Here is a 114343-nt window from a genome sequence, read left to right as displayed (position 1 = left end):
GTGATGACGAGGATCGCGCGTGATGCCGGAGGCGCTCGGGTGGTACGGCGAGATTCTGCTCGCCGAGTACTACCAGGGACTCGAATACGTGGCCGCGACGGTCGCGGCGATCATTCTGCTTTCGAGCCTGGACGATCTGTTCATCGACGTCTGGTACTGGACGCGCAAGTTCTGGCGGCGCGTGACGGTCGAGCGCCGCTACGCGCCGCTCACCGTCGAGCAGCTTTATGCGCGCGACGAGCAGCCCATCGCGATCATGGTGCCCGCGTGGCAGGAACACGACGTCATCGCCGCGATGATCGAGGATCTCGTGCGCGTGCTCGACTATCGCGCATACACGGTGTTCGTCGGCACGTATCAGAACGACGCGGCGACGATCGCCGAAGTGGAGCGCATGCGGCATCGCTACAAGCATCTGCATCGCGTGGAAGTGCCGCACGACGGTCCGACATGCAAGGCCGACTGCCTCAACTGGCTCGTGCAGGCGATCCTGCATTACGAGTTCGAAGCCGGGATGGAGTTCGCGGGCATCGTGATGCACGACAGCGAAGACGTGCTGCATCCCGTCGAACTGAAGTTCTTCAACTATCTCCTGCCGCGCAAGGACATGATCCAGTTGCCGGTGGCGTCGCTCGAACGGCACTGGTTCGAGCTCGTCGCCGGCACGTACATGGACGAGTTCGCGGAATGGCACGCGAAGGATCTCGTCGTGCGTGAGAGTCTTGCGGGCGCGGTGCCGTCGGCGGGCGTGGGCACGTGCTTTTCGCGCCGCGCGATCCGCGCGCTCGTCGAAGAGACGCAGCACCAGCCGTTCAACACCGAAAGCCTCACCGAGGATTACGACATCGGCACGCGCATCACGCGGCTCGGCATGCAGTCGATCTTTCCGCTCTTTCCCGTCGAATTCACGACGCGCCGCAAGGGCTGGTTCGGTTTGGGCCGCGAGCGCGAAATCAGGCTGTCGATGCCGCTGTGCGTGCGCGAGTTTTTCCCCGACACGTTTCGCACCGCCTATCGGCAGCGCGCGCGCTGGACGCTCGGCATCGGCTTGCAGGGATGGGCGCTGACGGGCTGGAGCGGGTCGCTCGCGAATCGCTATCTGCTGATGCGCGACCGCAAGGGCGTGGTGACGGCGTTCGTCGGCATGCTCGCATACCTGCTCGCCGTGCAGTTCATGCTGTTCGCCACGGCTTCGTATCTCGGCCTCGCGGGCGACTTCTTTCCGTCGCCGTTCATCGATTCGCGGTGGCTGCAGGCGCTGCTCGCCGCGAACTCCGTCGCGCTCGTGCTGCGCGTCACGCAGCGCATCATCTTCACGACGCGGCTCTACGGCTGGGAGCACGGCGTGCTGTCGGTGCCGCGCATGGTCGTCAGCAACGTCATCAACTTCATGGCGGTGGCGCGCGCGTGGCGGCTTTTCATCGTGCATATGGTGACGGGGCGGCGGCTCGCATGGGACAAGACGATGCACGATTTCCCCAGCAACGAGGCCCTGCGCGACACGCGTCAGGATCTCGGGGAACTGCTCGTCTCGTGGCAGGCGATCGCACCCGAGCGGCTCGAAGAAGCGCGGCGGACGGATCATGCACGCGAAGCGCCGATCGGCCGCGTGCTCGTGACACGCGGCTGGCTCGACGAGGAAACGCTCGCGGAAGCGATCGCGTTCCAGGCCGACCTGCCGCGCGGACGCTTGGACGCGGCGCGGATGGACCCGACGCGCATCGCGACGCCCGAGACGCTCGTGCGGCTGCGCGTGCTGCCGCAGGGCATCGATGCGAACGGGCACGCCGTGTTCGTCTGCGCGAGCCTGCTCGACGATGCGTCGCTCGCCGAATTGCGCGCGACGTCCGGCGGCCCGGTCGCGCTGCAGATCGTGCGCGAAAGCGAGATCGCGGCGGGCCTGCGCATGCTGCGCGCGGTCGGCATGCCGGTCTTGACAGGCGATGGCGAAGACGATGCCTCGCCGGCGCTTGCCGACGCCACGGCCGCGCGCGGCGTGCCCTTGCTCGGCGACATCATGATCGAGATGGGGCTCGTCACGCGCAGCGCGTTCGAGGCCGCGTTGCGGGACTATCGGCCGGAGCGGCACGGACGCATCGGCGATTACATGGTGGCGGAGGCGATCATCACGTCCGATGCGCTCACCGCCGCAGTCGCGGAGCAGCGCCGCCGCTATCTCGCGCGGGCCGGCATTCGATGACGCCGCACGTTCGCGTTGCGTTGTGCGCCGCGCTCGCCTTGTGCGGCGCCGCGGCATCCCGTGCGGACGAGACCCTGCAGCTGCCTCTGAGCGGCGCGGCGTATCGCGTGGCGCGCGAAGCGTTCGCGGCCTACGGCGAGCATCGTTATGCCGATGCCATCGCAGGCGCGCGCGAGGCGATTCGCCAGCGGCCCGACGTCGCGGATCTGCGTCTGCTGCTTGCGAATGCGCTCGCGGCGCGCGGGCGTCTGAAGGACGCGAGCCGTGTGCTTGCCGAAGCCATCGCGCAGCTCGGTCCGGCGCCTTCGCTGACCGCGCGGCGCAGGCAGATCGACATCCTGATCGCGTCGGGCGGCGAGGGCGGCGTGCCGGACGACTTGCCGGCGCCGGCGTCGAAGGCAGCGCGCGCGGCGTATCGCGATTACGCGAAGAAGGATTACGCGTCGGCGGTGGCGGGAAGCCGCGAAGCCGTGCGTCTTGCGCCGCGGGCGGAGCGTCTGCGCTATCTGCTGATCGATTCCCTCGCCGCATCCGGCGACGATGCCGCCGCATACGATGCGGCCGTCGACGCATCGCAGCACTTCGGCGACAGCGACGCCTTGCGGGAGCGGCGGCGCTTCATCGGCGACCGGCTTGCGCCCGGGGCGTCGAAGTCCGCATATGTGGCGCGCGAGCGCGGCGACCTGGATGCGGCGCAAGATTTCGCGCGGAAGGCTGTCATGTATGCGCCGGCGCGGATGGATTTCCGCATGCAGCTCATCGAGATATTGTTCACGCGCGGCGATCTCGCGGGCGTGGAAGCCGCGGCGGGCGATGCCATCGCGATCGATGAAGACAATGCGCTCGCGTGGGCTTTGCGCGGATACGCACGCGCCGCGCGCGCAGAGCATGCCGACTTCGCGCGCGCGCTGACCCTGGCCGCATCCACCGATGCGGGCGACGCACGCGCATATCGCGATGCGCGCGTCGCGCGCACGATCGTCGCGGACGTGCGGCTCGCGCAAGGCAATCCGCAAGCGGCGCTCGATACACTGCCGTCCGTCGCCACGCAGCCCCCCGACGACACCGATGCCGCGATCACGTTACGCCGCCATCGCGCGCAAGCGATGTTGCGCATGGCGGCCACGCAGACCGTGCAAATCGATCCGCGCGCGCGCCCGACTTTCGAATGCCGCGAAGACCGGTTCGGCGCATCGTGCGATGTCTACGCGCACGATCCCGCACTCGCCGCGACACGCGAAGCGCGTCTTGCCGAACGTCGCGGCGATCGCGCAGCGGCCATCGGCTTCTGGCGCACGGCGATCGCCGAAGTGCCCGACGATCCGCAGCCGCGCATCGCGCTGATCGACGCGCTCGCGGCGACGGGCCGCACGCGTGAGGCCTCGGGCGAAGCGCGCGCGTTGATCGACGCGAATCTGCTCGATTCGATGACCGCCACGCAGGCCGCGTTCATCGCGCAGCGCGCGGGCGACAGCGCGCTCGCGCTGCACTACTTCGCGCGCGCGGAACGCGAGGGCGCGCTGCCCGCATCGGCCGAAGCCGACGCCGGCTACGCGGCGCTCAACCTGCGCCGCACCGACGAAGGCGTGAAGTTCCTGGAACGCGCGATCGACCATAGCGCGGGCGCGCCCGCCGGCGAGGCGCTCGCGCCTGAAGCACTGAACGACGCACGCGCGGCGCACGCCGAAGCGACGCGCAACTGGGGCTTCAGCGCGTCGGTGAACTATCGCGGCAACGGTGCGCAGCAAGGGTTCGCGTTCGCGCCCACGCCCGGCGTATCGAACAACTGGCAGGCGGGCGCGGAGGCGTACTGGCGGCCGTTCGGCAGCCTCGGTGACCGCATGTTCGAGGTGTACGCGCGCGGTTACGAGAACTTCGGCGTGAAGGGCGGCGGGCCGTCGGGGGTATCGACGTTGCAGGCGGCGATCGGCGCGCGCGTGAAGCCGTTCGCATCGGCGAATGCGATTCTCGCCATCGAAAAAATTCTGCCGATCGGCTCGGACGTGCGCGCCGACTGGCTCGCGCGCGCCGCGTATTCGAACGGCTTCGGCGACACGCGCAGGCTCGACGTCCCGAACTGGTGGACGGGCACGGTGTACGGCGAGGCGGGCCATTACATCCAGAACGATTCGACTTACGCGACCGCGAACGCGCGACTGGGCCGCACCTATCGCGTCGATGCGATCAGTCCGCGTTTGACGGTGTTTCCGCATGCGGTCGTCGGCATGGACTACGATTCGGCGGTCGATCACAGCGTGCCGGTGGGCGCCGGCGCGGGCGTGGCGGCGCGCTACTGGTTCCGCGGCGGTCCGTATGACGCGCCGCGTTCGTTCGTGGATGTCGCGGTGCAGTACCGCTTGCGCGTCGCCGGCGACGATCGCGCGCGAGGCGTGTTCTTCGGCGCGGTATTCTCGTACTGATGTCCTCTCTATTTTCCGCCCTCGTCATTGCGTGCTGCCTTGTGCTCGCGCCGGCTTCGGCTCAAGCCGATGCCTCGCGCGTGCGTCTCGTCGACGGCATCGTCTGGCAGCCCGACAACGCGCACGCCGATCCGCGCGGCGACTGGGACAAGCTCGGCGCGCATGAACTCATTGTGCAATGGACGGCGGTGGACGGCATCGCCTTCGTGCCCGGCGCCGGGATGCGCACGGCGGCACGGATGCCGGACTGGGAGCGCATCGGGCAGGAGCCCTGGGCGCGCGACGTGATCGTTGGACTCGCGGGCCGTTTCGACGAAGCGGCGGCGCGCGCGAATGCGGCGCAGTTGTTCGTCGAATCGATGCGGCTCGTGGAAGTTCATCCGCCCGTGCATGTGACGGGCTACTACTTTCCCGTCGAGATCGATCCGACCTGGCAGAACGCGGGTGCGCTGCGCGCGCTGCTCGATGGGTTGCCGCGTCCGTTGTGGATCAGCGTGTATGACCGCGCGAATGTCGGTGGCGCGGCGCTCGCGCAATGGCTCGATGAGTGGTTGCCGCGCGATGTAGGCGTGCTGTTGCAGGACGGCTGCGGCGTGTATGCGCGAGAGCCGCGCGTCGCGCGGGAGTATGCGGATCAGATTGCGGCGAAGCTCGGGCGGCATCGCGTGCGAATCATTGCGGAAGCGTTCCGGCCGCAAGTGGGCGGCGGGTTTCGTTCCGCGACAGTGGACGAACTGAGGCCGCAGATCGATGCGTATCGCGGATATAAGACCTATCTTTTCGATGGGCCGCATTATGTGTCCGCGGACATCGTGCAAGGCCTGCTCGATGCGTATCGACGGCATTAGCGACGCGCCGCAACGCCAGTTCCGCAAAGCGCTCCGGCGCGCTGCCTCGTCGGCCGGCCGTGGCTGCCGGCCGCCTGCGTATGACGCTTACTTGACCGATGCCGTGTCGATGGCACGCGCCGAATCGGCAGGCAACACCGACGTCAGCACATTCGACGGCACATGCTGCGCTTCGTCCTTCGACACCGCGCCGACGAACTTCCATCCTGACGGCATCTTGACGAAGGTGAAGCCGGTCGGCTGATCGACGAACACCGAATACGGCGCGGGCGACGCCGGCGTTGCCGTGGCTTGCGCAAACGACATCAGCGGGCTCATCAGCAGCAACGCGGCGGCCAGTGCGGACAAAGTCGATTTCATGACGACACTCCTAAGAAGGTTCCGAGATTTATGTAACGGTCGACACATATATTTGAACATCGTCGCGTGACGGCGTCCAGTTATTTTGTTACGATCGACACATAATTCAGAATTTCAATGCGCGCAGCAATCGATGGGACGCGCAAAGGAGCGAGACATGCCGTCGGAAGTTCGGGAAACGCAGCACAAGGCGCGCGGACGGCCCCGCACGTTCGACCGCGAGGCGGCCTTGCGAAGGGCGATGGAAGTGTTCTGGGCCAAGGGCTTCGACACGTGCTCGATGGCCGATCTCGTCGACGCAATGGGCATCAATTCGCCGAGCCTCTACGCCGCGTTCGGCAGCAAGGAAGATTTGTATCGCGAGGCGGTCGAGCTCTACACGGACGCGGAAGGCGGCGCCGCGCTCAGGCAGTTGCAGGCGCACGAGTCCGTGCGCGACGGCCTGCGCGCGATGTTTCGCACGAGCGTCGAGCTTTTCACCGGCGCGCCGAATCCGCGTGGCTGCATGATCTTTCTGGGCGCGATGTCCGTCGGCGCCGAGCATGCGCAGTTGCGCAGCGAGATGCAGAAGCGCAGACGCAAGGTGGCGTCGATCGTCGCGGCGCGGCTCGCGCGAGGCGTCGAGAACGGCGAGCTCAATGCACGCACCGATGTTCCCGCGCTCGCCGCGTTGTGCATGACGCTGTTCGCGGGCTTGTCGATTCAGGCGCAGGACGGCGTGCGCAAGGCGGCGCTCCTTGCGGCGATCGATCAGTTCATCGCGACGCTGCCGCTGCGCGCAAAACGCTGAACGCGCGATCCGTATTCGTCCGTCGAGCGTCGGTAATGCAACGACGCTGCCCACGTCGTTGCGCGAAACGATCGCAGCCGATGCCCAAGCGGATGAAACAAACTGTCCTTGCGCTTGCTCACGCGCCGACCCCGGGACCAGAATCGCCCGGATAGGAACGCAAATCACGGAGCATCGCCATGACAACGCACGTCATCAGTTTTTTCGCGGACGGTAACGCTCACGCGTCGTTCGAGAATGCGCGCCGCTACTGCGCGCGTCAGGGATACAGACACGAATACGTCGATGCGAGCGCGATCGGCTGGCCGCATCTGCGGATGTTGCTGAAATATCAGGTGCTGCTGCGAGCGCTGCGCACGAGCGCCGAGGGCGACCTCGTGCTGCTGCTGACGCAGGACTGCCTGCTGTTGCGCGACATACCCTGCGAGACTTTCATGCAAGGCGGGAGCCGCGACTGGATCATCTCGTACCGCGACAGCCACGACGTCGATGTGATGGCGGCGTTCCAGCTCTGGCGCAATACGCCCGCCGCGCGCGAGTGCGTCGAGCGCCTTTGCGAGCGTGCGAAGTTCGGCGGCCACGCGCTTGTGAGCGAATCCGAGTTGCTGCGCGCGCTCGATCCGCTGTCGTTCAACGTGGCGATCAATGGCTATGTGCCCGTTGCGCTTGCCGCGCTGGACGTGTCTCCGGTCTGGTCCGAATGGCCCGCATTCGCGCTCGCGCTCGCGGATATACGCGAAGCGCCGAGAAATCAGCCGGTTTTCGCTGGCCTGCGCGATCTGCTCGCGGAGCACGTCAACGATTATCAGGCGCGCGGACTGCCGTATCTCGCCTTGCCGGCACCGGAAACCGGCGAAGCGCGCTACGAGGCAGTGAACGGCGACGCGCGTGTCGCGCTCGCGATGCTCTACACGCCGAATATCCGCGAGTACGGCGCGATCGCCGAGCGCAATCTGCGCCGCTATTGCGAGCGGCACGGCTATGCGCTCCATCTCTATCGCGACGTGCCGCCGGACGCCGGCCCGGACGCGAGCGGCAACTGGATCAAGCCGTGGGTGCTGCTGCGCCATCTGCCCGGACACGAATGGGTCTTCTGGATCGATGCCGACGTGCTCGTCGTCGATCAGGGCAGGCCGCTCGAATCGCTCATGAAGGACCGCGACCGCGTGATCGCGACGGACGTGAGCTGGCGGTTCAACTCGGGCATCATGGGCTTTCGGAACACGCGGCAAAACATCGAGGTGCTGAGCGAAATCGAGCAGACCATCGGCGGGATCGCGGATAAATCGTCCACATACGCGAGCGGCGGCGATCAGGACGTGTTCATCAAGGTGCTGCAACGGCACGGCCTCGCCGAATATCGCGATCTTCTCGATTGCACGACGATCAACACGCCGTACCAGCTTCAGGGCAGCGACAGCTTCATGGTGCATTACATGCATATGTGGCCGTCGATGCGCGCGCTCGCGATGCATCACGGCGACCTGACAAGCCAGATGCGCGGCGCGCGCCGTCCTTGACTTTCCAAAGCATTACGGGCGAGCATGAGCGAACGCGCGGGGCCGCCGCGCGGGCATCGACTTTGTACGTAGTCCCTACATACACATCACTCCGATGGTGCCGCGCCCGTCCATGCCACGGCAGCAGATCCGCCTTTGCCCGGCGAGCGACGGCGTGCGCATCGCATACGCGACTTGCGGCTCAGGGCCGCCGCTCATCAAGGCGGCGAACTGGCTGAGTCATCTGGAGCTGGACTTCACGAGTCCGGTCTGGAGCCATCTGGTGCTCGAACTGTGCGGCCGCCACACGCTGATTCGCTACGATCAGCGCGGCTGCGGTCTCTCCGACCGCGATGTCCCCGACATTTCCTTCGACGCCTGGCTGCGCGATCTCGAAACCGTCGTCGATGCGAGTGGCCTCGAACGCTTTCCGCTGCTCGGGATATCGCAGGGCGCGTCGATCGCCATCGCGTATGCGGTCGCGCATCCGGAGCGCGTCACGCATCTCGTGCTGCACGGCGGCTACGCGCGCGGCCGGCTCAAGCGCACCTGCGATCCGGCGCTGCGCGAGGAAGCCGAAATGCTCGTGAAACTCGCCGAACTCGGCTGGGGAAAACAGAATCCCGCGTTCCGGCAATTCTTCACGACGCAATTCATTCCCGGCGGCACGCCCGAGCAGCATCACTGGTTCAACGAGCTCGAACGGCTGACCACGACGCCGCACAATGCCGCGCGCATCATGCGCGTGTTCAACGAGATCGACGTGGTCGATCTGCTGCCGCGCGTGCAATGCCCGACGCTCGTGCTGCACGCCACCGGCGACGCGCGCGTGCCCTTCGACGAAAGCCGGCTGCTCGCCGGTCAGATTCCCGGCGCGCGCTTCGTGCCGCTCGAAAGCGAGAACCATCTCACGCTCGAATCCGACGCCGCCTGGCAGCGCTGGCGCGAGGAAGTGCGGGCGTTCCTGCCGTCTGCGCAAGTGGCCGATCCCGCGTTCTCCGCACTGACGCCACGCGAGCGGGATATCGTCGAATTGATCGCGGGCGGGCGCGACAACGCGCAGATCGCCGCGCGCCTCGCGCTCAGTGAGAAGACGGTGCGCAATCACATCACCAGCATCTTCGCGAAGCTCGAAGTCGAGAATCGCGCGCAGGCAATCGTGCTTGCCCGCCGCGCGGGCTTCGACGCGCCTGCCTGAGCCTTCGGGACACACGTCCCCCTTCCCTGGCGCCAAAACGTCGCGTCCCGGTTCGCGACCGGGACTTGCGCCTCATGTGCGAAAGCGCGGCACTCCCGAGAATGATCAGCAGAACGGTGACGCGACGCATGACTCATGCATGAACCCTACGCCGACCTGTTCGACGCGGCGCGCCGCCTGTCCGGCGCCCCTTTCAACGCAGTCATCGACGCAGAGTCATCCCGGAGTTTTTACATGAAAGCCGTTCAGCACGAGTCCAGCAAGACCAGTACGCAACAACGCTATGCGAAGTGCATCGAAGTGTCCCGCCGCATTCGCTGGGATATCGATCGCGACGTATTGCGCGGCCGTCATTTCGATCCCGCGCACAAGTTCATGCCCGACGGGCTCACCGAAGTCAACCGCCTGCCGTTTCTGGATACGCGCGAACGCCGGCTCATGTCGCAGATTCAGGGCCGCACGTACGCCAACATGTTCGGCATGATCGAGCGTTTCGTCGGCGCGAAGATGCTGGAAGTCGGCCGCGATCACGCGCTCGGCGATCAGACCGCGCTCGAAGCGATCGTTCGTTTCACCGATGAAGAGCTGAAGCATCAGGAACTGTTCCGCCGCGTCGAGGCGCTCGCGGCCGAAGCGCTTCCGCCCGGCTATCGCTTCGTTGCGCAGGCCGACGAAGTCGCCGCGTTCGTGCTCGGCAAGTCCACATGGTCGATTCTCGCGCTGACGTGCTGCGTCGAAATCGTCACGCAGGTGCATTACCGGCAGAGCATGGAGAGCGACGCGAGCCTCTCGCCGCTCTTCAAGGACATCTTCCTGTTTCACTGGAAGGAGGAGTCGCAGCACGCGATCATCGACGAACTGGAATGGGTGCGCGAGGACGCGCGCATCGACGACGACGCACGCGATGCCGCGATCGGCGATCTGATCGAACTCGTCGCGGCGATCGACGGCATGATGCAGGCGCAAGCCGCCGCCGACGCGCACTACTTCGTCACGCTACTCGACCGCGCGCTGTCCGACGACGAAGAGGCGCGCGTGCATGCGGGGCTGGTCGACGCGTATCGCTGGCAGTACATCATCTCCGGCGTCGACGAGCCGCGCTTCGGCGAGATTCTGACGAGTCTGGTCAGCGAGGCTCAGGGCGAGCGCCTCGGCGCCGCACTCACGCCGATGAGACGCCGCGCGCTCACAAGCGAGTCCGACGCGCTCGCGTGACGCATTCAGCGTGAAGCACGAGGCCGGGTGACAGCGCCCGGCCTTTTTGCACTTTCGAAGGCAAAACGTAAGGCAAGCGCGTTTGCTGCTCTGCAAAACGCTGAATTACCGTGAAAACCTAGTCGTTACTGACGGACTGGAGCACTTTCTTTTCGGGCAACATGGTCAGATCAGGTAGTCGTCGCTCACTGTCCCAAACTGATAACTAGATTGGACCATCATGCTCGCCGAACCGTTACCGCAGGCATCCGACATCGAAAAACTCGCAGAGGACCACGAGCGCTTCGCGCGACATACGCCATCCGAAATATCCATTGTTCTGCGCAATCTCGTGCAGCGTCGCGACATGCTGACGGTCACGAGCGGGAAAGGGCAGATCGTCACGCAATTGCTGGAAGTCGATGTGCGCGGTGCGCGTATCGTGTTCGACTGGGGCGGCGTGGAATCGGACAACCGCGCGCTGCTCGAAGCGCGGCAGTTGTATTTCAAGGGTGCGCCGGACGGCGTGCGCGTCGAATTCACGACGCACGCCGCCCATGCCGTGACCTGCGAGGGACGGCAGGCGTTCGAAGTCTCCTTTCCCGAGAAGCTCTATCAGTTCCAGCGCCGCGAATACTTCCGCGTGCCGACGCCGATTCTCGATCCGTTCTACGCGAAGGGCGCGTTCGGCGACGGCGAATCGTTCCGCTACGAAGTGCACGATCTGTCGCTCGGCGGCATCGCGCTGCGCATGGACACGCCGCGTCTCGCGCAAACGGAGACCGGCACGCTGTTCAACGATGTCGTGCTGCATCTCGGCCCCGGCGCGGCATTGCCCGTCGATCTCGAACTCGTGTCGCCGCGCACCGTGACCACGCCGCGCGGCGATGTGCGCTATGTCGTCGGATTCCGTTTCGTGCAGCTTTCGGGCGCGGCGGAGAACGTGCTGCAGCGTCTCATCACGCGCATGGAGGCGAAGCGCCGCAGCCTGTCGGCGTGAACGGCACGCGGATGCGAGGCGCCGTGGAGTAGAATGCGTGCCTCTTTCCACTGCATGACGACGCATGTTGCGCAAGGCCTGGCGCGGAGAAGAACGTTGCTGGAAAGTCTGGTGGCTGTTGGGCGTGCCGATTCACCTCGCATGGTGGTTCGTCTATCTCGACCTCTGGACGAGCGGCGTCGCTCCCGAAACATTCCTGCTGATCACCGTCTGGTTCTGGCCCGGCATGCTGGGCGTATTCGCCCTCTGCTCGGCGTTGTATCTGCTGTGGTGCACGCTCGCGTGGCGCTGCGCGGGCAATGTCGATCGCCGCATGTGGACGGTCATCGCGCGCGTGCTGATCGGCGTCGGGCTCGGGTCGTTTCTCACCGAATGCGCGTTGATTCTTTCGGCGCCGTTCGCCTGAACCGTCGATTGCCGCGCACGCGATTCGACTTACCGTGCACAATGTCCGGGCTTGCAGCAAGCCAACGACGAACGGACAACGACGCGCATGCTCAACGAATTCGCCAAGACGGTCCTCGTGATCGTCGCCGGTTTGTTCCCGATCATCAATCCGCCGGCGACGGCGCTCGTCGTGCTGAGCATGCTGCCGCATATCGGCGACGACGATCGCGCCGAGCTTGCGCGGCGCATCTGCATCAACAGTTTCGCGATTCTGCTCGCGTCGCTTTCGATCGGCGCCTACGTGCTGTCGTTCTTCGGCATTTCGATTCCTGTGTTGCGCGTGGCGGGCGGTCTGGTCGTCGCGATGGCGGGCTGGAGCCTGCTGCAGGCGCCCGATGACGACGACGCCTCCGAGGCCGCGCCGAGGCCCCGCAGCGGCGCATCGCTGCGCGCGAAGGCCTTTTATCCGCTGACGCTGCCGATCACCGTCGGGCCGGGCGCGATCGCGGTTGCCATCGCACTCGGCACCGGCTCGCCGCGCCACGGCCTGCAGCCGGTGCATCTCGCGGGTGTCGGCGTCGGGCTGGTGGTCCTGTGCGCGAGCATCTATGTGTGCGTGCGCTTCGCCGGGCATCTCGAACGCCTGCTCGGCACTGCCGGCACGCAGGTCGCGATGCGCCTCTTCGCGTTCGTCATCTTCTGCATCGGCGTCGAGATTCTTTGGCTCGGACTGTCCGAGCTGATCGCGTCGGTTCATCTCACTATCAAGTAGCGCAATTCCCGGACAAACCCCGAGCGACGCTCGCGGATGACAGCGTTACCATTTTTGGTCGTCGCATGGTAGCGCTACCATCAAGGAGACGCCGCTTGACTCTGAATCGCAAGAAGCCGGAAGACCTGCGCAGTCACCGCTGGTACGGCGCGAACGACCTGCGCTCGTTCGGCCACCGCTCGCGCACGGCGCAGATGGGCTATCACGCGTCCGATTACATGGGCAAGCCGGTTATCGCCGTGCTCAACACGTGGAGCGAAATCAATTCGTGCCACACGCACTTCAGGCAGCGCGTCGAGGAAGTGAAGCGCGGCATCTGGCAGGCGGGCGGCTTTCCCGTCGAAATGCCGGTGATGACGCTCGCCGAGCCGTTCCAGAAGCCGACGACCATGCTCTACCGCAATTTTCTCGCGATGGAAGCCGAGGAAGTGTTGCGCTCGTATCCGTTCGACGGCTGCGTGCTGATGGGCGGCTGCGACAAGACCACGCCCGGCCTTCTGATGGGCGCGATCAGCATGAACCTTCCCGCGATCTTTCTGCCCGCCGGCCCGATGCTGCGCGGCGACTGGCACGGCCGCACGCTCGGCAGCGGCTCCGATACGTGGAAGTACTGGGCGGAACTGCGCGCGGGCACGATCACCGAGGACGAGTGGAAGGGCGTGGAAAGCGGCATAGCGCGCTCGCCGGGCCATTGCATGACGATGGGCACGGCATCGACCATGACGAGCGCCGCCGAAGCGCTCGGGATGACGCTGCCCGGTTTCGCGTCGATTCCCGCGGTGGATTCGCGGCACGCGCAGCACGCGTCGCTGACGGGGCAGCGCATCGTCGACATGGTGTGGACGGACCTCAAGCCGTCCGACATTCTCACGCCGGCCTCCTTCGACAACGCCGTGACGACCGTGCTCGCGCTGTCCGGCTCGACCAACGCGATCGTGCATCTCGTGGCGGTCGCGCGGCGCGCGGGCGTGCCGCTCACGACCGCGCGCTTCGACGAACTCGCGCGCGTGACGCCGGTGCTCGGCAACATCCGCCCGGCGGGCAAATATCTGATGGAAGATTTTTTCTACGCCGGCGGCCTGCGCGCGCTGCTCGCCGAACTCGGCGATCTGATCGACGGCTCGCAACTGACCGTCAATGGCGCGACGCTCGGCGAGAACATCGCGGGGGCCGCGATTTTCAACGACGACGTGATTCGCCGCCGCACCCATCCATTGGTCCAGAACGACGGCCTCGCGGTGCTGACCGGCAATCTCGCGCCGGACGGCGCCGTGATCAAGCCGGCGGCGATGGAGGCGCGCCTGCTCAGGCATCGCGGGCCGGCGGTCGTGTTCAGGGATTACGCCGACATGGCCGCGCGCATCGACGACGAAGCGCTCGACATCACCGCCGATTCGGTGATCGTGCTTCAGCACGCCGGGCCGGTCGGCGCGCCGGGCATGCCGGAGTGGGGCCAGTTGCCGATCCCGCAGAAGCTTCTGAAAGCGGGCGTGCGCGACATGGTCCGCATATCCGATGCGCGCATGAGCGGCACGAGCTACGGCGCATGCGTGCTGCATGTGGCGCCGGAGTCGTTCGTCGGCGGGCCGCTCGCGTTCGTGAAGGACGGCGACATCGTCGAGCTGGACTTGCCCGCGCGCCGCCTGCATCTCGGTGTCACCGATGACGAGCTCGCCGCGCGCAAGGCCGCGTGGACACCGCCGAAGCGCCCGTTCGAGCGCGGCTTCGGCGTGATGCATCAATTGCATGTGACGCAGGCGGACAAGGGCTGCGACTTCGATTTCCTCGAAGAGAAAGCCGCGACCGGCGGCGACCCCGACATACATTGAGACGCGCAACCTCATGACGACACCCGATATCGCCATTTCCGACGAAACCATCGAGCTGCTGCGCCACGTCAGCACCGCGACGCTCACGACGCAACTCTTCAAGCGCGGCCTGCGCAACGTGTTCCTGCAAGGCGTCGCGCCGCTCGTGAAGCCTGCGAAAGGCACGCCGAACATGGTCGGGCCGGCGTTCACGCTGCGCAATATTCCGGCGCGCGAGGATATCGATCACGTCGGCGTGTTCCAGGACCCGGATCACCCGCAGCGCAAGGCCGTCGAAAGCGCGCCGCCGGGCAGCGTCCTCGTGCAGGATTGCCGCGGCGAGCGCAGCGTCGCGTCGACGGGCTCGATCCTCACGACGCGTCTCAAGGTTCGCGGCGTCGCGGGCATGGTGTCGGACGGCTGCGTGCGCGACTCGGGCACGATCGGCGATATCGGCCTGCCGCTCTTTTGCGCGGGCGCGAGCGCGCCGCTCAATCTCGCGAAGCATCACGCGGTCGACATGAACGTGCCGATTGCATGCGGCGGCGTGGCGGTGTATCCGGGCGATATCGTCGTCGGCGATGTGGATGGCGTCGTGGTCGTGCCGCGCTACATGGCCGAGGACGTCGCGAAGGACGCGACCGGGCAGGAAATCATGGAGGAATTCCTGTCCTCGCGCGTGGAAGGCGGCGCGATGCTGCGCGGCACGTATCCGCCGAATGAGGAAACGCTCGCCGCCTACGAGGAATGGCGCAAGCGGCGCACGGTCGGCTGACTGTACGGGCCTTGCGTTTCCATCGAAGCCCGCTCAAGCCGACACCAAGATGGCCTCGACCAAACCGGACCTCACACGCACGCGCCGCGCGCGCACAGGCGCGAAAGGCGTGCGCATCACCGACGTGGCGGCATCCGCGGGCGTCTCGCCGATCACCGTCTCGCGCGTGTTCAACGCGCCCGGCACCGTCGCGCCCGAGACGCTCGCCCGCGTGCGCCACGCCGTCGCGGAACTGGGCTACGTGCCGAACCGGCTGGCCGGCGGGTTGTCATCGGCGAAATCGCGGCTGATCGCGGCGATCGTGCCCACCGTCGCGCACTCGCTCTTCTCCGAAACGGTGCAGGTTTTCAGCGATACGATGGCGCGCGCCGGCTATCAGGTGCTGCTCGGCCTGTCCGGCTACAGCGACGAAGACGAAGACGCGTTGCTCGACGCCGTGCTGAGCCGTCGTCCGGAAGGCGTGTTCCTGACGGGCGTCGCGCACACGCCGACGCTGCGAGACCGCCTGCGCAAGCTCGGCATTCCGATCGTCGAGACGTGGGACATGAGCGACGATCCGATCGACATGCTCGTCGGCTTTTCGCATGAGCACATCGGCGTGATGGTGGCCGAGCGCTTTCTCGCGCGCGGCACGCGCCGCCCCGCGCTCGTGTCCGCGAACGACCGGCGCGCGCTCGCGCGGCGGCGCGGTTTCGTCGAGACCCTCGAGAAACACGGCGTGAACGATGTCGCCGAAATACTGATGCCGCCGCCCAGTTCTGTCGCCCTCGGCAAGGAAGGCTTGCGGCGCGTGCTCGAAAGGCGCGCGGGCGTCGATGCGATCTTCTGCAGCTCCGATCTGCTCGCGCTCGGCGTCGTGTCCGAGGCGCGCCGGCTCGCGATCGACATTCCCGGGCGCATCGCCGTGTGCGGCTTCGGCGATCTCGAATTCACCGCCGACGCGATGCCCGCGCTCACGACCGTGCGCGTGGACCGCAAGCGCATCGGCGCGACGGCGGCGCGCTGTCTCATCGACAGGCTGGGCGGCGCGACCGGGGAAACGCGCGTCGATGTTGGCTTCGAGCTGGTCGAGCGCGAGACGCTCTGACTACGGCAGAAGATTCCACTTGATGATCGCGCGCACGTCGCGCTCGAAGCCGAGCACGCTCATCGCGGCGGTGTCCATCGCGAGATGCGCGCCGAGCGAGGGCGAGCCGGTCGCCCATTGCGCGCCGAACACGCGCGAGAAATGCGCGTGCGAAAAGAGCGCGATGTTCGTCGCGTTCGTTGCGAGCAGCGTGTCGATGAGCGCCTGCGCGCGCCTGCCGACATCGGCGAGACTCTCGCCTTCGGGAATCGGCGACGTCCACACCGACCAGTCCGGCACTTCTTCGCGAATATCCGGCGTCGTGCGGCCTTCGTAAATGCCGTAATTCCACTCGTGCAGTTCGGGTTCGACCTGCGCGAGACCGGAGAGACCCGCGAGGCGGCATGTTTCGATCGCGCGGTTCATCGGGCTCGTCAGCACGAGATCGAAGGTCTGGGACGCGAGGACCGGCGCGAGCGCGGTTGCCTGCTTGCGTCCGTCATCGGTGAGCGGGATGTCGGTCGTGCCGGTGTGCTGGCCCGACTTGCTCCATTCGGTTTCGCCATGCCGGATCAGCCAGATATGGACGCCGCCTTTCATGTTCATGTCGTTCACCCGGTGTCTGAGAAATGCGGTGCGCGCCCGCGCGTCACAGCCTGGAATTCTGCGCCGATCTCCGAAGGAACGCCGCGACGCTGCCTTTCAATCCAGCTCGCCTGTCGCGAACGCCTTCAGCAAATGATGCGCGATCGCGAACGGCTTGGGCGCCGACATGCCCGCTTCGTGCGTGCCGTCGAGCATCGCGGCGACTTCCTTGCGCGTGAACCAGCGCGCGTCTTCCAGTTCGTTCCTGTCGACGATGATCTCGGCGGTGGCGGCGCGCGCGAAGCAGCCGATCATCAGCGACGACGGAAACGGCCACGGCTGCGACGCGAAATAGCGCACGTCCGTGCAGCGGATGCCCGCTTCCTCCAGCACCTCGCGATACACCGCGTGCTCGAAGGTTTCGCCCGGCTCGATGAAACCCGCCAGCGCCGAATACATGCCCGGCAGGAATTGCGGCTGACGCCCGAGCAGGCAACGTTCTCCATCGGTGACGAGCATGATCACGACCGGATCGACGCGCGGAAAATGCTGCGCCTTGCAATTCGGACAGATGCGCCGCCAGCCCGCACCGGCGGAATCGGTCGGCTGGCCGCAGTTCGCGCAGAATCGGTGACGGCGATGCCAGTCGAGCATCGACCGCGCTTCGCCGAGCGCGCTGACGAGCCAGGGCGCCACGAGCCCTTGCATCGCGATGGGGCGCAGCTCGATCGCTTCGACTTCAGGAAGGCTTTCCGTCGCGTTGTCGAAAGAGGCCGCGAAAAGCGCGCGCGCTTCGGCGTCGCGGCCGAGAAACACTGTTTGCGATGGCGCGCCGGCCGCCGCCGCTTCCTGCGCGCTGAAGAGCGGATCGTGCCCGTCGATGCGCTTGAAGAGCGGCACGTTGTTCACGAAAAGCAGAAAGCGCGTGGACGGATCGTCGCGCAGGCTGGCGACGAACGCTTCGTCGTCGCGCTTTTCCGACACGCGATCGAGCGGATCGAGCGTAAAACCGATGGCATGAGGCGGCGTGGGCATAGTATTTTGCGTGTGTGGCGGCGCGTGACGGGAGAATGCCGAAACGCGCGCCGCGTGACGGGAAGCTGCGGGGCCAGTCGGCAATCGTAGCGAAGTTGGCGCGTCCTTGCAGGGCGACGCCCGGAGACGCCGATGATCACGCTGTATTCATATCCTCAGTTGTTCGGCCTCGAAGACAACAACCCGTTCGGGTTGAAGGTGTTCGCGTTCCTGAAGCTCGCGTGCCTGCCGTTCGGGCATCGTCATGTGCTCGACACGAGCGCCGCGCCGCGCGGCCAGCTTCCGTATCTCGTGGATGACGATGAAACCATCGGCGACAGCGATGCGATCATCGCGCATCTGAAACGCAAGTACGCGCTGACGCTCGACGACGCGCTCACCGCCCCGCAGCGCGACCTCGATCTGCTGATTCGCCGCACGCTCGACGATCTCTATTGGGTGATGTCGTATTCGCGCTGGCGCGACGACCGCTATTGGCCGCAGTTCCGCGCGGCGCTTCTGGAGCAGCATCCGGATATCGGCGGGGAGGCGCTCGAGGGCGCGCGAAAATACAACTTCGAGCGCTATCGGTATCAGGGCATCGGACGGTACGAGCCCGAGGCCGCGTATGCGCGCGGCATAGCGAGCCTTCAGGCGATGGCGAGCCTGCTCGGCGACGGGCCGTTCATGTTCGGCGCTGCGCCCGCGAGCATCGATTGCGCGTTGTATGGGTTTGTCGCGAGCATCTGGTTCTACGACATCGATACGCCTCTCAAGCAATTCGTCGCGACGCAGCGCAATCTCGTCGCGCATTGCGGCGCGACGCGCGCGCGCATGGGGCAAAGCGCGACGCCGTGAGGCTCGCTCCGGCGATGAGCGCCCGCGCTCGTGAAGCCGCCGGCACCGGTCGCCGCCGCTGCACTCAGAGCCGCGAATTGAACGGCCTGATGCTCATGCGCACGCCGTCATAGTCGGGCGCGGCATCGAATGAGACCGCGGCGCCGGTTGCGTCGCCGCAGCTCGCGATGCGCGGCGAGAGGACTTTCACCGCGCCGGAGAGCACCCGCTCGCACACGCGTTCGAACGCACGCGCTTCTTCGCGCGGGCTCACGAGGCCCGACGCGCCCGCTCGCTGCATATCGAGGAGCGCGTCGGGGTCGGTTTCGTCGGTGAAGATGACGACGGGCGTATCGGGAAACGTCCGGCGCAATTCGCGCAGCAGCGCGAAATCGTCCGCATGGCAGCCTTCCAGACCGCAGCCCAGCACGATCAGGTCGTAACTCGCGGTCCGCAGCCTCGCGAGCAATTGATCGGCGCTCTTGACGCATGCCGTGACCCGAAACCGCTCGTGCGACTCGAACCAGCTTTGCAGCCCATACAAAACGACAGGGCGATCGTCTGCAACGACGATACTAATTTTGTGTTCGCGCTTCATTTTTTTCGGCGGGCTCGACGGACAATGTATCCGCCGGCCGCGCTTCGGTTGCCTGAACCGCGCACGTTAGCAAATCAAAAGTCTCACGCTGCGCCGCACTACAAAATATATCGATTCCTTGTCGATTGGCGCGGTGGCCGTTCGTCGTCCAGATATCGGCGCTGCAATCGTCGCAGGCGCATCGCCGCGTTCCGAACCCGCTCGATAATCCGGAGGCTCTCAGATGAGCTTGCAACTCTATGCACACCCATTTTCTTCGTATTGTCAGAAAGTTCTGGTGGCGCTGTACGAAAACGGCACGCGCTTCGAATGGCGCGCGCTCACGCCCGAAACGCCGCAATGCATGGCTGAACTCGCCGAAATCTGGCCGATGAAGCGCTTTCCCGTGCTGGTCGATGACGGTCGGCCGGTGATCGAATCGACGGTGATCATCGAACACCTGGGGCTGTTCCACCCTGGCCCGGTGCGCCTCGTTCCCGATGATCCGCGTGCCGCGCTCGAAACGCGCTGGATGGATCGTTTCTTCGACAACTATGTGTCCACACCGCAGCAGAAGATCGTGTTCAACGCGATGCGCGATCCGAACGAGCGCGATGCGCGCGGCGTCGCCGATGCCCGCGCGATGCTCGACACGTCCTACGCCTTTCTCGATCGCAAAATGGCCACGCGCGAATGGGCGGCGGGCGACACCTTCAGCCTCGCCGATTGCGGCGCCGCGCCGTTTCTGTTCTATGCCGACTGGTCGCATCGAATCGGGGACGCGTATCCGAACGTGATCGCGTATCGCAAGCGCCTGCTCGCGCGGCCCTCGTTCGCTCGTGCCGTCGAGGAGGCGCGGCCGTATCGCGCGTTGTTTCCGCTCGGTGCGCCGGACCGCGACTGAGCTACTTGAGCCACAGGAGATCGGATATGAGCACGACCACGAATCACGTTCCCGCCGATGAACTCGCGAAGCGCGCCGCGATGAGGTTTCCCAACGAAAGCGCCGAGTATCGCCGGGCGCGCACCGCGTTGCTGGCCGAGGAAATCGAATTGCGCCGGCACATCGAGCGCGTCGCGCAGATGCGTCGCGCGCTGCCGCCCGGCGGCGAAGTGACAGGCGATTATCGATTCGAAGGCGAACGCGGCGCGGTCGATTTCGCGGGCCTTTTCGGCGACAAGGACACGCTCGTCACCTACAGCTACATGTTCGGGCCGCAGCGCGAACGGCCGTGTCCGATGTGCACGTCGCTGCTGTCGGCATGGGAGGGCGAGGCGCGCGACATCGAACAACGCGTGGCGCTCGCGGTGATCGCGCGTTCGCCGATCGCGAAGCTGGTGGCGTTCAAGACCGAGCGCGGCTGGCGCGATCTCAGGCTGTTTTCCGATACGAACGGCGCGTTCAGCCGCGACTATCACGCGATATCGAAAGAAGGCGGCGATGAGCCCGCGCTCAACGTTTTCACGCGGCGCGACGGCGTGATCCGGCATTTCTGGAGCGGCGAGATGGATTTCGCTACCGCCGATCCCGGCGAGGATCCGCGCGGCGCGCCTGATCTGATGCCGCTCTGGACCGTGCTCGACATGACGCCCGAAGGACGCGGCACGGACTGGTACCCGAAGCTGGACTACGGGCCGCGGACGTAAGGGAATGCAGTGCGCCGCCGGCGCTTCGTCTGCAAAGATGGGTCATATCTTCGGCGCACGCGTCAACTTCCAGGCGAGGCGCGCGTTGTGAGCGAGTCGATGAAATGCGTCGGCATTTCATGGAGAAACTCGCTAATGCAGAACAACGGACCCATCATGCAGTGGCAGGCGGCGCGCGTGGCCGCTATCGCGGCTTCCGGCGCGTGCGCCACATTGAACGGATGCGCGAACCAGCCGGACATCCCGTCGAAGGAAGCGGACTCGGCGTCGATCCTCACCGAAAGCGCTCACATCGCGGAGTCGATGCCCGCTCAGGAAAGCCACGCCCTCGATGCCGAGCCGCTCGACTACCGCAACGCCCGGACGAAGACGGTTCCGAATATCGGCTGGGCGTCGTATTACAGCAAGAAGTTTCAGGGGCGCAGAACGGCCAGCGGCGAACGCTACGACATGCACGCGTTGACGGCGGCGCATCGCACATTGCCGCTCGGCTCGTATGTGCGCGTCAGCAATCTCGCGAAGACGAAGTCGATTGTCGTGCGCATCAACGATCGGGGCCCGTTCGTGAAAGGCCGCATGATCGATCTGTCTTTCGCGGCGGCTGTCGAACTCGGTCTGCAACGCGCGGGAAGCGCGCAGGTGATCCTCGAACCGGTCGATCGGCCCGTCGCGCTGGCGTCGGCGTCCCGCGCGCCGCAACGCATCATGCTGCGCATCGAGCCTCATCCGCGGCATCGAAAGAAGCACGCAACGCCTCATTGACACGCGGACGGATACAATGCGGCGGCGCGCGATCATCGCGCTTCCGGCCGCCGTCATTCGATCCAAGTCATGAACCATTCGCCTCGGGCCTTTCTGCTGGGCCCGCTTCTGAAGCGCGTATCGCGATCGTTCTACCTCACGCTGCGCATCTTGCCGAGGGGCATGCGCGATCCCATCGGGCTTGCGTATCTGCTGGCGCGCGCCGCCGACACGATTGCGGATACATCGCTGATCTCGCCGCAACGCCGTCTGGAATTGCTGCTTTCGCTGCGCGCACAAGTCAATGGCGCGCCCGATGACGGCGCGCTCGCGCGCATCGCCGGCGAAGTCGCGGGACAGCAGGCGCAGCCGGATGAGCGCGCGCTGCTCGAAAGCCTGAGCGCCGCGCTCGCGATCCTGCCGCAACTGGGCGCGCAGGATCAGGCCGCGGTTCGCGAGATCGTCACGACGCTCAGCACCGGCATGGAGTTCGATTTGCGCACGTTCCCCGACGAGACATCGGGCGAGATCGTCGCGTTGAGGCAATTCGAAGAACTCGATCGCTACACGTATCTCGTCGCGGGCTGCGTCGGCGAGTTCTGGACGACGATGACCTACGCGCACATGCCAGGCGTGCTCGAGGCCGCGCCCGATACGATGCTCGCGCTCGGCGTGCGCTTCGGCAAGGCGCTGCAGATGACCAACGTGCTGCGCGATTGCGCGCGCGATCTGCGCATCGGCCGCTGCTATCTGCCCGAATCGATGCTCGCGCGTCACGGGCTGACGCCGCAGGATGTGTTGCGGCCGGAGTCGTCGGCGCGTGCGCGGCCCGTGCTGTTCGAATTGCTGCGCACGTCGCTCGCACTCTTTCAGGACGCGGTCGATTACACGCTCGCAATTCCATCGAGCGCCGTTCGTCTGCGACTCGCCTGTCTCTGGCCGATCATGATCGGCCTCGACACACTCGTGCTGCTCGCGCGTAACGATGCGTGGCTCGATCCCGGCCGGATCTCGAAAGTGCGGCGCAACGACGTGTATCGCATCATGGCGGCATCGTTGCCGATGGTGGCATCGAACGGCATGCTGCGCGCGTGGACCTCGCGCCGCATCCGTGCAATAGAGCGGGAGATCAGCGCCGCAGTTCGGCCATGATGCGCTCGGCGAGGAAGTCGCAAGGCGGGCGTCTGGACGCCGCGCTGCGCGCGAGCACCACTTCGAGCGTGCCGATCTCGGGCAGACCTTGCGCCGGCCCGAGCAGCGTGAAGTGCGCGGGCACCGCGCATTTCGCGAGCGGCGTCACGGCGAGGCCCGCTTCGGCCATCGTCAGCAGACCGAGCAGGCTCGGGCTTTCATACGACGTGCGATAGCCGATGCGCGCGCGCTCGAGACTCCGGATCGCATTCTCGCGGGCGACGCTGCCCGGCAGGAACACCGCGATCGGCAAGGGCCGCTCTTTCCAGATTTCGGTGGCGCCGGGCGCCGCGGCCCAGACCATCGGCTCGTGGCGCAGGAATTCGCCGGACAAGCCCTTCACGCGCGTCGCGCAGACGAGATCGACCGTGCCGTCCTTCACCATCGGCGCGAGCGCGAGGCTCGGCAGGCCGACCACCTGAATCTCGACCTTCGGATACGTCGCCGAGAATTTCTTGAGGATCGGCGGAAACAGCGACGACGCGTAATCGTCCGGCACGCCGATCACCACGCGCCCGGTCACGTCCGGCCGCACCACCGCCGCCCACGCCTCGTCGCGCAGCGCGATCATGCGGCGCGCGTAGGTGAGCAGCACCTCGCCGTCCTGCGTCGGCACCACGCTGCGCGGCTTGCGTACGAAAAGCGGCTTGCCGAGCGCGGTTTCCAGCGTCTTGATCTGCATGCTCACCGCCGATTGCGAGCGATGAACGAGCTCCGCCGCCCGGCTGATGTTGCCGGTATCGGCGACGGCGACGATCATCGAAAGGACATCCAGATCGAGCGCTTTCATGGGTGAACGACCGTTTGGTATCAGAAAACCTGAACGATTCTATCAAAATTATGCGTTTTTCTTTTGCTTCGGCGCGGCGCATAGTCGCATCAAAGGAGCGAATCATGAACGCGCGAACCGATCTTTCCGTCCTCACCGCTGTACAAGGCTTGCCCGAACCGTCGTTCGCCACGACGGCAACCGGCGTCTCGATGCCGTATGTCGAGTGCGGCGAGGGCGAACCGCTCGTGTTCGTGCATGGATCGCTATGCGACTACCGCTACTGGAGCGCGCAGATTCTTCCGCTGGCGAAGCAGTTTCGTTGCATCGCGCCGAGCCTGTCGCATTACTGGCCGGCCGTCGATGCGTTCGTGCAGGGCGAGTTCGGCTGGGAAACGCACGTCGCCGAGATGGCCGGGTTCATCGAATCGCTCGATCTCGCGCCGGTGCATCTCGTCGGGCATTCGCGCGGCGGCTGCATTGCGTTTCATCTGGCGCGCGAATACCCGCGGCTCGTGAAGACGCTCACGCTCGCCGATCCGGGCGGCCCGCTGCACATCGCGCCGCAGGCCGTGTCCGCCACGCTGCCGCCTGCGACCAACGCGCTGCGCGCACGCGTGGCCGAGCTGATCGAAGAGGGCGAATTCGATCGCGGCCTCGAAATGTTCGTGGATTCGGTCAGCATGCCGGGCTTCTGGAAGAAAAGCACGGAGAGCTTCCGGCGCATGGCGCTCGACAACGCGCTCACGCTGCCGAGGCAATTTCGCGATCCCTTGCCCGCCTACACGCGTGAGGCGGCGCGCGACATCAAGTGCCGCACCTTGCTCATCGACGGGCAGAAAAGCCCGCGTATGTTTCGCAACAACGTCGAGAAGCTCGAGGAGTGGATCGAGTTCGCGGAGCGTCAGACGATCGCGGGGGCATCGCACGGGATGAACGTCGCGAGCCCCGGCGCGTTCAATCGCGCGGTGCTGGCGTTCGCCGGCGCGTGGTGAATCGAACGCGGGTCATTGCAGCTTCCAGATGTTCGCCGCGATCGTGCCCTGGTCGTTGAACACGTTGAGGATGTCGGGCACATCGGCGATCGGCACGTTGTTCACCATCAGCGCAAACGCGAGCCGGCGTCCGCTCTTCGCGTCGATATAGCCCGCGAGCGCCTGTCCCTTGAGCGTCGTCTGGATCTGGCCGTTCGCCAGCTCGGTGCCGCTCGCGTAAGTGCCCGTTTTCGCGTAGACCTTGCCTTTCGCACCCGCGAGCGTCGGATCGCTTTCGAATGCCGTGGTGCTTGCGAGCGAGCCATCGACGCCGAGGAACGGCAGCGAATCCACATACGCCGGGAAGACCGGACGGCCGTTCATCGCGCGCAACATCGCGATGACCGCGAGCGGCGTCGCCGTCGTCTCGCCGCCGCCGCTGCCGTCGATGAAATGCGTCTGGCTCATCGGCACATTGAACGGCGCGGCCGACAGCTTCGCATTCTCGGCGGCGAGCGCCGCATTGAGCGTGGTCGAGCCGTTGTTCGCAACGCCGAAGAGCATCAGGCTCGTGTCCGCGCCGATGTTATAGCTCACCTTCAAGATCCACTTCGAATATTCGCCGTACGGCTGCGACGTGAGCTGCGCGACGCGCGTATCGGCGGCATACGCGTTCTTCGCGGGCAGCAGTTGCACCGGATTGCTCTCGACGGCGGGCGCGGTGACCGTGACGCCCGCGCGCGCGAGCGCGTCGATGAGCACCGAGCGCGCATAGTTCGACGGCTGCGTGATGCGAAACGTGCGGATCACCGGGAAGCTGGGCACGATCGGCGGCACGTAGTCCGCCGGAATCGAGCCGCTCAGCACGCCGCCGCAGGGCAGCGTGCCGAAGCAGGTGGGATCCGCGGGCGTGACCTTGATCGTCGCGGGCGTGCCTGCCGCGCCCGTCATGAGCGTGGACTGAACGGTGAATGCCGATGACTTCGGCCGGTAATCCACCGGCGACGCCGCCCCCGCGCTGCCCTGACCGATGATCGTATCTACCACGTCGTCGTTCACGAAGATCGGCCGCAAATCGAACTCGCCGCGAAAGTCGAAGGGATCGAAAAGGCGATCGTCAATCACGACTTCGCCGTTGATCTTTTTGATGCCCGATGCCGCCACCTGCGCCGCGAGCGAGTCGTAGCCCGCGAGCGGATCGGGCGCCGTGATCTGCGCGTTGCCGAGACTGTTCGCCTCGTTGTGGTCGAAGTTGGTCCAGGCGAGCGTGCCGTCGGGATTCGTGCGGCCGCCCATCGAGAGATCGCCGCTCGCGACGAGCACGAGGTTGCCATTGAGCGTGCCGCTCGCATCGACCGTACCGAGCCGATACACCGGCGTCTGAAACTGATGCGACGCGCCGTATTGATCGAGCGCGGCGCCGAGCGAAAAGAGCTTGCGCACCGAGGCGACATACACCTGCGCGTTCGAATTCATGTCGTAGACGAGATCGCCCGAGTTCAGGTCGACGACGCGCAGCGCCCACGTCGAGCCCTGATACATGGGCTTTTTCATGATCTGCGTGATGGCGTCGGGGACGGACGTATCAGTGGAATCGGAACCGCCGCATGCGGCGACGGATGCGACGAGCGCGCATGAGAGCGCGAGAGCGGCAGCGCGTGCCGGACTTCCTGAAAGCGGGTACATGACGCGGCTCCGATAAAGGCACATCGCGCTCCACCTGGAGCGAACATCCGATACGTCGGGACTGCTTCACTGCGCTGACAGGAGATGTCGGCGGCCGTCCGCCATTTTGCAGGCGCGGTGTGTGAATTAAATACCGTACACGAGCTGTGTCAAGCGAGGGCTATCGCGAATCGAGTGCGTTAGGCAAGCGCTTTTTGTACGATTTCACGAACGCTTTTCGTCTGCTTGTTGTGACGCGACAACGGAAAAACGTTTGGCGCGGGCTAACATCTTCGGCACCTCATCGCGAAGAAGAGGACATTTGTGAGCATGGCCCACGACGATCTCGATGCATGGAAACGCCGGCGCACGCTGGAACTGGCGTTCGAGCTGGCCGATAGCGGCCGCTATGAAGATTTCACCGACATCGCCTATGCGCTGCAATTCGAGCGCGGCATGGCCACCGCCCAGGCGCTGATCGACGACCCCGATATGCGCCGCGTGCTCAATCAACGCTGCGGCGACGCGCGTGAAAAGCGCGCTCCGCTTTCCGAGTACGAGGCGATCGAAGCGGAACCTGTGCAGGTCGACGAACCGGTCGATGAACCGGTCGCGGAATCATCGAACGATCATGCGCAAATGCCGCAAACCGCCGGCTTCGACCGCGCGCCTTCTTTGCTTCGCCGCGCGCTGGGCTTCGTCTGGCGTTCCGGCAACGCCGGCGATCTCAAATCCGCCGCTTCCTGATCTTTTCAATCGCAGGCCGTGCATGAACGCACGGCTAACGCGCGGTTGCGCCCCTTTTGCGCACGAATGGCGGATTTGCACGACTTTGGCGCCCGCCAAAACCATTACACTTGAGGAAGCTGAACCATAAGCCCGGACTATGCACGCGCGCATCGTCCGGAGTTTGAACTTCGAGGAGGAAACGTTCGTGGCTAATGAGAAGATGCTCGCGCAAATGGCTGAGAAGGATGGTTTCATTGCTGCTCTGGATCAGAGCGGTGGATCGACGCCCGGCGCGCTACGGCAATACGGAATCCCGGATGACGCCTACAGCGGCGACGCCGAAATGTTCAAGCTGATGCATGAAATGCGCGTGCGCATCATGACCGCGCCTTCATTTACGGGCAAGAAGGTAATCGGTGCAATTCTTTTCGAGCGCACAATGGACGGCGAAGCAGAAGGCAAGCCGGTCCCCACGTTCCTGTGGGAAGACCGTGGCATCGTGCCGTTCCTGAAGGTCGACAAGGGCCTCGAAACCGAAGCCGACGGCGTGCAGGTGATGAAGCCGATTCCCGGCCTCGACGATCTGCTCGCGCGCGCCGTGAAGCTCGGCGTGTTCGGCACGAAGATGCGCTCGGTGATCCATCAGGCCGATGAGAAGGGCATCGCGGCGGTGGCGAAGCAGCAGTTCGAGGTGGGCGCGCAGATCATCAAGCACGGCCTCGTGCCGATTCTCGAACCCGAAGTCTCGATCAAGAGCCCGGACAAGAAGGGCGCGGAAAAGATTCTGCGCGACGAATTGCTCAAGGGCCTCGACGCGCTGCCGGAATCGAGCAAGGTGATGATCAAGCTGACCATTCCGGACGAGGCGGATTTCTATCGGCCGCTGATCGAGCATCCGCGTGTCGTGCGTGTCGTCGCGCTGTCGGGCGGCTATACGCGCAGCGACGCGTGCAAGAAGCTCGAGCAGAACCACGGCATGATCGCGAGCTTCTCGCGCGCGCTCATCAACGAGCTGAAGAAGTCGATGAGCGACAGCGAGTTCGACAAGACGCTCGAACAGTCGATTGACGAGATCTACGACGCGTCCGTGAAGAAGGCCTGATTCTTCAGCCCTTATCCTCGTTCGGTCGGCGGCGGCGTTTGCACGACGGGCGCCGCCGCCCGGAAGAGATCCTCGCGCGTGCCGCTTCTCGGCGGATAGATGCGCTCGCCGTTGATCGTGCGCTTCGTCGCCTTCGCCGTCTCGCCCTCGGAGACGAGCAACCTGTCCCAACCTTCCGTATACACCGCGCCCCACGGCCCGAGATCGCAGATGGTCGTGTACCAGTCGATCGATAGCGGCAGCATCTCGAGTCCGAAGAGATCGCAGACGGCGTTGTTGCCCGCGTAACGTCCCATCGGCCGGCCATGCTGGCATGACATCACCGAAGGCCGCGTGCCGTCGATCAGCACGCGCGCGCAATCGCCGGCCGCGAACACGCCCGGCACGCCTTCCGCGCGCAGGAATGAATCGACCGGCACGCGGCCGAGCGGATCGAGCGTGACCGGCAGTTGCGCCGCCAGCGCGTTCGCATGCATGCCGCCGCACCAGACGACCGTCGCGGCCGCGATGCGCTCGCTCGCGGTGCCGTCGTGGAGCGTCACGCTCTGGCCGTCGAGCGATTCGAGCGACACACCGGCACGCGTTTCGACATCGAGCGTCTTCAGTGCGCCTTCGATGACATGCTGTGCGCCGCCCATCGACTGCGCGATCTTCGGCGAGCGATCCGCGAGCACGACGCGCACCTTGTCGCGATCGCCTGCCGCCACGATCTCGCGCAGCCGCGCGGGCAACTCGGCCGCGAGCTCGATGCCCGTCAATCCCGCGCCGACGACGACCGCCGTATAGCGGCCCGGCGTATCGGGCAGTGCGGGCAGCGTCAGCAGATGCGCCTGCAGCTTGCACGCGCCCGCGTAGGTATCGACATCGAACGAGAAGCGGTCGAGGCCGGGAATCGGCGGGCGCACGAGCACGCTGCCCGCCGCGAGAATCAGCCGGTCGTAATCGAGCGATTCGGACGCACCGTCATGCTCGATCGTCACGCGGCGGCTGGCACTGTCGATATGGGTGGCCTTCGCCTGAATCAGCCGCACGCCTGCGGGCCTGAGCACGGTGTCGAGTTGCACGAGCGTCGGGTCGAGCGGCTGCTCGTAGTTGCGCACTCGCACGCTATGAAACGGCTCGGGATTGACGATGGCGACTTCGGCTTCGCCGGTGCAATCGAGTTCATCCAGCTTGCGCGCGGCCGACAACGCGCTCCACAGGCCGGCGAAGCCCGCACCGATCACAAGGATTCGTTTCAAGGTCATTCCCCTGAAGAGACGATCGTTCGTGCTATGCGCCACTTGCGGTGGCCGCTCTGTTCTTCGTTATAGGCGATTCGGAGGTCGTCGGTTCGTGGCGGTTGCATGGATTAGGCGGATTTTCGCCAAAAGTGATTTCGCCGTTTAGGTATTTACCCTAAAACGTGCGATACCTAAACTCTGTTCAACGGTCGCGAGCGTGCCAGCCAACACAGCGCGGAAGCGGCAATTCAAAACTTCCAGGAGGAAGCATCATGAACAAGTTCATCGGTATTGCAGCGGTCGCTCTCGCTTTTGCCGCTCCGGTCGCGTCGTTCGCGCAATCGAATCAGCCTTTGACGCGCGCGGAAGTCCGCGAACAAATCGTGCAACTGGAGAAGGCCGGCTATAACCCAGGCGTGGTCAGCGACTCCAGGTATCCCGCTGATATCCAGGCCGCCGAAGCACGCGTCGCTGCGCAGAACGGCGCCGCGCGGAGCGCATTCGGCGGTGCGGCGGAAGGCTCGGCGCAATCGGGCGCCCACATTAATGCGATCGAGAGTGAGGTTTTCCCGACGTTCGCGCATCACTAAGCAACAAGGGCTCCAACAAAACGCGCCCGCATGAAAGCGGGCGCGTTTTTGCCGTTCAGAGCAGTTCGATTTAAAGCGGAAACCCACCCGCAAAAGCCTCGCGCAAATATCCGATGAAAAGCGCAACCGCGCGCGGCACATGCGGCGCATACGGCCGCACCACGAATAGCTGATCGGCGAACGCGCCGACCGGACGCCACTCCGGTAGCAGCACGACGAGCTTGCCCGCCTGCACGGCGGCTTGCGCGGTGAAATCAGGCAGCAGCGCAATGCCGAGATCGTCGAGCGCGGCATCGCGCAACACTTCGCTGTTATTCGCCGCGAACGGCCCGTTCACCGCGAGCGTATAGGGCCCGGTCGAACTCTTGCGCGAGCCCTTTCTCTGAAACGACCAGATGCTCGACGCCTGCGGGCGCGGATAGACGAGGCAATCGTGCGTGGCGAGGTCGTCCGGTGTCGCGGGCGTGCCGCGCCGCTTCAGATACGCACGCGTCGCCACGATCACCGAATGCGTATCGCACAACTTCCACGCGACATGCGTATCCGGCACCTGCGCGCTATGCCGCACCGCGAGATCGAAGCCTTCGGTCGCGATCGAACTCAGCTTGTCCGAGGCCTCCAGTTGCACGCGCACTTCGGGATGCGCATGCAGAAATCCCGACATGCGCGGCACGAGTTGCTGCCGCGAAAAGGCCATCGGCGCGGTCACGCGGATCAGGCCGCGCGCGATGCCCGCCGTTTCCTTCACGCTCAGGAAACTCGACGCAATGCGCTCGTATTGCTCGCGCGTATCGTCGACGAGCCTTCGGCCCGCCTCCGTGAAGCGCACGCTGCGCGTCGTGCGCGTGACGAGCGGCACGCCTGCCGCGCGCTCCAGCTCCGCGATGCGCTGGCTCATCGCCGCTTTCGATACGTTCAGGCGCGCCGCCGCCGCCGTGTAGCTGCCTTGTTCCGCGAGCACCGTCAACCAGTGCAAATGGGTCCAGAGACCTTCGATCTTTTGCTCGTCCATCAGCCGATTGTTCGCCGATATAAACAATGAGTTCAATCATAGCGTCTTTGCAGCGGACGAGACGCTTCTTACACTGTGTAGAGTGCCAAACCAGTCAGACAGAGGAGTCGAGATGCAAGCGTTCAACGATACGGCCGACGTAGTCCATTACATTCACGGCGAGCGCACGCATGGCTCGGCCACGCGCACGCAGCCGGTGTTCAATCCCGCGACGGGCGAGCGCCCGCGCAAGCTCGTGCTGGGCGAAGCCGCCGATGTCGATGCAGCCGTCGCGAGCGCGAAAGCCGCGTTCCCGGCCTGGCGGGACATGCCGCCGATCCGCCGCGCGCGCGTCATGCTCAAGTTCCTCGAACTCATGAACAAGCATCGCGACGAGCTCGCCGCAATCATCACCGCGGAGCACGGCAAAGTGTTCTCGGATGCCCAGGGCGAAGTGTCGCGCGGCATCGACGTGATCGAATTCGCATGCGGCATTCCGCAACTGCTGAAGGGCGATTACACCGAACAGGTCTCCACCGGCATCGACAACTGGACGACGCGCCAGCCGCTCGGCATCGTCGCGGGCATCACGCCGTTCAACTTCCCGTGCATGGTGCCGTGCTGGATGTTCCCGGTCGCAATCGCGGCGGGCAACGCGTTCATCCTGAAGCCGAGCGAGCGCGATCCGTCGGCGTCGTTGTTCATGGCCGATCTGCTCAAGCAAGCCGGCCTGCCCGACGGCATCTTCAACGTCGTGCAGGGCGACAAGGTCGTCGTCGATGCTTTGCTCACGCATCCGCAAGTGAAGGCGATCAGCTTCGTCGGCTCGACGCCGATCGCGAACTACATCTACGAGACGGGCGCGAAGCACGGCAAGCGCGTGCAGGCGCTTGGCGGCGCGAAGAATCACATGGTCGTGATGCCCGATGCCGATATCGAACAAGCCGTGGATGCCCTGATCGGCGCGGGCTACGGTTCGGCGGGCGAGCGCTGCATGGCGATCTCGGTCGCGGTGCTCGTGGGCGATGTCGCCGACAAGATCGTGCCGAAGCTTGCCGAGCGCGCGAAGCAGCTCAAGATCAGAAACGGCATGGAGTCCGATGCGGAAATGGGCCCGATCGTCACGCGCGCCGCACTGGAGCGCATCGAAGGCTATATCGCGCTTGGCGTGGACGAAGGCGCGAAGCTCGTCGTAGATGGCCGCGGCTACAAGGTTCCGGGCCATGAAGACGGCTTCTTCACGGGCGGCACGCTGTTCGATCACGTCACGCCTGACATGCGCATCTACAAGGAAGAGATCTTCGGCCCCGTGCTCGCATGCGTGCGCGTGAAGGATTTCGGCGAAGCGGTCGATCTCGTCAACGAACACGAGTTCGGCAACGGCGTTGCGTGCTATACGCGCGATGGTCACATCGCTCGTGAGTTCGGGCGACGCATCGAAGTGGGCATGGTCGGCATCAATGTGCCGATTCCGGTGCCGATGGCATGGCACGGGTTCGGCGGCTGGAAGCGCAGTCTCTTCGGCGACATGCACGCGTACGGCGAGGAAGGCGTGCGCTTCTACACGAAGCAGAAGTCGATCATGCAGCGCTGGCCCGAGAGCACGGAGAAGGGCGCGGAATTCGCGATGCCGACCGCGAAGTAAGGCGTCACCCAACGTATGAATATCGCCCGCTTTTTCCCGTGTGGAAGAAGCGGGCGATTGTTTTTGGGGCTTGCGCGGCCGATCTGTTCCCGTGCGTCACAAGTCAAATGAAACGGCGTCGGTTGACCGTGCGGCCGCAAGCGCGGAAGATGCAGCGACAACGACGCGAAGCCCATCGACATGCAGCGGCAATTCGACGATCTTCTTCTCGGCAGCATCGAACTCTTCTGCCTCGCCGCGGAACTCGGCAGCTTCACGCTGGCCGCAACGGCGGCGAGCGTCACGCCCGCCGCGGTGAGCCGCTCTGTCGCGCGGCTGGAAAAACGCCTCGACGTGCGGCTTTTCGTGCGCACGACGCGCCAGATCCGACTGACCGATGCGGGCCGCCGCTACTTCGAGCAATGCCGCGACGCGCTCAATCGTCTTGCGGAAGCGGAGCGCGAGGCCACCGGCCAGCAGACCACGCCGAAGGGCGTGCTGCGCATCAGCATGCCGACGCCTTACGGCCACTATCGCATGCTGCCGTTGCTCGCGGAGTTCAGAAAGCGCTATCCCGAAGTGACCGTCGAGGCGCATCTGAGCAACCGCAACATCGACTTTGCCGACGAAGGTTTCGATCTGGCGATACGCGGCCGCGCGCCACGCGATTCCGGACTGATCGCGCGCAAGCTGGAAGATGCGGAACTCGTCGTCGTGGCATCGCCGGGTTATCTGAAGCGCTCTGGCACGCCCAGGCGCATCGAGGACTTGCTCGAACACGAATGCATTCAGTTCGAGATGCCGAGCACCGGGCGCCCGGTGCCATGGCTCTTCATGCAGAACGGCGACGCGGTAGAGATCACGACAGAAGGGGGCTACGGCACCTCCGGCGATGCGCTCGCGGGCATTCCGCTCGCAGGTCACGGCGCGGGCCTTTTTCAGACCTATCGCTTCACCGTCGAGGAGGAGTTGCGCGCGGGCACGCTGACTGAGGTGCTGCCCGAGTTCGGCGGCTGCAGCAGACCGTTCATCCTGCTGTATCCGCATGGCAGGCATTTGTCGTCGCGCGTGCGGGCTTTCGTGGACTTCGTCGTCGAGAAGCTCGCGACGCGCTGAATCATGCAATGTTTAAAGGATGCATATCCATGAGCAAGAACGCATTGACATCGTTACTCGGCATCGATACGCCGATCATCCAGGCGCCGATGGCAGGCGTGAGCACGCCCGCGCTCGCGGCGGCCGTATCGAATGCGGGCGGGCTCGGCTCGCTCGGCGTCGGCGCGATGAACGCGCAGGGCGCGCGCAAGGTGATCCGCGAGACGCGCGAACTCACCAGCAGGCCGTTCAACATCAACGTCTTCTGTCATGCGCCCGCCAGCGCCGAGCCCGCCGTCGAGAAGGCCTGGACCGAATGGCTCGCGCCTGTGTTCGCGCAATACGGCGCGACGCCGCCCGCGAAGCTGAGCGAGATTTACACGAGCTTCGTCGTCGATGACGCGATGCTCGAAGTTTTCGTCGATGAAAAGCCGGCTATCGTGAGCTTTCACTTCGGCTTGCCGTCGAAGGAATATATCGATGCATTGCGCGGGGCCGGCATCAAACTGATTGCGTCTGCAACTAACGTTCGAGAGGCCCAGCAGCTCGTTACGGCGGGCATGGATGCGATCGTCGCACAGGGCATCGAAGCGGGCGGGCATCGCGGCACCTTCGACCCAGAAGCCTGCGACGACAACCTCGGCACCTTCGCGCTGACGCGCCTTCTTGCAAGCAGGTTCGATGTGCCGGTGATCGCGGCGGGCGGCATCATGGATGGCGCGGGCATCGCGGCTGCGCTGGCGCTCGGCGCGCAGGCGGCGCAGCTCGGCACGGCGTTCGTGCCGTGCACGGAGACGTCGATCGACGAAGGCTATCGTCGCGCGATTCTCAGCGATGCAGCGGACCATACGACATTCACCGCTGCAATCTCGGGCCGCAAGGCGCGCGGCCTCGTCAACAAGTTCACCGAGTTGGGGCGCGGCGCGCATGCACCGGCGGTTCCCGCGTATCCCATCGCCTACGATGCGGGCAAGTCGCTGCACGCGGCCGCTAAAGCGAAAGGCGAATTCGGTTACGGCGCGCAGTGGGCCGGGCAGGCGGCCGCGCTCGTGCGCGAGTTGCCCGCCGCCGAACTGATGGCGCGACTGGAGGCGGAATTGCAGCAAAGCATCGCGGGCCTGCAGCAATACATATCTCGCTGATCGCTTTAATGCTTAGTCGAAACGCTTCGTTGGTCGAGCGTGCTGTCGATGCTTCAATGTTTTCGTCGCATCCACTGCGGCCTGCATCCGACAAACGCATATCAACGGAGTTTTTCGATGTCCGATTTCCCCACGCTCGCCGCCGAATCCCCGCTTCAGGCCGTCACGTCGAATGAACCGGTCCAGGTGCGCCCAATCGGCGGGCGCATCGGAGCGGAAGTGCGCGGCGTGACGCTTTCCGCCGATCTCGACGACAACGCGATCGCCGCAATCAACCAGGCGTTGCTCGAACATAAAGTGCTCTTTTTTCGCGGCCAGTCGCATCTCGACGATGCCGCGCAGGAAGCCTTCGCCGCGCGCTTCGGCGAGACCGTCGCGCATCCGACGGTGCCGTCGCTTTCGAACGGCAGCCGCCTGCTCGAACTCGATTCGAAGCACGGCACGCGCGCGAACTCCTGGCATACGGACGTTACCTTCGTCGATGCGTATCCGAAGATCTCGATTCTTCGCGGCGTCGTGATTCCGCCCGCGGGAGGCGATACGGTATGGGCCAACACCGCCGCCGCATACGCGAATCTGCCGCAAGCCCTGCGCGATCTCGCCGACAAGCTGTGGGCGCTGCATTCGAATACCTACGACTATGCCGCGACACGTCACGTGCCCGACACGGAATCCGAGCGCGAGTATCGCAAGCAGTTCACCTCGACGCTCTACGAGACGGAGCATCCGGTCGTGCGCGTGCATCCTGAAACGGGTGAGCGCACCCTCGTGCTGGGGCACTTCGTGCAGCGCTTCATCGGCCTGTCGCAGCGCGATTCGGATCGACTGATCGAACTGTTCCACGACCACGTCACGCGTCTGGAGAACACGGTGCGCTGGCGCTGGACGCAAGGTGACGTCGCCATCTGGGACAACCGCGCGACTCAGCATTACGCGGTGGCCGATTACGGCGACGCGCATCGCGTCGTGCGCCGCGCGACCGTGCATGGCGACGTGCCCGTGGGCATCGACGGGCGCAGGAGCCGCATCGTCAGGCAGGAAACCCGCAGCGTCTGACGCGCCTTATGCACCGGCGATGACGCTTCATCGCCGGCGGTCCACACACTCTCTCATTGCACGATGACACTACGATCCAAGCTCTTCGTCGGCGCGGCGACGTTGTTCGCTGCGCTCATCGGTCCCGCGCATGCCGCCGATCCGGCGGTGGTGCGCATCGGCGTCGCGCAGCAGGGCAGCGGCGATCCGCCGACCTTCGGCGGCTCACCGGCCGCGACCGCGCAGTTGCAGCATCGTGTCGAGGATGCGTTGCGGCCCGAGCAGCTCAAGGTCGAATGGATCTTCTTCAAAGGCGCGGGACCGGCCGTGAACGAAGCGCTCGCGAACAAGCAGATCGATTTCGCGTATCAGGGCGATCTGCCTGCCGTGATCGGCCGCGCGAACGGATTGAAGACGCATCTGCTGGTGGCGTCCAACGTGCGCGCCGGCGTCTATCTCGCCGTGCCGCCCGATTCCGATATCAAGAGCGTGAAGGATCTCAAGGGCAAGCGCGTCGCCATCTTTCGCGGGACGAACCTGCAACTCGTCGCCGATAACGTGCTGAAGCAAAACGGCCTCAGCGAGCGCGATCTGCGCGTGATCAATCTCGATACCGCTGCTGCACAGGCCGCGCTCGCATCGAAGGGCGTCGATGCGGTATTCCTCGACTATTCGCTCTTCAAGCTGCAGCGTCAGGGGCTCGCGAAGATCGTCTATGCATCGCGCGACGACGGCTTGCAGCTCACGCGCCAGGCGCATCTGCTCGTGCTCGACGACTTCGAAAACGCGCATCCCGATACCGTGCAGAAAGTCGTGACCGCGGTCGTTCAGGCGGCGTACTGGTCGTCCGACGAAGCGAACCGCAACGCGCTCTTCGCGCTGTGGTCGAAGAGCGGCATTCCCCCTGAATCGTGGGCTTCGGAGTATGCGAATCAGCCGTTGAAGGATCGCAACTCGCCGCTCATCGACCCGTTCCTCGTCGCGCGCTATCAATCCGTCGCCGACGATGCGCTGCGTTTGAACCTGATCCGCCAGCCCGTCAGCGTGAACGGATGGTTCGAGCCGAAGTATCTCGATCAGGCATTGAAGTCGCTGAAGCTCGAAGCATACTGGCCGCGTTTCGATGCCTCGGGCAAGCCTGCCGGCGAACGTCTCGCGGAGAACAGGTAAATGGCCAACGCCCTGACGCGTGTATTTCTTCCGGCATATCGCGCGCGCAGGACGCTGCCGGGCGATACGTTGCGCTCGATCGGCTGGACTGCGTTGCCGTGGATCGTGCCCATCGCTTTGGCCTTGCTATGGATGACGGGTTCGCGATACGGCTGGATTTCCGCGCAGGTGTTGCCGCCGCCCGCGCTCGTGTTCGAAACGCTCGGCGCGCTCCTGAAGAACGGCGAGCTATGGATCCACGTGTGGGCAAGCATGACGCGTGCCGCCGTGGGCTTCGGCGGTGGCGTGGCGCTCGGCATCTTGCTGGGCGGTTTGCTGGGCCTGTCGCGCACGTTCGAGGCTTACGTGCTGCCGAGCTTCAATGCGATCGTGCAGGTGCCCGTGCTCGGCTGGCTGCCGTTCCTCATGATCGTCGTCGGCATCGGCGAGCCGCTGAAGTATCTGCTGATCGGGCACGCGGCGCTCGTTCCCGTCACGCTGTCCACGTTGCAAGGCTTTCGCGGCACGCCGCGCGCATTGCAGGAAGTCGCGGCGGTGTATCGCTATTCGCGCTGGCAGGTGATTGCGCGCGTGACCTTGCCTTCGGCGATACCCGTCATCGGCACCGGCGTGCGGCTCGCGTTCACGAAGGCGTGGCTGACGCTCGTCGTCGTCGAACTCGTGGCATCGTCGGAAGGGCTTGGTTATCTCATCGTGTACGGACGACAGCTCTTTCAGCTCGATCTCGTGCTGGCCGCGGTTCTGATCGTCGGTGCAATCGGTTATGCGGCGGATCGTCTGCTCAATGTTTTCGAGCGCAGGCTTCAGCGCGGCCGCTCGGTTTGAGGATCAACAGATGTCGACACTGGATTGGGAAGCCGGAACAGTCAAAGGATCGTGGCGCGGGCTCGTGCTGCCGGTCGCCGCGCTCGCGGTGTGGTGGATCGTGTCGCGCGGCGCGCAAGCCGGGCACGGCGTGATGGTTTCGCCCGCACAGGTCTGGGATACCGCCGTCGAGCAGGTTCGAAGCGGCGCGCTCGTGCGGGCGTTGTCCGCATCGCTTGCGCGTGAATTGACAGGGTTCGCGATCGGCACGGGTCTCGGCCTCGCGCTCGGCGCGCTGCTCGGCATCTCGAAGCTCGCGAATCGCGCGATTGCGCCGAGCTTCAACACCTTCAAGCAGGTTTCGCTGTTCGCGTGGATCCCGCTGATTTCCGTCTGGTTCGGTCTGGGCGATGTCGCGAAGGTCGTGTTCCTTTCGCTCGCGGCACTCGTGCCGGTCGTGATGCACACGAGCGATGGCATTCGCGCGGTGCCGGTCAACTGGCTCGATGTGGCGCGGGCATATCGCTATGGCCGGTTGCAGACGCTGGCGTACGTGGTGTTGCCCGCCGCGTTGCCTTCGATCTTCACGGGCGTGTATCTCGCGCTCATCTATTCGTGGCTCGCGACGCTCGGGGCGGAGTATCTGCTCGTCGCGGGCAGCGGGATCGGCAATACGCTTGTCGATGGCAGCGAGCAATTTCGCATGGATCTCGTCGTGTTCGGCGTGATCGTGGTCGGTTTGACGGGGTGGGCGCTGAATGCCTTGGCGCGCGGCGTGCAGCGGCGCTGGTTCGAGACGTCGCGCGCGGCTTGAGGAGAATCCAGTAATGACGACGGCAATCGGGCAGGACAGCGGTCTGACGCTGCGGCATGTGAGCAAGCGCTTCAACGACGATGCGGCGCCCCCGGTGCTCGATCGCATCGACTTGTCGATTGCGAGCGGCGAGTTCGTGAGCATCGTCGGGGCGAGCGGGTGCGGCAAGTCGACGTTGCTGCGGCTCATCGCAGGGCTGGACGGCGATCACGAAGGCGAGATCGAGTTCGACGGCAAGCGCGTCGTGACCACCGATTTGTCGCGCGGGATCGTGTTTCAGGACCATCGGCTGTTTCCGTGGCTCGATGTCGCGCAGAACGTGGCCGTTGCGTTGCGCAATGCGCCGCTGTCGAAAGCGGAGAAAGCGCGGGCGGTGGCGGAACATGTCGAGCTCGTCGGGTTGAAGGGATACGAGCGGCATTATCCGCATCAGTTGTCGGGCGGGATGGCGCAGCGTGTGGCGATTGCGCGCGGGCTCGTCAATCGGCCGCGATTGCTGCTGCTCGATGAACCTTTCGGCGCGCTCGATGCGCTCACGCGCAGCCGTTTGCAACTGGAATTGCAACGCATATGGGAGCGGGAACGAATCACGATGGTGCTCGTCACGCACGATGTGGAAGAGGCAGTACTGCTCTCGGATCGGATCGTGGTGATGCAGGCGCGGCCCGGGCGCATCGGCGAAGTGATCGACGTGGGATTGGCGAGGCCGCGGAAGGTGGGGGATCGCGAGGTCGCCGGGTTGAGGGACGACATCGTCGATACGTTCTTCACGGAAGCCGCCTAAAGCTGCGCCTCGATCGCAGCTTTGTCGATGACGGACCAGACCTTGGCGATTTTCCCTTCGCGGAATTCGTAGAACACGTTCTCGCAGAAAACGACGCGTTTTCCGTCGATGCGCAGTCCCATGAATTCCCCTACCGGCGTGCATTCGAACCGCAACCGGCACGCGACGCGCGGCGGCTCTTCAATCAGCAGTTGAATATCGAAGAGGAGATCCGGTATCTCGCGAAAGTCTTTTTTCAGCATTTCGCGGTAATCATCGAGCGTCAGCGCCCGCTCGTTGTACTGCACCGCGTCGTGAACGTATGTGCCGAGATTCGGCCAGTCCTGCGCGTTCAGACAGGCAATGTAGCCGCGATAGAGATCTGAAAGCATGGGATGCGCTCCGGTTAGGGGCGATGTCTGTACGCCTCGAGCCGACGCGAGGACGAGTTGGGTTGTGAGTCGCTTACTTCGCGGTCCAGTGCCACGGTCCAGGCCGTGACGCCGACCGCTAGTCAACGCGGAGCCACCGACCCGATTCCGGGCACACGGCGGCCGGTGCACCGTTCAACCGGACTTGCTCTTCCTTGAGCTGTAGCGACGTCGGGCGGTCAACATCGAGGACGATCTTCAGCGCATTTCCAATATTGGCGTCTTCGATTGGAAGTTCCCACGTCAGAAAAATCTGGGTGAAGTCTTGGTCCGGGGCGAAGTCGGCCGGGAAAAACCTGTCGCTGCCGCGCTGAACGACGCCGTGGGGCTGGGCCGTATCGAAAATCACGGCTGTTCCGCGCTTAAGGGGAATGCGTTGGCCCGTAGAGGGAAAGTGCAAGTCCAGACCCTTGTCTTCGCTCAGGAAGAGATTGCAAAAGGCGGCACCGCCATATTGCTCGCCATCATGGTGATGTTTCGCGCCACGACAGGCCATCAGCGCCATGGGGCTGTCGGCAAGCACCGCGGGCAGTCCCAGGGCGCCTGTCCAGTCGGACATGGCCTGCACGCACCGCTTGTAGTCCGGCCAGCGCACTTGCGTACGCGCCAGATGCATTGCCTCGACATCCCCAGGTTCCAGGGCGAGCCGGGTCGCTGTCTCTCTTTGCCAATCCGCAAGCACGGACGCACAAGGCGCAGGCACATCGAGCGTGCCCGATAAAACGATGTCGCTTACGTTACGACTGCGGATGGCGTCGCCGCTCCAAAAAAAGGAAGTCAGCATATCTCGCATTCGACGCCGTCAAAGATGGAGTTCATCGATGCATTGTAACGATTCAGCCCGGTCATCCCGGCAGAGATCGGCCAATCTCTGTCTCTCGCCGATGCGATGTCCGAGACGCTTGATCGGCTGTTACGCCTCCGCGCCCGTCGCCGGGGCGAGCGCATCGGCGGCCCCGGCGGCAAGCGAACATACGTCGAACGGTAATCCTCTCGCGGTGCCTGGACGTTTATACAGTCCCCTGTTTCAGGAAGCGAGTGCGCATTGGCTTGAGCGCGAAGAGCGCGAGTAGGGCGGTGACGATGTCCAGCGTGATCGCGACGCTGAAGACCGGCACCCAGCTTTGCGCATGCTGATGCAACAGCGCCGCGAGCGGTCCACCGAAGATCGAGCCGATGCCCTGAGAGATGTACAGCCAGCCGTAGTTCTCGGTCGCGTGGCGTGTGCCGAACGTATCGGTCAGCGTGGACGGGAAGAGCGAAAAGATTTCGCCCCAGCCGAAGAACACCACGCCCGAGAGCAGCACGAACAGCACGGCGTTGTCGCGCGTGAGGAGCCACAGCGCCATCGCCACGCCTTCGAGCGCGAACGCGAAGAACATCGTGTTTTCACGGCCGAAGCGATCGGACACCCAGCCGAACAGCGGACGCGTGAGGCCGTTCGTGAAGCGGTCGATAGTCAGCGCGAGCGGCAGCGCGGCCATGCCGAACACGACGACCTTCGTAATGCCGAAATCCGCCGCGAAGGTCGCCATCTGCGAGGTGACCATGAGGCCCGAGGTGGACATCATCGTCATCATGGCGAACATGAGCCAGAAGAGCGGCGACTTCATCATCTGCGAAGGACGAAGATTCGTCACGCCCGATGCCGCCGCAGCCGACGCCGGCCCGAGCGCCGCATCGCGCGGCACGCGCAGACCCTGCGACGCGACAAAGCCCACGATCGCGAAGGCGATGCCGTAGATCCAAAGCGTGGCGTCGAGTCCGCGCGTCGCAAGCGATGCCGAGATCGGGAACGTGGTTACGATCGCGCCCATGCCGTAGCCCGCCGCCACCGCGCCGGCCGCGAAGCCGCGCCGGTCCGGGAACCAGCGCACCATCAGCCCGACGACGCCGACATACACGATGCCCGTGCCGAGTCCGCCGATGAGACCATACGTGAGATAGAGCATCGACGTGCTCGTGGCCATCGACGCCAGCACCCAGCTCAGGCCCGACATCACCGTGCCGAGCGAGATCAGGAGGCGCGGCCCGAAACGGTCGATCAGCTTGCCCTGAAACGGCGAAAAGAACGTCTGCAGGATGATGAGCATCGAGAAGGTCACCTGCAGCTCCGGCAGCGGCACGCCGAGCTTCGCCGACAGTGGCTTCGTCAGCAGCGTCCAGACGTATTGCGGGCTGGAGATCGCCATCATGCAGAGGAGGCCCAGGCCGAGCTGGAGCCAGCGGTTATGTGCGACGACGGCGGGCGAGGGCATTGCGGCATCGTCGTGCATCGGCTGGATGCGAGAGTTCATTGCGTTCCCCGGTGGTATTGCGAATCAAAAGGATGAGAGGCGCCGTCCGGTCCGACGAATCGCGGGACCGGACGATGAAACGACTGCGAATGGCGATGTGCCCTGAAGCGTTACCAGCCTGCGACGCCGCCGTCGCTGCGCGGATCGTGTCCGCCCTCGAACGAACCGTCGGAATGACGAACGATCGCGCCGGCATGACCCATCGCTTCGTCGTAGGCGGCGAGCACTTCGACGTCGTGCCCGAGGGCGCGCAGTGCGTCGACGGTCGGGGCGGCAAAGCGCGCTTCGAGCTTCAGCGAATCGGTGGACTGGCCCCAGGTGCGGCCGAGCAGCCAGCGCGGCGCATCGATCGCGGCCTGCGGATTCCAGCCGAATCGCGCGATGCGCGAGAACACCGCGCTCTGCGACTGCGGCTGGCCGTCGCCGCCCATGTTGCCGTACACCATGGTGCGGCCGTCGGCGAAATGCGCGAGGGCGGGATTGAGCGTGTGAAAGGGGCGGCGGCCCGGCATCAGCGGATTTAGCGACGAAGGGTCGAGCGAGAAGCTGCAGCCGCGGTTCTGCCAGTTGATGCCCGACTGCGGCAGCACGATTCCGCTGCCGAACTCGTGATAGATGCTCTGGATGAAGCTGACCGCGACGCCATCGCGATCGATGACGCCCATCCACACCGTATCGCCCGGGCCTCGGCCCTGACCCCACGGCGCGGCGCGCGACATCGACACCTGAGAGGCCATCGCGTCGAGCGCGGCGGGATCGAGCTGCGTGACCGGGTCGATGCGCATATGGTCCGGATCGGTCACGTGCTCGTCGCGCACCTTGAAGGCGAGCTTGGTCGCCTCGACGCACGCGTGCACGAACTCGGGGCCGAGCGGGTCCATGTCGTGGGTAAGCAGGCGGTCCAGCACGCCGAGGATCAGCAGCGAGACGAGGCCTTGCGTGGGCGGCGGCATGTTGTAGACGGTGCCGAGTGTGTGCCGCAGCGCGAGCGGCGTGCGCGCGCAGGCGCGGTGCCGCTCGAGGTCGTCGAGCGTGACGAGCGTTTCCAGCGATGCGAGATCGCTCGCGATGCTGCGCGCGAGGTCGCCGCGATAGAAGTCGTCGAGACCGGCATCCGCGAGGCGTTGCAGCGTCGCGGCAAGCCGCGCGTTGACGAAGCGCTCGCCGGTGTGCGGCGCACGTGAATCAGGGAGAAAGGTCTGCGCGAAGCCGGGCACGGTTTCCAGTTCTGCGCGCTTGCCCGCAATGCAATCGGCCTGGCTGCGCGTGACCGGGATGCCGTCCCTCGCGTAATAAATGGCGTCTTCGAGCAGCCGCGCGACAGTCAGGCGACCGCCGAGCACGTCTTTCGAGTAGCGATGCGCGAAGTCCCAGCCCGACACCGTGCCGGCGACGGTATTGGCCGCGAGCGGGCCGCGTGGGGGAATCGCGCTCAGACCGAGTGAGCGATACGTGTCGATGCTGGCGCGCATCGCGGCCGCGCCGCATGCCTCGATGCCGACGGGCGCGTGGCCGGGGCGCGAGATCAGCCAGAAGCCGTCTCCCCCGATGCTGTTCATGTGCGGATAGACCACCGCGATGGTCGCGGCGGCGGCGATCATCGCCTCCACCGCGTTTCCGCCTTCGCGCAGGACGGCGAGCGCGCTTTGCGAGGCGAGCGCGTGCGGCGCGACCGCCATGCCGCGCGATCCGCGCGTGGGATTCAGTGTGTTGGCAGCGGCTTGCGCGTGTTCCAGAAGCATTGACGTTTCCTTGTATACAACGAAACGACCAATGCGAGATCCGTGCCAACGCTTGGTAATAACCCTGATCAGGCTTGCCGGATAAGGCTTGCAGCGCCGCGTCGACGACGCCGATGCGAAGCCTCGTGATGTCGTCAGATGGTGCGCCGAGGCCTTGCCGGTGCGTGCTCGACGGCTTCGCGCCCTGTCCCGGTGCGCGCGGCGAGCAGGCGCTGCATGGTGAGGCCGCTCACGCTGGCCTGGCTTCCGCGGATATGGCGCGACACGAGTTCGACACCGAGCGCGCCGTCGCCGCGGCGAATGGCGTCGAGAATCGCAGCGTGTTCGTCATAGGTTTCGGCGATGCAGTCGCCCTGCACCAGGTCGAGCCGCCGCACCACGCGAATGCGGTCGGTGACGCGCTGCATCGCCGAGGTGAGCTCGTCGTTGCCCGCCGCCGCGACGAGCGAGTGATGGAGCGCTTCGTCCAGTTCGACGAGCTTGCGGCCATCGGTGATGCGCCGCGCGCGCCCGATTTTCCAGATGCGATCGAGCGCATCGAGCAGCAGATGCAGCTTAGCCTGCGGCGTCTGCGCGTCGCAGAGTTTGCGCACGGCGAAGGTTTCGATCATCTGGCGCATCTCGTAGAGGTCGTCGAAGCGCTTGTTGTCGATCGGCACGACTTCCCAGCCGCCGCGCACATAGCCCTGCATCAGACCGTCGCTCTGAAGCCGCTGCAGGGCTTCGCGCGCGGGCGTGCGCGAGACCGCGAAGCGTTCGGCGATGGCGCCCTCCGTAAGCCGGTCGCCCGGCAGGAGATGCATGTCGAAGATTTCGTCGCGCAGCGTGTAATAGACGCGATCCGCGCGCGAAAGCGTAGCGTGCAGTGCGATGGCGGGGCGCTCCTCGGGCGTCATGTTCACGTCGCGCCGGCTTCGCTTTCGCTTTCGTCCTGGGCGAGCAACTGGCTGTCGGGCAGCCGGAAGGGCACGAGGTTGTCGGCGTTGTTGGCTTCCACCAGCCGGATCATTTGCAGCATGAAGACGTCGCGCTCCACAGGCGAAAGATGCTCGATGGTGCGCTCGTGCGCGCGCTGCACGGCGGCGGCCATCTTCCTGACCAGGCGTTTGCCCGCCGGCGTGAGTTTGACGAGCCGCAGCCGCTTGTCATGTTCGGCCTGCGTGCGGCTGACGAGCCCGCGCGCGTTGAGTCGCGGAATGACTTCCGCGACGCTGGAGCGCTCCAGTCCGACTTCGATGGCGAGCGAGTTCTGATCCATCTCGCCGAGCGATTCCAGCGCCGTGAGCAAACTGTATTGCACCGGCGTGATGTTGAACTCGCTCGTTTCCTGCACGAACAGGAACGTATGGATCTGATGCATGCGGCGAATCAGAAAGCCGGGCCGCGCAAACAGCGGCGAGCGCGCCTGCCGCTGCGCAAGCTCCGCGCGAACGCTTTCGATGTCGATGTGATCGGTGACGGTGTTTCGCATGTCAGCGACTTCCGTGGAAAGAGGGACGAGCGTCGGACGCTCCGATGCCGCATTCTAGGCCGAAATCGCGGCACGCCGCAAATGCGGGGTACACCGACGAATCACCATAAGAAGGCATCGCGCATGGGCGTGGTGCGGGAACGCGTCGGTGCTCTCCGAGTTGGTGCGAGGCAGTTTGCGAAGCTCCGTGGAATGGCACGTATCTGGCGTTGAAGAACACTGCTAACTGAATGATTCGGATGAAGAAAATTCGTTCGTAAATCGATGCATAAAAACCGGCATACAACTTGCGGTACACCACGCATCTTTCGACTCGGCCAGGCGCACAGTACATGTCACAAGTTCTGCTCAAGGGAGGGCGCGTCATCGACCCGGCCCAGAAAATCGACGCCACGCTCGACGTCCTGGTGGACAACGGCGTCATTGCCGCAATCGGCGCCGCTGCCGCGAGCCAGGCACATCAGGCGGAACTCGTCGATTGCGGCGGCAAGCTGGTGCTGCCCGGTCTCATCGATACGCACGGCCACATCTATCAGTACGTGACGGGCCGCTTCGGCTTGAATGCCGATCAGTGCGGCGTGCAGTCGGGCGTCACGACGATCGTCGATCAGGGCGGTCCGAGCTGCATCACGATTCCGGGCTTTCGTCATTACGTAGCGGAGCGTTCGGCCACGCGCGTGCTCGCGTTCATCTCCGCCTATCTCGTCGGCGGGCTCGAAGGTCACTACTATCCGGACCTGTATCGCCCCGACTGTCTGGATGCCGATGCGACCATCAAGTCCATCAAGGCCAATCCCGATCTGGTGAAGGGCATCAAGGCGCATGCGGAAATCGGCGGCTTCGCGCGCTGGGGCCTCGACGTGATGAAGATCGCCGCGCAGATTGGCCGTGGCGCGCAACTGCCCCTGTACATCCACTTCGGCCAGTTGTGGCCGAAGCCACAGAGCGGCGGCCTGCCGGTCCAGCCGGACTGCATCTTCAATCAGGTGGTCGAGACCCTCAAGCCCGGCGATATCCTCGCGCATCCGTTCAGCCGTCATCCGGGCGGCTTCGTGGAGGAGAACGGGCAACTGCATCCGCTCGTGCACGAAGCGGTCGCGCGCGGCCTGAAGATCGACGTCGGCCACGGCTCGCATTTCAGCTTCAGGACGGCGCGCATCGTGCTCGATGCGGGCGTCGTGCCCGACACGCTCGGCGCGGACATGCACGGCTACAACACACACGTGCCCGCGCCAGCCGGCACGCCCGACAGCCATCCCGACGAAGAGCATTCGTTCCTCGGCCGCACGCAGTTCAGCCTTGTCAGCGCGATGACCAGCATGCTCGCGCTCGGCCTGCCGCTCGATCACGTCGTCGCCATGACGACGTGCAACGCCGCGAAGATGGTCGGCATGGAGGGCGAGATCGGCACGCTCAAGGTGGGACGCGGCGCAGACATCAGCGTGCTCGACGACCGGCGCGGGCGCTGGGTGCTGGAGGACAACGAAGGCACGCAGGTCATCACCGACCGCATGCTGGCGCCGCTCTTCTGCCTGCGCGACGGCGTGCGCCACGACGCCGTTTCGCCGACCCTGCCGCTCGCGCGCGCCGCCTGAGAATGCGAGGTTCATACGATGATCAAACGTCTGCATAGACAGGGCGGCGGCGATAGCGCGCAAGGCATCGGCGCATCGCTCACGCGCAAGGAAGACGAGCGCTTCATGCACGGGCGCGGCGAATACGTGCCCAATATCCGCATGGTCGGCATGGTCGATGTGGCGTTCGTGCGCAGCCCGATCGCGCATGGTCATATCGTCGGCATCGAGAAGCCGGAGGGCTTCGAACACGCGATCTACACGCTTGGCGACATGGAAGGCGTGAAGCCTGTCGTCGCGAATTCGGGCCTGCCGGGCTTCAAGTCTTCCGAGCAGCCGGTGCTCGCGAGCGGCAAGGTGCGGCAGGTCGGCGAGATCATTGCAATGTGCGTGGCCGCGACGCGCGCGCAGGCCGAGGACATTGCCGCGCAGGTTTTCGTCGATTTCGAGGAGCTGCCCGCCGTGGTCGACATGATCGACGCGCGCCGCGACGATTCCGCGCTCGTGCACGAACACTGGGGCGACAACGTCTTCCTCGAAACTTTCGTCGATGCGAACCCTGACGTCGATCTCGACGCGATCCGCCGCGACGCGCCGATCCGCGTGCATCGCAAGCTGCGCACGGCGCGCCAGAGCATGGCGCCGATGGAAGGGCGCGGCTGCGTTGCGCACTGGGACCGGCGGCTGTCGCAACTGATCCTGCACACGTCCGCGCAGATGCCGCACATCACGCGCACCGGGCTTGCGCAATGTCTCGGCCTCGACGAAGGGCAAGTGCGCGTGATCGCGCCGGACGTGGGCGGCGGCTTCGGCTACAAAGGCATTCTGCTGCCCGAGGAAGTCTGCTGCGGCTGGCTCGCGATGCAACTGGAGAAGCCCGTGCGCTGGATCGAGGATCGCCGCGAACAACTCACGGCGAATGCGAACTGCCGCGAGCACGACTACGACATTACCGGCTACGCCGATCGCGACGGCCGCCTGCTCGCGGTCGAATGCGAGGCGCATGTGGATTCGGGCGCGTATTCGTCGTATCCGTTCTCGGCGTGTCTGGAGGCGGCGCAGATCGGCAGCATCCTGCCGGGGCCGTACAAGATGGAGCGCTTCCGGTGCCGCACGTGGTCGGTCGCGACCAACAAGCCGCCGATCCTGCCGTATCGCGGCGTGGCGCGCACCGGCGTGTGCTACGCGATCGAAACCGTCATGGATGCGATCGCGCTCGAAGCGGGCATCGAGCCCTATGAGGTGCGTCTGCGCAATCTCGTCGAGCCGCACGAGATGCCCTACGACAACATCACCAGGAAGCATTTCGACAGCGGCGACTATCCCGAGGCGGTGCGCCGCGCGATGGCCGCGATCGACCTGTCCGCGGTTCGCGCGCGGCAGCGTCGCGGCGAGCCGGACGGCAGGCGCATCGGTTTCGGCATGTCGGTGTTCTGCGAGCAGGGCGCGCACGGCACGTCGGTGTATCACGGCTGGGGCATTCCGATGGTGCCGGGCTACGAGCCGGCGGTCATCCGCCTCACGCCCGACGGCGTGCTCGAAGTGCGCGTGGGCGTGCATTCGCACGGGCAGAGCATGGAAACGACGCTCGCGCAGATCGCGCACGAAGTGCTCGGCATCGACACCGACCGCGTGCGCATCGTGCTCGGCGACACCGGCGTCACGCCTTATTCCACCGGCACCTGGGGCTCGCGCTCGATCGTGATGGCAGGCGGCGCGGTGGGCCGCGCATCGAAGGAACTGAAGGAGCGGCTCCTGAAGATCGGCGCGCATCTGCTCGGCGAACCCTCGAGCGAGGTGCGCTGGGAAAACGGCGCGGTGGTCGGCAGACAGGCGTCGCGCAGCCTGCGGGAAATCGCGCGGACCTGGTATCTCGCGCCGCAACTGCTGCCGTCCGATGTCGATCCGCGCGGCCTCGAAGTCTCGACGTCCTATCAGGCGAAGCGCGATTCGGGCACCTTCAGCTACGCGTGCCACGCGGTGGTCGTCGCGGTCGATCCGGCGCTCGGGCAGACGGAGATTCTAGATTACGTGATCGTGGAAGACGGCGGCGTGCTCATCAATCCGATGGTGGTCGACGGACAGGTCTACGGCGGCGCGGCGCAGGGCATCGGCACAGCGCTCTACGAGGCGATGCCGTACAGCGACGACGGCCAGCCGCTCGCCTCGACGCTCGCCGACTACATCCTGCCCGGCGCGACCGAAGTGCCCGCCATTCGCATCGAACACATGGAAACGCCCGCGCCATACACCGAGTTCGGGCAGAAGGGCATCGGCGAGAGCGGGGCGATCGGTCCGCCCGCCGCGCTTGCCAATGCTGTCAACGATGCGTTGCGCGGACTCGGCGTGCGCATCGACCAGTTGCCGGTCACGCCGCGCCTCGTCGTCGAAGCGCTCGCGAAGGAGCGCGAACGCCAGGCCCGCGCGATGAAAGGAATGCCCGCATGAAAGCCGCGACCTACGATTATGCAAAGCCGCTCACCTGCGACGAGGCGATCGCGCTCATCGTCCCGACCGGCGGCATGGGCAAGTTCGTGTCCGGCAGCCAGTCGCTCGGGCCGATGATGAACCTGCGCCTCGCGCAGCCGGAAATGCTCGTCGATCTGCGCGGCATCGCGGCGCTGCGTGCATGCCGCATCGAAGGGGAGACGGTCACGCTCGGCGCATGCCTCACGCATGCGCAGATCGAGGACGGCAAGGTCGAGACCGGCACACGCGGACTCATGGAATATGTGGCGCGCGGCATCGCGTATCGCGCGGTGCGCAATCGCGGCACGCTCGGCGGCAGTCTCGCCCACGCCGATCCCGCTGCGGACTGGATCAACACGATGTGCGCGCTCGATGCGCAGTTTCTGGTCGCGGGACCGGGCGGCGCGCGCGTGATCGACGGCGGCGACTGGATGGCCGGCGCATTCACGACCGCGCTCGAAGCCGACGAGATCCTGACCGGCGTGCGCTTCGCGCGTCTTTCGCCGACGGCGCGCTGGAGCTACTACAAGTTCAACCGCAAGCCGGGCGAGTTCGCCGAGGCCATCGCGGTGTTCATCGACGATGCGGCGCGCGGCGTGTGCCGTGCCGTGATCGGCGCGATCGACGCACCGCCCTTCGCCATCGACGATGCGCGCGATCTGCTGCGCGACGCCAATCCGCAAACCTCGTGTTTCGATGCACATCTCGAAGCGGCGGGCATCGAAGCGGGAAGCTATGAACATGAAGTGCATCGCGTCGCGCTCGTGCGCGCGGCGGCGGCCATTCGCAATCAGGACGGAAAAGCACCATGAGCGACGCATTCATCAAGACGATCGAACTCGTCGTCAACCGTGCGCCGGTCGTGGACCGCGTCGAGCCGCGCACGAGTCTCGCCGATTTCCTGCGCGAGCAGCGCATGTTGTGCGGCACCAACATCGGTTGCGAGCAGGGCGTATGCGGCGCATGCACGATCGACGTGGACGGCGTGCCGACCCGTTCGTGCATCACTCCCGCGATCAGTTGCGCGGGGAGCGCCGTGCGCACCATCGAAGGCTTCGACGACGACGCCATCATGAACGAGCTGCGCGCGGCCTTCAGCGCCGAACACGCGCTGCAATGCGGCTACTGCACGCCGGGCATGCTGATGACCGCGCGCGACATCGTCACGCGCCTGCCCGATGCCGACGACGCGCGCGTGCGCCTCGAACTCTCCGGCAACCTGTGCCGCTGCACGGGCTACGTGGGCATCGTCCGCGCGATCCGCCGCGTGCTCGATGCGCGTCGCGCCCGCGCCGCAGCCCCGCTCGCGGCCGCCGCCGCGACCGCCTGAAACACTCATACGGAATTCGCGCCATGGAAATCGAACAAAGCTTCACCGTCCCTTATCCGCGCCATGCCGTATGGGCGCGCTTTCACGACACGCCCGGGATCGTCGCGTGCCTGCCGGGCGCCTCGCTCACAGCGCCAGTCGCGAACGGCATGCTCAAGCTCGCGATGACCGTCAAGCTCGGGCCGATCGTCGCGTCGTTCGCGGGCGACGGCGCGATGCAGCTCGACGATGCGCAGTATCGCGGCAGCATCACGGGAACGGGTGTGGACCGGAAGAGTTCGTCGCGCGTGAAGGGCGTGGCGTCGTTCGCGCTCGAAGCCACGGCGGCGAGCGAAACGCGTGTCGACGTGAAGGTGGACTACACGATCGGCGGCAGCCTCGCGCAGTTTTCGCGCGGCGGGATCGTGAAGGAACTGGCGACGCGCATGACCGAAGCGTTCGCCGAAAATCTCAAGGCGAAGCTCGACGTCGCGGACACGGCAGCAGGCAGCGCGCTGGTGCAGGCCGCAGCGCCGGCCGTCGTGCAGGAAGCCGAAGCGCCCGCCCCGAAGACGCGCGTGGAACCGCGTCCGGGAGTGCGTGCGGCATCGGCGAAAGCGGCAAACGCGCCGCTCGATGTCGGCAATCTGTTCTGGAAGATGCTGTGGTCGCGCCTGCGCGGACTGTTCAGCTTCGCGGCCCGCTGACCATGCGCACCGACGATGCCAACGCACGCGCGCTGAGCCGCGTTCACGCGGTGCGTCCGCAATGGCGCGCGGTCGTGGCGGCGCGCGACGCGGTGCGTCTGCCGGACTTCACGCTGCTGCATGCGGGGCCGCCGTTCGACAATCCGCGCGAGCCGTCCGCGCCGGTGCGTTCGTCTGCGGTCCTGTGCTGTCTGTACGAAGGCTGGGCGAAGGATGAAGTGCACGCCGAACGGCTGATCGCGCAAGGAGAAGTGCGGCTCGAATGCGCGCAGGCGTATGGCGTGGTGACGCCGCTCGCGGCCGTGATCTCGCCGCGCACGATGCTCGTCGAGGTGAACGACGCGAACGATTCCGCCGCGCGTGCGTGGTCCATGCTGGGCAGCGGCGCGGGTCCGCAGATTCGCTTCGGCGGCCGCGATCTGCGCATTCTCGATCGCATGAAATGGCGCGACCGAGTGCTCGCGCCCGCGCTCGATGCAGCGCTCGCTCGCGGCCCGCTCGATCTGCTGGCGCTGGCGCAAACCGGTCTCGATGATGGCGACGATCTGCACGCGCGCACCACGGCTGCCACCGCCGCACTGCGCGAGCTGCTCGCGCCGCGCCTCTCCGATGCATCCGGCGAGATCGACGCGATGCTCGCCCAGACGCCGCTTTTCTTCCTCACGCCGTGGATGGCCGCGTGCGCGCTCATGCTTTCGGCGGCGGCGCGCGCGGGCGATGCTTCATCGACGCTCGTGGTGGCGCTCGCGGGCAACGGCGAGCGCATCGGTATCCGGCTTGCGGGCGCGCCCTCACGGTGGATCACCGCCGACGCCCGCGCGCCGGAAGGACCGCGCATCGATCCGCACCAGCAGGCGGAGGCGGCGCCGCTGACCGGCGACAGCGGCGTCATCGACGCGGCCGGTTTCGGCGCGCAGGCGCTCGCGCCGGAGCCGGCGCAGGCGTTCGAGGCATTGTTGCCCGCCGGCTGGCGCGAGCGCCAGGCGCGCCTTTACACGGAGCCGCATCCCGCGTTCCCGCGGCTGCCCGGTGTGCTCGATGCCGCCCGCGTCGAGCGCGAAGGTATCGCGCCACTCGCCGCCATCGCGATGATCGGCGGCGACGGACGCGCAGGCCTGCTCGGGCGCGGTCTCTATGCGGCGCCGCCCGAACTCTTCGCGCGCGCAATGAGAAACCTTTCCGGCGACAACGCATGAGCGCAGAACCGATCAACCATCCGGCCACGCTCGCGGCGGTCGAAACCGCCTTCGACGAATACGAGCGCGCGCTCACGACCAACGACGTCGCCGTGCTCGACACGCTCTTCTGGATGAGTCCGCACACGCTGCGCTACGGCGCGACCGAAAACCTGCAAGGCTACGACGCCATCCGCGAGTTTCGGGCGCAGCGTCCGGGCAAGGGCCTGATGCGCACGATCGTCGACCGGTCGGTGACGAGCTTCGGCGCGGACTTCGCCGTGACGAACATCACGTTCTCGCGCGCAGGCGAGCCGCGCATCGGGCGCCAGTCGCAGACGTGGGCGCGTATCGACGGTCAATGGCGCGTGGTCGCCGCTCACGTCAGCTGGATGGACCCGTCATGACGCGGAACGATTTGCTGCAAGCAGGCCTCCACGGCGCATTCGTCGCCGATGGCTTCGCCTCGCTGCCGCCCGCCGCGCTGCCGCCGCGCACCGGCGATCGGCTCGCGACCTTGCGCCTCGCGGTGAAGGATGTCTTCGATATCGCCGGATTGCGCACCGGCGGCGGCAATCCGGCCTGGCGCGATCAGCAGCCGGTCGCCGCGCGCACCGCACTCGCCGTGCGTGCGCTGCTCGAAGAAGGCGCGCAGTGGATCGGCAAGACCGTCACCGACGAACTTACCTACAGCCTTGCCGGCGTCAACGCGCACTACGGCACGCCCGTGAATCCGGCGGACCCGGCGCGCATGCCGGGCGGATCGTCGTCGGGGTCGGTCGTGGCAGTCGCGGCGGGTCATGCGGACGTCGCGCTCGGCACCGATTGCGGCGGCTCCGTGCGCCTGCCGGCTAGCTATTGCGGCGTGTGGGGCATGCGGCCCACGCACGGCCGCATCGCGACCGACGGATGTCTCACGCTCGCGCACAGCTTCGACACGGTCGGCTGGTTCGCGCGCGATCCGCACACTCTCGCGCTCATGTTCGAGGTACTGGCGCAAAGCGTCGTCGGATCGAACGACGATGCATTCGCCGTTCACGTGCCGCGCAACCTGCTCGCCTGCGTCGATGCGCCCGTCGCGGCGCGCTTCGAGGCGTCGATCGAGGCGCTCGGCGAGCGCGTGAGCTTCGTCGCGCCGCAGGCACCGCTGCCTGACTGGGCGCAGACGTTCCGCGTGTTGCAGGCGGGGGAAATCGCCCAGCGATACGGAAAGTGGGCGCGCGAGCATTCGGCGAGCTTCGGTGCGGACGTCGGCGCGCGCTTCGCGATGAGCCTGACCATCACGCGCGAGCAGATCGCGCAGGCGCAGCGGCTTCGCGTTGAAGCGATCCACGCAATGGCCGAAGCCCTGCCGCAAGGCACCTACTGGCTGGTTCCGACGGTGCCGGGCGGCGCGCCGCGCGCCGATGCATCGGCGCAAACGGTCGATCACACGCGCGCCCGTGCGCAGCAGATGCTGTGCGTCGCCGGTCTCGCAGGCCTGCCGCAGGTGAGCATGCCGTGGACGCGCATCGGCAGCGCGCCGGTCGGCGTGTCCGTCATCGGCGCGCGCGGCGCGGACGAAGGCGTGTTGCGCGTCGCGCGCGCCGTGCACGAACTCATGCGGTAAGCGTCCGCGCGGGCGCGACCCGTTGCCGGACGAGCAAGCGTCTTTCCGATCGAAGCACACTCAGAGGAACGTCCATGACGAAGCATCTCACCGAAGCGCAGGTCGCGCACTTCAAGCAGCACGGCTATGTCTATCCGATGCGCGCGATCGACGCGCACGAGGCGGCGGAGTATCGCCGCATCATCGAACGGTACGAGGCGTCCTCCGGCGAGGACGTCAACAGGACGCTCAAGATCAAAGGTCATCTGGCCTTGCCGGCGATCGTCGAACTCGGCCGTCATCCGGCCATTCTGGATGCGGTCGAGGATCTCATCGGGCCGGACATCATGCTGTTCGGCGCGTCGATCTTCGCTAAAAACGGTCGTGATCCGCGCTATGTGTCCTGGCATCAGGACTCGACGTATTTCGGGCTGACGCCGCACGAGGAAGTGACCGTGTGGGTCGCGCTCACGCCGGCGAATTCGGTCAACGGCGTGCTGCGCGTGCTGCCCGGCTCGCACAGCGGGCCGGACCTCAAGCACGTCGAGACGTACGCGAAGGACAACATGCTCGCCAAGGGGCAGACGCTCGTCGACATCGACGAAAACCTGGCGGTCGAAATGCCGCTTGAGCCGGGCGAATTTTCGATGCATCACGAACGCACCGCGCACAGTTCGTTGCCGAATCGCTCGGATGATCGGCGCATCGGCTTCGCGTTCTTCTATGTGCCGGCGCATGTGCGATCCGTCACCGGCCGACGTCGGGCGACGCTCGTGCGCGGCGTCGATCGCTTCGGTCACTGGGATGCCGACACCTTGCCCGAATACGACTGCGATCCGCGGTCGATGAGCGAACTGGCGCAAACCTGGGGCAAGTACAAGGACGGTGAAGTCAGGCAGGCCGCGGACATGGCTGCGCCGCAATGAATCCGCTCAGACTCGTCGCGGCGCATGCAGGCCGCGACGAGTCTGAACGTCAGGCGCGTCCGGAAGACTCGCTCAGTCTTCGGCCGCGTGATGCGGCGAGCGAAAGCGCGCAAGAAACTGCCGCGCGCGCGGCGTCTGCGGCGCGTCGAAGAACTGCTCGGGCGGCGCGCTTTCGATCACCTGTCCCGCGTCCATGAACACGACGCGGCTCGCCACCTGCCGCGCGAACTCCATCTCGTGCGTGACGATGACCATGGTCGCGCCTTCCTGCGCGAGCGAGCGCATCACGCTCAGCACTTCGCCGACGAGCATCGGATCGAGCGCGCTGGTGGGTTCGTCGAAGAGCAGGATGTCGGGCTTCATGGCCAGTGCGCGCGCAATGCCCACGCGCTGCTTCTGGCCGCCCGACAGCCGCGACGGATACGCATCCATCTTGGCCGCGAGGCCGACGCGTTCAAGCAGGCGCTCGGCTTCCGCGTGCACTACGTCGCGTGGAAGTCCGAGCACGTGCAACGGCGCTTCCATCACGTTCTGCAGCACCGTCAGATGCGGCCAGAGCGCGAAATGTTGAAACACCATGCCGATGCGCGCGCGCGAACGCGCGAGTTCGGCATCGTTCATCTTGATCGACGAGCCTTCGCGCAGGCCCATGCGCCGGCCGGATACGTGGACCGTGCCGGCATCGGGAATTTCCAGCCAGTTCACGCAGCGCAGCAGCGTGGACTTGCCACAGCCCGACGGTCCCAGCAGGCATACGGTCTCGCCCTTGTGCACGGTGAGCGAGACATCGCGCAGCACGTGATTCTCGCCGAACGACTTCGATATGCCGTTGAGTTGCAGGACCGTAAGCGCCGCCTGGCTCGCCGCGCCGCTCGCGAGGCCGGACGATGCTCCGGCTGCGTCGGTCGCGCGCATGATGGTGACCGGGACGTCGTTCGAAATGTTCATGCTCTGCGTTCCTCGGCAAATCTGGACAGTAATCCGCTGCCGCCTTCGATCACGAGGCATATGGCCCAGTAAAGCAGCACGGCCGTGATGAACGCGGCGAACGGGATGAAATAGGTCGCCTGAATGCCGTTCATCTGATGCGTCAGCTCGCCGACCGCGATCACCGTGAGAAACGCGCTGTCCTTCACGATCTGCACGAGCTGGTTGCCGATCATCGGCAAGGCGACTGTGAAGACCTGAGGCAGGATGATGCGGCGAACCAGGCCGAAGCCGTGAAAGCCGTACGCGCGCGCGGCTTCGATCATCGGCGCGGGCAGGCCGGCCCACGCGCCGCGCAGCAGCTCGGCCATGTAGGCGGTGTTGTAGAGAATCAGCGCGATGGCGCCGGCCCACCAGTTCGACAGGCGAATGCCCGCGCTCGGCAGCCCGAAATAGATCAGATAGACGAACAACAGGAAGGGCGCGCAGCGCATCGCATCGACATACAGCACGGCGATGTGCGCGATGGCCGGGCGCTTCGACATGAGCGCGGGTGCGAGCAGCGCGCCCAGCAGGAGCGACGCGAGTGCGGCGACCGCGAGCAGTCCGAGCGTGTCGAGCAAACCCGAAAGCACGTCCGCGCGCTGCTGCCAGACGATCAGAAAGTGTTCCGTCATGCGCGGGCCTCCACGGGCTGGCGACGCTCGATCACGCGCTGTGCCCGGATCAGCACGAACACGATAAGTCCGTAGAGCACCAGCGCGAACACGAAGGGCGGCAGCGGATCATAGGTGCGCGCGCCCACACGCAAGGCCGCGCGCGTGATTTCGACGATGCCGATGACCGCGACCGCGGGCGTCGACTTGATCTGCAGGGTCATCTCGTTGACGAGACCCGGAAGGCTCGCGCGCCAGAGCTGCGGCAACACGATGCGCCGGAACCGCAGGCTGCGCGGCATCGCGAAGGCGAGGGCGGCATCGTACTGGTCGCGCGGAAAGTTGATCAGCGCGGCGCGCCAGATTTCGCAGTTGAACGCCGCAGTGCTGATGGTTAGCGCGAGGATCGCGGCGGGCGTCGGGTCAAGCGAGATGCCGAACTGCGGCAGCGCGAAGAAGATCAGCAGCGTCAGCGTCACGGCGGGACACGAGCGGATGAGGCTCACGTACGCGAGCACGATGCGGTTGAGATACGGCACGCGCGCCCAGCGGATCAACGCGAGGCCGAGTCCCAGCGGCACGCCGAGCACGATGCTGGCGACCGAGAGAAGCACGGTCTCCAGCGCTCCTTGCGCGATGCTCCAGTAATCGAAGGCGTTCATCGATGCGGGATGATATGGGCGTAAAGGTCAGTTGACCGACTGCGGCATGTCCTTGTAGCTCGCGCCGAGCCACTTCTGCTGGAGCTGGTACATCTCGCCGCTCTTGCGCAGTTCGAGCAAAGCGGCATCGACTATCTTCAGCACGTCGGTATTGCCCTTTTTCACGGCCCACGCGATATAGGTCGGCTTGCCGATCGCCTGGCCGACGACGAACACGTCCGGGCGCGTCTTCACGAGCGAGTTCAGGCTGATCTGCGTATTCGCGACCGCATCGACGCGACCGAGCCCGAGATCCTGATAAGCCTCCGGATACGACTGATACTCGACGATCTGCTTGAGACCGTTGCCGCCGTGCTTCTTTTTCAGTTCCTCGTTGAAGGACTTGAGGTCCGCCAGCATCGCGCTGCCCGTTTCCGCGCCCACGACCTTGCCGACGAGATCGTCGGCGGTCTTGATCGGGGCGCCCTTCTTGGTCGCATACACGGTGACGGCCTCGCAGGTCGGCGACGCGAAGTCGAAGTTCTTCTTGCGCTCTTCGGTGACGAGCACCGCGCTCAATGCCATGTCGTACTTGCCCGTCGTGACGCCGGGCAGGATGCCGGACCACGGCATCACCTGTTGTTTGACGTCGACGCCGAGCTTCTTGCGCATCAGCGCGAGCAGGTCGTTGTCATAGCCCGTGTTCTTGCCGTTCTCGACGAATTCGAACGGGTTGTAGTCGTCCTCGGTCGCGACGCTCAGATAGCCCCGCGCCTTGATTTCCTCCGCGCCCGCTGCATGAGCCGCCTGGCTCAGGCCGAACGTCGCGACGAGCATGAGCGCGCACGAGCGAAGAAGCGTGACGGCGGTGCGCTGTTTCGACTGACGAGCATCGCGACGGGTGAGACAGGCTGACATGAGAGGCCTCTTTGATGTTTGCGATGGCGCGCACGGCGTTCGATGCATGCGCGGTCGCTGGTTGGCGATCGTCGAATGGACGATTCGTTCGAGTACCGATGAAATCGACTTCGGAATATGCAAGTGGTATGCCAACGATCCATCGCGCCGCCATCCCCGACGAACCGGCGTTCATGCGGCACACGAGCCGCCGTATCGAAATATGTGGTGCACCACAGATGTCCTGGCGGCCTCGTCTTCGTGCATGACCGCACCGAGTTGCGACATGGGGCGGCAATCGGTGGTTTGCTTATCCGCGAATTGGTGTTCGCTTGCGGGCTTCGGACTCAGATCGACGCGCGGCAGGCCGTGATGATGCTCAATGACTTGAAGGAGAATCTCGTCGAACGCTCAGGCGGCAGCTATGAAGCTCCTGCCATGCAAGGCGAAGCGCGTGACGGTCGCACGGTGGCGCGTGAGGGCTGCTTTGTGGGCTTTGCGCGCGGTATCCGCAAGAGACCGCTGCGGGTCGAATCGCCCGTTCACTTAGGCGATAGCGCGTTTTCAAAGCGTCGGCATATGCAGATGATGCGGATCGCCCATCATATCGGCGACGCGCCTTAGCGCTTCGCGGCAATCTTCCCGGTTCTGAGGTCCACCGAGACATAACCGCAGCGCATTCGGCGGATTCCCATCTGCGGAAAATGCGGCCCCGGCCACCGCGCCGATGCCTTGATTGCGCAACTGGAGGGCCAATTCCGGCGCACTCCAGTCACACATCGAAGGCACGGGCAGCCACAGATGAAACCCGTGCGGGTCGGCGTCGAACGCGAAGCCTCGAAGCTCGTCCGACGCGATCGCCTGTCTGGCCGATGCCTCCTCGCGAATAGCTTCGAGCACGTCTGAAGCCGTGCCGTCGTTGACCCATTGGGTCGCGAGGAGGACGGTGAAAGGGCTCGGCATGACCGTCGTCGCACGCAATGCTCCCGCGATCCGCTGCGTCTGCCGCAGCGTAGGCGCTTTGAGATATGCCACGCGCAACCCCGCGCCCAGCGTCTTCGATAAGCCGGTCACGTGATACGTCAGTTCGGGCGCGAGTTGCGCGAGCGTGGCGGGCGCGTCGAAAGGCAACATGCCGTAAGGCTCGTCTTCGATGATCGGCACGTTGTAACGCAAGGCCACATCGGCAAGGGCTTCGCGCCGCTGCAGCGTAAGCGTCAATGTGCTCGGGTTCTGCAGCGTGGGATTGCAGTAGAACGCTCCCGGCTTCTCCGTCTTGCACAACGCTTCGAACGCATGCGGCAACGGGCCTTCGTCATCGCGGGGCAAGGCCTGCAAGCGCACGCCTAGTTGCGAAGCAATCGCCTTGATCCCGGGATAAGCGAGCGAATCCAGACAGATGATCTCGCCCGGCCGCGCAAGCTGCGACACCAGCGCAACGAGCGCGCCATGAATGCCCGGACAAACGAGCACGTTATCGACATCGCAATCCGGAACGCGTTTCCGAAGCCATTCGCGTCCCGCCGCGCGATCCGCCGCCGTTCCGCCGAAATCCTGATAACGCAACAACTGAAACGGATCGGCACGCTCCATCAGGCTCGCCGCCGACGCGCGCAGTCGCGCTGCCAACAGCGGTGGTTCGGGCGGCATGTTCATCGACATCTCGACGCCGCCGCCCCCCGCGAGCGGCAACGTCGGCGTCCTGCCGCGCGCGAAGGTTCCGCTACCCGCGCGCGCATCGAGCAGGCCGCGCTTGCGCGCTTCCGCGTACGCACGCGCGACCGTCGTGTAGTTGAGGCCGAGCAGGTCGGCGAGATCGCGCAAACCCGGCAATCGGTCACGTGGCTGCAATCGCCCGGTGGCAAGGTCTTCTTCGATCAGATCGGGAATCGTCAGATAAGCGGGCTTTCTACTCTCCTCGAGCTTTCTGATCCAGTGATGCGCCGGCTGATTCATGACCGCGATGTCCTCGGCGAAGGTTCGATTCACCTTAGCATGACAAATCAATCAAAAGAAAAGAGATCGCATGCGCTGATCGCAGTTGATTGCATTGATCGCATCCATGCACATCGTCAGTGTGCTGCGCACCACGCACAGGCTTTCCTGCGCTGAAAGCGTGCGCGCCTCGCTCGGCAAGGCTCCCGTGCACGACTACGAAAGGCCGTCCGCAACGGCTTGCACGAGAATTTTTCGTGTCGCGCATGCAAGTTTGTTTTGCTTGATTGCAAAGTGATTGCATTTTACGGGCCAATCATTGGCATATCCGTTGCGTTTGAGCGTTCGCCGTCGCGATGAAACATGACGGTATACACGTGAACCCAACATCGGAGAATGCCATGCCCGCAGTCAATCAACCGCTTCACAAGAACGGCGACTTTCTGGTCGACTACGAAGAGAAAGTTTTCGAAGACGTGAAGGCCGAACCTGGCGAGAAAGCACTCGTCACGTTTCATACGGTCGCATTCGAAGGCTCGATCGGCTTCGTGAATCTGCTGCAAGCCACGCGTCTGCAACGCAAGGGATTCGACACCTCCGTGCTGCTCTATGGACCGGGCGTGACGCTCGGCCTGCAACGCGGCTTCCCGACGCTCGGCGACGAAGCGTTCCCCGGCCATCTCAACTTCAACAAGCAGCTTCAGAAGTTCATGGCTGAAGGCGGGAAGGTCTACGCATGCCGCTTCGCATTGCAGGCTCTCTACGGACACGGCGAGGCGTCGCTCATCGAAGGCATTCGTCCGATCAACCCGCTCGATGTGCTCGATCTTCAGTTGCTTCATCGCAAGGAGAACGCGCTCGTTATTCATACGTGGACCGTGTGACGATCATGGCCGATGCCCTGACGACCAAGCGCGTCGTGCGCGCCGCCGCCGTGCAGATCGCGCCGGATTTCGAACGCCCGAACGGCACGCTCGAGCGCGTCTGCACGACCATCGACGAAGCCGCCGCGAAAGGCGTGCAGCTGATCGTGTTTCCCGAGACCTTCGTGCCGTATTACCCGTACTTCTCGTTCGTGCGCGCACCGGTTGCTTCGGGTCCGGATCACATGAAGCTCTACGAACAGGCGGTGGTCGTGCCGGGTCCGGTCACGCAGGCAATCGCGGAACACGCGCGGCTCGCGAACATGGTGGTCGTGCTCGGCGTCAACGAGCGCGATCACGGCAGCCTCTACAACACGCAGCTCATCTTCGACACCGATGGCCGCCTGCTGCTCAAGCGCCGCAAGATCACGCCGACGTTCCACGAACGGATGATCTGGGGACAAGGCGATGCCGCGGGGCTGAAGGTCGCTGAAACGCGCGTTGGCCGCGTCGGCGCGCTGGCTTGCTGGGAGCACTACAACCCGCTCGCGCGGTACGCGCTGATGACGCAGCATGAAGAGATCCATTGCAGCCAGTTTCCCGGCTCGCTGGTCGGCCCGATCTTCGCCGAGCAGATCGAAGTGACGATCCGGCATCACGCGCTGGAGTCGGGTTGCTTCGTCGTCAATGCGACAGGCTGGCTGACCGATGCGCAGATGGAAGCCATTACGCCGGATCCGAACCTGCAACGCGCGCTGCGCGGCGGCTGCAACACGGCGATCGTCTCGCCCGAAGGTCAGCATCTGGCCGAGCCTTTGCGCGAAGGCGAAGGCATGGTGATCGCCGATCTCGACATGTCGCTCATCACCAAGCGCAAACGCATGATGGATTCGGTCGGCCACTACGCGCGGCCCGAGCTGCTGAGTCTCGCGATCAACGACCGACCCGCCACGCCCGTCACTTCTTTCAAGGACACCTACGACGATGAGCGCAAGAGAGAGCCTGCCGGCGTCGAGCCGGCAATTGATGATTGAGCTTCAGTCGAGCGGCCTGCGACTGGTCGATCCGCGCGCGGGTGTGTCGAGCCGGCGCGGCGGCGCGGGACCATCGGATCACAAGGCGGTGACCGTCGATGGCGTGACCATCATGGTGCCCGTGCATACGAGCACTGCCTGGGATTCGCCGTTCGTCGCGGGCCAGCCGGACGCGAGCGGCAACAGCGCGCTGATGCGCAACACGATCCCGATCGCGAGCATCAGCTTTCCGAAGACGCCGCGCTTCTACGCGATGCAGACACTCGACGGCGTGCCTTATTCGCACATAGCGACGCTGCACAGTGCCGACGTCCTCGCGACAACCGTGCTGCAAACCTGCATCCGTTACGAAAGCCGGCGCAAATCGTGCAAGTTCTGCGCGATCGGGCAATCGCTCGCGGCGGGACGCACCATCGCGCGCAAGACACCCGAGCAGCTCGCCGAGGTGGCGCGCGCCGCCGTGTTGCTCGACGGCGTCAAGCACATGGTGCTGACCACCGGCACGCCGCCGACGCCGGATCGCGGCGCGCAGATCCTGTGTGAGAGCGCGTTCGCGATCAGGGCGGCAGTCGATCTGCCGATCCAGGCGCAGTGCGAGCCGCCCGATGACGACCGCTGGTTCGAGCGCATGAAGGCGAGCGGCATCGATACGCTCGGCATGCATCTCGAAGCGGTGACGCCCGCGGTGCGCGACCGCATCATGCCAGGCAAGGCGAGCGTGCCGGTGTCGCGCTACATGGAAGCGTTCGAGGCAGCGGTCGCGGTGTTCGGGCGCGGGCAGGTGAGCACGTACATCCTCGCGGGACTCGGCGACACCGCACAGGCCATCGTCGATATGGCGGGCGATTTGATTGCGCTCGGCGTGTATCCGTTCGTCGTGCCGTTCGTGCCGATCAGCGGCACGCCGCTCGAGGACCATCCCGCACCCACGCCCGACTTCATGCGCTCGGTGCTGGCGCCGATCGGCGCGATGCTCGCGCAGGCGAGCATGCGTTCCGCCGATATCAAGGCGGGCTGCGGCAAATGCGGCGCATGTTCGTCGCTTTCATCGTACGAGGTGTGACCATGTTCGTCGAAGCCATCGTCGGCGATGCGTTCGATCTCGACTACACGCCGGTCGAATACCGCGTGAAGTGGGCAACGCTGCCGTGGGAAGAGGATGAAGCGTACACGCTGCGGCGCGCGGTGTTCTGCATCGAGCAGGGCGTGTTCGTCGGTGACGATCGCGACGAGATCGATGAGCGCGCGCAGTTGCTGGTCGCGCTGAGTTGCGTCGCAGGCATGCCGGAGCAGGTGGTCGGCACCGTGCGCATCCACGAGACGGAGCCGGGCGTGTGGTGCGGCTCGCGGCTCGCGGTGCACGCGGCCTTCCGCTCGCATGGAAAGATCGGCTCGACGCTCATCCGGCTCGCGGTATCGAGCGCGCATGCGCTGGGCTGCGAGACTTTTCTCGCCCATGTGCAGGCGCAGAACGTGCCGCTCTTTCGCCGTCTGCGCTGGGACACGCAGCAGGAGGAAACGCTGTTCGGCCGCCCTCATCATTTGATGCGCGCGCAACTCGACGCGTACCCGCCGTGCCTGACCCCGCAAAGCGGTTTCGTCGCGCTGGCGCGGAGGCTGCCGTGAGCGCGCTCGCCGGACTGGTCGAGCGCCTGCGCGAGAGTCGCGGCTTTCGTCACAAGAACGATATCTCGCATGTGCTTTCGCGTCTTCGTCCGAACGCGCAATCCGTGGCGATCGGCGATGACTGCGCCGCGATTCCCGACGGCGATGGCTATCTGCTCTTCGCGATCGAAGGCATGGTGAGCGACTTCGTTCGCTCGATGCCCTGGTTCGCCGGCTACAGCGGCGTGATGGTGAACGTGAGCGACATCTACGCGATGGGCGGCCGCCCGCTCGCCGTCGTCGATGCGCTGTGGAGCGGCAGCGCACACGCCGCCGGCGAAGTGCTCGCGGGCATGGCGGCGGCATCGGAGGTGTATGGCGTGCCGGTCGTCGGCGGACACAGCAACGTGCGCAGCGACGGCGCGCAACTCGCGGTGGCGATCGTAGGACGGGCGCGCAAGCTTCTGACCAGTTTCGATGCGCGCCCGGGCGATGCGCTCGTGATGGCCGTCGATCTGCGCGGCAGGTTCGAGGAGCCGTATCCGTTCTGGAATGCATCGGTGGGGTCGCCCGAAGGCCGCGCACGCGCCGATTTCGAATTGCTGCCCGCGCTCGCCGAAGAGGGTCTGTGCGATGCCGCAAAGGACATCAGCATGGCGGGCGTGCTTGGGACCGCATTGATGCTGCTCGAATGCTCGAAAGCCGGCGCGCGTATCGACCTCGATGCGTTGCCGCGTCCCGCCGATGTCGGGATCGAACGCTGGCTCACGGCGTTTCCGAGCTTCGGCTTCGTGCTTTCCGTGCGTCGCGAGCATGTCGGCGAGGTGCTGGCCCGTTTCGCCGGGCGCGATCTCGCGAGCGCGGTGATCGGTGAAGTCGATGCCTCGCGCGAAGTGGTCGTGACGCGCGGCAGCGAGGCCGCCTTGCTGTGGAATCTGCGTGAGGAGCCGTTCATATGTGCGCGATGAACACACTGCGCGTCGCGCTGCTCACGCATTCGGTGAACCCGCGCGGCGGTGTCGTGCATACGCTCGAACTCGGGCGCGCATTGCATGAACTTGGTCATGACGTCACGGTGTTCGCGCCGGCGCGCGCGGGCGAGTCGATGTTCCGCGCATCGCCGTGCCGCATCGTGCTGGCGCGAATCGAAGGCGCGCAGCAAGGTCTGGCGGGCATGGTCGGCGAGCGCATGAACGCATTGAAGCGGACGCTCGCGGACCAGGGCACCGGTCTCTTCGATGTGATGCACGCGCAGGACAGCATCGGCGGCAATGCGCTGGCGGACCTGAAGGAACAAGGGGCGATTCGCGGTTTCATTCGCACGGTGCATCATCTCGACCATTTCGACGATGCGCGGCTCGCGCACTGGCAAACCCGCGCATGGCGCGATGCCGATGCCGTGCTGTGCGTGAGCGAAGCCTGGACGCACACGATGCGTTCGACCTGCGGCATCGCGGCGCATACGGTCACCAACGGCATCGACCGCGCGCGCTTCGGGGCATCGGCGGATGGCGAAACAGCGGCGTTGCGCGAGCGCTTCGGTCTCGGCGCGGGACCGGTCGTGCTGGCGGTGGGCGGCATAGAGGCGCGCAAGAATACCTCGATGCTGCTCGAAGCGTTCGCATTCTTGCGCCGCCGGCGGCCCGGCGCGCAACTCGTGCTCGCGGGCGGCGCAAGTCTGCTCGATCACGACGTCTATACGCGCGGCTTTCTCGCACGCGCCGCCGAACTGCGACTGGACGTGAGCGGCAAAGGCACGCCGGTCGTCGTCACCGGCGCGCTGCCCGATGCATCGATGCCCGCGCTTTATCGCCTGGCCGGTGTCGTCTCGATGATCTCGCTGCGCGAAGGCTTCGGCCTCGTGGTGCTGGAGGCGCTGGCGAGCGGGCGTGCGGTCGTGGTGTCGCACATCGCGCCGTTCACCGAATATCTCGACGATAAAGCGTGCCTCTTCGCCGATCCGCACGACGCGCAAGCCATTGCCGCGGCACTCGACACGGCGCTCGAGGGCAGGAGCGGCATCGACTTCCTTCACGCCGTGCCCGCGCTGCTGCGGCGCTTCACCTGGCGGGCAAGCGCCGTGCGTCATCTCGACATCTATGGCAGGTGGCTCGCGCGCGCGCCGCTTGCGCTCAACCCATAACGGAGGCTTGCACATGCCTGTCATGCACTTTCGAATTCGCTGGCCGGACGGCGTCGAGGCGAACTGCTATTCGCCCTCTACGGTCGTCAGCGAATATTTCGCGGTGGGCGAAAGCTATGCCGTCGGCGACTTCGTCGCGCGCTCGCGCGAGGCGCTCAACATCGGCTCGCAGCGCGTGCGCGAGAAGTACGGCTTCGCGTGCTCCGCGGCGCTCGATCAGCTTGCACGTATCGAAGACGATGCGGGACGGTTTGCCGATGCGCACGATGCGCGCGTGACCGTGCTCGCGCTCGATTGACCCATTTGTCGAAGAGGAAGCGGATATGTCGAACATCGAATCCACTCAGGCAGCGCCGGAACATCTCGGCGTGATCGTCATCGGCGGCGGGCAGGCCGGGCTCTCGGTCAGCTACTTTCTGCAACAGGCGAATATCGGGCATCTCGTGCTCGAAAAGCACAGTCTCACGCACACGTGGCGCACACAGCGCTGGGACACGTTCTGTCTCGTGACGCCCAACTGGCAATGCGCGCTGCCGGGCCATCCATACGATGGCCCGGACCCGCACGGCTTCATGAAGAAGGACGAGATCATCGCCTATCTCGATGCGTTCATCGCCAAGGTGAACGCGCCGGTGCTCGAAGGCGCGGCTGTCACGCGGGTAACGCGCAACGCCGGTGGCGGCTACATCGTCCAAAGCACGCGCGGGACGTATACGGCCGATCAGGTGGTCGTCGCGTCGGGCGGCTATCACACGCCGATCGTGCCGCGCATGGCGGAGCGCCTGCCGCAGAGCATCGTGCAGGTGCAGTCGTCGGAATACCGCAACGCCGACGCGCTGCCACCCGGCGCGGTGCTCGTCGTCGGCTCGGGGCAGTCCGGCGCGCAGATCGCGGAAGATCTGCACCTGGCGGGCCGCAAGGTGCATCTCGCGGTCGGGGAGGCGCCGCGTTGCGCGCGCTTTTATCGGGGCCGCGACGTCGTCGACTGGCTGGCCGACATGCGCTACTACGACATGCCGGTGACCGATCATCCGCTGCGCGAAGGCGTGCGCGACAACACCAATCACTATGTGACGGGCCGCGACGGCGGACGCGATATCGACCTGCGCCGCTTCGCGTCCGAAGGCATGGAACTGTTCGGGCGGCTGGAGGACTTCCGCGATGGAAAACTGCGTTTTGCGCCGAACCTGCGCGCCAACCTCGACGATGCGGACGACACGTACAACCGCATCAACGCGAGCATCGACGGTTTCATCGAGAAGCATGGTATCGATGCGCCGGCTGCCGCGCGGTATGAGCCGCTGTGGCATCCGCCGGCTGAACGCGCGGAACTCGATCTGCAGGCGAGCGGCATCACGTCTATCGTGTGGTGCATCGGCTTCACGCCGGACTTCGCCTGGCTCGACGCCCCAGTGTTCAACGGGCGCGGATATCCGGCTCACGTGCGCGGCGTGACGGCCGTTCCGGGCATTTATTTCGTCGGCCTCCCGTGGCTGCATACGTGGGGCTCGGGACGCTTCTCCGGCGTCGCGCGCGACGCGCAGTACGTCGTCGACGCGATCTGCGCGCAGCGCTCGAACGTGCCCGATCATGTGTCGATTGCGTGTGCGTGAAGAAGCATGACGCCTCCTTACGACGACACTTACCGCGCCGGCATGCCGCAACTCAACTACGCCGGCCTGTCCGAAAACTGGCTGCTCAAGGAATGCGGCGACCGGCACTGGGGCGCACTCGCGCAAGCCACCGGCAGCGACTTCGTCGCCGATGAAGGCACGCGCGCCTATGCCGCGTTCACGTCGATCCGGCTGCGCGCGCACGGCATGCACGAGGTGCGCGAGAACGACGCGTTCCGCATTCGCACGGAGCTTGCGCGGATCGGCGCGGCGCGGCATATCAGCGAGCATCGCGTGGAGCGTGAACATGGCGCGATCGCCTCGCTGTCGATGATGTCCACCTTCGTGCGGCGAACCGAGGCGCGTAACAACCGCTCGGTCGCGCGCGCGAGCTTTGCGAAAATGAAGGGCGACATCGCGCCGATGAACGCGGCGATCACCGACATACAGGACGCCGCGCGCCAACTGCGCCTGTGCGAAGCGGGGCCGCGCCTCGTGGAAATGGGCCTGCGCGCGGAAGACTGCGCGCCGGTCGAGTTTCTGCCGTGCCCTTACAACGATTTCAATGGCGCGCACTTCCTCTACTTCGCAAGCTTCCAGGGCTTTGTCGATCGCGCGGAATGGCAGACCTGGCGTCTCGCGGATACCCCCGCGCTCGTCTCGCGCGAACTGCATTATCACGGCAACATCGACGTCGGCGAGAGCCTGCGCCTGACGTTTCGGCGCGCCTTCGTCGACGAGACACGCGTGGCGCACTGGTGCGAGATCGAACGCACGAGCGACGGCAGGAAGATCGCCGACGTCCTCACGCACAAGGCCCGGAGGCGCGCATGAGCCGTCCGCGACGCGTTCCATTGAAGCCGCTTTACACTTCGGCGGATCTTGACCGCATCGAGCATCTCGGTTCGCAACCCGGCGCGCAACCATTCGTGCGCGGACCGTATGCCTCCATGTACACGGCGAAACCCTGGACCATTCGCCAGTACGCCGGTTATGCGGACGCCGCAGATTCGAATCTCGCGTTTCGCAAGGCGCTCGCACACGGGGCGCAAGGCCTGTCTGTGGCCTTCGATCTGCCGACGCAGCTCGGCTACGATTCCACCGATCGCGAAGCATGCCCGGACGTCGGCCTCGCAGGCGTGGCGATCGATACTGTCGACGACATGGCGCGTCTCTTCGAAGGCATCGCGCTCGATCGCGTGTCCGTCTCGATGACGATGAACGGCGCAGTGCTGCCGGTACTCGCCGCTTTCATCGTCGCGGCCGAAGAGCGCGGCATCGCGATGGATTCGCTCTCGGGCACGGTGCAGAACGACATCCTCAAGGAGTTCATGGTGCGCAATGCCTACGTGTTCGCGCCGGAACCGTCGATGCGCATCGTCGCGGATGTCGCGCAGTTTCTGAACGAACACATGCCGCGCTTCAAGGCGCTTTCCGTGTCGGGCTATCACTTTCAGGAAGCGGGCGCGGATGCATCGCTCGAACTTGCGCTCACGTTCGCGAATGCCCGCGAATATCTTCGCGCGTTGCGTGCGCGCGGCCTGGAGGCCAATGCCGTTTGCGAGCAACTGAGCTTTTTCTTCGGCGCCGGAACGGACTTTTATACAGAGATCGCGAAACTGCGCGCGGCGCGCTTGCTGTGGTCGAGAATCGCGGCCGAAGAGGGTGCGAGCACGCCGAAAGGCCGTGCGCTACGCATGCACTGCCAGACTTCGGGCTGGTCGCTCAGCCCGACGCGCACGCATAACAACATCGTGCGTACGACCGTCGAGGCGATGGCGGCCGTGTTCGGCGGAACGCAGTCGCTGCACACGAATGCGCATGACGAGGCGCTCGCGCTGCCATCCGCATCGGCTTCGCAACTCGCGCGCGACACGCAACTCATCCTTCAGCACGAAATGGGCTTGTGCGACGTGATCGATCCGTGGGCCGGCTCGTACATGATGGAATCGCTGACGGCGGATCTTGCCGGGCGGGCGCGCGACATGATCGACGCAATCGAGGCGGGCGGCGGCGCGCGCGAGGCGATTCGCACGGGCTGGGTTCAGCAGCAGATTCGAGCAAGCGCGGCGGCGACGCAGGCGCGCATCGATGCGGGGAAACAGGTGATCGTCGGCACCAACGCCTTTCCGGCAATCGAGGCAGATGATGATGCTCCCGAATGTGTCGCAATCGATGGGGAACGTGTGCGCGTGCAACAGTCGCGCAGAATTTCCGACGTCAAGCGCCGACGCGACGAGTATCGGGTGAGCACGACGCTCTCGGCATTGACTCGCGCCGCACACGACGATGCCGCAAACCTGCTTGCACTGACAATCGATTGCATGCGCGCACGGGCGACGGTGGGTGAATGCACGCGTGCCCTTGAAGCAGTTTGGCCGCGCCATGTGCAGGCATCCGGCGTTGTGTCGAATGCGTATGGAACACGATGTGGAGAGGACGAGGCATGGCATGCGGTGAGGGCACAGGTAGCGCGTCTCGCGAAAAAGCTAGGCAGAAGACCACGCCTGCTGATGGCAAAACTCGGACTCGACGGACACGATCGCGGCGCGAACGTGGTGTCGGCGGCGCTGAAGGACGCGGGCTTCGATGTAGCGATGAGCGGCCTGTTTGCTTCGCCGACGCGTGCAGCGAGGATTGCCGGGAAAGAAGGATGCGACGTGATCGGTATTTCGTCGCTCGCGGGAGCGCATGGAAGTCTCGTCCTTCAATTCATGCGCGAGCTTGGAGAAATAGACGTATGTGCGCCGGTAGTCGTCGGCGGGATCGTGCCAGATCAAGACGCGCTTTCTCTGCGGAACATAGGCGTGGCAGAAATCTTCGGACCGGGGACAACCGTACACGAGATCGTCGAGCGGCTTGTGCGGCTGATTGAAACGAGCCGCCTCGGTGGGTTGACCCGGCGCGTGCCAGAACGCACGCGAGTCCTCGAATAAGGGTACCGTCTGTACGCTTGATGGATCTTGTCCGAAGATCACGCCTCGCTCATTGCCGTGGACCTGACCCAGACGGTTTCTCGCGACCTCTTGCGTCCTGCTTCACGAGCCATCAGTTTTGTTTATCGACATATCGCTGGTAGTAGGCGGCCGCACGCCTCGCTGCGGCCGTCCCACCGGGCTTTCCACGCGTCAGAACCCTATCCGCAAAAGCAAGATGGTGGTTTACGCGTAGTACCAGCCACGCTGCCTTCATCGCTACCCTTCGGGCTTACGCATTCTGAAGGAGTAGCGCACATGGCACGGATCATCGGAGGCATTGCCGCCTCGCACACACCGACTATCGGTTTCGCGTTCGACAAGAACAAACGCGACGATCCCGTCTGGGCGCCGATCTTCGAGAACTTCGCGCCGCTCACGAACTGGCTCGCGGAGAAGCAGCCCGATGTCATCGTCACGATCTACAACGACCACGTCACGTCATTCTTCTTCGATCACTACTCCGCATTCGCACTCGGCGTAGGACCGCAATGGCGCGTTGCGGACGAAGGCGGCGGCGCACGCGACCTGCCGCCGATCAAGGGTCATCCGGCGCTTGCCGCGCACATCGGCACGTCGCTGATGTCCGACGAATTCGACATGTCGTTCTTCCAGAACAAGGCGCTCGATCACGGCTGCTTCTCGCCGCTTTCGATGCTGTGCCCGCACGAACCCGAATGGCCGGTGAAGCTCGTGCCGCTGCAAATGGGCGTGCTGCAATTGCCCGTGCCGAGCGCGCGCCGCTTCTACAAGCTGGGTCAGGCGCTGCGCCGCGCGATCGAAAGTTATCCGGAGGACATCAAGGTCGCGATTCTCGCGACGGGCGGTCTTTCGCATCAGGTACACGGCGAACGCGCGGGCTTCAATAACACGGCATGGGACGCGCGCTTTCTCGATCTCTTCGAGCGCGATCCCGAACAACTCGCGGACATGACCATCGCCGAATATGCGGCGCTCGGCGGCTACGAAGGCGCCGAAGTCATCATGTGGCTCACGATGCGCGGCGCGTTGTCGTCGAATGTCGTGTGCAAGCATCGCAGCTATTACCTGCCGTCGATGGCGGGCATCGCGACCGCGATCTATGAAGGCGAGGATAGCGAGATCAAGCCGGCGATCATCGAGCGTCATCGTCAGAAGATGGCGGTGCAGCTCACCGTTGTCGAGAACCTCGAAGGCACCTATCCGTTCTCGATCGAAACCGCCGTGCGCGCGTATCGCATCAACGACTATCTGCATCGCATGGTCGAGCCCGCGCATCGCGAGGCATTCAGGCAAGACGAGGAAGCGAGCTTCGAGGCGGCCGGTCTCAGCGAAGAGGAGCGGGACCTCATTCGCCGGCGCGACTGGCGCGGCCTGCTTCATTACGGCGTGATTTTCTTCATGCTGGAGAAGCTCGGCGCGGTGACCGGCGTGTCGAACCTGCACATCTACGCCGCGATGCGCGGCGAAACACTCGAAGCATTTCAGAAGACCCGCAATGCGCCCGGTGCACTGTACTCGGTCGCGGGCAAGGGCGCGGGCAAGCTCGACTGGGACAAGGCCGGGAAGGCCAAAGACTAAGCAGGCAACGGGGACGGGAGACACATATGACTATCGGTAAAACCATCGACATCAAGGGCTTCATCGACGAACGCCCGATTTCCGCCTACCAGTGGCTGCTGGTGGCGCTGTGCTTTCTGATCGTGACGGCCGACGGCATGGATGTCGCGATCATGGGCTTCGTCGCGCCTTCGATCATCGCGGACTGGCACATCTCGCGGCCCGCGTTCGGCCTCGTGATGAGCGCGGCGCCCATTGGTCTCGTGATCGGCGCGCTCGCGGCAGGCCCGGCGTCGGATCGCATCGGACGCAAGTGGGTTCTGATTGCGTCGGTGTTTCTCTTCGGCGTGTTCACGATCGCCACCGCGTTCACGAATTCGCCTTCGAGCATGGCCTTGCTGCGCGTGCTGACCGGCATCGGCCTCGGCGCCGCGATGCCCAATACGACGACGCTGCTCTCCGAGTACGCGCCGCAACGCAAGCGCGCGCTACTGATCACGATCATGTTCACGGGCTTCAATCTCGGCTCGGCGCTGATCGGCTTCCTCGCCGGCGCCTTGATTCCGGTGCACGGCTGGCGCTCCGTGCTGATCTGTGGCGGCGCGCTGCCGCTCGTGCTGATTCCGCTGCAAATCTGGCTGCTGCCCGAATCGGCGCGTCTGCTCGCGGTGCGCGGCGCGAGCTCGGCACGCATCGGCAAGGTGCTCGGCCGCGTATGCGGCGCGCGCTTCGACGGCACGGAGACGTTCGTATCGAACGAGCCGCCGCTGCCGACGAAGAAGCCCATCGGCGTGTTGTTTTCGCATGGCTACGGCCTGATGACGGCCGCGCTGTGGGCGACCTATTTCATGGGCCTGCTCGTGATCTACCTGCTCACCGGCTGGCTGCCGACGCTGATGAAGGACGCGGGGCTCACGGTATCGTCGGCGGCGAACATCACGGCGATGTTCCAGATCGGCGGCACGATCGGCGCGATCATCGTCGGGTGGATCATGGACAAGGTGCGCCCGGCGCCCGTCATCAGCGCGGCGTATCTCGGCGGCGCGGTCTGCGTGCTCGGGCTCGCCTGGATCGGCGCGTTGTCGTCGTCGCTGGCCGTGCTCGTGTTCGCAGCGGGCTTTTGCATGAGCGGCGCGCAAACGGGCCTCAACGCGTTCGCGCCGAGCCGTTATCCGACGGTTGCGCGTGCCACCGGCGTGAGCTGGATGCTCGGCATGGGCCGCTTCGGCAGCATCTTCGGCTCCGCGTTCGGCGGCGCGCTGCTCGGCCTCGGCTGGGAGTTCGGCGCGATCCTCGCGATCCTTGCCGTGCCCGCGACGCTCGCCGCGATTTCGATACTCGTCGCGCAACGCACGCATGCCGACGAAGCGCACGCACAAACCAAAGCAGCACATTAGTACCTGGAGTGACGCATGATCATCGACATTCACGGCCACTACACGACCGCGCCGAAGGCGCTGGAAGCGTGGCGCAACCGGCAGATAGCCGGCATCGAGAATCCTTCGGCGATGCCGGCCGCATCGGAGCTGCATATCAGCGACGATGAACTGCGCGAATCCATCGAAGCGAATCAGCTTCGACTGATGCGCGAACGCGGCCTCGATCTCACCGTGTTCAGCCCGCGCGCGAGCTTCATGGCGCATCACATCGGCGACTTCGAAGTGTCGAGCACGTGGGCCGCGATCTGCAACGAGCTGTGCTATCGCGTGAGCGAGCTGTTTCCGGACAGCTTCATTCCGGCGGCGATGCTGCCGCAGAGTCCGGGCGTCGATGTCTCGACGTGCATCCCCGAGCTCGTGAAGTGCGTCGAGCAATACGGCAATGTCGCGATCAACCTGAATCCGGACCCGTCGGGCGGCCACTGGACGAGCCCGCCGCTCTCGGATCGCTACTGGTATCCGATCTACGAAAAGATGGTCGAGTACGACGTCCCCGCGATGATTCACGTGAGCACAAGCTGCAACGCGTGTTTCCATACGACGGGCGCGCATTACCTCAATGCGGACACCACCGCGTTCATGCAGTGCCTCACGTCCGATCTGTTCCGCGATTTCCCGACGCTCAAGTTTGTGATTCCGCACGGCGGCGGCGCGGTGCCGTATCACTGGGGACGTTTCCGGGGTCTCGCGCAGGAGCTGAAAAAACCCTTGCTGAAGGATCATTTGCTGAACAACGTGTTCTTCGATACGTGCGTCTATCACCAACCGGGCATCGACTTGCTGACGCGCGTGATCCCCGTCGACAACATTCTGTTCGCAAGCGAGATGATCGGCGCGGTGCGTGGCATCGATCCTGAAACGGGGCATTATTTCGACGATACGAAGCGCTATGTCGAGGCTGCGCACATCGAGCCCGACGCGCGCTACAAGATCTACGAAGGCAACGCGCGCCGCGTGTATCCGCGCCTCGATGCGGCGCTCAAGGCAAAGGGACGCTGACATGTACGAACTGGGTGTGGTGTATCGCAACATCGGTCGCGCGAACGCGGATGCGGCGGAAAAGCTCGGCCCGCTCGGCGCGGCGACCGTGCACGAAGCAATGGGCCGTGTCGGCCTGATGAAGACCTACATGCGGCCGATCTACGCGGGCGCGCAGGCGAGCGGCACGGCCGTCACCGTGCTGCTGCAACCGGGCGACAACTGGATGCTCCATGTCGCCGCCGAGCAGATTCAGCCGGGCGATATCGTCGTGGCTGCCTGCACGACCGATAACACCGATGGTTTCTTCGGCGATCTGCTCGCCACGAGCTTCAAGGCGCGCGGCGCGCGGGCGCTCATCATCGACGGTGGCGTGCGCGATGTGCGTGTGCTGACCGGGATGAACTTCCCGGTCTGGAGCCGCGCGATTTCGGCGAAAGGCACGGTGAAGGCGACGCTCGGCTCGGTGAACATTCCCGTCGTGTGCGCGGGCGCATGGGTGAACCCGGGTGATGTGATCGTCGCGGATGACGACGGCGTCGTCGTCGTGCCATCCGCATCGGCGCAGCAGGTGCTCGACAAGGCCGTCGCGCGCGAGGCGCTCGAAGAAGAGAAGCGCGCGAAGCTCGCAAGCGGCGTGCTCGGCCTCGACATGTACGCCATGCGCGAACCGCTGGAAAAAGCGGGGCTGCGCTATATCGATTGATGACCATGAGCATCACCGCTATCTCTTCGATGGCGACGCGCCAGGTGCTCGATGCGCTTGCCTCGACATTCGAAGCGCAGACGGGGCAGCGCATCGCGATCGAATCGGTGGGCGGCGTCGCGGCGTTAAAGCGAATCGAGGAAGGCGAGGCGTTCGATATCGTCGTGCTCGCTTCGGACGCGATCGACCGGCTCGCGGCGGCGGCGCGTATCGATGCAACGAGCCGCGTGCGCATCGCGCGCTCGGGCGTGGCCATCGCGGTGGCGTCGGGCTCGCCGCGTCCCTCCATCGACGATGAGGCGGCCGTGCGCGAGGCGGTGCTCGCGGCGCGCAGCATCGGATATTCGACGGGGCCGAGCGGCGTTTATCTCATGCGTCTGTTCGAGCGCTGGGGCATTGCGGAACGCATCGCGTCGCGCATCGTGCAGGCGCCGCCGGGCGTCGCGGTGGGCGCGCTCATCGCGCGTGGCGAGGTTGAACTGGGCTTTCAGCAGATGAGCGAGATGACCGGCCTCGAAGGTATCGACGTGCTCGGCATGTTGCCGCCTGCGATTCAGACTCTCACGGTGTTCGAAGGCGCGATATGCGCGAACGCGAATGCGCCGCAACTGGCTCGCGCGTTCCTTGCGTTTCTCGGTTCGTCCAACGCCGATAGCGCGAAGGTACGGCACGGCATGGAGCCTTGCTAACAAGACTGATTGCACGCCGCGGAACAGGCGCGGGAACGCCTGGGCGTTCCCGCGATGAAGGCCGATACGGAAAAAGAAGCGCCGGCGCCAGTCAATGTCCCCAGCGCAGCACGAGCGGATCGAGCTTGCGCGCGACTTTCAACAGCCCTTCGCGCACGGCGGGATGCATCGGCGCGAGCGGATGACGCACCGCATCCGAGCGAATGACGCCGCCTTCCTTCATCAGGGTCTTGCATGCGGCGAGACCGCATTGCCGGTTCTCGTAGTTGATGAGCGGAAGCCATTGCTGATACAGGTCGGCGGCTCGGTCGGTGTCGCCCGCGAAGTAAGCATCGACGATCTTGCGAATGCCGTCCGGGTAGCCGCCGCCCGTCATCGCGCCCGTGGCGCCCGCATCGAAGTCGGGGATCAGCGTGATCGCTTCTTCTCCGTCCCACGGACCGACGATCGCATCGCCGCCCAACCCGATCAGTTCGCGCAGCTTCGAGGCGGCCTGCGCCGTTTCGATCTTGAAGTACGACACATGCTCGACGTCGCGCGCGAGCTTCGCGAGAAACGATGCAGAGAGCGGCGTGCCCGCGACGGGCGCGTCCTGAATCATGATAGGAATGTCGATCGCATTCGATACTTCGCGATAGAACTCGTGAATGCCGCGCTCTCCGACGCGAATCGTCGCGCCATGATACGGCGGCATGATCATGACCATCGCAGCGCCCGCGTCTTGCGCTGCGCGGCTGCGCTCGGCGCACACGCGCGAGCTGAAATGCGTCGTCGTGACGATGACGGGCACGCGCCCGGCGACATGTTCGAGCACGGTGCGCTGCACCGTATCGCGCTCGGCATCGGACAGTGCGAATTGCTCGGAGAAGTTCGCGAGTATGCACACGCCGTGCGAACCGGCGTCGATCATGAAATCGATCGCGCGTTTCTGGCCTTCGAGATCGAGGCCGCCTTGATCGTCGAAAATGGTCGGGGCGACGGGGAAAACGCCGCGATAAACAGGTGCAGCCATTGAAGTGTGTCTCCTTTGATTGGTTCAGATCCGCTACAGCGTCGCGTTATCGAAGGATAGCGCGAGGCGTTCTTCCCGCGCGCGATGCGTCCGTTGCGCCCGACGCTCCAGCTTACCCCAGCTTCGCCTATGCCCGATATCCAGAGCCATACGTTCGGCCATTGCGCAAGCGCATCTTCGTTGAATTGCCGCCACGGCGCCTGCAATTCGAACATCAGGCCGCTTTTCGGCGCGATGCGCCGCCGCTTTCGGGAAAGCGCGGCGCAAAGTTTCGGTGCGCTCTTGCATCATGGCCTCAGGCCAGGCGATCTTGCGCCATGCGCACGGCGATGTCGAACGCTTTCTGCGTCGCGCCGACATCGGCACGGCCCTGGCCGTGGATATCGAACGCGGTGCCGTGCGCGGGCGTCGCGATCGGCACGGGCAGGCCGCCGTGCACGGTGACGCCGCGCCAGAAGCCCATCAGCTTCATCGCGATCTGACCTTGGTCGTGGTACATCGTGACGACGCCGTCGAAGACCTTCTGATCGCGTGCGCGCACGAAGATGGTGTCGGCGGGGAAGGGGCCTTGCGCATCGTAACCTCGAGCGCGCGCATGTTCGACGGCTGGCGCGATCACGTCGATTTCCTCGCGACCGAACGCGCCGTTGTCGCCGTTGTGCGGATTGAAGCCGCATACCGCGATGCGCGGCTGCGCCACGCCGGCGCGGTTGAGGCCGTCATGAATCAATTGCACCGCGCCGCCGATGCGCTCCTGCGTGAGTCTCGCGCTCACATCCTTCAACGCGATATGCGACGTCACGCGCGAGGTCCAGAGCTCGTCGAGGACATTGAATTCGCAGAATGCGCCGCTGAAATCGAGCTGGCGCGCAAACCATTCCATCTCGTCGTTCGTCTCCATGCCGGCCATATGCAGCGAGGTCTTGTTGACTGGCGCGAAGAGCATCGCCTGCGTGCGGTTGGCGCGCGTCATCGCAAGGGCTTGTTTGAAGGCTTCGAGGCTGTACCGGCCGCCGCGTTCGGTCGATACGGCGCGCTCATAGGGGGCGTCGTCGGGGAGGCGGAAGTCGATGAGCGATGGCACGTCGGTGTCGCGCGCGGCGTCGTCGACGCGCTCGACCAGTCGATAGTCGAAGCGCTGCTGCGCGATCTCCATGCCGTGATCCAGCTCGCGCTTGTCGCCGACGATGAGCAGATCGGCGCGCGCGCGATTCTCAGCCTTCGCGATGAGGCGCGCGATGAGTTCGGGACCGATGCCGGCGGGATCGCCGAGAAGAACTGCGATGAGAGGTTTCATGTTGGTAGGGTCTCGTATCTCGTGATCGGTTGCAAGCGGGGGCGGCGCCGGTCGAGGGCGGTCGAACCGAAGATATGCACCCGCGCGCACGCGCCGTAAAAGTGCAGCCGCGTGTTTGCATCACTCGATGATGTCGAAGTCGCTCAGATGCTTGTCGGACAGCGTGATGCCGAGACCCGGCGTTTCATCGGAAAGTTGCAGATAACCGTTTTGCGGTTGCGGCTCGCCGTCGAAGATGTAATAGAAGAGCTCGTTGCCCACTTCCACATCGAACACGGGGAAGAACTCGGACATCGGGCTCGCGGTGCTCGACATCGTCAGGTGATAGTTGTGCATCTGCCCCGCGTGCGGAATCACAGGAACGGACCACGCTTCGGCCATCGCGTTGATCTTGCGCGCGGCGGTGATGCCCCCCACGCGATTCGTATCGTACTGAATGACATCGACGGCGCGGCGTTCCAGCAGATCCTTGAAGCCATAGCTCGTGAACTCGTGCTCGCCGCCGGAGATCGGCACGATGTTCATTTTCTTCAGCTCCTGATAGCCTTCGACGTCGTCGCCGATCACGGGCTCTTCGAGCCAGCGCGGATTGAACTCGGCAAGACGCGGCAGCATGCGGCGCGCGTATTCCAGCGTCCAGCCCATATAGCATTCCAGCATGATGTCCACATCGTCGCCTGCGAGTTCGCGCAGCAGGCGCACCTGCTCCAGATTCTTCGCCATGCCCTTCGGACCATCTTTCGGGCCGTAGCCGAAGCGCATCTTCATCGCGGTGAAGCCCTGGTCGAGATAGCCCTGGGCTTCCGCGAGAAAGGCGTCGCGGTCGTCGTTGTTATAGAGCTTCGATGCGTAGCACCAGATGTTTTCTTTCGTGCGGCCGCCGAGCAGCTTGAAGACGGGCTTTTTCACCGCCTTGCCCATGATGTCCCACAGGGCGATATCCATCGCGGAGATCGCCGCCATGCCGATGCCCTTGCGGCCCCATGCGAGCGTGCGCCGATACATCTTCTGCCAGATATATTCATGATCGAACGGATCTTCGCCGATGGCGATAGGCGCGAGATATTCATCGACGATCTGCTTCGCGACACGCGGCGCGAGCGCGCAATTGCCGATGCCGATGGTGCCGTCGTCGCATTCGATCTCGACGACGAGCCAGCCGTGAAAGCGGAACGAGCCCATCGCGTCGCCGCGCTCGTAGAGGATATCGACGGCATTCGTGCAGAAGTGCGCTTGCGGCGGAACGACCTTGCCTTTCCATTCGAAAACGCGTGCGCGGACGTGCTTGATCTTCATCTTCGGTGTCTCCGGGTTCTATTCGGGTGGGGCCGCTGAAACGAGGGTTTGCGCGGCTGTATCGGGTAGCGCTAGTGTGCGAAACTCCGCGATAACTGACCATTGAATTATTTGCATCAGGCTATTTCCTGGAGTTATCGCTCGCATGATCGCGCCCGCCACGGCCATACGCAAACGCCTGCGCCTGCGTCATCTGCAATTGATGACGGCGCTCTCGGAAACGGAATCGCTCAGAAGCGCAGCCGACGAGCTCTCGATGACGCAGCCCGCCGCGACCAAGGCGTTGAAGGAGCTGGAGGACACCATCGGGGCAACGTTATTCGTGCGTCATGCGCGAGGGATGGAGCCGACCATCTACGGAGAGGCGGTGATGCGATACGCGCGCGTCGTCTTCGAGGATCTCGATGAATTGCGCGAGGAACTGGCGGCGATCGAGGCGGGCGATATCGGCAAGGTGCGCATCGGCGCGGTGATGGCGCCGGCTCCCGATTTGCTCACGAAGGTGATCGTGCAATTGAAGGAAGCGCATCCGCGCCTGCAGATCAGCGTGCAGATCGACACGAGCGATGTGCTCGTGCAGGCGTTGCAGCAGGATCAGCTGGATATCGTGGTGGGGCGCATTCCTTACGGCTTTTCCGCGCTGGATCTGACGTTCGAGACCTTGTCGGAAGAGGCGCTCGCGATCGTCGCGCGGCCGGATCACCCGGCTGTCGGCATGACGGCGAAACCGAAGCTCGCCGATCTCGCGAAGTATCCGTGGATCGTGCAGCCGCATCCGAGTCCGATGCGGCAGATCATCGACCAGACGTTTCGGGAATCGCGCGTTGCGCCGCCGGTGAGTACCGTCGAGACGTCTTCTATTCTGACGACCTTGTCGCTCTTGAGGGATTCGGACATGCTCGCCGTGCTGCCGAGTTCGGTCGCAGACTATTATTCCGCGCTCGATACGATCGCTTCGTTGCCCACCGCATTGCGTGGGCGCCTCGCGCCTTATGGGTTGATTCTCAGAAAGAACCGGCGGATCAGTCCGGCGACGCAGCTGGTTATCGAAGCGATTCGGCAGGCGTGAGGGAGTAGCGAGGCGGCGCTCAGTCGAGCGGCAGACGGTTGGATTCCTTTATCGTGTGCATGACAAATGCACTGCGTACCTCCCTGACATGGGGCAGCGCCGCCAGGACTTTCCGGCTGAAGTTGGCGAATCCGTCGAGATCCGGCGCGACGATCCGCAGAAGATAGTCCTCGACACCGGACAGGATGTAACACGACAGGACCTGGTCGATTGCCTGCAGGGAAGTCTCGAACTCGACGGCGTCCCGTTCCTGATGGGACGTGATCTTCACAAAGACGAAGGCGTCGATTCCGAAGCCGAGGGCCTTCCGATTCAGGTCCAGGTGATAGCCTTCGATAACCCCGACCTCTTGCAGGCGTTTGACGCGACGCCACACCGGCGATGAGGAACTGTTCATTCGCTCGGCCAGTTCCGCCATGGATATGCGCGGATCTTCCTGCAGATGGCGAAGAATCTGACGATCGGTCGAACTGAGCGGCGTGGTTTCCACTGCGATTTCCTCTGGAACGAATTTGTGTCTGCTGCGGGATCGCGGGTCAAGTCTATCGGATATTCGGCACCGTTCGGCAAGTTCATGCCGATGCTACTTTATTTCGCGTGATATCAGACCGCGAGCGCTAGGGTTGACCCTGATCTCTTAGCGTCGTCCTTAAAGGTCGGCAAATCATTTCGCCTTGAAGTTATATGCCGGCATCACATGCCGCTCTCGCCGATTAAACCGGCAAAAATAGAAAAGAAAAACCGCCTGTCAAAAACTAGAATTTTTTGCATCAGGAGACGAGACATGTGGCAAGAATTCACTCAGGCACAGTTGGAGCGGGAGTACTCGCCTAGCTCCGTCGCCCACGACTACCTGGCGGTCGTCGCTGCCTACACTGCCGAGAGCGAAGCGGTATCGGCATCCCTCGTAAGCTATCGGCTGAAGTACGGCTTGCCGTCCGATGAGTATTCGATCGTATTCCCCGCCCGGACCTCGGCGGGTGCGATCGTGGTTTTTATCCACGGCGGCTACTGGCAGGAACTCTCCGCGGAGGATTCCTGCTTCCCCGCGCGGGAGTTCGTCGAACGCGGTGTGTCGTATGCGGCCGTGAACTACACACTCGCGCCCCTTGCGAACATCGGCATGATGATTCGGCAATGTGAAAGGGCGATACGCGCCATTGCTGCCGCTCATCCTGACCTGAAGCTCGTGATCGCGGGAAGCTCAGCAGGGGCACACCTTGCCGCAATGATGGCGACGCTCGATTGGGAGCCCGAGCTCGAGACGCGAATCAAGGGTTATGTGCTTGCGTCGGGCGTCTACGATCTGCGCCCGATCGTAGGCACCTACATCAACGAGCCGCTCGATCTGAGCAGCGAGACGGCTTTAGCGGTAAGCCCGATGTTCATCAAGACCCGCCATCGCTTGCCTACACTCATAAGCTGGGGTGAGCACGAAACTGCTGAATTCAAGCGTCAAAGCCTTGAATACGCACAGCGCCTGACCGATGACGCCGTGCCTGTACGGCTCCTCGAAGTCTCCGGACGCAACCACTTTGACATCCTGTTCGATCTGGCGACGCCGTCCAGCGAACTGGGCGCCGCAATTGAACATTTGATTGGAGCAAAGTAAATGTCTGCAAGCCGCAAACGCGTGATTCCGGAAATCCGCAATCCGGAACTGGAGCTATCGCTCGTCAGTGAAATTGCTATTTCGACGAACGAAACGCGCAACGAAGCGGTGAAGACCACGGCCGGCGAGCCGATGGTCAGCTTCGAGGGAAAGAGCAATCCCTACATCGATTATCACCGCAACGACCTGTTGCTCAGCATCCAGCACATGCGCAGCGAAGGGCACGATGAAATGGTGTTCATCCTGATGACGCAGTGCAAGGAGTTGACGTTCAAAGCTATCCATTACGAGCTGTACAACATGCAGTTGCGTATCACACGAGACGACGTGAGCGGGGCGCTCGAGCTCGTCCCGCGCGTGAAGCGCCTGTTCGAGTACCTGATCAAGACCTGGGACGTGTTGTCGACGATTACGACGCACGGCTTCAACGAGTTCCGCAATCATCTGGGCGTGTCTTCTGGACAGCAATCGTATATCTACCGGCACGTCGAATTCATTCTCGGCAACAAGTCGAAGCGACTGGCGGCGGCGCATTCGAATAACCCCGATGTCTATCCGCAATTGCAAGAGGCACTCAACAATCCGAGCCTGTACGACGATGTACTGGCGCTGCTGCATCGCCGGGGTATTCCGGTGCCGGAGCAAGCGCTGGATCGTGCCTGGTCGGAAACTTACGCGTCCAATCCCGAGGTCGAGAAAGCATGGCTCGCGGTTTATGCGGACCCGTCGCCGGACAACGACCTCTACCTTCTCGGCGAAGCGCTGATCGAAATTGCGGACCTGTTCGCCCAATATCGCTGGCGGCACTTTACCTCGGTGGAGCGCATTCTCGGTTTCAAGCCCGGTACGGGCGGTTCCGCAGGCGTCGGCTGGCTCAAACATGTCGTCGAGCTTCGCTTCTTCCCGGAACTCTGGTCTATCCGCACTGTGTTGGGGGCGTGAGAGATGAATGATATGACCGTTCCCGCATCTCCCGCTCGCGATACGTTCGCGCTGACTCGGGAAAAATTTTCCCTGCCGGAGGGTGTTCGATACTTTGATGGAAACTCGCTGGGCCCACTGCCCAAGGCCGTTCAGATGCAGGCCTATATCACGACGACCCACGAGTGGGGCGACGGGTTGATCCGCTCGTGGCGGAGCGCGAAATGGAATACGCTGCCGCAGCGCGTCGGCGATGCGATCGGCCGTTTGATCGGCGCGGCCGCGGGACAGGTGGTTGCCTGCGATTCCACGTCGGTCAACCTGTTCAAGGTCTTGACCGCGGCGCTACGCCTGCGTGCCGACCGGAAGGTGATCTTGACCGACGCATCGTCGTTTCCGACCGACCTTTACATCGCCGAGCAGGTGGCTCGGCTGTGCGGTGCGGAGATACTCAACTTGCCGGTGAGCGAATTTCCGAAATTCCTGAACGATCGCGTGGCGGCAGTATTGCTGTGCCATGTCGACTATCGCAGCGCCGAGGTTTATGACCTCGCTCGCCTGACACGCGCGGCACATCGGGCCGGCGCGCTCATGGTATGCGACCTTTCGCATTCCGCCGGTGCGATTCCCTGCAACCTCGACGAGTCCGAGGTCGATTTCGCGGTCGGCTGCGGATACAAATACTTGAACGGCGGTCCCGGTGCACCCGCTTTCCTGTACGCCGCGAAGCGTCACCACACGGATTGCGAACAGCCGCTGACCGGATGGTTCGGGCACGCCGCGCCGTTCGAGTTCACGCCGTCCTATGCGCCCGCGCCGGGCATCGAGCGCTTTCTCTGCGGGACGAATCAGGTGATCGCGCTTTCGCTCCTGAACCGTTCGCTCGAAGTGTTCGACGGAATTTCGATCGAAGAAATCAGAACCCGAAGCCTCGAGTTGACCGAGCAGTTCATATCGAGCGCGGAGAACCGGCTTGCTCCGCACGGGTTCGTGGTCGCCTCGCCGAAGGATTCGAATGTGCGCGGAAGCCACGTCTCGCTTCGTCACCCGCAAGGCTACGCCATCATGCAGGAGTTGAGCCGGCGAGGCGTAATCGGGGACTTCCGCATGCCGGATTTCATGCGATTCGGCTTCGCGCCGCTCTTCAACACGGCGGATGAAGTGGAGTACCTCGTGGATCAAATCGATCAGATCATGACGACTCGTGCCTGGGACAACCCCGACTACGAACAGCGTCGCGCCTTCACGTAAGCACGTAGCCGCAACAAAGAGAATGGAAACTTTCCATTTAATCAGTATAACGAATCGACGGAGACATGAATGAGTGCGGTCAAAGGATTCAAGGTCATCGCGGACAGAGAAGGCGGACTGAAGCGATCTCTTACACGAGCTCAACTGATGATGATCGCCATCGGAAGCGCGATCGGCACAGGCCTTTTCCTGGGCAGCGGCGCCGCGATCCATCTTGCCGGGCCGAGCGTCATTATCAGCTTTGCAATCGGCGCTTTTATTGCCCTTCTTCTCATGGGTTGTCTGGCCGAAATGGTGGTCACACATCCGAGTACCGGCTCGTTCGGGTCGTACGCGGAACATTATCTGGGAGGCCTGGCGGGGTTCGTCGTCAGATACGCATACTGGATCTCCGTCGTGCTCGTGATCGGCGCCGAAGTGACGGCGATATCCGTCTATATGCACTTCTGGTTTCCAACCTCTCCGGGCTGGTTGTGGATCGTCGTCTTCTCCGCCGCGCTGATCGCGATCAATGCCCGAAGCGCCAGCGCCTTCGGAGCGGCGGAGTACTGGTTCTCGATCGTCAAGGTAGCCGCCATCGTCGGATTCATCATCCTCGGCAGCTACGCGGTGTTTTCCGCTCCTGAAAATAGCTCAGTGGGCCTCGCGAACTTCTATGTCGACGGCGGATTCTTTCCGAACGGATTCTCAGGAACATGGAACGCGGTGGTGGTTGCGGTATTCAGCTTTATCGGCATCGAGTTTATCGCCGTGGCGGCAGGCGAGGCCAATGAACCCGAGCGCGCCGCAAGGAGCGCATTCAAGTCGGCGCTTCTTCGACTCGTCATCTTCTATATTTTGACGATCGGTTTGATGGTTGCCATCGTTCCCTGGCAGTCCGCCGGCACCGGCAAAAGTCCATTCGTGATGGTGATGGAAAAGATCGGAGTGTCTGGCGGTCCGAGCGTCATGAACTTCGTTATCTTGACGGCCGCCTTGTCGGCGATGAATGCCCAGTTGTACGTCGCGACACGGATGATCTTCAGCCTGTCACGGAGTGGCTATGCGCCGGCGTTCCTGAGCAGTGTCAGCAGTAACGGCGTACCCGTTCGCGCTTTGCTGCTTTCGTCCCTCGGTGTGGCCTTTGCAGCGATCACGAGCGTCATGATGCCCGGAGGATCGTTCATTCTGGTCATGTCGATTGCGATGTTCGGGGCGCTCTTCGGCTGGCTGATGATCTTCGCGACTCATCTTCGGTTCCGTATGGCGTGCAAGCGCGATGGTGTTACCCCGGCCTTTCGACTGCCCTTGTTCCCGATTCCCACTTTGCTCGGCCTCGTCATGATGGTAGCGGTCATCGTCTCGACGTTCTTCGTGCCCGCGTTCCGCATGTCGGTGGTTACGGGTGTTCCGATGCTCGTCGCTCTCATGGTGACCTATGCGCTGCTTAAAAAGCCGGATCCGCAAAAACTTCTGGCGGTCGAGTGACCTGGAAATGAGCCGATCGACTGGAGCAACGCGATGACCAAGTACGACACTTTTCGCGAAGAGATGGCGGGCCGGGCAAACGTCGAAGATTCGCCTGAACTCATCGCTTATTACCGCGACCTCGAGCGACTCAAGACCGGTGCACTGTGGACCGTGGCCAACAAGATCGAACCGTGGCAGCCGAAATCGGAATCGGTGCCCGTGATCTGGCGCTATCGCGACCTTCGCGAACATGTGCTGCGTTCCGTGCGGCTCGTCACGCCGGAGAAGGCTGGCCGGCGGGTGATCTTCTTCGAGAACCCTGGAAGGCGGGATGTATCGGCGGCAGTGGGATGGCTCTACTCGGGACTGCAGGTCATGCATCCGGGCGAGCGGGCCACCGCGCATCGGCACTCGTCTTCTGCGCTGCGTTTCATCATGGAAGGAAGCGGCGCATACACGATCGTCGATGGTCACAAGATGACGCTCGGCGCGAACGACTTCGTGCTCACGCCGAATGGCACATGGCATGAACACGGCGTCGAGGAGAACGGGACGCCATGCATCTGGCAGGACGGTCTGGATATCCCGCTGGTCAACGCACTCGAGGCCGGGTTCTATGCGGTGCACCCGGATTTGCATCAGGCCGTCGGATTTCCCGTGGATGACGGCGTGAGCATGTGGGGCGCGGCCGGACTTCGTGCGCATCAGGCTGGCTGGGACAAGCCTTATTCCCCGTTGTTCAAGTACCAGTGGGAACCGACGTACGATGCATTGAAAAACTACGCCGCGAACCACGATGACAACCCGTTCGACAGCGCGCTGATGCACTACACGAATCCTGTTACCGGTGGCCACGTCATGGCGACCGCCGGCGCCAGCATGCAGCTTCTTCGTCCCGGCTTCGAGGGCAAGGCTCACCGTCACACCGGGAGTTTTCTTTATCAGGTGGCAAAGGGCGCGGGCTATTCGATCATCGACGGACACCGTTTCGACTGGCGCGAACGGGACATATTCTGCGTCCCCTCGTGGGCATGGCATGAGCACGTGAACCTCAGTTCGACCGAGGACGCCTGCCTGTTCTCGTTCAATGATCTTCCAGTGATGGAAAAACTGGGGCTCTTCTACGAAGAGGCCTTGGCGGATAACGCGGGCCACCAGCCGGTTTCTTCGCAGCCAGCGCTTTGAGCGAAATTTCGCGTCGGAACTTTTGATTCAAGAGACACACATCATGCAACTCGCTACCTATCGAACGAATGTTACCGCTGCCGCCCGGCTCGGCGCGGTTGTCGGTGATTTCATCATCGACATCGAGCAACTCGGTGCTCACGCCGGTGTCACGCTTCCCTCCGATATGCTCGAATTCATCGACATCGGGCCGCACGCGGTCGAGCGCGTTGCGAAGCTGCTGGAGCAGCACGGGGGGAACGGGCCGCTGGACTGTGCTGTTCCGCTCGTGAACGTGAAGCTGCTCGCACCCATTCCGCGGCCGCGGAAGAACATATTCGGCGTCGGATTGAATTACGTCGAACACGTGGATGAGTCGAGCCGAACACTGGACACGTCGAAGGATCTGGCGAAGCAACCGGTCATATTTTCGAAGCCTCCCACGAGCGTGATCGGAACAGGAGACGCCATCGAGCATAACGCGGCGATCACGCAGCAGCTCGACTGGGAAGGTGAGCTGGCCGTCGTCATCGGTCGTCGGGCAAAGAACGTGAGCGTGCAAGACGCGCTCGGCCACGTCTTCGGCTACACGGTCATTAATGACATCAGCGCCCGTGACAATCGCCGCGCCGGTCAATGGATCTTCTCGAAGGGCCAAGACACGTACGCACCGCTCGGACCTGTGCTCGTGACGGCCGACGAGATTGGCGATCCCCACGACCTGGACCTCGGCTTGAAGGTCAATGGCGTGGAGAAGCAACGCTCCAACACGCGCCACTTGTTGTTCGACATTCCAGCTCTGATCGCGGACATCAGTTCGGCCATTACGTTGGAACCGGGCGACATCATCGCGACGGGGACACCCGCGGGCGTCGGGGCGGGACGATCGCCTCAGGAATGGTTGTGGCCGGGCGATGTCGTCGAGGCGTGGGTCGAAAAGATCGGTACGCTGCGCAACCCGGTGGTCGCCGTGGGCAACGAGCCGCGAAAGACTCGGTCGCAACGTGCCGGGGATAACTGATGCTGCAACTTCGCAAATTCAAAGCCGCGGCGGTCCAGACGGCCCCTGTGTTTCTCGACACGGATGCGACCGTCGAGAAGGCAGTGAGCCTCATCGCAGAAGCAGCGGCCAATGGCGCGCAGCTCGTGGCCTTCCCGGAAGTGTTCGTTTCCGCGTATCCCTATTGGAGCTGGCTCGGCGACCCATTGCAAGGCAGCCGCTGGTTCGAGCGCCTGGCGCGCGCGGCAATCGAGATTCCCGGCCCCGAGATTTCGAAGATCGCGGAAGCAGCAGCACTGCACCGGATCAACGTGGTAATCGGTGTCAACGAGCGCAGCCGGAGTTCCATCGGGACTTTGTTCAACACCGTCGTCACGATATCCGACGAGGGGCGGATTCTCGGCCGTCATCGCAAGCTGGTGCCCACATGGGCGGAAAAGCTCACGTGGGCGCCGGGGGATGCCGCATGCCTGCGTGTTCACGCTACGAGCGTGGGACCGCTCGGCGTGCTCGCTTGTGGAGAAAACACCAACACGCTCGCGCGCTTCGCACTGATCGCGCAAGGTGAGCTGGTGCACGTCGCGAACTACATCGCGTTGCCGGCGGCGCCGCTGGACTACGACATGGCCGAAGCCATCAAAGTACGCGCGGCTGCGCATAGCTTCGAGGGCAAGCTATTCACTGTCGTCTCGTGCTCGACCGTTTCAGAAGAGATCATTGGCGCGCTCGAAACCGATTATCCGAACGCGCGCGAGCGCCTGACGCGGCGCCACAGTGCGTTTTCAGGTTTTCTCGGACCGGACGGTCGGGTGATCGGTGAACCGCTCATCGACGAAGAAGGAATCGCCTACGCGGATATCGATCTCGGAAATTGTATCCAGCCGCGCCAGATGCATGACATCGCCGGGCAATACAACCGATTCGATATTTTCCAACTTCGTGTGAAACGCAAGCCGCTGCAAGCAGCGACGTTCGAGGATGCGGCTTCCGAACAAGCCGAGAACGATAACGAGTTGCTGGAGCCCGGAAATGAGTGAAAAGAAGGCCTTTCGTATCGGACAGATCGTTCCTTCCTCGAATACCACGATGGAGACGGAGGTCCCCGCCATCTTTCGGGCGCGCGAGGCCGTCGCAAGCGAACGCTTCACGTTTCATTCGAGCCGGATGCGCATGAAGCACGTGACGAAGGAAGAGCTGGAGCGCATGGACGGCGAGAGCGAGCGATGTGCGCTCGAACTGTCCGATGCGCACGTCGATGTCATCGGCTATGCGTGTCTGGTCGCCATCATGAGCATGGGACCCGGCTATCACCACACGTCGGAGGCCCGGCTGATGCGGCGAACGGTGGAAAACGGCGCGCTGGCGCCGGTCGTGACCAGTGCGGGTGCTCTGGTCGATGGTCTCAAGACGTTGGGCGCCAGGAAGGTGTCGATTCTCACGCCCTACATGAAGCCATTGACCGGGCTGGTCATCGACTACCTCGCGAACGAGGGAATCGAAGTCGTCGACAGCATCTCGCTCGAAATCCCCGATAACATCGAAGTGGGACTTCGAGACCCGCGCGCGCCCATCGAGATAACGCGAAGACTCAATATCAGCGGAGTCGATGCCGTTGTCGCATCCGCCTGCGTTCAGATGCCGTCGCTCGCGTCCGTCCAGCCAATCGAGGATCGGATCGGCCTGCCGGTGGTGTCTTCTTCGGTGGCGACCGCATTCGCCATGCTCAAGCGGCTTGGCCTGGATCCGTCGGTGCCTGGCTTCGGCTCCCTGTTGTCCGGACGATATTGAGAAGTTCGAGCGTTACGTACGAGTGACGTTTGCGACCGAGCAAATAGTAAATCGGTTTAAGTTTAGATATGCTAAGGAGACGGAAAATTAAAAGACCAATCATAGCGGCCATTGCGACTTTGACGTGCGGAGCCGCTTCAGCGCAATCATCCGTGACTTTGTACGGAATAATCGATGCGGGAGTCACTTACACCAATCGGGTGGATACGCCCACGCAGAAGGGCGCCGTCGTGCAATTCACGTCGGGATCTTCACAGGGCAGTCGATGGGGACTGAGAGGATCCGAAGATCTGGGCGGTGGACTCAAAGCGATCTTTGCGCTGGAGAACGGGTTCGACGTCGGAACCGGTGCACTCGGTCAGGGCGGGCTCGAGTTCGGACGACAAGCCTTCGTCGGACTGTCGAGCAATTGGGGCACGCTCACGCTGGGCCGGCAGTACGATTTCATCGGCGACATCTTCCCGGCGTTCGCGGTAGGCTCGAATACACCAGCGGGCCTTCTCGCATGGAGTCTCCCCGCATACGCAGCCGGCGGCTACTCGCTCGACAATCGCGTATGGGGCGATCAGGTGAACAACGCGGTGAAGTACCAGTCGCCGTCCATCGCGGGTTTCACGCTTGGCGGTATGTACGGTTTCGGTAACGTTGCCGGTTCGATGGGCACGAACAGTTCGAGCAACTTCGTCGTGAGCTACGACAACGGACCGCTGAGCGCTGCACTTGCGTATATGTCGCGCCACAACGCCACGCCTTCTGCAAACTCGAGAGAATTCGCGGGCGGCGCGGCCTACATGATTGGAAAAGCGCGCCTGTTCGGAATGGTTTCCGACGTGCAACTCAGCAGCGGAACGAAACCGCGCGCAACGACCTATGAAGCCGGCCTGGCCTATCAGGTCATTCCGACGTTGTCTCTTGCGGGCGGCGCGCAATATCAGCACCGCAACAATGGAGTCGGCAGCGCGAACCAGTTGACACTCAGCGGCGACTATTTCCTCTCGAAGCGTACGGACGTCTATTTCGTAGCCGCGCTTGCGCATGACCACGGCTTTAGCGCACAGGCGCAGGCCGCGCTAGGTGACGCGTCCGGGACGGACGTGCAGACCGCGGTTCGAATCGGGATTCGCCACAAGTTCTAAGCGTGCTATGTCCACGGAGCGTTGCGGCCGCCGCGTCCTGATTCAGAGTACCTAAGTGGTCCCCGCAACGGGGGCCTTTGACCGGCGTTCGCGCCGGTCTTTTTTTGCGTTTGAAAGCAGCATGCGTGCATTCGAGTAGCAAAGGCGTTTTGCGGAGGAATACGAGCAGGCCCTCACGACCCGCTCCGCCGCTCCGCCAGCTTCAACTCCCCATGCGCCGTGCGCCCGGCATTATCGGAAGCTGCAGCACTATCCAGTGCGATATCCGGCCGCATGAAAAACGTCATCACGATTCCGACCGCGAGCAACCCGAGCGATCCTGCGAAAGGCAACGTCCAACTCCCAGTCCGGTCGACGACGAACCCGAACACGATCGGCGAAAAGATCCCGGCGATAGCCGATCCCGCATTGACGAGCCCGCTCGCGATCCCGACGTGCTTCGGCGTAATGTCCATCGGCACGGCCCAGATCGGCCCGATCGTCATCTCCAGAAAGAAGAACGACAGGCTCAACGACGCAGCCATGACCGGCAGCGATTTCACGACCATCACCGGCGCGAGAAACACGAGCGCACCGAGGAACGCGACGATGATCATGTTGCGCCGCGCTGAAACGACACTGCCCGTGCGCTTCAGAATGCGATCCGAGATCACGCCGCCCGCCGTATTGCCGACGACACCCGAAAGAAATACGCCCGCCGAAAAGAGCGCCGAGCTCTTCAGATCGAGACCGCGTCCATGCATGAAGAAAGTCGGCAGCCACGTGAAGAAGAGCCAGCCGGTCCAGCCATAGCAGAAGTAGACGATCATCGTCGGCGAGATGCGCTTGAGCAGGCGGCCCCAGGGCGTAGGCTCGCGCGTCTTGTCGACGGCGACCTTGTTTTCAGGCGGCAACTGCGCTTCTTCCTCGGCCGTCATGTGCCGATGCTTGCGCGGGTTATCCGCGAAGTACCACGCATATACGACGACCCACACCGCCGTCAGCGCGCCGACGAGCACGAACGAAGCGCGCCACGAAGCGAACGCGACCAGTAACGCGATCAAGGGCGGCGTGAGCGCGTTGCCGAGGCGCGAGAACGAATGCGTGAGACCTTGCACGAAGCCGCGCTTGCCCGCCGGATACCAGTTGACGAGTGCGCGCGCCTGCGCGGGCAGCGCCGCGCCTTCGCCGACGCCGAGCAGCATGCGCGCGCAGAACAGCGACACGACGCCACCCGCGAATCCCGTCGCGATCGTCGCGACGATCCAGATCGACGCGCACAGCACGAGCGTCGTCTTGGCGCCGAAGCGGTCGCTGAACCATCCGCCGATGACCTGACAGATCGCATACGTATAAGCGAAAGCACCGAACACGAGCCCGATGTCGGTGTTGGTGAGATGAAGATCGTCGCGGATCAGACCTGCGGCAGCAGACAGGTTGACGCGATCGAGGTACATGATGAAGGACATCGCGCACATCAGCGCGAGAACGGAGCGGGTGACTCTTGGGCGATGCAGCATCTTCTTGTCTCCTCCGAGGCTTGTTGCGCGCGGATTGATCCGTTGCGCGCGCTCTTTTCGAGGGCGGACCGCATGATGGTCCGACGTCCCGCAGTCTCGCGAAAACAGCGATAGCCGTCTATTGAATTCGCCTCATGAGGTGATTACCGGCGGTTATGGCTCGGAAAGGAAAACGGCTCGCGTCCCGAAGGATCGCGAGCCGCGCATCATGGAACCGCGAAACGGCTTCAGGCCGTCGCGCGCATGCCTTCGTCGTGAAGCCGGAACGTCTCCACTGCCGTGCGCAACGCGCCAGCCTGATCTTCGAGCGACTGGGCCGCCGCCGCCGCTTCTTCGACGAGCGCCGCGTTCTGTTGCGTCACTTCATCCATCTGCGTGACGGCGCGCGCCACCTGCTCGATGCCGCTGCTCTGCTCTTCCGAAGCCGCCGCGATTTCGCCCATGATGTCGGTCACGCGCTGCACGGCCGTGCTGATCTCGTTCATCGTGCGGCCGGCTTCGTCGACGAGCGCGGTGCCCGATTGCACGCGCTCGACCGAGCTGTCGATCAGTTCCTTGATCTCCTTCGCCGCCGCCGACGAACGCTGCGCGAGCGAGCGCACTTCGCCTGCGACGACTGCGAAGCCGCGTCCTTCCTCGCCGGCGCGCGCGGCTTCGACCGCCGCGTTCAGCGCGAGAATGTTGGTCTGGAACGCGATGCCTTCGATGATCGTGATGATGTCCGCGATCTTCGACGAGCTCTGGTTGATCTCGCCCATCGTCGTCACGACTTGCGACACGACATGGCTGCCCTTGCCCGCGATCTCCGACGCGTTCGCGGCGAGCACGCTAGCCTGACGCGCGTTGTCGGCGTTCTGCTTCACCGTGCCCGTCAGTTCGTCCATGCTCGAGGCGGTTTCCTGAAGCGCCGACGCCTGCTGTTCCGTGCGTGAGGAAAGATCCACGTTGCCCGCCGCGATCTGCTTGGTCGCGGATGCAATCGATTCGCTGCCGCCGCGTACCGTGCGAACCGTATCGATGAGGCTCGCTTGCATGGTCGCGAGACCGCGCAACAACTGGCCCATTTCGTCGTTCGAGCTGACCGTCACGCTGCGGCGCAGGTCGCCGTTTGCGATCGCATTGAATTGCGCGAGCGCGGCATCGAGCGGACGCGAGATACGACGGCGCAACGACATCCACGTATGGAGCGCCGCGGCGACGCCGAGCAGAATCGCAACAATGCAGCCGATGCGAAACGCGCCGAAGGTTTCCTGGCCTTCGTCATACAAGGCCTTCGCCTGGTCGAATTGCAGCTTGCGCAGCGCGACGCCCGTCTTCGCGAACTCGTTGAATGCTGCCTGCATCGCGCTCGCGTCGGCGACGATCTTCGCCTGATCCTGCGCGCGGATATCGGCATAACCTTCGTCGATCTGCTTTTGCAGCGCGAGACGCTGCTCGTTGAATTTGTCGGCGAGCGGCTTTTCGTCGGAGCCTTGCGGCAGGCCGGCATATTTCGTCCATGCGTCGTCGGAGGTCTTGCGCATCAGCGCGCCGCGTCCGATCGCATCTTCCGCCGCGGGCGTGCCCACATTCAGCGCTGCGCGGTCGAAGGAGAGGCGCTCGCGCGCCATGAACATTTCCGCGTTGCCGACGGACACCGCGCTCGGCATTTCATTCGTGAAGAGGTCGTACGCTACCGCGTTGGACCGGCTCATGCCGGTCAGTCCGACCATGCCGATCGCGACAAGCAGCGCGCTCAACAGCATCATGGCCAAGGCCAGACGGCCTTTGATTGTCGAAAACATAGTTCTCTCAAGAGTGGCTGCATCGAGAAGGCGTACGCACGCGGGCGGCGATGCTTCGCCTGCTGCGCGGCCGATGAAACGCGTCGGCTGGTCTGTATAACGACAGCAAAGCACCGTCCTTTAGTGAGCGATTAAAACGTATTTCAAATCGCTTGCCCGGTAAAGGCCTTGCTTACAGCCGGCTTGAACCGGCGATAATCATCAACCCGAGCAGCACCAGAACGATGCCGATAACCTGCGGCACGCGCCTGAACGAAGGCAGCAGACGTTCCGCGGTTATCGCCAGCGTAACGAGCGCCATTGCGCGCAGATCCATGACGCCGAAGACGAAGAGGGCCGCGGTCAGGCCTGCGCAGCAAGAGACGCAATGAAGTCCGTGTCGCACGCCGTCGAGCCACTCGGCACGCATGTGCCTGCAATGCGTGCAGCGCGCAAGCAGCGTCGCATGCCACTGCGAACACTGCGCCACGCCCGCCAGCGACACGACGGCGCCACTCGCGAAGGGAACACAACGCGCGATGGCCGGTGCGCGCATCACGAACTCGGTGAGGATCGCGACGAGCGCGAAAGCAGCGATGCCGGTCATCGTCCAAATGAAGGCATAGCCTGCGGCCATGCTCCACGAGAGACGCGTGCCCGCGCCATCGAGCATTGCGCGATAACGCCACAGAAGCGGCGCGAAAGAAGGCAGCATCATCGCGGTCATCATCGCGATCCACATGCCGACGAATGCCGTCGCCGTGCGCAGCCATGTGCGGCCGCACATCGGCGTGAAGGTGGGCGAGAGCATCCAGCCGCCGGGCATCGGCAACTCGCTCATCGATGACATCGACGTATGGATCGCGCACGTCACGATCACGCCCGCCAGAAAAACGAGCGCGGCCACGGCAACGAAGCGGCGGCGCGAATGAGGCGAGGCCTCTCGTTCGATGTTCACGGTGAGCACGTTCATGATGTCGTCCCTTTGCATTCGCCCGGTGCGCGTCGGGTACGGTGTTAGATTAGTCGCGGGCATCTACCGCAAAGGAGTGACAAGTGTGTCGGGATTCGCATGGATTCGCTGATCACGGCGGCGGCGCGCGCGCTCGCGGCGGGTGATCCGCTCGGCGCGCTGAATCGCATCGCGCTGCGTGAGGATGCAAGCGCGCTTGCGTTGCGCGGCATCGCGATGGCGCAGCTCGGCGACTTCGTGCGCGCGCGTGCGCTCGTGAAAAGCGCGGCGCGTGCGTTCGGTGCGAAAGAGGCGCTCGCGCGCTCGCGCTGTATCGTCGCGGAAGCGGAGATCGCGCTCGCATCGCGCGATCTCGCGTGGCCCGCGAAAGCACTCGATCACGCCCGCGCGATTCTCGAAGCGCACGGCGACCACGCGAACGCCGCGCATGCGCGCTATCTGGAAGTGCATCGCGCGCTGCTCATCGGACGAACCGACGATGCCGAGCGCATGCTCGTCGAACTGAATCCCGGGGCGCTTCCCGCTGCGTCGCGGGCGGCGCATGAGCTGATCGCGGCAGGCATCGCGTTGCGGCGTCTTCATACGAAAGCGGCGCACGCCGCGCTCGAACGCGCGACGCAAGCCGCGCGGCAGGCGGGCATTCCGGCACTTGCCGCCGAAGTGGATAGCGCATGGCGCATGTTGAGCACGCCCGCCGCGCGCCTCATCGCACATGGGCAAGAGCGGCTGCTGCGGCTCTACGAAGTCGAGGCGTTGCTGGCATCGGACGCATTTGTCGTCGATGCATGCCGTCTGTGCGTGCGTGAGAACGGCATGTCGATATCGCTCGCGACGCGCCCCGTGCTCTTCACGCTCGCGCGCATGCTCGCGCAGGCATGGCCTCGCGACGTGCCGCGCGACGCGCTCATTCTGCGGGCGTTTCGCATCAGGGAAGCGGACGAGACGCATCGTGCGCGGCTGCGCGTCGAGATGGGCAGATTACGCGCGATGCTGCGGGCGCACGCGAGCATCGACGCGACGCCGCGAGGCTTCGTGCTGAAGCCGCGTCATGCGCGCGACGTGGCCGTGCTCGCGCTGCCCGTCGAAGACGAATTCGCGCCGTTGCTGGCGTTTCTCGCCGATGGCGAGTCGTGGTCGAGCTCGGCGCTCGCAATTGCGCTCGGCGCGAGCCAGCGCACGGTGCAGCGCTCGCTCGATGCGCTCGCCGCGAGCGGCAAGGTGCAATCGTTCGGTCGCGGTCGCGCGCGCCGCTGGACGACGCCGCCGATGCCCGGATTCACGACGACCTTGTTACTCCCCATCGGGCTCGCGAGTGATTAGCATGAAGTCACGATCAGTCATCAGGAGGACGGCGACATGAAACGCGCAAAGGCGGAAATCATCCGTGAATACGGGCCTTTTCCGGACGTCGAGGGCGTGCACGGCGTCACCTGGGACGGGGAGCGCGTGTGGTTCGCGGCGGGCGACACGCTCAACGCCTTCAATCCGGACAGCGGCGAGAAAGAACGTTCGCTGAACATTGCGGCGCATGCGGGCACGGCCTTCGACGGCGAGCATCTGTTTCAGATCGCCGAGGACCGCATTCAGAAGATCGATCCGAAGACAGGGCGCGTCCTCTCGACGATTCCCGCGCCCGGCGGCGGCGCGGACTCGGGCCTCGCGTGGGCCGAGGGCACGCTCTGGGTCGGGCAATACAACGAGCGCAAGATTCATCAGGTCGATCCGGACAACGGTGCGATCCTGCGCACCATCGAGTCGAATCGCTTCGTCACGGGCGTGACCTGGATCGAGGGCGAACTCTGGCATGCGACGTGGGAAGGCGACGAGAGCGAGCTGCGGCATATCGATCCGCAATCGGGCGAAGTCATCGAGCGGCTGGAGATGCCCGAAGGCGTCGGCGTGTCCGGGCTCGAATCGGACGGCCAGGACCGCTTCTTCTGCGGCGGCGGGCGCACGGGCAAGGTGCGGGCGGTGCGCAAACCCAGGCGCGGCTGAAAACCTGCTTTCGTCCGGCGTCGCGGCACGACTCGGCAATCTTTACCACCGCATCGCTTATTCAAGAGTTCCGCCCTCACGCCGATAAACACCGATCAAACCCATCATTGCAACAGGGCCAGAAAGGTGCAGAGAGGCGCCAACGATTTCCTCGGGACCATCGGCGAAACCATCGCCAGGAACCTGCCGTACATCGAACGCGCACGTCGTTTCGGTGGGCTCGGTCTCGCGCCGCTCGGCGTGCTCGTCGCCGCGTGCGGCGCCTTCTTCGTGCCGCGGCCGTGGAACGGGCTGCTCGCCGCGCTGCTCTTCGGCGCGGCGATCGTCGTGCATCGCATGCAGAAGGCGAATCGCCAGGTCTTCGTCGCGCGGCAGGTCGCGCACGGACTGCTTTCGATCGCCGAGGATTGCCTGAAGCTGCTATCGCTCGAAGGCCGCATCATGTGCATCTCCGAAGTCGGCAGGCGTTTGCTCGGAGCGGACTGCGCCGAGGAACTCGTCGGCTTCGACTGGCTCGCGCTCTGGGACGGTCCCGATGCGCGGCAAGCCTTCGAGCGCGCGAAGCTGGGTGAATCGACGTCGTTTTCCGGCACCTGCCGCACGATGCACGGCACGCTGAAGTGGTGGACATCGACCTTCGCGCCCGTCTACGGCGAGCACGGCAAGGTCACCGCGGTCCTGTGCAAATCGCGCGACATCACCGCGGAAGTGAATCTCATCGAGGAATTGCGCGGCAACGCGCGCGTGCAGAAGGACATGGAAGATCACGTCGACGCCGTGTTCTGGACCGCGACGCGCGATTTTCGCGAGCTCCTGCATGTGAGCTCCGCATTCGAGCGCATGTGGGAAATGCCGATGTCGGCGCTCGAAGCGGATCAGACCGCATGGTCGCAGCGCGTGCATCCCGACGATCTGCCCGCGCTGCGCGATGAAATGCGCACGGCCCTGAACATGGGCGCCCCGACGCAGAGTTATTTCCGCCTGTGCCTGCCGCACGGCCGCACGCGCTGGGTTCGCGCGGACATCTATCCGGTGACCGAGGACGGCGTCGTGTCGCGCGTCGTGAGCGTGTGCGTGGATGCCACCGACGAGCGCGAGCGTCTTCAGGAACTGCACCGGCTCGCGAACACCGACAGCCTCACGGGCCTCGCCAACCGCAACGCGATGATGGACGCGCTCCTGAAGCGCTGTGAAGCGGGCGCGCCGTTCGCGTATCTCTTCATCGATATCGACCGCTTCAAGTCCATCAACGACACGGCGGGCCATATCGCCGGCGATGCCGTGTTGCGCACGATCGCCCGACGCATCCAGGAAACGCTGCCCGAAGGCGCCGTGGCCGCGCGTCCGGGCGGCGACGAGTTCACGGTGATCCTGCCGGGCACGTTCGCACAGGAAAGCATTGCGCGGGCGTGCCGCAAGCTCTCGCTCGCCTGCCATCGGCCGATCAAGATCGACTGCAAGAGCGTGACGATGACATGCTCGATCGGCGTCGCGCTCTATCCCGAACACGGACGCACGCCCGAAGCGCTCTTCATCAGCGCCGACATGGCGATGTACGCCGCGAAGCGCGCGGGCCGCAACACGTTCCGCGTGTTCGGCGATCGCGAGAAGGACGATCTCGCGCGCGCGCATCTGGAGGCGGAACTGCACGGCGCGATCCGCGAGAATCAGTTCGTGCTGCACTATCAGCCGCAGTATCGCGTCGAGACGGGCGAGCTCGTCGGCGTCGAGGCGCTCTTGCGCTGGAATCATCCGCAGCTCGGACTGCTCGCGCCCGGCGCGTTCGTGCCGGTGCTGGAAGAGAGCGTGCTCATCGCCGAAGCCGGGCACTGGGTCATACGCGAGGCCGTGCTGGCGGCCTCGCAACTCGCGCTCGCGCTGCCGCAGGCGTGCTCGGTGGCGCTCAACGTGTCGCCGAAACAGTTCCGCGATCCGCGCCTCGTGTCCGTGCTGAGGCAGGCGATCAGGCGCGGCTGCATCGACTCGAACCGCATCACGCTCGAGATCACCGAATCCGCGCTGATCGACAACGTCGACGACGCGCAGGACGTGCTCTCGAATGTGCGGGCGATGGGCGTGCGCATCGCCATCGACGATTTCGGCACGGGCTATTCGAGCCTCAGCTACCTGGCGCGCTTTCGCCCGGACGTGCTGAAGCTCGACAAATCCTTCGTCGACAACATCGCCACCGATGCCATGGTGCGCACGGTGGTCGAAGGTGTGATCGATCTCGCGCACAAGCTCGGTGTGACCGTGGTCGCCGAAGGCGTCGAGACGCAGGAGCAGCTCGATACGCTGCGCGAAGTGAACTGCGACAAGGTGCAGGGCTTTCTGCTCAGCCGTCCGGTGCCGCTCGCGAGCCTGATGGCGCGCTCCGATGCGCAGGAGTTCGCTGCGCTGCCGTGAAGCCGGCGTTATCATCGCGACATTCGCGCATGCGAGCCGGAGACAGCCGATGAACACTTCATCTTTACGCGTTTCGCTGGCCGTGCTCGGCTTCGCGATCAGCACGCTCGCGCTCGCCGATTCCGCGCCGCCGTGTCCGGGCGCGAACGATGCGAACGCGGGCACGCTGGTTCAGGTTCGCGACTTCACGCCGGTAAGTCAGCAAGGCGGCGGATCGCATTTTCCCGGCTCGCGGCTGCGTGCCGCGCGCAACGCGATGAAGGTCGATCAGAACGCATCGGCGCTCGCCGAAGGCATTGTCAGGGCGCTCGACGCGAAGGGCATCGGCGCGTGCCACATGACGGCGGATTCGCCGCCGCCGACCTCGGGCTGGCTCGTGACCGGCGAATTCGACGAAACGCTCTCATCGGGATTCGGCGCCGGGCTGCCGTCGATGGGTTCGTCGGACAAGCCGCCCAACACGCACGTCACCGTGCAGCTCGCCAATCTCGCGGCGAGCCCGGACGCGCCGCTCACGCAGATCGATACGAGCGGCGAGCTGAAAGGGCAGAAATCGGCGGCAGCGCCCAAGCCCTACGGCGCGGCGGCGCGCTTCGTGATCAACACGACCGAGGCAATCTCTTCGCTCGACGATCTCGCAGCCAGGATCGCCGGGCAGATCGCGGCGGAGAAGGCGAAGCTCGACGGCAAGCCGCAGTAGCGCGAATCAAAGCGCAAGATCTGGAGTGCGGGCGCGCGCCGCATCCGTGACGATGAGTTTTCCCAGCCTGTCACGGAGTCACTTCGATGCGCTTCCCCGCTTCGTTTCAACGCCTCGCGTGGTCGAATCTGCTCGCGCAATCGGCGGAACAGATCGGCCTTGCCGCCGCGCCGCTCGCCGCCGTGTTCGCGCTCGGCGCGTCCGCCGTCGATATCGGTTTCTTGCAGAGCGCGCAGACGCTGCCGTTCCTGCTGATGTCCATTCCGCTCGGCGTGATCGCCGACCGCCGCTCGCGCCGCACGCTGATGGCCGCCGCCGAATGCGCCCGCGCGCTCGCGATGGCCTGCGTGCTGCTGCTCGTCCTCACGCACACGTTGACGCTCCCGCTGCTCGCGCTGCTCGGTTTTCTCGGCGCGACCGGCACGGTCGCCTACAACGTCGCCGCGCCCGCGCTCGTGCCGGCGCTCGTCGAGCGCGCCGCGCTGCCCGCCGCGAACGGGCGCATCGAGCTTGCGCGCAGCGCCGCGTATTCGGCGGGGCCGGCGCTGGGCGGGCTGATCGTCGGATGGATCGGCGCGGGCTGGGCGTATGGCTGCGCGGCGGGCTTTTCGGCAGCGGCGGCGGTGCTGCTCGCGGGATTACGCGAACCGCCGCGCCACCACGCCGCCGCGCGCCATTTCCTCATCGAGTTGCGCGAAGGCGCGCGTTTCGTCGGCGGCGATGCGCTGCTGCGCCCGATGCTCGCCACCGCCGTGTTCTTCAACATCGGCTTCTTCACGTTGCAGTCGGTCTATGTGCCCTATGCGGTGCAGCGGCTCGGCCTGAGTGCATCGGCAATCGGCGCCACCCTCGGCGCGTATGGCGTCGGCATGGTGTGCGGCGCGCTCGCGGCGCCGGCCGTGGCGCGGCGCATCGCGTTCGGCCGCATGCTGCTCGTCGGGCCGTTCTGCGGGCTGGCCGCATCGCTCGCGATGGTGGCGACGCTCGCCGTGCCGTCGTTCTGGCTCGCGGCATCGAGCTTCTTTCTGCTGGGCGCGGGGCCGATCCTGTGGACGGTCGGCTCGACGACGCTGCGCCAGGCCATCACGCCCGCGAACATGATGGGCCGCGTCTCGGCGCTCAACAGCACGGCGACCTACGGCGCGCGGCCATTGGGCGCGCTGCTCGGCGCGGCGATCAGCGCGCGCTTCGGCATGGGGCCGTGCCTCGTCGCGGCGGCGGCGGGCTTCGTCGTGCAGGCGTGGATCATCGCGGTTTCTCCGGCGGCGCGTCTCGCCGATGTGCCCGATGGCGCGCTCGTTTGACGCTCGCAGCGGACGGGCGCGCGAACATCGGCATTCGCGTGAGAATCCAGTCGAGCAATTCCTGCGGCCCCGCCGCGAGCGGACGCCCCGTCTTCACGAGCAGCTTCGCCTGCGCGCTTTCGAAGAGCGGATGCGCGATCGGGATGGTCGTCAGCTCGCCGCTCGCCAGTTCCCGATACGCGGCGAATTCGCCGATCAGCGTCATGAAATTTTCCGCGGCGACGAAGCGCTTGAGCGCGCCGAGCGAGTTCGTCGTGAGCGTCGGACGGATCGCGAGATCGTCGGTCGTCTCCAGCATCTTCACGACATGGCCGATGCCGAACGTCGGCGGCATCAGCGCGAGCGGATAGTCGAGCAGATCGCGAATGCGCGCGACGCCGCCGCGTAGCGCGAGCGGATGATCGCGCCGCGCGAGCAGCACGACCGGCTGCGGCGAGCTCGCGCGGCTCTCGATGCGCTCGTGCGGCGGCGGGTTGTACGCAAGCCCGATATGCGCGCGGCTTTGCGCGACTTCTTCCAGCAGGTCGTCGACGGCGAGCATCTGCATGTCGATTTCGAGGCGCGGATAGCGCGCGCAGAACGGCGCGAGCACGTCGTCGACGAGCGTATCGACATAGCCTTCGCTCACGGCGAGCCGTATCTGCCCTTGCTGCAACCCCTTCAGCGCGTGCAACTGGTCTTCGAGCTTCTCCTGTTGCGAGCGATAGCCGCGCCAGAATTCGAGCAGATGAAACGCCGCCTCGGTCGGCCGCACGCCGCGCGGCTCGCGCTCGAAGAGCGTGGTGTCGAGCTCGTCCTCGAGCAGTCTGATCTGCCGCGCAATCACCGACGGCGACGTATTCAGGTGATCCGCCGCCCCCCGAATCGTGCCGTGCGACAGCACTTCATGAAAGTAACGCAGGCGTTGCTGATTGATTTCGCGCATGGTCATTGGCTCAGTGTTGCTCACAGGGCAACGATACGTGAACTTAGTTGCTCTTGCTAGCACGCTCGCCCGCGCTCAACATGGCTTCACCCGTTGGGGGAGACAAACCAGGAGACGCGGATGTCCACGATACAGACCTTGCGAGGCGGCGATGCCGTTTCGGCGCTCTACAGCAGGATCAACTGGCGGCTCCTGCCGCTCCTCGTCGCGTGCTACATGTTCGCGTATCTGGACCGCGTGAACGTGGGCTTCGCGAAACTTCAGATGCAAAGCGATCTCGGTTTCTCCGATGCGGCGTACGGCGTCGGCGCCGGGATCTTTTTCATCGGCTATGTGCTGTTCGAGATTCCGAGCAACCTGATGCTGCCGAAAATCGGCGCGCGCCTCACGTTCAGCCGCATTCTCGTGCTGTGGGGCATCACGTCGGCGTGCATGCTCTTCGTGCGCAACGTGCCCGCGTTCTACGCGATGCGCTTCCTGCTCGGCGTATTCGAAGCCGGCTTCGCGCCGGGCATGATCTATTACCTCTCGTGCTGGTACGGGCCGAAGCGCATGGCGCGCGCGATTGCGCTCGTGTTCGTCGCGGGGCCGCTCGGCGGGGTCGTCGGCGGGCCGCTCTCGGCGTGGCTGATCTCTTCGCTGGCGGGCGTCGGCGGACTGGCCGGCTGGCAGTGGATGTTTCTCGTCGAAGGCTTGCCGTGCATCGCGCTGGGCGCACTCGTGTGGCGCGTGCTCGCGAATCGTCCGGGCGATGCGCGCTGGCTCACGCAGGACGAGCAGCGTCTCGTCGAGGCGGAAGTCGGAGGGCACGGCGGCGCGTCGCATCGCATCGAGTCGTTCAGGGAAATCGCGAAGAATCCGCGCATCTATCTGCTGGCGATCGCGTACTTCTGCATCATCTTTCCGATCTACGCGATCAGCTTCTGGCTGCCGACGCTCATCAAAGACCAAGGGGTAAATGACACGATCCGCCTCGGCTGGTATGTCGCGATTCCCTACGTCGCTGCCGCCGTCGCGATGTACGCGGCCGGACGACGCTCCGACAAGGTCGGCGAGCGCCGCTATCACAGCGCGCTGCCCGCGCTCGCCGCTGCCGCGCTGCTGGTGCTGACGCCGTATGCATCGGGCAATCTCGTCGCCACGCTCACGCTGCTCACGCTCGCCACGGCCTGCATGTGGATGGCCTACACGGTCTTCTGGGCGATTCCGTCCGAAACGATTTCCGGCCCGGCGGCGGCCGGCGGCATCGCGCTCATCAACACGATCGGCCTGTCGGGCGGCTTCTGGGGGCCGGCCGTGATCGGCTGGGTGAAGTCCGCGACCGGCAGCACGAACGGCGGCCTGCTCGTGATGGCGTGCATGGCGGCGCTTGCATGCGTGCTGATTCTCTCGAACAAACGCACGGTCGCCGCGGCCAGCGCGCGCACGGCCTGAACATCAATCGACACTTACGAGGACATCGGTCATGAAGATCCTGATCGCAGGATTCCAGCACGAAACGAACACCTTTGCGCCGACGAAGGCGAGCTATCAGAGCTTCATCCAGGGCGAAGGATTTCCGCCGATGGCGCACGGCGACGATGTGCTCAAGCTGCGCGATGTGAACGTGCCGATCGGCGGTTTCATTCAGTGGGCCGAGGCACAGGGACATGAACTGATTCCCGTGATCTGGGCGGGCGCGAGCGCATCGGCGCATGTGACGGAAGATGCGTACGAGCGCATCGCGGGCACGATCGTCGATCGTGTGCGCGCGGGCGGCTTCGATGCGATCTATCTCGACCTGCACGGCGCGATGGTCACCGAGCATCTCGACGATGGCGAAGGCGAGTTGCTGGCGCGCGTGCGCGGCATTGTCGGCGATGACATGCCGCTCGTCGTGTCGCTCGATCTGCATGCGAACGTCACCGCGCGCATGGTCGCGCTCGCCGATGCGCTCGTCGCGTATCGCACGTATCCGCATGTCGATATGGCGCAGACCGGCCTGCGCGCGGCGCATCTGCTCGCGCGGCGCATCGCGCATGGCGAGCCTCTGAAGCGCGCGATGCGCCGCGTGCCGTTCTTGATTCCGGTGAACGGCATGTGCACGCTCGTCGAGCCGGCGCGCGGCATGTACGGCACGCTCGAATCGCTCGAAAAGGATGAAGTCGTGTCGCTGTCGTTCGCGCCGGGCTTTCCCGCATCGGACTTCGACGAGTGCGGCCCGGTGTTCTGGGGCTACGCGTTCGATCAGCAGGCCGCCGACGAAGCCGTCGATGCGCTCTACACGACGCTCGTGAACGACGAAGCGCGCTGGGACGTGCCGTTTCTTTCGCCCGACGAAGCCGCGCGCGAAGCGATCGAGGCGAGCCGCGACGCGACGAAGCCCGTGATCATCGCGGATACGCAGGACAACCCCGGCGTCGGCGGCGATTCGAACACGATGGGCATGGTCCGCGCGCTGTTGCGCAACGACGCGCGCGATGCGGCTGTCGGCGTCATCTGGGACGAGAAGGCGGCGCGGGCGGCGCATCGCGCGGGCGTGGGCACGCGCATCCGGCTCGCGCTCGGCGGCGGCTCGAATGTGCCGGGCGATTCACCGCTTGAGGGCGAGTTCGAAGTCGAGTATTTGTCGGATGGACGCTTCCGCTTCGACGGCCCGATGCTCAACGGCATGTCGGGCGAACTCGGGCCGACCGCGTGCCTGCGCATCGGTGGCGTGCGCATCGCGGTGAGCAGCATCAAGATGCAGGTGTTCGATCGCAATCTCTTTCGTGTCGCGGGCATCGAGCCGGAACGCATGAAAATTCTGGTGAACAAGAGCTCGGTGCATTTCCGCGCCGATTTCGAGCCGATCGCGGCGCGCATTCTCGTCGCGAAGGCGCCCGGTCCGATGGCCGCCGATCCGGCCGATCTGCCGTGGCGCAATCTCGATGCGCGGATGCGCGTGCGCCCGCTGGGGCCGACGCTCGCCGCGTTGCGCGCATCGGCCGCATGATCGTTCGCGTTGTTTTCCGCTCATTGAATACGTTAAAAAGAGGAGTATCGCAACATGCCGGATGATCAGATCAACTCATGGCGCCGCCGCTTTCTCGGCACGGCGATCGCGAGCGTCGGCGCCATGCAGCTCGGATTGAGCGACCTCGTTCGCGCTCAGACAGCGCAACGTGCATCGCCGGGAGCGGGCTTCGCGGAGATCCGCCAGATCGATGCGGGCGTGCTCAATATCGGCTATGCGCAAGCGGGGCCGGCGAACGGCCCCGTCGTGATTCTGCTGCACGGCTGGCCGTACGACATCCACGCTTTCGCGGACGTGACGCCGTTGCTCGTCGCGCAGGGATATCGCGTGATCGTGCCGTATCTGCGCGGCTACGGATCGACGCGCTTTCTGTCCGCCGACACGCCGCGCAACGGCCAGCAAGCGGTGGTCGCGGTGGACATCATCGCGTTGATGGACGCGCTCAAGATCAGGCAGGCCACGTTCGGCGCGTTCGACTGGGGCGCGCGCACCGCCAATATCATCGCGGCGCTGTGGCCCGAACGCGTCAAGGCGATGGTCTCCGTGAGCGGCTATCTGATCGGCAGCCAGCAGGCGAATCGTGCGCCGTTGCCGCCGAAGGCCGAATTCGCGTGGTGGTATCAGTTCTACTTCGCAACGGATCGCGGCCAGGCGGGCTACGAGGCGAACCGTCACGATTTCAACAAGCTCATCTGGCAACTCGCATCGCCGAAATGGAATTTCGATGACGCGACGTATGACCGCTCGGCGAAGTCGTTCGAGAATCCGGATCACGTCGCGGTGGTGATTCACAACTATCGCTGGCGTCTCGGGCTCGCGCAGGGCGAGGCGCAATACGACGCGCTGGAGCAGCGTCTCGCGACCGCGCCGACGATCGGCGTGCCGACCATCACGATGGAAGGCGACGCCAACGGCGCACCGCATCCCGATCCAGCGGCGTATGCGAAGAAGTTCACCGGCAAATATCAGCATCGGAATATCGCGGGCGGCATCGGACACAATCTGCCGCAGGAAGCGCCGAAGGCTTTCGCCGATGCGGTGATCGAGGCAGACCGGATGTAAGGGGGGCGAGCGGGCGCAATGTGCCCGCCGCGACCTCGAGTCGAACAGTCCCGCGCTTTCAGGCAAAACACGAAACAATTACATCGGCCTGTCAAACGCATTTCACATTCGTTTCCTAAAGTAGCGCGTCAACCGGCACATCGGGCCGCAACGGCCTGAAGCAGGGACTTTCATCGCCGGTACACAACCCACAATCAAGGACTCGACACCACACATGGCGCAGCGACTCGACCTTTCCCGCCGCAAAGCCCTCAAGATTCTCGCCGGCGCGCCGATGCTGCCGCTCGGCGGCGCGGCTACCGCTTCGTTGCTCGCCACCGCATGCGGCGGCAGCGACAGCAACGCGGCCACGCCCGCGCCCGCGCCGACCGCCGCCTTCACCACGGCGACGTTCACCGGCATGGCCGCACCGACGCTCGCCGATCCGGGCGCGATGGCCAGGACCACCGTCGCATCGACGATGACGGTGAACTTCAGCGACGGCAGCAACCGCGCCTACAAGCTCGCGTATCAGCCGTTCTTCATGACGGGCGATGTCGTGCCGAACACGACCGGCGGGACCATCGTGGCGGGCGGCTATTTCGATATCGACAATCAGCCGATCATCGACCGCTCCACGCCGGGCAAGGAACGCCAGTTCTTCTCGGATTGCCCGGATGGCACGTCGCTCATCAGGATCGACAATCCGACGGTGAAGGGCGTGAAGGGCAACGCCGTGTTCGCGGTCGTGCAGTTCGAATACACGACGCGCGATCAGAGCGCCGTCAGCATGTACGGCCGCCTGCCGTCGCCGATCGCCGTGCTCACGCTCGATCAGGACCCGGCAACCGGCAAGCTCTCGCTCGTGAGCTACGCGAACGTCGATACGTCGAAGGCGAACGGCCTGTGGATCACGTGCGGCGCGAGCCTGTCGCCGTGGAACACGCATTTGTCGAGCGAAGAGTACGAGCCGGATGCGGCTGTTTCGTCGACGGACGCGCAGCTCAAGGCCTACAGCAGGAATCTCTACGGCGATGAAACGAAAGCGCGTCCGTATCACTACGGCCATGTGCCGGAAGTCACCGTGCACGCGGACGGCACCGGCACGATCACGAAGCACTATTGCCTCGGCCGCATCTCGCACGAACTGATCCAGGTGATGCCCGACAAGCGCACCGTGATGATGGGCGATGACGCGACCAACGGCGGCGTCTTCATGTTCGTCGCCGACAGGGAAGCGGATCTTTCGGCGGGCACGCTCTATGTCGCGAAGTGCGCGCAGACGTCGTCGGCGGGCGCGGGTTCGGCCACGCTCACCTGGCTCAACCTCGGCCACGCGACGAGCGACGAGATCGAGCATCTCGCCGACACGCTGACGATCGCCGACATCATGGACGTCGTCACCGACGAAAAGATCGGCCCGACGCTGGATGCGAGCTATACGCGCATTCATTTCGGCGGCAAGTTCAACTGGATTCGCATCAAGCCGGGCATGGAGAAGGCGGCCGCGTTTCTGGAAACGCACCGCTACGCCGCATGGCGCGGCGCGAGCATGTGCTTCACGAAACTCGAAGGCACGACGGTCAACGCGAAGGACAAGATCGTCTATTCGGCGATGTCGCAGATCGTCAAGTCGATGGTGAAGGGCGACGCGCACTCGACGGACATCGCGCTCGATCGCGCCATCACCGCCGGCGCCGTCTACGCGTTCAACCTGAAGGGCGGCCAGCGCGATCTCGCGGGCGCGGCGATCGACAGCGAATGGGTGCCGGTCGACATGGCCGCCCCGGCTGCGCTCGTCGGCGAAGACATTGCGTCCGATGCGCTCGGCAATCTCGCGAACCCGGAGCGCGTCGCGAATCCGGATAACCTCAAGTTCTCGGAGAAGCTGCGCACGCTTTTCATCGGCGAGGACAGCGGCGCGCACGTCAACAACTTTCTGTGGGCGTACAACGTCGATACGAAATCGCTGACGCGCATTCTGTCGGCGCCTTCGGGCGCGGAATCGACGGGGCTGCATGCGGTCGACGAGATCAACGGCTGGACCTACATCATGAGCAACTTCCAGCACGCGGGCGACTGGGAAACGGCCCTGCACGGCAAGGTGCAGGCGACGCTCGATCCGCTCATCCGCGCGAACTACAAGGATCGCTTCGGCGCGGCAGTCGGTTATCTGACCGCCGATCCGGCCTCGCTCAAGCTGAGCCGATGAGGTGAGGTGATGTGAAGCGAAGCATCGCGCTTCGCTTCGTCATGCAGCGGCGTTGCGTGAGTCAGCAGCGCTGCTCGCAATCGATATATTCGAAACCCGCCGCGATTGCGAAGCGGATCGCTTCTTCCACGTTGGGAAACTCGCCCGGCAAACGCACGGAACGCTCCATTCCGTTCAAATCCTGGATTCGCGCCGTCGCGGCAAACACATCGCCATGCCGGACCGCTGCCGGCGTGACCATCATGTCCCTGTAGCTGAAGACCATTTTTTCTCTGTCGGATGTTATCGGCCCGCGGAATACCGCTGCGGGACACTCGTCTTGCATATCGAAAAGGTCCGGAACGATCGTCCGGCTCCTTCTGTTTCAGGTTATCGGCACGGGTAAACGTTTCTTTACGTGGAGCGTTCGAAAACCGCCGGTTGAAGTCGATGAAACGTTTGCATCTGACCGAAACGCTGAGGCCGGTGCGGGCAGCGACGCATGGCAACGTTCGTCATCCGAACGATACGGTAACGCCCGGCGTTTGCGCTCAAGTCATTGCAATAACCCGTCAGATGCCGATTTCTGCCGACTTCACCGGATGGTGCTAAGGTGCAGCCAATCGTTTTCTCTCAACCGGGCAGGGCCAGCATGGAGTGCAGTCGGCCATGAAAGTTCGTCTCTGGAAAGCGGCAGGCCTTCTTCTCGTGACCTCGGGCGCGTGGGCGCAAACGAGCGTCACGATGTACGGCCGGATCGATGGCGGCATCGAATATCTGAATCACATTGCGAACGGCACGGGCGGCAGCGCCTCGCGATGGAGCGCCGAAGGCGGCGACTGGGGCACCAGCATGTGGGGCCTCAAAGGCAACGAAGATCTCGGCGCCGGCCTGAGCGCGGTCTTCGACCTCGAAACCGCCATCCAGATCATGAACGGCACCACCGGCGGCGGACGCCTGTGGTCGCGCAAGGGCAGTATGCGTCCGGCAATCAGCCGGGCGCGTTCAATTCGGGCGCGCCCGGCGAGTTCGGCCGCTCCGAAGGCATCATGCTGACGTATCACTCGCCGGCGCTCGACGTCCGCGGCATCTACGACGAGCTGCGCAGTCAGGACGGCAAGCTGGACAACATCTTTCAGGCGTCGCGAGAGTACTTCGTCGGCGCGAATGTGAAGGTGGACAAGTGGAAGGTGCAGGCCGCCTACACGCACTACGCCGCACCGGATTCGCCCGCAGGCGTGGCCGAAAGCGCCGATCACTACTGGCTCGGCGCGACTTATCAGGCGACGCCCGCCTGGGCCGTCACCGCGGCGGGCTTCTACATCCATGTGGGCGCGGGTGCGGGCGATGCGGCGCACGATCCTGCGAGCCATGCGATGCTCTACGCGCTCGGCACGACCTACAACTTCACGAAGCGCACTTTCCTCTACGGCACCGTGGCCTACGTGCGCAACAGTGCGAACGGCACGTTCTCGGTCTTCGCGACACCGCGCGACGCCGAACCGGGCACGAGTCCGATGGCGGGCGAGTCGCAGACAGGCGCTTACATCGGGATGATGCACGTGTTCTGAAAAGCACCGGCATCGTTTCTACGCGCGAAACGATGCCGCAAAGCGTTGCGCCGGTCAGGAGCGCGCGCGCTTCAGCCAGTCTTCCAGCGCGATGTTTCCATGACGCGCAGCGCCGGTCGGCACGAGCGAGTCCTCCGTCATCGTGCCGCCGAAGTACGTGGCTTTCGGATCCACGACGATCTCACGCGCATCGCCCTGCGCCTTCAGATACTGGCCGACGATCCGATGCAACGGCGCCCGCTGCGGCCCTGCGATGTCGACGATGCCGTTCAACGGCGCGGCGAGGGCGACATCGGCGACGATGGCCGCGACGTCATCGGCTGCGATCGGCTGGAACTGTCCTGTCGAGAGATGCACCTTGCCGTCCTGCATCCCGGCATCTGCGATGCCGCCGAGAAATTCCATGAACTGCGTCGCGCGAATGATGGAATACGGCACGCCCGATTCCGCGATCAGCTTCTCCTGCGCGACCTTCGCGAGGAAATAGCCGTTGTCCGGCATGCGGTCCGTGCCAACGACCGACAGCGCGACATGATGCTGCACGCCCGCCGCGGCCTCGGCCTTGACGAGATTCGTGGTCGACGTACGGAAGAACGCCATCACGTCGTCCGGCGCCCATGAAGGCGCGTTCGATACATCGATCACGATCTGCGCGCCGCGAAGCGCTTCATTCAGACCTGCGCCGCTCACCGAATCCACGCCGTTGCGCGGCGACGCGGCGATAGCCTCGTGACCCTTCGCGCGCAGAATCGCGACCGTTTTCGCGCCGATCAAACCCGAACCGCCGATGACGACGATCTTCATGATGCACCTCTCGGTTAAGTGAAAGTGAAGTCATTGTGCGACAATCATGGCTTAGTACAAAGAGACAAGAATCGTCGATCGGACTAGTCCATGAACCGCGCCATGCCACGAGCCAAGAACACGCTGACCATATCGATCGACCGGCACGAAGCCGCGCCGATTTATCTGCAGATTTGCGAGCGCTTCAAGGCCGCGATCGCAGCGGGCCATCTGAAGCCAGGCGATCGCGTGCCCGCCTTGCGCGGACTCGCGACGCAACTGAATACTGCGCGCGGCACGGTCGAGATGGCTTATAACATTCTCGTCGATGAGGGTTATTTGCAGATGCGCGGCGCGGCGGGCACGTTCGTGTCGTCGTCGCTGCCGGGCGCCGTCACGCTGTCCGCGGCGCGCAAGAACCGCGAGCGCGCGGATGCGCCGCGTGCCAGGCGTGCCGAACCCGCAGCCGATATCGGCAATGACGCAAAACCTTTGCGCCCGGGTCTCCCCGCGCTCGATGCGTTTCCGCGCAAGGTATGGAGCCGGCTCGTCGCGTATCGCGCGCGCAGCGGGGACCTCGCCGCGCTCACGTATCCCGATCCTTCCGGATATCGCCCGTTGCGCGAGCGCATCGCGACCTATCTCGGTCTTTCGCGTGGCGTGGATTGCGTGCCGGAGCAGGTGTTCGTGACGAACGGATATCGCGCGACGCTCGAACTGGTCCTGCGCAGTCTCGCGAAGCCCGAGGACCGCGCATGGTTCGAAGAGCCGGGATATCTGCTCGCGCGTAACTTTCTCGTCGAAGCGGGCGTGCGGCTCGTGCCGGTGCCGGTCGATCACGAAGGGCTCGACGTCGATGCGGGCATTGCGCTCGATGCCGATGCGCGCTTCGCATTCGTCACGCCATCGCATCAAAGTCCGCTCGGTGTGACGCTCGCGCTTCCGAGACGCATGAAACTGCTCGACTGGGCGAGCCGCGCGGGGAGCTGGATCGTCGAGGACGATTACGACAGCGAGTTCCGCTATGTCGGTCGTCCGCTGCCCGCGCTGAAAAGCCTCGATCGCGACGATCGCGTGATCTATTGCGGCACGTTCAGCAAAGTGCTGTTTCCGGGCTTGCGGCTCTCTTATGTGGTGGCGCCCGAGCGGGCCGTCGCGCGCTTCGGGCAGCTCACGAAGAGCATGAATGCGGGCTCGCCTTATCTCTATCAGGCGGCGGTGGCCGACTTCATCGCGCAAGGGCATTTCGCGCGGCATCTGAAGCGCATGCGCGCGCTGTACGCCGAGCGGCGCATGCTGCTCGCGAACGCGATCGTGAAGGCGTTCGGCGATCGCGTGGCGATCGACTTGCCGACCGGCGGCATGCATCTCGTCGCGATCTTCCGGAAGGGACGCGGCGGTCCCATCGACGACATGGCGATGGCCGCCCGCGCGCGTGAAGCGGGGCTTGCGGTGATCGCGCTGTCGGCGTGGTACCTGAACGGGCGCACGAAGCATACGTTGCGCGGGATCGTCGCCGGCTTCGCGAATGTCGCCGATGCTGCGCAAGCCGCGCGTCTCGCCCGCATGCTTCGACGCGCCTACGATGGTTAGAGCGTGACGGCGTCGTCCGAGGCGCAAAGCGCGTGGCGCGCGATTTCATCGCGTGCGCATTGCAGCGCTTCGTTTACGGCTTCGTCGCCGCGCACGAGTCCTTGCAGCAGGAGAAAGTGCAGGCTTTGCAAGCCGATCGAGCCGAGCGCGTAGCGTAAATATGGCGTGAGGAAATCGCGTTGTCGCGCGTGCTCGCCGCAATGAAACCCGCCTGATCCGACGATCACGAACGCGGGCCGGTCGCGCATCAGACCGACCTTGCCCTCGGGCGTGGCCGCGAACGTGCGGTGAATGCGCAGCACGTAGTCGATCCACAGCTTCAACGCGGCGGGCACGGTGAAGTTGTGCATCGGCGTGTTGATGATGAGTGCGTCCGTCGTTTCGATTTCGCGGACCAGTTCCTCGGATACGTAGAACGGGCTCGCATCCGGATGACGCGACGTGATCGCGCGCGCATAGTCCTGCGTGATGGGCGGCAACGGCTTCGCGGCGAGATCGCGTTCGACGACTTCGACGCGCGTCGTCTTGCGCAGCATGCCGATCATTTCCAGCGCGAGCCGATAGCCATGGCTCGCATCGCCGTGCGGGCTCGCGTTGATGAAAAGCACTTTCATCGCGCGGCCTCCGTGCCGTTGGCGGCGAGCGTTTCGACGAAGCGCATGCCTTTCGCGAGCAGCCCATTGCGATAGTAGAAGCGCTGAGCGAGCGCCATGTGCAGGCCGGTATCGAGCACGAAATGCGCACAGCGTGAATGACGCGCGATCTCGCGGACCTTGTCGAGCAATTGCGCGCCGATGCCGCTGCGTTGCAGACGTGCCGTCACGACGAGATCGTCGAGATAGACGAAACGCCCGTACAGCGTGTTCGTTTGCGTGCGATAGCCGGCAAGACCGAGAATCGCGCCATCGTCGCATGCGGCGAGCAGGCGATAGCTTTCCTCGCGTTGACGGCGCATTTGCGCGCGGAAGGCGTCGGCGTCGGTGAGATGCGGGCGCAGTTCCTTCATGACGTCGAAGGCGCGCGTCAACTCGTCGGGCGTGTCGAGATGCCGAAGGGTGATCGAAGTGTTCATGCGTGTTCTCCACGTTGCATGACACCTACGATATCCGCGCGATGGCACAGGCTGAAGGGCCAAGATTCGATCTTTCGACCAGGCCAAGCGTTCGCGTTCGCCCTACGCCAGCAGTCGGGCAATGAGGTCTTGTGTCGCTCTCGCGCCGTATTTGCGCAGCAGGCTCGCGCGATGTATGTCGACCGTGCGCGGACTGATATTCAGTTCCTTGCCGATCTCCTTGCTCGTCATGCCGTGAACGAGCAGGGCGGCTACGTCGCGCTCGCGCTCGGTCAGCATGCTCGCGTTATCGGATTGCTTCGTGCCCTGCGACAGGTCCGTGAACGTCCAGATTGCAAGCTCGAATGGCCGCTTCGGGTTATAGCCGAAGCCGCAAACCGTGACCCAGAAGTGCGTGCCGTCGATGCGCCGCATGATGCGGTCATCGCTGAAGAGGGCATGCTTTGCAAGGAGCGGCGCGAGGCGGCGACCGGTGGTGGAGAAGTCCTTGCGCTGCGGATAGAGCTTCGAGAACGATTGACCGATGATGTCGCCGCGTGTCGCCCTGAAGAGTTCCAGGGCTCTCGAATTGCAATCCACCATGACCCGTTCTCTCGCAACGATGACGGCAACGGGCAAATGCCTGAATAAATCTTCGTAGTCGAGCTTGGGCGTCGAGTCGGTCATATCGGGAAGCGCGCCGCGTCTGGCGAAAAGTTATCGTAGCACCGAGTTCCGATAACTTTCGCGCGGGATCAGACGTTCCAGACTTCGCCGAAGAAGCGCATCCAGTTTTCGCCCATCACTTTCTTGATGCGCGACTCGCTCCA

Annotated in this window: 107 protein-coding genes and 2 pseudogenes (1 of these 109 cut by a window edge); 77 read left to right on the top strand and 32 right to left on the bottom strand. The window is 64.5% G+C overall.

Annotation, left to right across the window (positions count from 1 at the left end):
* The 4 genes in view from NCS58_RS24650 to NCS58_RS24635 are tightly spaced (each overlapping or abutting the next) and all read left to right on the top strand, a layout consistent with a single transcriptional unit that may run on beyond the window.
* Positions 1–23 carry the 3' portion of a cellulose biosynthesis cyclic di-GMP-binding regulatory protein BcsB gene (locus NCS58_RS24650; protein ID WP_061119193.1) on the top strand. The gene continues 2200 nt to the left of window position 1, outside the view, so only the last 23 of its 2223 coding nucleotides appear in the window; its start codon lies off the left edge, out of view; its stop codon occupies positions 21–23.
* On the top strand, positions 23–2200 hold the full coding sequence (locus NCS58_RS24645; protein WP_061119192.1) for a glycosyl transferase family protein: 2178 nt from the start codon (positions 23–25) through the stop codon (positions 2198–2200). The genes NCS58_RS24650 and NCS58_RS24645 overlap by 1 nt, the downstream gene beginning before the upstream one ends.
* Entirely contained in the window at positions 2197–4620 is a 2424-nt protein-coding gene (locus tag NCS58_RS24640) for an NfrA family protein (RefSeq protein WP_061119191.1), read from the top strand. Before NCS58_RS24645 ends, NCS58_RS24640 begins: the two co-directional genes overlap by 4 nt.
* Positions 4620–5468, top strand: coding sequence for a hypothetical protein (locus NCS58_RS24635; protein ID WP_250477738.1), 849 nt, complete (start codon positions 4620–4622; stop codon positions 5466–5468). Before NCS58_RS24640 ends, NCS58_RS24635 begins: the two co-directional genes overlap by 1 nt.
* Positions 5469–5555: 87 nt before the next feature.
* On the opposite strand, the gene NCS58_RS24630 is transcribed toward NCS58_RS24635, so the two are convergent.
* Entirely contained in the window at positions 5556–5828 is a 273-nt protein-coding gene (locus NCS58_RS24630) for a hypothetical protein (RefSeq protein ID WP_061119189.1), read from the bottom strand.
* A 157-nt stretch (positions 5829–5985) separates the two neighbouring features.
* On the opposite strand from NCS58_RS24630, the gene NCS58_RS24625 reads away from it, so the two are divergent.
* From NCS58_RS24625 to NCS58_RS24580, 10 genes are all read left to right on the top strand, one after another.
* Positions 5986–6618 carry a TetR/AcrR family transcriptional regulator gene (locus NCS58_RS24625; protein ID WP_061119188.1) on the top strand — a complete coding sequence of 211 codons (633 nt, stop codon included), beginning with the start codon at positions 5986–5988 and terminating at the stop codon, positions 6616–6618.
* A 179-nt stretch (positions 6619–6797) separates the two neighbouring features.
* The gene (locus NCS58_RS24620; RefSeq protein ID WP_061119187.1) at positions 6798–8138 is read left to right on the top strand and encodes a hypothetical protein; all 1341 of its coding nucleotides are present in this window, start codon (positions 6798–6800) and stop codon (positions 8136–8138) included.
* A gap of 94 nt (positions 8139–8232) precedes the next feature.
* Entirely contained in the window at positions 8233–9315 is a 1083-nt protein-coding gene (locus NCS58_RS24615) for an alpha/beta fold hydrolase (protein ID WP_086961238.1), read from the top strand.
* A 234-nt stretch (positions 9316–9549) separates the two neighbouring features.
* Complete coding sequence (locus NCS58_RS24610; protein WP_061119268.1) at positions 9550–10530, top strand: hypothetical protein; 981 nt, start codon at positions 9550–9552, stop codon at positions 10528–10530.
* Between the two features lie 220 nt (positions 10531–10750).
* The gene (locus tag NCS58_RS24605) at positions 10751–11509 is read left to right on the top strand and encodes a flagellar brake protein (RefSeq protein ID WP_061119185.1); all 759 of its coding nucleotides are present in this window, start codon (positions 10751–10753) and stop codon (positions 11507–11509) included.
* Positions 11510–11573: 64 nt separating this feature from the next.
* Positions 11574–11915: a hypothetical protein gene (locus tag NCS58_RS24600; protein ID WP_061119184.1), complete on the top strand. Its 342-nt coding sequence runs from the start codon at positions 11574–11576 to the stop codon at positions 11913–11915.
* An 87-nt stretch (positions 11916–12002) separates the two neighbouring features.
* Positions 12003–12668: a MarC family protein gene (locus tag NCS58_RS24595; protein ID WP_061119267.1), complete on the top strand. Its 666-nt coding sequence runs from the start codon at positions 12003–12005 to the stop codon at positions 12666–12668.
* Between the two features lie 95 nt (positions 12669–12763).
* Complete coding sequence (gene araD, locus NCS58_RS24590; protein WP_250477736.1) at positions 12764–14497, top strand: L-arabinonate dehydratase; 1734 nt, start codon at positions 12764–12766, stop codon at positions 14495–14497.
* 13 nt (positions 14498–14510) lie between these two features.
* Entirely contained in the window at positions 14511–15251 is a 741-nt protein-coding gene (locus tag NCS58_RS24585; protein ID WP_061119182.1) for a ribonuclease activity regulator RraA, read from the top strand.
* Positions 15252–15300: 49 nt separating this feature from the next.
* Positions 15301–16338: a LacI family DNA-binding transcriptional regulator gene (locus tag NCS58_RS24580; protein ID WP_061119181.1), complete on the top strand. Its 1038-nt coding sequence runs from the start codon at positions 15301–15303 to the stop codon at positions 16336–16338.
* Here the strand turns inward: NCS58_RS24580 and NCS58_RS24575 are convergent, their stop codons facing one another.
* Together NCS58_RS24575 and nudC are read right to left on the bottom strand one after the other, a co-directional pair.
* Positions 16339–16917 carry a histidine phosphatase family protein gene (locus tag NCS58_RS24575; protein WP_250477735.1) on the bottom strand — a complete coding sequence of 193 codons (579 nt, stop codon included), beginning with the start codon at positions 16915–16917 and terminating at the stop codon, positions 16339–16341.
* A 102-nt stretch (positions 16918–17019) separates the two neighbouring features.
* Positions 17020–17937, bottom strand: coding sequence for an NAD(+) diphosphatase (gene nudC, locus NCS58_RS24570; protein WP_061119179.1), 918 nt, complete (start codon positions 17935–17937; stop codon positions 17020–17022).
* A 132-nt stretch (positions 17938–18069) separates the two neighbouring features.
* Here nudC and NCS58_RS24565 point away from each other — a divergent pair, with 132 nt between their 5' ends.
* Positions 18070–18774 carry a glutathione S-transferase C-terminal domain-containing protein gene (locus NCS58_RS24565; RefSeq protein WP_061119178.1) on the top strand — a complete coding sequence of 235 codons (705 nt, stop codon included), beginning with the start codon at positions 18070–18072 and terminating at the stop codon, positions 18772–18774.
* 64 nt (positions 18775–18838) lie between these two features.
* On the opposite strand, the gene NCS58_RS24560 is transcribed toward NCS58_RS24565, so the two are convergent.
* The gene (locus NCS58_RS24560) at positions 18839–19351 is read right to left on the bottom strand and encodes a response regulator transcription factor (RefSeq protein ID WP_061119177.1); all 513 of its coding nucleotides are present in this window, start codon (positions 19349–19351) and stop codon (positions 18839–18841) included.
* A gap of 223 nt (positions 19352–19574) precedes the next feature.
* Here NCS58_RS24560 and NCS58_RS24555 point away from each other — a divergent pair, with 223 nt between their 5' ends.
* The 4 genes from NCS58_RS24555 to NCS58_RS24540 all read left to right on the top strand — a co-directional run bounded on the left by NCS58_RS24555 (position 19575) and on the right by NCS58_RS24540 (position 22870).
* Positions 19575–20234, top strand: a complete 660-nt coding sequence (locus NCS58_RS24555; protein WP_061119176.1) for a glutathione S-transferase family protein — start codon at positions 19575–19577, stop codon at positions 20232–20234.
* A gap of 26 nt (positions 20235–20260) precedes the next feature.
* Complete coding sequence (locus NCS58_RS24550; protein ID WP_061119175.1) at positions 20261–20977, top strand: DUF899 family protein; 717 nt, start codon at positions 20261–20263, stop codon at positions 20975–20977.
* A gap of 135 nt (positions 20978–21112) precedes the next feature.
* Positions 21113–21739 carry a septal ring lytic transglycosylase RlpA family protein gene (locus tag NCS58_RS24545; protein WP_086961236.1) on the top strand — a complete coding sequence of 209 codons (627 nt, stop codon included), beginning with the start codon at positions 21113–21115 and terminating at the stop codon, positions 21737–21739.
* A 69-nt stretch (positions 21740–21808) separates the two neighbouring features.
* Positions 21809–22870, top strand: coding sequence for a phytoene/squalene synthase family protein (locus NCS58_RS24540; RefSeq protein ID WP_061119174.1), 1062 nt, complete (start codon positions 21809–21811; stop codon positions 22868–22870).
* Here the strand turns inward: NCS58_RS24540 and NCS58_RS24535 are convergent.
* Positions 22848–23699 carry a LysR substrate-binding domain-containing protein gene (locus tag NCS58_RS24535; protein WP_061119173.1) on the bottom strand — a complete coding sequence of 284 codons (852 nt, stop codon included), beginning with the start codon at positions 23697–23699 and terminating at the stop codon, positions 22848–22850. The two genes, NCS58_RS24540 and NCS58_RS24535, sit on opposite strands and share 23 nt — an antisense overlap.
* A 104-nt stretch (positions 23700–23803) precedes the next feature.
* Here NCS58_RS24535 and NCS58_RS24530 point away from each other — a divergent pair, with 104 nt between their 5' ends.
* Entirely contained in the window at positions 23804–24673 is an 870-nt protein-coding gene (locus NCS58_RS24530; RefSeq protein WP_061119172.1) for an alpha/beta fold hydrolase, read from the top strand.
* A 12-nt stretch (positions 24674–24685) separates the two neighbouring features.
* On the opposite strand, the gene NCS58_RS24525 is transcribed toward NCS58_RS24530, so the two are convergent.
* Positions 24686–26338: a D-alanyl-D-alanine carboxypeptidase/D-alanyl-D-alanine-endopeptidase gene (locus NCS58_RS24525; protein WP_061119171.1), complete on the bottom strand. Its 1653-nt coding sequence runs from the start codon at positions 26336–26338 to the stop codon at positions 24686–24688.
* Positions 26339–26647: 309 nt separating this feature from the next.
* Here NCS58_RS24525 and NCS58_RS24520 point away from each other — a divergent pair, with 309 nt between their 5' ends.
* The gene (locus NCS58_RS24520) at positions 26648–27064 is read left to right on the top strand and encodes a hypothetical protein (protein ID WP_250477733.1); all 417 of its coding nucleotides are present in this window, start codon (positions 26648–26650) and stop codon (positions 27062–27064) included.
* A gap of 202 nt (positions 27065–27266) precedes the next feature.
* Positions 27267–28148 carry a fructose bisphosphate aldolase gene (locus tag NCS58_RS24515; protein ID WP_409219306.1) on the top strand — a complete coding sequence of 294 codons (882 nt, stop codon included), beginning with the start codon at positions 27267–27269 and terminating at the stop codon, positions 28146–28148.
* 11 nt (positions 28149–28159) lie between these two features.
* On the opposite strand, the gene NCS58_RS24510 is transcribed toward NCS58_RS24515, so the two are convergent.
* Positions 28160–29389, bottom strand: coding sequence for an NAD(P)/FAD-dependent oxidoreductase (locus NCS58_RS24510; protein ID WP_250477732.1), 1230 nt, complete (start codon positions 29387–29389; stop codon positions 28160–28162).
* Between the two features lie 254 nt (positions 29390–29643).
* Here NCS58_RS24510 and NCS58_RS24505 point away from each other — a divergent pair, with 254 nt between their 5' ends.
* Entirely contained in the window at positions 29644–29961 is a 318-nt protein-coding gene (locus NCS58_RS24505; protein WP_250477731.1) for a DUF4148 domain-containing protein, read from the top strand.
* Between the two features lie 70 nt (positions 29962–30031).
* On the opposite strand, the gene NCS58_RS24500 is transcribed toward NCS58_RS24505, so the two are convergent.
* Positions 30032–30973, bottom strand: a complete 942-nt coding sequence (locus tag NCS58_RS24500) for a LysR family transcriptional regulator (RefSeq protein ID WP_061119167.1) — start codon at positions 30971–30973, stop codon at positions 30032–30034.
* Positions 30974–31085: 112 nt separating this feature from the next.
* Here NCS58_RS24500 and NCS58_RS24495 point away from each other — a divergent pair, with 112 nt between their 5' ends.
* The 8 genes from NCS58_RS24495 (at position 31086) to NCS58_RS24460 (ending at position 39420) form a co-directional block, all read left to right on the top strand.
* Positions 31086–32597, top strand: a complete 1512-nt coding sequence (locus NCS58_RS24495; protein WP_061119166.1) for a CoA-acylating methylmalonate-semialdehyde dehydrogenase — start codon at positions 31086–31088, stop codon at positions 32595–32597.
* Between the two features lie 180 nt (positions 32598–32777).
* Positions 32778–33692: a LysR family transcriptional regulator gene (locus tag NCS58_RS24490; protein ID WP_061119165.1), complete on the top strand. Its 915-nt coding sequence runs from the start codon at positions 32778–32780 to the stop codon at positions 33690–33692.
* 29 nt (positions 33693–33721) lie between these two features.
* Entirely contained in the window at positions 33722–34813 is a 1092-nt protein-coding gene (locus tag NCS58_RS24485; RefSeq protein ID WP_061119164.1) for a nitronate monooxygenase family protein, read from the top strand.
* Between the two features lie 117 nt (positions 34814–34930).
* Positions 34931–35869, top strand: coding sequence for a TauD/TfdA family dioxygenase (locus NCS58_RS24480; protein WP_250538899.1), 939 nt, complete (start codon positions 34931–34933; stop codon positions 35867–35869).
* A gap of 63 nt (positions 35870–35932) precedes the next feature.
* Positions 35933–37018 carry an ABC transporter substrate-binding protein gene (locus NCS58_RS24475; RefSeq protein WP_061119162.1) on the top strand — a complete coding sequence of 362 codons (1086 nt, stop codon included), beginning with the start codon at positions 35933–35935 and terminating at the stop codon, positions 37016–37018.
* Complete coding sequence (locus NCS58_RS24470; protein ID WP_061119161.1) at positions 37019–37843, top strand: ABC transporter permease; 825 nt, start codon at positions 37019–37021, stop codon at positions 37841–37843.
* A 10-nt stretch (positions 37844–37853) separates the two neighbouring features.
* The gene (locus NCS58_RS24465; RefSeq protein ID WP_061119265.1) at positions 37854–38636 is read left to right on the top strand and encodes an ABC transporter permease; all 783 of its coding nucleotides are present in this window, start codon (positions 37854–37856) and stop codon (positions 38634–38636) included.
* A 13-nt stretch (positions 38637–38649) separates the two neighbouring features.
* Positions 38650–39420 carry an ABC transporter ATP-binding protein gene (locus NCS58_RS24460; protein WP_061119160.1) on the top strand — a complete coding sequence of 257 codons (771 nt, stop codon included), beginning with the start codon at positions 38650–38652 and terminating at the stop codon, positions 39418–39420.
* Here the strand turns inward: NCS58_RS24460 and NCS58_RS24455 are convergent.
* The 6 genes from NCS58_RS24455 to NCS58_RS24430 all read right to left on the bottom strand — a co-directional run bounded on the left by NCS58_RS24455 (position 39417) and on the right by NCS58_RS24430 (position 45340).
* Complete coding sequence (locus tag NCS58_RS24455) at positions 39417–39791, bottom strand: ester cyclase (RefSeq protein ID WP_061119159.1); 375 nt, start codon at positions 39789–39791, stop codon at positions 39417–39419. The genes NCS58_RS24460 and NCS58_RS24455 overlap by 4 nt on opposite strands.
* A 118-nt stretch (positions 39792–39909) precedes the next feature.
* Complete coding sequence (locus NCS58_RS24450) at positions 39910–40614, bottom strand: hypothetical protein (protein WP_061119264.1); 705 nt, start codon at positions 40612–40614, stop codon at positions 39910–39912.
* Positions 40615–40840: 226 nt separating this feature from the next.
* Positions 40841–42127: an oxalate/formate MFS antiporter gene (oxlT, locus tag NCS58_RS24445; RefSeq protein ID WP_061119158.1), complete on the bottom strand. Its 1287-nt coding sequence runs from the start codon at positions 42125–42127 to the stop codon at positions 40841–40843.
* A 110-nt stretch (positions 42128–42237) separates the two neighbouring features.
* Positions 42238–43869 carry a gamma-glutamyltransferase family protein gene (locus tag NCS58_RS24440; RefSeq protein WP_061119157.1) on the bottom strand — a complete coding sequence of 544 codons (1632 nt, stop codon included), beginning with the start codon at positions 43867–43869 and terminating at the stop codon, positions 42238–42240.
* 134 nt (positions 43870–44003) lie between these two features.
* Entirely contained in the window at positions 44004–44765 is a 762-nt protein-coding gene (locus tag NCS58_RS24435) for a GntR family transcriptional regulator (RefSeq protein ID WP_061119156.1), read from the bottom strand.
* A 2-nt stretch (positions 44766–44767) separates the two neighbouring features.
* A complete protein-coding gene (locus tag NCS58_RS24430; protein WP_061119155.1) occupies positions 44768–45340 on the bottom strand; it encodes a MarR family winged helix-turn-helix transcriptional regulator in 573 nt (190 codons plus the stop codon).
* A gap of 332 nt (positions 45341–45672) precedes the next feature.
* Here NCS58_RS24430 and NCS58_RS24425 point away from each other — a divergent pair, with 332 nt between their 5' ends.
* The 9 genes from NCS58_RS24425 to NCS58_RS24385 all read left to right on the top strand — a co-directional run bounded on the left by NCS58_RS24425 (position 45673) and on the right by NCS58_RS24385 (position 55088).
* A complete protein-coding gene (locus NCS58_RS24425; protein WP_061119154.1) occupies positions 45673–46935 on the top strand; it encodes an amidohydrolase/deacetylase family metallohydrolase in 1263 nt (420 codons plus the stop codon).
* A gap of 18 nt (positions 46936–46953) precedes the next feature.
* A complete protein-coding gene (locus NCS58_RS24420) occupies positions 46954–49362 on the top strand; it encodes a xanthine dehydrogenase family protein molybdopterin-binding subunit (protein WP_061119153.1) in 2409 nt (802 codons plus the stop codon).
* Complete coding sequence (locus NCS58_RS24415) at positions 49359–50195, top strand: xanthine dehydrogenase family protein subunit M (RefSeq protein ID WP_061119152.1); 837 nt, start codon at positions 49359–49361, stop codon at positions 50193–50195. The genes NCS58_RS24420 and NCS58_RS24415 overlap by 4 nt, the downstream gene beginning before the upstream one ends.
* Entirely contained in the window at positions 50192–50713 is a 522-nt protein-coding gene (locus NCS58_RS24410) for a (2Fe-2S)-binding protein (RefSeq protein WP_061119151.1), read from the top strand. Before NCS58_RS24415 ends, NCS58_RS24410 begins: the two co-directional genes overlap by 4 nt.
* A gap of 23 nt (positions 50714–50736) precedes the next feature.
* On the top strand, positions 50737–51399 hold the full coding sequence (locus tag NCS58_RS24405; protein ID WP_061119150.1) for an SRPBCC family protein: 663 nt from the start codon (positions 50737–50739) through the stop codon (positions 51397–51399).
* A 2-nt stretch (positions 51400–51401) separates the two neighbouring features.
* Entirely contained in the window at positions 51402–52595 is a 1194-nt protein-coding gene (locus NCS58_RS24400; protein ID WP_061119149.1) for a DUF1116 domain-containing protein, read from the top strand.
* Positions 52592–52981, top strand: a complete 390-nt coding sequence (gene hpxZ, locus NCS58_RS24395) for an oxalurate catabolism protein HpxZ (protein WP_061119148.1) — start codon at positions 52592–52594, stop codon at positions 52979–52981. The genes NCS58_RS24400 and hpxZ overlap by 4 nt, the downstream gene beginning before the upstream one ends.
* The gene (locus tag NCS58_RS24390; RefSeq protein WP_061119147.1) at positions 52978–54183 is read left to right on the top strand and encodes an amidase; all 1206 of its coding nucleotides are present in this window, start codon (positions 52978–52980) and stop codon (positions 54181–54183) included. Before hpxZ ends, NCS58_RS24390 begins: the two co-directional genes overlap by 4 nt.
* A gap of 74 nt (positions 54184–54257) precedes the next feature.
* On the top strand, positions 54258–55088 hold the full coding sequence (locus NCS58_RS24385) for a phytanoyl-CoA dioxygenase family protein (RefSeq protein ID WP_061119146.1): 831 nt from the start codon (positions 54258–54260) through the stop codon (positions 55086–55088).
* Positions 55089–55160: 72 nt separating this feature from the next.
* Here the strand turns inward: NCS58_RS24385 and NCS58_RS24380 are convergent, their stop codons facing one another.
* The 4 genes from NCS58_RS24380 to NCS58_RS24365 are packed head-to-tail and all read right to left on the bottom strand — an operon-like array spanning position 55161 to position 58230.
* Complete coding sequence (locus NCS58_RS24380; protein ID WP_061119145.1) at positions 55161–56036, bottom strand: amino acid ABC transporter ATP-binding protein; 876 nt, start codon at positions 56034–56036, stop codon at positions 55161–55163.
* Positions 56033–56692, bottom strand: coding sequence for an amino acid ABC transporter permease (locus NCS58_RS24375; protein WP_061119144.1), 660 nt, complete (start codon positions 56690–56692; stop codon positions 56033–56035). Before NCS58_RS24375 ends, NCS58_RS24380 begins: the two co-directional genes overlap by 4 nt.
* Entirely contained in the window at positions 56689–57333 is a 645-nt protein-coding gene (locus NCS58_RS24370) for an amino acid ABC transporter permease (RefSeq protein ID WP_061119143.1), read from the bottom strand. Before NCS58_RS24370 ends, NCS58_RS24375 begins: the two co-directional genes overlap by 4 nt.
* 27 nt (positions 57334–57360) lie before the next feature.
* Positions 57361–58230 carry a transporter substrate-binding domain-containing protein gene (locus NCS58_RS24365; RefSeq protein WP_061119142.1) on the bottom strand — a complete coding sequence of 290 codons (870 nt, stop codon included), beginning with the start codon at positions 58228–58230 and terminating at the stop codon, positions 57361–57363.
* A 333-nt stretch (positions 58231–58563) separates the two neighbouring features.
* On the opposite strand from NCS58_RS24365, the pseudogene NCS58_RS24360 reads away from it, so the two are divergent.
* Positions 58564–58719, top strand: a pseudogene (locus tag NCS58_RS24360) (2,4-dienoyl-CoA reductase); the annotation flags it as partial.
* A 54-nt stretch (positions 58720–58773) separates the two neighbouring features.
* Here NCS58_RS24360 and NCS58_RS24355 read toward each other — a convergent pair.
* On the bottom strand, positions 58774–60165 hold the full coding sequence (locus NCS58_RS24355; protein ID WP_250477730.1) for a PLP-dependent aminotransferase family protein: 1392 nt from the start codon (positions 60163–60165) through the stop codon (positions 58774–58776).
* A gap of 380 nt (positions 60166–60545) precedes the next feature.
* Between NCS58_RS24355 and NCS58_RS24350 the strand changes: the two genes are divergently transcribed.
* The 15 genes from NCS58_RS24350 (at position 60546) to NCS58_RS24280 (ending at position 75728) form a co-directional block, all read left to right on the top strand.
* The gene (locus NCS58_RS24350) at positions 60546–61028 is read left to right on the top strand and encodes an MSMEG_0572/Sll0783 family nitrogen starvation response protein (protein ID WP_061119141.1); all 483 of its coding nucleotides are present in this window, start codon (positions 60546–60548) and stop codon (positions 61026–61028) included.
* 5 nt (positions 61029–61033) lie between these two features.
* A complete protein-coding gene (locus tag NCS58_RS24345) occupies positions 61034–62041 on the top strand; it encodes a Nit6803 family nitrilase (protein ID WP_250477729.1) in 1008 nt (335 codons plus the stop codon).
* The gene (locus NCS58_RS24340; protein ID WP_061119140.1) at positions 62034–63104 is read left to right on the top strand and encodes an MSMEG_0568 family radical SAM protein; all 1071 of its coding nucleotides are present in this window, start codon (positions 62034–62036) and stop codon (positions 63102–63104) included. Before NCS58_RS24345 ends, NCS58_RS24340 begins: the two co-directional genes overlap by 8 nt.
* Before the next feature lie 2 nt (positions 63105–63106).
* Positions 63107–63667, top strand: a complete 561-nt coding sequence (locus tag NCS58_RS24335) for an MSMEG_0567/Sll0786 family nitrogen starvation N-acetyltransferase (protein ID WP_061119139.1) — start codon at positions 63107–63109, stop codon at positions 63665–63667.
* Complete coding sequence (locus NCS58_RS24330) at positions 63664–64614, top strand: sll0787 family AIR synthase-like protein (protein WP_061119138.1); 951 nt, start codon at positions 63664–63666, stop codon at positions 64612–64614. Before NCS58_RS24335 ends, NCS58_RS24330 begins: the two co-directional genes overlap by 4 nt.
* Positions 64602–65789: an MSMEG_0565 family glycosyltransferase gene (locus tag NCS58_RS24325; RefSeq protein WP_409219305.1), complete on the top strand. Its 1188-nt coding sequence runs from the start codon at positions 64602–64604 to the stop codon at positions 65787–65789. The genes NCS58_RS24330 and NCS58_RS24325 overlap by 13 nt, the downstream gene beginning before the upstream one ends.
* Positions 65790–65802: 13 nt before the next feature.
* The gene (locus tag NCS58_RS24320) at positions 65803–66087 is read left to right on the top strand and encodes an MSMEG_0570 family nitrogen starvation response protein (RefSeq protein ID WP_061119137.1); all 285 of its coding nucleotides are present in this window, start codon (positions 65803–65805) and stop codon (positions 66085–66087) included.
* Between the two features lie 25 nt (positions 66088–66112).
* The gene (locus NCS58_RS24315) at positions 66113–67402 is read left to right on the top strand and encodes an MSMEG_0569 family flavin-dependent oxidoreductase (protein WP_061119136.1); all 1290 of its coding nucleotides are present in this window, start codon (positions 66113–66115) and stop codon (positions 67400–67402) included.
* A gap of 6 nt (positions 67403–67408) precedes the next feature.
* Positions 67409–68236: a Pnap_2097 family protein gene (locus NCS58_RS24310; RefSeq protein WP_061119135.1), complete on the top strand. Its 828-nt coding sequence runs from the start codon at positions 67409–67411 to the stop codon at positions 68234–68236.
* Positions 68233–70338: a methylmalonyl-CoA mutase gene (gene scpA / locus NCS58_RS24305; protein WP_061119134.1), complete on the top strand. Its 2106-nt coding sequence runs from the start codon at positions 68233–68235 to the stop codon at positions 70336–70338. Before NCS58_RS24310 ends, scpA begins: the two co-directional genes overlap by 4 nt.
* Before the next feature lie 297 nt (positions 70339–70635).
* On the top strand, positions 70636–71937 hold the full coding sequence (locus tag NCS58_RS24300; protein WP_061119133.1) for a gallate dioxygenase: 1302 nt from the start codon (positions 70636–70638) through the stop codon (positions 71935–71937).
* 26 nt (positions 71938–71963) lie between these two features.
* Positions 71964–73313: an aromatic acid/H+ symport family MFS transporter gene (locus NCS58_RS24295; protein ID WP_061119132.1), complete on the top strand. Its 1350-nt coding sequence runs from the start codon at positions 71964–71966 to the stop codon at positions 73311–73313.
* 15 nt (positions 73314–73328) lie between these two features.
* Positions 73329–74354 carry an amidohydrolase family protein gene (locus tag NCS58_RS24290; protein WP_061119131.1) on the top strand — a complete coding sequence of 342 codons (1026 nt, stop codon included), beginning with the start codon at positions 73329–73331 and terminating at the stop codon, positions 74352–74354.
* 1 nt (position 74355) lies between these two features.
* Entirely contained in the window at positions 74356–75039 is a 684-nt protein-coding gene (gene ligK, locus NCS58_RS24285; protein ID WP_061119130.1) for a 4-carboxy-4-hydroxy-2-oxoadipate aldolase/oxaloacetate decarboxylase, read from the top strand.
* 5 nt (positions 75040–75044) lie between these two features.
* A complete protein-coding gene (locus NCS58_RS24280) occupies positions 75045–75728 on the top strand; it encodes a substrate-binding domain-containing protein (protein ID WP_250490589.1) in 684 nt (227 codons plus the stop codon).
* Between the two features lie 91 nt (positions 75729–75819).
* Here the strand turns inward: NCS58_RS24280 and NCS58_RS24275 are convergent, their stop codons facing one another.
* The 3 genes from NCS58_RS24275 to NCS58_RS24265 form a co-directional block, all read right to left on the bottom strand.
* Positions 75820–76740, bottom strand: coding sequence for a dihydrodipicolinate synthase family protein (locus NCS58_RS24275; RefSeq protein ID WP_061119129.1), 921 nt, complete (start codon positions 76738–76740; stop codon positions 75820–75822).
* Between the two features lie 295 nt (positions 76741–77035).
* Entirely contained in the window at positions 77036–78037 is a 1002-nt protein-coding gene (locus tag NCS58_RS24270; RefSeq protein ID WP_061119128.1) for a 4-hydroxythreonine-4-phosphate dehydrogenase PdxA, read from the bottom strand.
* Between the two features lie 120 nt (positions 78038–78157).
* Entirely contained in the window at positions 78158–79333 is a 1176-nt protein-coding gene (locus NCS58_RS24265; RefSeq protein WP_061119127.1) for an L-rhamnonate dehydratase, read from the bottom strand.
* A 145-nt stretch (positions 79334–79478) separates the two neighbouring features.
* On the opposite strand from NCS58_RS24265, the gene NCS58_RS24260 reads away from it, so the two are divergent.
* Positions 79479–80402, top strand: coding sequence for a LysR family transcriptional regulator (locus tag NCS58_RS24260; protein WP_250477727.1), 924 nt, complete (start codon positions 79479–79481; stop codon positions 80400–80402).
* Between the two features lie 19 nt (positions 80403–80421).
* Here NCS58_RS24260 and NCS58_RS34385 read toward each other — a convergent pair whose 3' ends face one another.
* On the bottom strand, positions 80422–80892 hold the full coding sequence (locus NCS58_RS34385) for an Lrp/AsnC family transcriptional regulator (RefSeq protein ID WP_061119125.1): 471 nt from the start codon (positions 80890–80892) through the stop codon (positions 80422–80424).
* 294 nt (positions 80893–81186) lie between these two features.
* On the opposite strand from NCS58_RS34385, the gene NCS58_RS24250 reads away from it, so the two are divergent.
* From NCS58_RS24250 to NCS58_RS24210, 9 genes are all read left to right on the top strand, one after another.
* Complete coding sequence (locus NCS58_RS24250; protein WP_061119124.1) at positions 81187–82014, top strand: alpha/beta hydrolase; 828 nt, start codon at positions 81187–81189, stop codon at positions 82012–82014.
* Positions 82015–82956 (top strand): tryptophan 2,3-dioxygenase, encoded by a 942-nt coding sequence (locus tag NCS58_RS24245; RefSeq protein WP_061119123.1) that lies wholly within the window; start codon positions 82015–82017, stop codon positions 82954–82956.
* A gap of 3 nt (positions 82957–82959) precedes the next feature.
* Positions 82960–84186 (top strand): kynureninase, encoded by a 1227-nt coding sequence (gene kynU, locus NCS58_RS24240; protein ID WP_061119122.1) that lies wholly within the window; start codon positions 82960–82962, stop codon positions 84184–84186.
* A 69-nt stretch (positions 84187–84255) separates the two neighbouring features.
* Complete coding sequence (locus NCS58_RS24235) at positions 84256–85653, top strand: amino acid permease (RefSeq protein WP_250477726.1); 1398 nt, start codon at positions 84256–84258, stop codon at positions 85651–85653.
* 33 nt (positions 85654–85686) lie between these two features.
* The gene (locus tag NCS58_RS24230; protein WP_061119120.1) at positions 85687–86820 is read left to right on the top strand and encodes a cupin domain-containing protein; all 1134 of its coding nucleotides are present in this window, start codon (positions 85687–85689) and stop codon (positions 86818–86820) included.
* A gap of 43 nt (positions 86821–86863) precedes the next feature.
* Positions 86864–87820, top strand: a complete 957-nt coding sequence (locus NCS58_RS24225; RefSeq protein WP_061119119.1) for a fumarylacetoacetate hydrolase family protein — start codon at positions 86864–86866, stop codon at positions 87818–87820.
* A complete protein-coding gene (locus NCS58_RS24220) occupies positions 87820–88836 on the top strand; it encodes a carbon-nitrogen hydrolase family protein (protein WP_061119118.1) in 1017 nt (338 codons plus the stop codon). Before NCS58_RS24225 ends, NCS58_RS24220 begins: the two co-directional genes overlap by 1 nt.
* Positions 88829–89587 carry an Asp/Glu racemase gene (locus NCS58_RS24215; RefSeq protein ID WP_061119117.1) on the top strand — a complete coding sequence of 253 codons (759 nt, stop codon included), beginning with the start codon at positions 88829–88831 and terminating at the stop codon, positions 89585–89587. Before NCS58_RS24220 ends, NCS58_RS24215 begins: the two co-directional genes overlap by 8 nt.
* A gap of 68 nt (positions 89588–89655) precedes the next feature.
* Positions 89656–90723, top strand: coding sequence for a porin (locus NCS58_RS24210; protein ID WP_086961225.1), 1068 nt, complete (start codon positions 89656–89658; stop codon positions 90721–90723).
* 173 nt (positions 90724–90896) lie between these two features.
* Here the strand turns inward: NCS58_RS24210 and NCS58_RS24205 are convergent, their stop codons facing one another.
* The 3 genes from NCS58_RS24205 to NCS58_RS24195 form a co-directional block, all read right to left on the bottom strand.
* Positions 90897–92222: an MFS transporter gene (locus NCS58_RS24205; RefSeq protein ID WP_061119116.1), complete on the bottom strand. Its 1326-nt coding sequence runs from the start codon at positions 92220–92222 to the stop codon at positions 90897–90899.
* 227 nt (positions 92223–92449) lie between these two features.
* A complete protein-coding gene (locus NCS58_RS24200; protein ID WP_061119115.1) occupies positions 92450–94006 on the bottom strand; it encodes a methyl-accepting chemotaxis protein in 1557 nt (518 codons plus the stop codon).
* A 172-nt stretch (positions 94007–94178) separates the two neighbouring features.
* Entirely contained in the window at positions 94179–94958 is a 780-nt protein-coding gene (locus NCS58_RS24195) for a DUF2182 domain-containing protein (RefSeq protein WP_086961244.1), read from the bottom strand.
* A gap of 99 nt (positions 94959–95057) precedes the next feature.
* Between NCS58_RS24195 and NCS58_RS24190 the strand changes: the two genes are divergently transcribed.
* The 5 genes from NCS58_RS24190 (at position 95058) to NCS58_RS24170 (ending at position 101363) form a co-directional block, all read left to right on the top strand.
* Positions 95058–96278, top strand: a complete 1221-nt coding sequence (locus tag NCS58_RS24190) for a helix-turn-helix domain-containing protein (protein ID WP_250538898.1) — start codon at positions 95058–95060, stop codon at positions 96276–96278.
* Between the two features lie 36 nt (positions 96279–96314).
* Complete coding sequence (locus NCS58_RS24185) at positions 96315–96953, top strand: hypothetical protein (protein WP_061119112.1); 639 nt, start codon at positions 96315–96317, stop codon at positions 96951–96953.
* Between the two features lie 126 nt (positions 96954–97079).
* Positions 97080–99359 carry an EAL domain-containing protein gene (locus NCS58_RS24180; RefSeq protein WP_061119111.1) on the top strand — a complete coding sequence of 760 codons (2280 nt, stop codon included), beginning with the start codon at positions 97080–97082 and terminating at the stop codon, positions 99357–99359.
* Positions 99360–99408: 49 nt separating this feature from the next.
* A complete protein-coding gene (locus NCS58_RS24175; protein ID WP_061119110.1) occupies positions 99409–100059 on the top strand; it encodes a hypothetical protein in 651 nt (216 codons plus the stop codon).
* Between the two features lie 86 nt (positions 100060–100145).
* Positions 100146–101363, top strand: coding sequence for an MFS transporter (locus NCS58_RS24170; RefSeq protein ID WP_250538897.1), 1218 nt, complete (start codon positions 100146–100148; stop codon positions 101361–101363).
* On the opposite strand, the gene NCS58_RS24165 is transcribed toward NCS58_RS24170, so the two are convergent.
* Entirely contained in the window at positions 101305–102288 is a 984-nt protein-coding gene (locus NCS58_RS24165) for a LysR family transcriptional regulator (protein ID WP_061119258.1), read from the bottom strand. The two genes, NCS58_RS24170 and NCS58_RS24165, sit on opposite strands and share 59 nt — an antisense overlap.
* A 120-nt stretch (positions 102289–102408) precedes the next feature.
* Here NCS58_RS24165 and NCS58_RS24160 point away from each other — a divergent pair, with 120 nt between their 5' ends.
* The 4 genes from NCS58_RS24160 (at position 102409) to NCS58_RS24145 (ending at position 108536) form a co-directional block, all read left to right on the top strand.
* Entirely contained in the window at positions 102409–103722 is a 1314-nt protein-coding gene (locus tag NCS58_RS24160) for an MFS transporter (protein WP_061119108.1), read from the top strand.
* Between the two features lie 31 nt (positions 103723–103753).
* Positions 103754–105262, top strand: coding sequence for a M81 family metallopeptidase (locus tag NCS58_RS24155; RefSeq protein WP_250538896.1), 1509 nt, complete (start codon positions 103754–103756; stop codon positions 105260–105262).
* 54 nt (positions 105263–105316) lie between these two features.
* A complete protein-coding gene (locus tag NCS58_RS24150) occupies positions 105317–106345 on the top strand; it encodes an alpha/beta fold hydrolase (protein WP_061119106.1) in 1029 nt (342 codons plus the stop codon).
* 214 nt (positions 106346–106559) lie between these two features.
* On the top strand, positions 106560–108536 hold the full coding sequence (locus NCS58_RS24145) for a PhoX family phosphatase (RefSeq protein WP_061119105.1): 1977 nt from the start codon (positions 106560–106562) through the stop codon (positions 108534–108536).
* A gap of 61 nt (positions 108537–108597) precedes the next feature.
* Here the strand turns inward: NCS58_RS24145 and NCS58_RS24140 are convergent, their stop codons facing one another.
* Positions 108598–108801 (bottom strand): hypothetical protein, encoded by a 204-nt coding sequence (locus tag NCS58_RS24140; protein WP_061119104.1) that lies wholly within the window; start codon positions 108799–108801, stop codon positions 108598–108600.
* A 383-nt stretch (positions 108802–109184) separates the two neighbouring features.
* Between NCS58_RS24140 and NCS58_RS24135 the strand changes: the two are divergent.
* Positions 109185–110086 (top strand): annotated as a pseudogene (locus tag NCS58_RS24135) (porin).
* Between the two features lie 54 nt (positions 110087–110140).
* Here the strand turns inward: NCS58_RS24135 and NCS58_RS24130 are convergent.
* Entirely contained in the window at positions 110141–110890 is a 750-nt protein-coding gene (locus NCS58_RS24130) for an SDR family oxidoreductase (protein ID WP_250538895.1), read from the bottom strand.
* Between the two features lie 102 nt (positions 110891–110992).
* On the opposite strand from NCS58_RS24130, the gene NCS58_RS24125 reads away from it, so the two are divergent.
* Positions 110993–112462, top strand: a complete 1470-nt coding sequence (locus tag NCS58_RS24125) for a PLP-dependent aminotransferase family protein (RefSeq protein WP_061119256.1) — start codon at positions 110993–110995, stop codon at positions 112460–112462.
* On the opposite strand, the gene NCS58_RS24120 is transcribed toward NCS58_RS24125, so the two are convergent.
* From NCS58_RS24120 to NCS58_RS24110, 3 genes are all read right to left on the bottom strand, one after another.
* Complete coding sequence (locus NCS58_RS24120; RefSeq protein ID WP_250538894.1) at positions 112459–113076, bottom strand: FMN-dependent NADH-azoreductase; 618 nt, start codon at positions 113074–113076, stop codon at positions 112459–112461. The two genes, NCS58_RS24125 and NCS58_RS24120, sit on opposite strands and share 4 nt — an antisense overlap.
* Positions 113073–113534 carry a GNAT family N-acetyltransferase gene (locus NCS58_RS24115; protein ID WP_061119101.1) on the bottom strand — a complete coding sequence of 154 codons (462 nt, stop codon included), beginning with the start codon at positions 113532–113534 and terminating at the stop codon, positions 113073–113075. The genes NCS58_RS24120 and NCS58_RS24115 overlap by 4 nt, the downstream gene beginning before the upstream one ends.
* 102 nt (positions 113535–113636) lie before the next feature.
* Positions 113637–114200: a PAS and helix-turn-helix domain-containing protein gene (locus NCS58_RS24110; RefSeq protein ID WP_061119100.1), complete on the bottom strand. Its 564-nt coding sequence runs from the start codon at positions 114198–114200 to the stop codon at positions 113637–113639.
* Positions 114201–114343 lie beyond the last annotated feature (143 nt).

Origin of the sequence: Caballeronia sp. INML3B, from assembly GCF_023631305.1 — a bacterium.
In the GTDB taxonomy this organism is placed as follows: domain Bacteria; phylum Pseudomonadota; class Gammaproteobacteria; order Burkholderiales; family Burkholderiaceae; genus Caballeronia; species Caballeronia turbans.
The sequence above is the reverse complement of the archived record's forward strand: the minus strand, read 5'-3'. Positions and strand labels throughout refer to the sequence as shown.

Coding starts and splice junctions, on each gene's coding strand:
- NCS58_RS24160 (WP_061119108.1), top strand. CDS start 102,409: ATGTCCACGATACAGACCTTGCGAGGCGGCGATGCCGTTTCGGCGCTC.
- NCS58_RS24520 (WP_250477733.1), top strand. CDS start 26,648: ATGGCCCACGACGATCTCGATGCATGGAAACGCCGGCGCACGCTGGAA.
- NCS58_RS24190 (WP_250538898.1), top strand. CDS start 95,058: ATGGATTCGCTGATCACGGCGGCGGCGCGCGCGCTCGCGGCGGGTGAT.
- NCS58_RS24325 (WP_409219305.1), top strand. CDS start 64,602: ATGTGCGCGATGAACACACTGCGCGTCGCGCTGCTCACGCATTCGGTG.
- NCS58_RS24645 (WP_061119192.1), top strand. CDS start 23: ATGCCGGAGGCGCTCGGGTGGTACGGCGAGATTCTGCTCGCCGAGTAC.
- NCS58_RS24115 (WP_061119101.1), bottom strand. CDS start 113,534: ATGAACACTTCGATCACCCTTCGGCATCTCGACACGCCCGACGAGTTG.
- NCS58_RS24295 (WP_061119132.1), top strand. CDS start 71,964: ATGACTATCGGTAAAACCATCGACATCAAGGGCTTCATCGACGAACGC.
- NCS58_RS24620 (WP_061119187.1), top strand. CDS start 6,798: ATGACAACGCACGTCATCAGTTTTTTCGCGGACGGTAACGCTCACGCG.
- NCS58_RS24210 (WP_086961225.1), top strand. CDS start 89,656: ATGCTAAGGAGACGGAAAATTAAAAGACCAATCATAGCGGCCATTGCG.
- NCS58_RS24215 (WP_061119117.1), top strand. CDS start 88,829: ATGAGTGAAAAGAAGGCCTTTCGTATCGGACAGATCGTTCCTTCCTCG.
- NCS58_RS24370 (WP_061119143.1), bottom strand. CDS start 57,333: ATGAACGCCTTCGATTACTGGAGCATCGCGCAAGGAGCGCTGGAGACC.
- NCS58_RS24580 (WP_061119181.1), top strand. CDS start 15,301: ATGGCCTCGACCAAACCGGACCTCACACGCACGCGCCGCGCGCGCACA.
- NCS58_RS24465 (WP_061119265.1), top strand. CDS start 37,854: ATGTCGACACTGGATTGGGAAGCCGGAACAGTCAAAGGATCGTGGCGC.
- NCS58_RS24490 (WP_061119165.1), top strand. CDS start 32,778: ATGCAGCGGCAATTCGACGATCTTCTTCTCGGCAGCATCGAACTCTTC.
- NCS58_RS24425 (WP_061119154.1), top strand. CDS start 45,673: ATGTCACAAGTTCTGCTCAAGGGAGGGCGCGTCATCGACCCGGCCCAG.
- NCS58_RS24505 (WP_250477731.1), top strand. CDS start 29,644: ATGAACAAGTTCATCGGTATTGCAGCGGTCGCTCTCGCTTTTGCCGCT.
- NCS58_RS24345 (WP_250477729.1), top strand. CDS start 61,034: ATGGCCGATGCCCTGACGACCAAGCGCGTCGTGCGCGCCGCCGCCGTG.
- NCS58_RS24475 (WP_061119162.1), top strand. CDS start 35,933: ATGACACTACGATCCAAGCTCTTCGTCGGCGCGGCGACGTTGTTCGCT.
- NCS58_RS24400 (WP_061119149.1), top strand. CDS start 51,402: ATGCGCACCGACGATGCCAACGCACGCGCGCTGAGCCGCGTTCACGCG.
- scpA (WP_061119134.1), top strand. CDS start 68,233: ATGAGCCGTCCGCGACGCGTTCCATTGAAGCCGCTTTACACTTCGGCG.
- NCS58_RS24280 (WP_250490589.1), top strand. CDS start 75,045: ATGAGCATCACCGCTATCTCTTCGATGGCGACGCGCCAGGTGCTCGAT.
- NCS58_RS24415 (WP_061119152.1), top strand. CDS start 49,359: ATGAAAGCCGCGACCTACGATTATGCAAAGCCGCTCACCTGCGACGAG.
- NCS58_RS24410 (WP_061119151.1), top strand. CDS start 50,192: ATGAGCGACGCATTCATCAAGACGATCGAACTCGTCGTCAACCGTGCG.
- NCS58_RS24300 (WP_061119133.1), top strand. CDS start 70,636: ATGGCACGGATCATCGGAGGCATTGCCGCCTCGCACACACCGACTATC.
- NCS58_RS24225 (WP_061119119.1), top strand. CDS start 86,864: ATGCAACTCGCTACCTATCGAACGAATGTTACCGCTGCCGCCCGGCTC.
- NCS58_RS24350 (WP_061119141.1), top strand. CDS start 60,546: ATGCCCGCAGTCAATCAACCGCTTCACAAGAACGGCGACTTTCTGGTC.
- NCS58_RS24405 (WP_061119150.1), top strand. CDS start 50,737: ATGGAAATCGAACAAAGCTTCACCGTCCCTTATCCGCGCCATGCCGTA.
- NCS58_RS24610 (WP_061119268.1), top strand. CDS start 9,550: ATGAAAGCCGTTCAGCACGAGTCCAGCAAGACCAGTACGCAACAACGC.
- NCS58_RS24315 (WP_061119136.1), top strand. CDS start 66,113: ATGTCGAACATCGAATCCACTCAGGCAGCGCCGGAACATCTCGGCGTG.
- NCS58_RS24275 (WP_061119129.1), bottom strand. CDS start 76,740: ATGGCTGCACCTGTTTATCGCGGCGTTTTCCCCGTCGCCCCGACCATT.
- NCS58_RS24640 (WP_061119191.1), top strand. CDS start 2,197: ATGACGCCGCACGTTCGCGTTGCGTTGTGCGCCGCGCTCGCCTTGTGC.
- NCS58_RS24535 (WP_061119173.1), bottom strand. CDS start 23,699: ATGAAAGCGCTCGATCTGGATGTCCTTTCGATGATCGTCGCCGTCGCC.
- NCS58_RS24195 (WP_086961244.1), bottom strand. CDS start 94,958: ATGAACGTGCTCACCGTGAACATCGAACGAGAGGCCTCGCCTCATTCG.
- NCS58_RS24525 (WP_061119171.1), bottom strand. CDS start 26,338: ATGTACCCGCTTTCAGGAAGTCCGGCACGCGCTGCCGCTCTCGCGCTC.
- NCS58_RS24550 (WP_061119175.1), top strand. CDS start 20,261: ATGAGCACGACCACGAATCACGTTCCCGCCGATGAACTCGCGAAGCGC.
- NCS58_RS24435 (WP_061119156.1), bottom strand. CDS start 44,765: ATGACGCCCGAGGAGCGCCCCGCCATCGCACTGCACGCTACGCTTTCG.
- hpxZ (WP_061119148.1), top strand. CDS start 52,592: ATGAGCGCAGAACCGATCAACCATCCGGCCACGCTCGCGGCGGTCGAA.
- NCS58_RS24600 (WP_061119184.1), top strand. CDS start 11,574: ATGTTGCGCAAGGCCTGGCGCGGAGAAGAACGTTGCTGGAAAGTCTGG.
- NCS58_RS24235 (WP_250477726.1), top strand. CDS start 84,256: ATGAGTGCGGTCAAAGGATTCAAGGTCATCGCGGACAGAGAAGGCGGA.
- NCS58_RS24335 (WP_061119139.1), top strand. CDS start 63,107: ATGTTCGTCGAAGCCATCGTCGGCGATGCGTTCGATCTCGACTACACG.
- NCS58_RS24265 (WP_061119127.1), bottom strand. CDS start 79,333: ATGAAGATCAAGCACGTCCGCGCACGCGTTTTCGAATGGAAAGGCAAG.
- NCS58_RS24355 (WP_250477730.1), bottom strand. CDS start 60,165: ATGAATCAGCCGGCGCATCACTGGATCAGAAAGCTCGAGGAGAGTAGA.
- NCS58_RS24125 (WP_061119256.1), top strand. CDS start 110,993: ATGCCACGAGCCAAGAACACGCTGACCATATCGATCGACCGGCACGAA.
- NCS58_RS24340 (WP_061119140.1), top strand. CDS start 62,034: ATGATTGAGCTTCAGTCGAGCGGCCTGCGACTGGTCGATCCGCGCGCG.
- NCS58_RS24390 (WP_061119147.1), top strand. CDS start 52,978: ATGACGCGGAACGATTTGCTGCAAGCAGGCCTCCACGGCGCATTCGTC.
- NCS58_RS24450 (WP_061119264.1), bottom strand. CDS start 40,614: ATGCTGACTTCCTTTTTTTGGAGCGGCGACGCCATCCGCAGTCGTAAC.
- NCS58_RS24185 (WP_061119112.1), top strand. CDS start 96,315: ATGAAACGCGCAAAGGCGGAAATCATCCGTGAATACGGGCCTTTTCCG.
- NCS58_RS24175 (WP_061119110.1), top strand. CDS start 99,409: ATGAACACTTCATCTTTACGCGTTTCGCTGGCCGTGCTCGGCTTCGCG.
- NCS58_RS24230 (WP_061119120.1), top strand. CDS start 85,687: ATGACCAAGTACGACACTTTTCGCGAAGAGATGGCGGGCCGGGCAAAC.
- NCS58_RS24200 (WP_061119115.1), bottom strand. CDS start 94,006: ATGTTTTCGACAATCAAAGGCCGTCTGGCCTTGGCCATGATGCTGTTG.
- NCS58_RS24380 (WP_061119145.1), bottom strand. CDS start 56,036: ATGAACATTTCGAACGACGTCCCGGTCACCATCATGCGCGCGACCGAC.
- NCS58_RS24250 (WP_061119124.1), top strand. CDS start 81,187: ATGTGGCAAGAATTCACTCAGGCACAGTTGGAGCGGGAGTACTCGCCT.
- NCS58_RS24575 (WP_250477735.1), bottom strand. CDS start 16,917: ATGAAAGGCGGCGTCCATATCTGGCTGATCCGGCATGGCGAAACCGAA.
- NCS58_RS24120 (WP_250538894.1), bottom strand. CDS start 113,076: ATGAAAGTGCTTTTCATCAACGCGAGCCCGCACGGCGATGCGAGCCAT.
- NCS58_RS24145 (WP_061119105.1), top strand. CDS start 106,560: ATGGCGCAGCGACTCGACCTTTCCCGCCGCAAAGCCCTCAAGATTCTC.
- NCS58_RS24485 (WP_061119164.1), top strand. CDS start 33,722: ATGAGCAAGAACGCATTGACATCGTTACTCGGCATCGATACGCCGATC.
- oxlT (WP_061119158.1), bottom strand. CDS start 42,127: ATGAACTCTCGCATCCAGCCGATGCACGACGATGCCGCAATGCCCTCG.
- NCS58_RS24320 (WP_061119137.1), top strand. CDS start 65,803: ATGCCTGTCATGCACTTTCGAATTCGCTGGCCGGACGGCGTCGAGGCG.
- NCS58_RS24515 (WP_409219306.1), top strand. CDS start 27,267: ATGCTCGCGCAAATGGCTGAGAAGGATGGTTTCATTGCTGCTCTGGAT.
- NCS58_RS24540 (WP_061119174.1), top strand. CDS start 21,809: ATGAACCATTCGCCTCGGGCCTTTCTGCTGGGCCCGCTTCTGAAGCGC.
- NCS58_RS24430 (WP_061119155.1), bottom strand. CDS start 45,340: ATGCGAAACACCGTCACCGATCACATCGACATCGAAAGCGTTCGCGCG.
- NCS58_RS24455 (WP_061119159.1), bottom strand. CDS start 39,791: ATGCTTTCAGATCTCTATCGCGGCTACATTGCCTGTCTGAACGCGCAG.
- NCS58_RS24635 (WP_250477738.1), top strand. CDS start 4,620: ATGTCCTCTCTATTTTCCGCCCTCGTCATTGCGTGCTGCCTTGTGCTC.
- NCS58_RS24480 (WP_250538899.1), top strand. CDS start 34,931: ATGTCCGATTTCCCCACGCTCGCCGCCGAATCCCCGCTTCAGGCCGTC.
- NCS58_RS24170 (WP_250538897.1), top strand. CDS start 100,146: ATGCGCTTCCCCGCTTCGTTTCAACGCCTCGCGTGGTCGAATCTGCTC.
- NCS58_RS24220 (WP_061119118.1), top strand. CDS start 87,820: ATGCTGCAACTTCGCAAATTCAAAGCCGCGGCGGTCCAGACGGCCCCT.
- NCS58_RS24155 (WP_250538896.1), top strand. CDS start 103,754: ATGAAGATCCTGATCGCAGGATTCCAGCACGAAACGAACACCTTTGCG.
- NCS58_RS24615 (WP_086961238.1), top strand. CDS start 8,233: ATGGTGCCGCGCCCGTCCATGCCACGGCAGCAGATCCGCCTTTGCCCG.
- NCS58_RS24440 (WP_061119157.1), bottom strand. CDS start 43,869: ATGCTTCTGGAACACGCGCAAGCCGCTGCCAACACACTGAATCCCACG.
- NCS58_RS24470 (WP_061119161.1), top strand. CDS start 37,019: ATGGCCAACGCCCTGACGCGTGTATTTCTTCCGGCATATCGCGCGCGC.
- NCS58_RS24165 (WP_061119258.1), bottom strand. CDS start 102,288: ATGCGCGAAATCAATCAGCAACGCCTGCGTTACTTTCATGAAGTGCTG.
- NCS58_RS24205 (WP_061119116.1), bottom strand. CDS start 92,222: ATGCTGCATCGCCCAAGAGTCACCCGCTCCGTTCTCGCGCTGATGTGC.
- NCS58_RS24565 (WP_061119178.1), top strand. CDS start 18,070: ATGATCACGCTGTATTCATATCCTCAGTTGTTCGGCCTCGAAGACAAC.
- NCS58_RS24500 (WP_061119167.1), bottom strand. CDS start 30,973: ATGGACGAGCAAAAGATCGAAGGTCTCTGGACCCATTTGCACTGGTTG.
- NCS58_RS24555 (WP_061119176.1), top strand. CDS start 19,575: ATGAGCTTGCAACTCTATGCACACCCATTTTCTTCGTATTGTCAGAAA.
- NCS58_RS24270 (WP_061119128.1), bottom strand. CDS start 78,037: ATGAAACCTCTCATCGCAGTTCTTCTCGGCGATCCCGCCGGCATCGGT.
- NCS58_RS24365 (WP_061119142.1), bottom strand. CDS start 58,230: ATGTCAGCCTGTCTCACCCGTCGCGATGCTCGTCAGTCGAAACAGCGC.
- NCS58_RS24290 (WP_061119131.1), top strand. CDS start 73,329: ATGATCATCGACATTCACGGCCACTACACGACCGCGCCGAAGGCGCTG.
- NCS58_RS24585 (WP_061119182.1), top strand. CDS start 14,511: ATGACGACACCCGATATCGCCATTTCCGACGAAACCATCGAGCTGCTG.
- NCS58_RS24140 (WP_061119104.1), bottom strand. CDS start 108,801: ATGGTCTTCAGCTACAGGGACATGATGGTCACGCCGGCAGCGGTCCGG.
- NCS58_RS24460 (WP_061119160.1), top strand. CDS start 38,650: ATGACGACGGCAATCGGGCAGGACAGCGGTCTGACGCTGCGGCATGTG.
- NCS58_RS24375 (WP_061119144.1), bottom strand. CDS start 56,692: ATGACGGAACACTTTCTGATCGTCTGGCAGCAGCGCGCGGACGTGCTT.
- NCS58_RS24420 (WP_061119153.1), top strand. CDS start 46,954: ATGATCAAACGTCTGCATAGACAGGGCGGCGGCGATAGCGCGCAAGGC.
- NCS58_RS24630 (WP_061119189.1), bottom strand. CDS start 5,828: ATGAAATCGACTTTGTCCGCACTGGCCGCCGCGTTGCTGCTGATGAGC.
- nudC (WP_061119179.1), bottom strand. CDS start 17,937: ATGCCCACGCCGCCTCATGCCATCGGTTTTACGCTCGATCCGCTCGAT.
- NCS58_RS24595 (WP_061119267.1), top strand. CDS start 12,003: ATGCTCAACGAATTCGCCAAGACGGTCCTCGTGATCGTCGCCGGTTTG.
- NCS58_RS24545 (WP_086961236.1), top strand. CDS start 21,113: ATGCAGAACAACGGACCCATCATGCAGTGGCAGGCGGCGCGCGTGGCC.
- NCS58_RS24530 (WP_061119172.1), top strand. CDS start 23,804: ATGAACGCGCGAACCGATCTTTCCGTCCTCACCGCTGTACAAGGCTTG.
- NCS58_RS24385 (WP_061119146.1), top strand. CDS start 54,258: ATGACGAAGCATCTCACCGAAGCGCAGGTCGCGCACTTCAAGCAGCAC.
- NCS58_RS24605 (WP_061119185.1), top strand. CDS start 10,751: ATGCTCGCCGAACCGTTACCGCAGGCATCCGACATCGAAAAACTCGCA.
- ligK (WP_061119130.1), top strand. CDS start 74,356: ATGTACGAACTGGGTGTGGTGTATCGCAACATCGGTCGCGCGAACGCG.
- NCS58_RS24625 (WP_061119188.1), top strand. CDS start 5,986: ATGCCGTCGGAAGTTCGGGAAACGCAGCACAAGGCGCGCGGACGGCCC.
- NCS58_RS24245 (WP_061119123.1), top strand. CDS start 82,015: ATGTCTGCAAGCCGCAAACGCGTGATTCCGGAAATCCGCAATCCGGAA.
- NCS58_RS24150 (WP_061119106.1), top strand. CDS start 105,317: ATGCCGGATGATCAGATCAACTCATGGCGCCGCCGCTTTCTCGGCACG.
- NCS58_RS24260 (WP_250477727.1), top strand. CDS start 79,479: ATGATCGCGCCCGCCACGGCCATACGCAAACGCCTGCGCCTGCGTCAT.
- kynU (WP_061119122.1), top strand. CDS start 82,960: ATGAATGATATGACCGTTCCCGCATCTCCCGCTCGCGATACGTTCGCG.
- NCS58_RS24495 (WP_061119166.1), top strand. CDS start 31,086: ATGCAAGCGTTCAACGATACGGCCGACGTAGTCCATTACATTCACGGC.
- NCS58_RS24130 (WP_250538895.1), bottom strand. CDS start 110,890: ATGAAGATCGTCGTCATCGGCGGTTCGGGTTTGATCGGCGCGAAAACG.
- NCS58_RS24560 (WP_061119177.1), bottom strand. CDS start 19,351: ATGAAGCGCGAACACAAAATTAGTATCGTCGTTGCAGACGATCGCCCT.
- NCS58_RS24310 (WP_061119135.1), top strand. CDS start 67,409: ATGACGCCTCCTTACGACGACACTTACCGCGCCGGCATGCCGCAACTC.
- NCS58_RS24110 (WP_061119100.1), bottom strand. CDS start 114,200: ATGACCGACTCGACGCCCAAGCTCGACTACGAAGATTTATTCAGGCAT.